The sequence below is a fragment of the Paenarthrobacter sp. AB444 genome (genome assembly GCF_028736865.1).
In the GTDB taxonomy this organism is placed as follows: domain Bacteria; phylum Actinomycetota; class Actinomycetes; order Actinomycetales; family Micrococcaceae; genus Arthrobacter; species Arthrobacter nicotinovorans_B.
This window is the reverse complement of sequence record NZ_JAQZBY010000006.1, coordinates 57,672-171,114: the sequence shown is the minus strand read 5'-3', so window position 1 is coordinate 171,114 and position 113,443 is coordinate 57,672. Positions and strand designations below refer to the sequence as shown.

108 protein-coding genes, 2 tRNA genes and 1 riboswitch (2 of these 111 only partly in view) are annotated in these 113,443 nt (G+C 63.3%); of the genes, 68 read left to right on the top strand and 42 right to left on the bottom strand.

Annotated features, from left to right (window positions below; all coding sequences use genetic code 11):
• The 5 genes in view from PQ627_RS09860 to PQ627_RS09840 are tightly spaced (at most 54 nt apart) and all read left to right on the top strand, a layout consistent with a single transcriptional unit that may run on beyond the window.
• Positions 1–190, top strand: partial view of an ABC1 kinase family protein gene (locus PQ627_RS09860; protein ID WP_274260485.1) — the final stretch only. It extends 1,523 nt beyond the left edge of the window; only the last 190 of its 1,713 coding nucleotides appear in the window; its start codon lies beyond the left edge, outside the window; the stop codon is at positions 188–190.
• Positions 191–229: 39 nt separating this feature from the next.
• Positions 230–754, top strand: a complete 525-nt coding sequence (locus PQ627_RS09855) for a universal stress protein (protein WP_274260482.1) — start codon at positions 230–232, stop codon at positions 752–754.
• Positions 741–1,184 carry a fluoride efflux transporter FluC gene (locus PQ627_RS09850; RefSeq protein ID WP_274260479.1) on the top strand — a complete coding sequence of 148 codons (444 nt, stop codon included), beginning with the start codon at positions 741–743 and terminating at the stop codon, positions 1,182–1,184. The genes PQ627_RS09855 and PQ627_RS09850 overlap by 14 nt, the downstream gene beginning before the upstream one ends.
• Positions 1,181–1,552 (top strand): fluoride efflux transporter CrcB, encoded by a 372-nt coding sequence (gene crcB, locus PQ627_RS09845; RefSeq protein WP_144659555.1) that lies wholly within the window; start codon positions 1,181–1,183, stop codon positions 1,550–1,552. Before PQ627_RS09850 ends, crcB begins: the two co-directional genes overlap by 4 nt.
• A 54-nt stretch (positions 1,553–1,606) precedes the next feature.
• Positions 1,607–2,137 carry a ferritin gene (locus PQ627_RS09840; RefSeq protein WP_144659557.1) on the top strand — a complete coding sequence of 177 codons (531 nt, stop codon included), beginning with the start codon at positions 1,607–1,609 and terminating at the stop codon, positions 2,135–2,137.
• Between the two features lie 39 nt (positions 2,138–2,176).
• Here the strand turns inward: PQ627_RS09840 and zapE are convergent, their stop codons facing one another.
• From zapE to PQ627_RS09820, 4 genes are read right to left on the bottom strand one after another with little or no spacing between them, the layout of a single operon-like run.
• Positions 2,177–3,328 (bottom strand): cell division protein ZapE, encoded by a 1,152-nt coding sequence (zapE, locus tag PQ627_RS09835; RefSeq protein WP_274260476.1) that lies wholly within the window; start codon positions 3,326–3,328, stop codon positions 2,177–2,179.
• The gene (corA, locus tag PQ627_RS09830) at positions 3,325–4,320 is read right to left on the bottom strand and encodes a magnesium/cobalt transporter CorA (RefSeq protein WP_274260474.1); all 996 of its coding nucleotides are present in this window, start codon (positions 4,318–4,320) and stop codon (positions 3,325–3,327) included. The genes zapE and corA overlap by 4 nt, the downstream gene beginning before the upstream one ends.
• A 10-nt stretch (positions 4,321–4,330) precedes the next feature.
• Entirely contained in the window at positions 4,331–4,756 is a 426-nt protein-coding gene (locus tag PQ627_RS09825; protein ID WP_274260471.1) for a DUF1761 domain-containing protein, read from the bottom strand.
• Positions 4,757–4,775: 19 nt separating this feature from the next.
• The gene (locus PQ627_RS09820) at positions 4,776–5,288 is read right to left on the bottom strand and encodes an Lrp/AsnC family transcriptional regulator (RefSeq protein ID WP_274260601.1); all 513 of its coding nucleotides are present in this window, start codon (positions 5,286–5,288) and stop codon (positions 4,776–4,778) included.
• A gap of 172 nt (positions 5,289–5,460) precedes the next feature.
• On the opposite strand from PQ627_RS09820, the gene PQ627_RS09815 reads away from it, so the two are divergent.
• Positions 5,461–6,696 carry an MFS transporter gene (locus tag PQ627_RS09815; protein ID WP_274260469.1) on the top strand — a complete coding sequence of 412 codons (1,236 nt, stop codon included), beginning with the start codon at positions 5,461–5,463 and terminating at the stop codon, positions 6,694–6,696.
• A 21-nt stretch (positions 6,697–6,717) separates the two neighbouring features.
• Here PQ627_RS09815 and PQ627_RS09810 read toward each other — a convergent pair whose 3' ends face one another.
• Genes PQ627_RS09810 through PQ627_RS09800 form a run of 3 tightly spaced genes read right to left on the bottom strand, consistent with a single transcriptional unit; the run spans position 6,718 to position 9,172 of the window.
• Positions 6,718–7,224, bottom strand: a complete 507-nt coding sequence (locus tag PQ627_RS09810) for an Lrp/AsnC family transcriptional regulator (RefSeq protein ID WP_144659569.1) — start codon at positions 7,222–7,224, stop codon at positions 6,718–6,720.
• A 54-nt stretch (positions 7,225–7,278) separates the two neighbouring features.
• Entirely contained in the window at positions 7,279–7,920 is a 642-nt protein-coding gene (locus PQ627_RS09805; protein WP_274260468.1) for a TMEM175 family protein, read from the bottom strand.
• A gap of 31 nt (positions 7,921–7,951) precedes the next feature.
• Positions 7,952–9,172, bottom strand: a complete 1,221-nt coding sequence (locus PQ627_RS09800) for an MFS transporter (protein WP_274260600.1) — start codon at positions 9,170–9,172, stop codon at positions 7,952–7,954.
• A 107-nt stretch (positions 9,173–9,279) separates the two neighbouring features.
• On the opposite strand from PQ627_RS09800, the gene PQ627_RS09795 reads away from it, so the two are divergent.
• Positions 9,280–10,254, top strand: coding sequence for a LysR family transcriptional regulator (locus PQ627_RS09795; RefSeq protein ID WP_274260466.1), 975 nt, complete (start codon positions 9,280–9,282; stop codon positions 10,252–10,254).
• Here PQ627_RS09795 and PQ627_RS09790 read toward each other — a convergent pair.
• Positions 10,229–11,260, bottom strand: a complete 1,032-nt coding sequence (locus PQ627_RS09790; protein WP_274260464.1) for a nitronate monooxygenase — start codon at positions 11,258–11,260, stop codon at positions 10,229–10,231. The two genes, PQ627_RS09795 and PQ627_RS09790, sit on opposite strands and share 26 nt — an antisense overlap.
• Before the next feature lie 41 nt (positions 11,261–11,301).
• Between PQ627_RS09790 and PQ627_RS09785 the strand changes: the two genes are divergently transcribed.
• Entirely contained in the window at positions 11,302–12,231 is a 930-nt protein-coding gene (locus PQ627_RS09785; protein WP_274260461.1) for an N-acetylglucosamine kinase, read from the top strand.
• 61 nt (positions 12,232–12,292) lie between these two features.
• Here the strand turns inward: PQ627_RS09785 and PQ627_RS09780 are convergent, their stop codons facing one another.
• Positions 12,293–13,321, bottom strand: a complete 1,029-nt coding sequence (locus tag PQ627_RS09780) for a pirin family protein (RefSeq protein WP_274260460.1) — start codon at positions 13,319–13,321, stop codon at positions 12,293–12,295.
• Between the two features lie 49 nt (positions 13,322–13,370).
• On the opposite strand from PQ627_RS09780, the gene PQ627_RS09775 reads away from it, so the two are divergent.
• From PQ627_RS09775 to PQ627_RS09735, 9 genes are all read left to right on the top strand, one after another.
• Complete coding sequence (locus tag PQ627_RS09775) at positions 13,371–15,167, top strand: glycoside hydrolase family 35 protein (RefSeq protein WP_274260457.1); 1,797 nt, start codon at positions 13,371–13,373, stop codon at positions 15,165–15,167.
• A gap of 30 nt (positions 15,168–15,197) precedes the next feature.
• Positions 15,198–15,659, top strand: a complete 462-nt coding sequence (locus PQ627_RS09770) for an NUDIX hydrolase (protein WP_144659583.1) — start codon at positions 15,198–15,200, stop codon at positions 15,657–15,659.
• A 199-nt stretch (positions 15,660–15,858) separates the two neighbouring features.
• Positions 15,859–17,028: a ribosome small subunit-dependent GTPase A gene (rsgA, locus tag PQ627_RS09765; RefSeq protein ID WP_274260455.1), complete on the top strand. Its 1,170-nt coding sequence runs from the start codon at positions 15,859–15,861 to the stop codon at positions 17,026–17,028.
• A gap of 155 nt (positions 17,029–17,183) precedes the next feature.
• A complete protein-coding gene (locus tag PQ627_RS09760) occupies positions 17,184–18,278 on the top strand; it encodes an ABC transporter ATP-binding protein (protein WP_274260453.1) in 1,095 nt (364 codons plus the stop codon).
• On the top strand, positions 18,278–19,018 hold the full coding sequence (locus PQ627_RS09755; protein WP_274260451.1) for an ABC transporter permease: 741 nt from the start codon (positions 18,278–18,280) through the stop codon (positions 19,016–19,018). The genes PQ627_RS09760 and PQ627_RS09755 overlap by 1 nt, the downstream gene beginning before the upstream one ends.
• A complete protein-coding gene (locus PQ627_RS09750) occupies positions 19,015–19,758 on the top strand; it encodes an ABC transporter permease (RefSeq protein WP_274260449.1) in 744 nt (247 codons plus the stop codon). The genes PQ627_RS09755 and PQ627_RS09750 overlap by 4 nt, the downstream gene beginning before the upstream one ends.
• Positions 19,755–20,711, top strand: coding sequence for an ABC transporter substrate-binding protein (locus PQ627_RS09745; RefSeq protein WP_274260447.1), 957 nt, complete (start codon positions 19,755–19,757; stop codon positions 20,709–20,711). The genes PQ627_RS09750 and PQ627_RS09745 overlap by 4 nt, the downstream gene beginning before the upstream one ends.
• Positions 20,712–20,830: 119 nt before the next feature.
• Positions 20,831–22,051: a pyridoxal phosphate-dependent aminotransferase gene (locus tag PQ627_RS09740; RefSeq protein WP_274260445.1), complete on the top strand. Its 1,221-nt coding sequence runs from the start codon at positions 20,831–20,833 to the stop codon at positions 22,049–22,051.
• 55 nt (positions 22,052–22,106) lie between these two features.
• Positions 22,107–22,961: a polyphosphate kinase 2 family protein gene (locus tag PQ627_RS09735; protein WP_274260444.1), complete on the top strand. Its 855-nt coding sequence runs from the start codon at positions 22,107–22,109 to the stop codon at positions 22,959–22,961.
• A gap of 3 nt (positions 22,962–22,964) precedes the next feature.
• Here the strand turns inward: PQ627_RS09735 and PQ627_RS09730 are convergent, their stop codons facing one another.
• Together PQ627_RS09730 and xseA are read right to left on the bottom strand one after the other, a co-directional pair.
• Positions 22,965–23,231 carry an exodeoxyribonuclease VII small subunit gene (locus tag PQ627_RS09730; RefSeq protein ID WP_144659602.1) on the bottom strand — a complete coding sequence of 89 codons (267 nt, stop codon included), beginning with the start codon at positions 23,229–23,231 and terminating at the stop codon, positions 22,965–22,967.
• A gap of 28 nt (positions 23,232–23,259) precedes the next feature.
• On the bottom strand, positions 23,260–24,537 hold the full coding sequence (gene xseA / locus PQ627_RS09725; protein ID WP_274260441.1) for an exodeoxyribonuclease VII large subunit: 1,278 nt from the start codon (positions 24,535–24,537) through the stop codon (positions 23,260–23,262).
• 181 nt (positions 24,538–24,718) lie between these two features.
• Here xseA and PQ627_RS09720 point away from each other — a divergent pair, with 181 nt between their 5' ends.
• Together PQ627_RS09720 and PQ627_RS09715 are read left to right on the top strand one after the other, a co-directional pair.
• The gene (locus tag PQ627_RS09720; RefSeq protein WP_274260439.1) at positions 24,719–25,582 is read left to right on the top strand and encodes a hypothetical protein; all 864 of its coding nucleotides are present in this window, start codon (positions 24,719–24,721) and stop codon (positions 25,580–25,582) included.
• Between the two features lie 24 nt (positions 25,583–25,606).
• Entirely contained in the window at positions 25,607–26,692 is a 1,086-nt protein-coding gene (locus PQ627_RS09715; protein ID WP_144659611.1) for a 4-hydroxy-3-methylbut-2-enyl diphosphate reductase, read from the top strand.
• Between the two features lie 99 nt (positions 26,693–26,791).
• On the opposite strand, the gene PQ627_RS09710 is transcribed toward PQ627_RS09715, so the two are convergent.
• On the bottom strand, positions 26,792–28,024 hold the full coding sequence (locus PQ627_RS09710; RefSeq protein ID WP_274260438.1) for a DNA recombination protein RmuC: 1,233 nt from the start codon (positions 28,022–28,024) through the stop codon (positions 26,792–26,794).
• A 111-nt stretch (positions 28,025–28,135) separates the two neighbouring features.
• Here PQ627_RS09710 and ychF point away from each other — a divergent pair, with 111 nt between their 5' ends.
• Complete coding sequence (ychF, locus tag PQ627_RS09705; RefSeq protein ID WP_144659616.1) at positions 28,136–29,221, top strand: redox-regulated ATPase YchF; 1,086 nt, start codon at positions 28,136–28,138, stop codon at positions 29,219–29,221.
• 114 nt (positions 29,222–29,335) lie between these two features.
• Here ychF and PQ627_RS09700 read toward each other — a convergent pair whose 3' ends face one another.
• Entirely contained in the window at positions 29,336–29,464 is a 129-nt protein-coding gene (locus tag PQ627_RS09700) for a hypothetical protein (protein WP_274260435.1), read from the bottom strand.
• 555 nt (positions 29,465–30,019) lie between these two features.
• Here PQ627_RS09700 and PQ627_RS09695 point away from each other — a divergent pair.
• The 4 genes from PQ627_RS09695 (at position 30,020) to PQ627_RS09680 (ending at position 35,497) form a co-directional block, all read left to right on the top strand.
• Positions 30,020–31,657: a peptide ABC transporter substrate-binding protein gene (locus tag PQ627_RS09695; protein ID WP_274260433.1), complete on the top strand. Its 1,638-nt coding sequence runs from the start codon at positions 30,020–30,022 to the stop codon at positions 31,655–31,657.
• Positions 31,658–31,867: 210 nt separating this feature from the next.
• Positions 31,868–32,797 (top strand): ABC transporter permease, encoded by a 930-nt coding sequence (locus PQ627_RS09690; RefSeq protein WP_262275518.1) that lies wholly within the window; start codon positions 31,868–31,870, stop codon positions 32,795–32,797.
• The gene (locus PQ627_RS09685; protein WP_274260410.1) at positions 32,787–33,770 is read left to right on the top strand and encodes an ABC transporter permease; all 984 of its coding nucleotides are present in this window, start codon (positions 32,787–32,789) and stop codon (positions 33,768–33,770) included. Before PQ627_RS09690 ends, PQ627_RS09685 begins: the two co-directional genes overlap by 11 nt.
• Positions 33,771–33,781: 11 nt before the next feature.
• Positions 33,782–35,497, top strand: coding sequence for an ABC transporter ATP-binding protein (locus tag PQ627_RS09680; protein ID WP_274260409.1), 1,716 nt, complete (start codon positions 33,782–33,784; stop codon positions 35,495–35,497).
• Positions 35,498–35,579: 82 nt separating this feature from the next.
• Here the strand turns inward: PQ627_RS09680 and PQ627_RS09675 are convergent, their stop codons facing one another.
• The gene (locus PQ627_RS09675) at positions 35,580–36,416 is read right to left on the bottom strand and encodes an SGNH/GDSL hydrolase family protein (RefSeq protein ID WP_274260407.1); all 837 of its coding nucleotides are present in this window, start codon (positions 36,414–36,416) and stop codon (positions 35,580–35,582) included.
• 283 nt (positions 36,417–36,699) lie between these two features.
• Between PQ627_RS09675 and typA the strand changes: the two genes are divergently transcribed.
• Both typA and PQ627_RS09665 read left to right on the top strand, forming a co-directional pair.
• Positions 36,700–38,616, top strand: coding sequence for a translational GTPase TypA (gene typA / locus PQ627_RS09670; RefSeq protein ID WP_144659638.1), 1,917 nt, complete (start codon positions 36,700–36,702; stop codon positions 38,614–38,616).
• 38 nt (positions 38,617–38,654) lie between these two features.
• Positions 38,655–39,071: a hypothetical protein gene (locus PQ627_RS09665; RefSeq protein ID WP_274260405.1), complete on the top strand. Its 417-nt coding sequence runs from the start codon at positions 38,655–38,657 to the stop codon at positions 39,069–39,071.
• Here the strand turns inward: PQ627_RS09665 and PQ627_RS09660 are convergent.
• Positions 39,019–39,255 (bottom strand): putative acetyltransferase, encoded by a 237-nt coding sequence (locus PQ627_RS09660; RefSeq protein WP_274260402.1) that lies wholly within the window; start codon positions 39,253–39,255, stop codon positions 39,019–39,021. The genes PQ627_RS09665 and PQ627_RS09660 overlap by 53 nt on opposite strands.
• Before the next feature lie 134 nt (positions 39,256–39,389).
• Here PQ627_RS09660 and fdxA point away from each other — a divergent pair, with 134 nt between their 5' ends.
• The 3 genes from fdxA to PQ627_RS09645 all read left to right on the top strand — a co-directional run bounded on the left by fdxA (position 39,390) and on the right by PQ627_RS09645 (position 42,394).
• Positions 39,390–39,716, top strand: coding sequence for a ferredoxin (gene fdxA / locus PQ627_RS09655; RefSeq protein WP_018776555.1), 327 nt, complete (start codon positions 39,390–39,392; stop codon positions 39,714–39,716).
• 14 nt (positions 39,717–39,730) lie between these two features.
• Positions 39,731–40,879 (top strand): succinyldiaminopimelate transaminase, encoded by a 1,149-nt coding sequence (gene dapC, locus PQ627_RS09650; RefSeq protein WP_274260395.1) that lies wholly within the window; start codon positions 39,731–39,733, stop codon positions 40,877–40,879.
• A gap of 231 nt (positions 40,880–41,110) precedes the next feature.
• Positions 41,111–42,394 (top strand): citrate synthase, encoded by a 1,284-nt coding sequence (locus PQ627_RS09645; protein ID WP_018776553.1) that lies wholly within the window; start codon positions 41,111–41,113, stop codon positions 42,392–42,394.
• Positions 42,395–42,530: 136 nt separating this feature from the next.
• Here the strand turns inward: PQ627_RS09645 and galE are convergent, their stop codons facing one another.
• Positions 42,531–43,547, bottom strand: coding sequence for a UDP-glucose 4-epimerase GalE (gene galE, locus PQ627_RS09640; RefSeq protein WP_144659699.1), 1,017 nt, complete (start codon positions 43,545–43,547; stop codon positions 42,531–42,533).
• Between the two features lie 80 nt (positions 43,548–43,627).
• On the opposite strand from galE, the gene PQ627_RS09635 reads away from it, so the two are divergent.
• Entirely contained in the window at positions 43,628–44,251 is a 624-nt protein-coding gene (locus tag PQ627_RS09635) for a TetR/AcrR family transcriptional regulator (RefSeq protein ID WP_274260390.1), read from the top strand.
• 111 nt (positions 44,252–44,362) lie between these two features.
• Positions 44,363–44,974 carry a hypothetical protein gene (locus PQ627_RS09630; RefSeq protein WP_274260388.1) on the top strand — a complete coding sequence of 204 codons (612 nt, stop codon included), beginning with the start codon at positions 44,363–44,365 and terminating at the stop codon, positions 44,972–44,974.
• 1 nt (position 44,975) lies between these two features.
• Here PQ627_RS09630 and PQ627_RS09625 read toward each other — a convergent pair whose 3' ends face one another.
• Together PQ627_RS09625 and dapD are read right to left on the bottom strand one after the other, a co-directional pair.
• Entirely contained in the window at positions 44,976–45,818 is an 843-nt protein-coding gene (locus PQ627_RS09625; protein WP_274260386.1) for a hypothetical protein, read from the bottom strand.
• Between the two features lie 13 nt (positions 45,819–45,831).
• A complete protein-coding gene (dapD, locus tag PQ627_RS09620; RefSeq protein WP_144659702.1) occupies positions 45,832–46,857 on the bottom strand; it encodes a 2,3,4,5-tetrahydropyridine-2,6-dicarboxylate N-succinyltransferase in 1,026 nt (341 codons plus the stop codon).
• 85 nt (positions 46,858–46,942) lie between these two features.
• Between dapD and dapE the strand changes: the two genes are divergently transcribed.
• Positions 46,943–48,073: a succinyl-diaminopimelate desuccinylase gene (gene dapE / locus PQ627_RS09615; protein WP_274260383.1), complete on the top strand. Its 1,131-nt coding sequence runs from the start codon at positions 46,943–46,945 to the stop codon at positions 48,071–48,073.
• A 1,067-nt stretch (positions 48,074–49,140) separates the two neighbouring features.
• Here dapE and PQ627_RS09610 read toward each other — a convergent pair.
• The 4 genes from PQ627_RS09610 to PQ627_RS09595 all read right to left on the bottom strand — a co-directional run bounded on the left by PQ627_RS09610 (position 49,141) and on the right by PQ627_RS09595 (position 52,431).
• On the bottom strand, positions 49,141–50,001 hold the full coding sequence (locus PQ627_RS09610) for an amino acid ABC transporter permease (RefSeq protein WP_274260382.1): 861 nt from the start codon (positions 49,999–50,001) through the stop codon (positions 49,141–49,143).
• Entirely contained in the window at positions 49,998–50,648 is a 651-nt protein-coding gene (locus PQ627_RS09605) for an amino acid ABC transporter permease (RefSeq protein ID WP_144659705.1), read from the bottom strand. The genes PQ627_RS09610 and PQ627_RS09605 overlap by 4 nt, the downstream gene beginning before the upstream one ends.
• Before the next feature lie 94 nt (positions 50,649–50,742).
• On the bottom strand, positions 50,743–51,621 hold the full coding sequence (locus tag PQ627_RS09600) for a glutamate ABC transporter substrate-binding protein (protein WP_144659706.1): 879 nt from the start codon (positions 51,619–51,621) through the stop codon (positions 50,743–50,745).
• A gap of 54 nt (positions 51,622–51,675) precedes the next feature.
• Positions 51,676–52,431, bottom strand: coding sequence for an amino acid ABC transporter ATP-binding protein (locus tag PQ627_RS09595; RefSeq protein ID WP_144659707.1), 756 nt, complete (start codon positions 52,429–52,431; stop codon positions 51,676–51,678).
• A gap of 163 nt (positions 52,432–52,594) precedes the next feature.
• Here PQ627_RS09595 and PQ627_RS09590 point away from each other — a divergent pair, with 163 nt between their 5' ends.
• The 4 genes from PQ627_RS09590 to PQ627_RS09575 all read left to right on the top strand — a co-directional run bounded on the left by PQ627_RS09590 (position 52,595) and on the right by PQ627_RS09575 (position 55,439).
• Positions 52,595–53,431 (top strand): TIGR00730 family Rossman fold protein, encoded by an 837-nt coding sequence (locus PQ627_RS09590; protein WP_186313518.1) that lies wholly within the window; start codon positions 52,595–52,597, stop codon positions 53,429–53,431.
• An 18-nt stretch (positions 53,432–53,449) separates the two neighbouring features.
• Positions 53,450–53,791 carry a DivIVA domain-containing protein gene (locus PQ627_RS09585; RefSeq protein ID WP_144659708.1) on the top strand — a complete coding sequence of 114 codons (342 nt, stop codon included), beginning with the start codon at positions 53,450–53,452 and terminating at the stop codon, positions 53,789–53,791.
• 77 nt (positions 53,792–53,868) lie between these two features.
• Positions 53,869–55,044, top strand: coding sequence for a hypothetical protein (locus tag PQ627_RS09580; protein WP_274260598.1), 1,176 nt, complete (start codon positions 53,869–53,871; stop codon positions 55,042–55,044).
• A 227-nt stretch (positions 55,045–55,271) separates the two neighbouring features.
• Positions 55,272–55,439, top strand: a complete 168-nt coding sequence (locus tag PQ627_RS09575) for a DUF3117 domain-containing protein (protein WP_064721643.1) — start codon at positions 55,272–55,274, stop codon at positions 55,437–55,439.
• A 69-nt stretch (positions 55,440–55,508) separates the two neighbouring features.
• Here PQ627_RS09575 and PQ627_RS09570 read toward each other — a convergent pair whose 3' ends face one another.
• Positions 55,509–56,141: an O-methyltransferase gene (locus PQ627_RS09570; RefSeq protein WP_274260376.1), complete on the bottom strand. Its 633-nt coding sequence runs from the start codon at positions 56,139–56,141 to the stop codon at positions 55,509–55,511.
• A gap of 235 nt (positions 56,142–56,376) precedes the next feature.
• On the opposite strand from PQ627_RS09570, the gene sigE reads away from it, so the two are divergent.
• The 3 genes from sigE to PQ627_RS09555 are packed head-to-tail and all read left to right on the top strand — an operon-like array spanning position 56,377 to position 58,346.
• Positions 56,377–57,000, top strand: a complete 624-nt coding sequence (gene sigE, locus PQ627_RS09565; RefSeq protein ID WP_144659710.1) for an RNA polymerase sigma factor SigE — start codon at positions 56,377–56,379, stop codon at positions 56,998–57,000.
• Between the two features lie 7 nt (positions 57,001–57,007).
• Positions 57,008–57,922, top strand: a complete 915-nt coding sequence (locus PQ627_RS09560) for a hypothetical protein (RefSeq protein ID WP_274260374.1) — start codon at positions 57,008–57,010, stop codon at positions 57,920–57,922.
• 31 nt (positions 57,923–57,953) lie between these two features.
• Positions 57,954–58,346, top strand: a complete 393-nt coding sequence (locus PQ627_RS09555; protein ID WP_144659711.1) for a Sec-independent protein translocase TatB — start codon at positions 57,954–57,956, stop codon at positions 58,344–58,346.
• Between the two features lie 44 nt (positions 58,347–58,390).
• On the opposite strand, the gene PQ627_RS09550 is transcribed toward PQ627_RS09555, so the two are convergent.
• The 3 genes from PQ627_RS09550 to PQ627_RS09540 are packed head-to-tail and all read right to left on the bottom strand — an operon-like array spanning position 58,391 to position 61,519.
• Positions 58,391–59,518, bottom strand: a complete 1,128-nt coding sequence (locus PQ627_RS09550) for an Mrp/NBP35 family ATP-binding protein (RefSeq protein ID WP_274260371.1) — start codon at positions 59,516–59,518, stop codon at positions 58,391–58,393.
• Positions 59,519–59,523: 5 nt separating this feature from the next.
• On the bottom strand, positions 59,524–60,255 hold the full coding sequence (locus tag PQ627_RS09545) for a DUF1003 domain-containing protein (RefSeq protein ID WP_144659713.1): 732 nt from the start codon (positions 60,253–60,255) through the stop codon (positions 59,524–59,526).
• Complete coding sequence (locus PQ627_RS09540) at positions 60,236–61,519, bottom strand: magnesium transporter MgtE N-terminal domain-containing protein (RefSeq protein WP_144659714.1); 1,284 nt, start codon at positions 61,517–61,519, stop codon at positions 60,236–60,238. Before PQ627_RS09540 ends, PQ627_RS09545 begins: the two co-directional genes overlap by 20 nt.
• Before the next feature lie 76 nt (positions 61,520–61,595).
• On the opposite strand from PQ627_RS09540, the gene PQ627_RS09535 reads away from it, so the two are divergent.
• Entirely contained in the window at positions 61,596–62,399 is an 804-nt protein-coding gene (locus PQ627_RS09535; protein WP_274260368.1) for a general stress protein, read from the top strand.
• Positions 62,400–62,482: 83 nt separating this feature from the next.
• On the opposite strand, the gene PQ627_RS09530 is transcribed toward PQ627_RS09535, so the two are convergent.
• Entirely contained in the window at positions 62,483–64,066 is a 1,584-nt protein-coding gene (locus PQ627_RS09530; protein ID WP_274260366.1) for an aminopeptidase P family protein, read from the bottom strand.
• Between the two features lie 80 nt (positions 64,067–64,146).
• Here PQ627_RS09530 and PQ627_RS09525 point away from each other — a divergent pair, with 80 nt between their 5' ends.
• Together PQ627_RS09525 and PQ627_RS09520 are read left to right on the top strand one after the other, a co-directional pair.
• Positions 64,147–64,992, top strand: a complete 846-nt coding sequence (locus tag PQ627_RS09525) for a PHP domain-containing protein (RefSeq protein WP_144659716.1) — start codon at positions 64,147–64,149, stop codon at positions 64,990–64,992.
• 31 nt (positions 64,993–65,023) lie between these two features.
• Entirely contained in the window at positions 65,024–65,632 is a 609-nt protein-coding gene (locus tag PQ627_RS09520; RefSeq protein ID WP_144659717.1) for a MarC family protein, read from the top strand.
• Between the two features lie 49 nt (positions 65,633–65,681).
• On the opposite strand, the gene PQ627_RS09515 is transcribed toward PQ627_RS09520, so the two are convergent.
• From PQ627_RS09515 to thiE, 4 genes are all read right to left on the bottom strand, one after another.
• The gene (locus PQ627_RS09515; protein ID WP_144659718.1) at positions 65,682–66,566 is read right to left on the bottom strand and encodes a DNA-methyltransferase; all 885 of its coding nucleotides are present in this window, start codon (positions 66,564–66,566) and stop codon (positions 65,682–65,684) included.
• Positions 66,567–66,574: 8 nt separating this feature from the next.
• On the bottom strand, positions 66,575–68,266 hold the full coding sequence (locus PQ627_RS09510) for a DEAD/DEAH box helicase (protein WP_274260362.1): 1,692 nt from the start codon (positions 68,264–68,266) through the stop codon (positions 66,575–66,577).
• 275 nt (positions 68,267–68,541) lie between these two features.
• A complete protein-coding gene (locus tag PQ627_RS09505; RefSeq protein ID WP_274260361.1) occupies positions 68,542–70,032 on the bottom strand; it encodes an RNB domain-containing ribonuclease in 1,491 nt (496 codons plus the stop codon).
• A gap of 113 nt (positions 70,033–70,145) precedes the next feature.
• Positions 70,146–70,829 carry a thiamine phosphate synthase gene (gene thiE, locus PQ627_RS09500; protein ID WP_274260358.1) on the bottom strand — a complete coding sequence of 228 codons (684 nt, stop codon included), beginning with the start codon at positions 70,827–70,829 and terminating at the stop codon, positions 70,146–70,148.
• Between the two features lie 27 nt (positions 70,830–70,856).
• Positions 70,857–70,977: riboswitch (TPP riboswitch) on the top strand.
• On the opposite strand from thiE, the gene thiO reads away from it, so the two are divergent.
• The 3 genes from thiO to PQ627_RS09485 all read left to right on the top strand — a co-directional run bounded on the left by thiO (position 70,969) and on the right by PQ627_RS09485 (position 73,285).
• Positions 70,969–72,213 (top strand): glycine oxidase ThiO, encoded by a 1,245-nt coding sequence (gene thiO / locus PQ627_RS09495; RefSeq protein WP_274260356.1) that lies wholly within the window; start codon positions 70,969–70,971, stop codon positions 72,211–72,213. It overlaps the preceding riboswitch by 9 nt.
• Before the next feature lie 34 nt (positions 72,214–72,247).
• Entirely contained in the window at positions 72,248–72,484 is a 237-nt protein-coding gene (gene thiS, locus PQ627_RS09490; RefSeq protein WP_144659724.1) for a sulfur carrier protein ThiS, read from the top strand.
• Positions 72,485–72,487: 3 nt separating this feature from the next.
• Positions 72,488–73,285 carry a thiazole synthase gene (locus PQ627_RS09485; protein WP_144659725.1) on the top strand — a complete coding sequence of 266 codons (798 nt, stop codon included), beginning with the start codon at positions 72,488–72,490 and terminating at the stop codon, positions 73,283–73,285.
• Positions 73,286–73,372: 87 nt separating this feature from the next.
• Here the strand turns inward: PQ627_RS09485 and PQ627_RS09480 are convergent, their stop codons facing one another.
• The 3 genes from PQ627_RS09480 to PQ627_RS09470 are packed head-to-tail and all read right to left on the bottom strand — an operon-like array spanning position 73,373 to position 74,719.
• Positions 73,373–73,675, bottom strand: a complete 303-nt coding sequence (locus tag PQ627_RS09480; RefSeq protein WP_274260353.1) for a hypothetical protein — start codon at positions 73,673–73,675, stop codon at positions 73,373–73,375.
• A 34-nt stretch (positions 73,676–73,709) separates the two neighbouring features.
• On the bottom strand, positions 73,710–73,934 hold the full coding sequence (locus tag PQ627_RS09475; protein ID WP_144659727.1) for a DUF3107 domain-containing protein: 225 nt from the start codon (positions 73,932–73,934) through the stop codon (positions 73,710–73,712).
• A 50-nt stretch (positions 73,935–73,984) separates the two neighbouring features.
• The gene (locus PQ627_RS09470) at positions 73,985–74,719 is read right to left on the bottom strand and encodes a TetR/AcrR family transcriptional regulator (RefSeq protein ID WP_144659728.1); all 735 of its coding nucleotides are present in this window, start codon (positions 74,717–74,719) and stop codon (positions 73,985–73,987) included.
• Between the two features lie 6 nt (positions 74,720–74,725).
• Here PQ627_RS09470 and moeB point away from each other — a divergent pair, with 6 nt between their 5' ends.
• Both moeB and PQ627_RS09460 read left to right on the top strand, forming a co-directional pair.
• The gene (gene moeB / locus PQ627_RS09465) at positions 74,726–75,928 is read left to right on the top strand and encodes a molybdopterin-synthase adenylyltransferase MoeB (RefSeq protein WP_144659729.1); all 1,203 of its coding nucleotides are present in this window, start codon (positions 74,726–74,728) and stop codon (positions 75,926–75,928) included.
• A gap of 39 nt (positions 75,929–75,967) precedes the next feature.
• Complete coding sequence (locus PQ627_RS09460; RefSeq protein ID WP_274260351.1) at positions 75,968–76,957, top strand: SDR family NAD(P)-dependent oxidoreductase; 990 nt, start codon at positions 75,968–75,970, stop codon at positions 76,955–76,957.
• Between the two features lie 12 nt (positions 76,958–76,969).
• On the opposite strand, the gene PQ627_RS09455 is transcribed toward PQ627_RS09460, so the two are convergent.
• On the bottom strand, positions 76,970–78,292 hold the full coding sequence (locus tag PQ627_RS09455; protein ID WP_144659731.1) for a glutamyl-tRNA reductase: 1,323 nt from the start codon (positions 78,290–78,292) through the stop codon (positions 76,970–76,972).
• Positions 78,293–78,450: 158 nt separating this feature from the next.
• On the opposite strand from PQ627_RS09455, the gene hemE reads away from it, so the two are divergent.
• The 10 genes from hemE (at position 78,451) to PQ627_RS09405 (ending at position 89,720) form a co-directional block, all read left to right on the top strand.
• Positions 78,451–79,566 carry a uroporphyrinogen decarboxylase gene (gene hemE, locus PQ627_RS09450; protein ID WP_274260348.1) on the top strand — a complete coding sequence of 372 codons (1,116 nt, stop codon included), beginning with the start codon at positions 78,451–78,453 and terminating at the stop codon, positions 79,564–79,566.
• Positions 79,567–79,572: 6 nt separating this feature from the next.
• Positions 79,573–81,021: a protoporphyrinogen oxidase gene (hemG, locus tag PQ627_RS09445; RefSeq protein WP_274260346.1), complete on the top strand. Its 1,449-nt coding sequence runs from the start codon at positions 79,573–79,575 to the stop codon at positions 81,019–81,021.
• Between the two features lie 72 nt (positions 81,022–81,093).
• The gene (hemQ, locus tag PQ627_RS09440) at positions 81,094–81,795 is read left to right on the top strand and encodes a hydrogen peroxide-dependent heme synthase (protein WP_144659734.1); all 702 of its coding nucleotides are present in this window, start codon (positions 81,094–81,096) and stop codon (positions 81,793–81,795) included.
• The gene (locus PQ627_RS09435; RefSeq protein ID WP_274260344.1) at positions 81,792–83,015 is read left to right on the top strand and encodes a ferrochelatase; all 1,224 of its coding nucleotides are present in this window, start codon (positions 81,792–81,794) and stop codon (positions 83,013–83,015) included. Before hemQ ends, PQ627_RS09435 begins: the two co-directional genes overlap by 4 nt.
• A complete protein-coding gene (gene hemC, locus PQ627_RS09430; RefSeq protein ID WP_274260342.1) occupies positions 83,012–83,995 on the top strand; it encodes a hydroxymethylbilane synthase in 984 nt (327 codons plus the stop codon). The genes PQ627_RS09435 and hemC overlap by 4 nt, the downstream gene beginning before the upstream one ends.
• Positions 83,996–84,017: 22 nt before the next feature.
• The gene (locus PQ627_RS09425) at positions 84,018–84,905 is read left to right on the top strand and encodes a uroporphyrinogen-III synthase (RefSeq protein WP_373458770.1); all 888 of its coding nucleotides are present in this window, start codon (positions 84,018–84,020) and stop codon (positions 84,903–84,905) included.
• Positions 84,902–85,882 carry a porphobilinogen synthase gene (gene hemB, locus PQ627_RS09420; RefSeq protein ID WP_274260341.1) on the top strand — a complete coding sequence of 327 codons (981 nt, stop codon included), beginning with the start codon at positions 84,902–84,904 and terminating at the stop codon, positions 85,880–85,882. Before PQ627_RS09425 ends, hemB begins: the two co-directional genes overlap by 4 nt.
• Positions 85,882–86,958, top strand: coding sequence for an LLM class flavin-dependent oxidoreductase (locus PQ627_RS09415; RefSeq protein ID WP_274260338.1), 1,077 nt, complete (start codon positions 85,882–85,884; stop codon positions 86,956–86,958). Before hemB ends, PQ627_RS09415 begins: the two co-directional genes overlap by 1 nt.
• Before the next feature lie 59 nt (positions 86,959–87,017).
• Positions 87,018–88,331 (top strand): glutamate-1-semialdehyde 2,1-aminomutase, encoded by a 1,314-nt coding sequence (gene hemL, locus PQ627_RS09410; RefSeq protein WP_274260336.1) that lies wholly within the window; start codon positions 87,018–87,020, stop codon positions 88,329–88,331.
• Positions 88,332–88,451: 120 nt separating this feature from the next.
• The gene (locus PQ627_RS09405) at positions 88,452–89,720 is read left to right on the top strand and encodes a glycoside hydrolase family 3 N-terminal domain-containing protein (protein ID WP_274260334.1); all 1,269 of its coding nucleotides are present in this window, start codon (positions 88,452–88,454) and stop codon (positions 89,718–89,720) included.
• A gap of 82 nt (positions 89,721–89,802) precedes the next feature.
• Here the strand turns inward: PQ627_RS09405 and PQ627_RS09400 are convergent, their stop codons facing one another.
• The 4 genes from PQ627_RS09400 to PQ627_RS09385 form a co-directional block, all read right to left on the bottom strand.
• Complete coding sequence (locus PQ627_RS09400) at positions 89,803–90,540, bottom strand: amino acid ABC transporter ATP-binding protein (protein ID WP_144659741.1); 738 nt, start codon at positions 90,538–90,540, stop codon at positions 89,803–89,805.
• On the bottom strand, positions 90,537–91,301 hold the full coding sequence (locus tag PQ627_RS09395; RefSeq protein ID WP_222120616.1) for an amino acid ABC transporter permease: 765 nt from the start codon (positions 91,299–91,301) through the stop codon (positions 90,537–90,539). The genes PQ627_RS09400 and PQ627_RS09395 overlap by 4 nt, the downstream gene beginning before the upstream one ends.
• A 12-nt stretch (positions 91,302–91,313) precedes the next feature.
• Positions 91,314–92,267 carry an ABC transporter substrate-binding protein gene (locus tag PQ627_RS09390; protein ID WP_222120617.1) on the bottom strand — a complete coding sequence of 318 codons (954 nt, stop codon included), beginning with the start codon at positions 92,265–92,267 and terminating at the stop codon, positions 91,314–91,316.
• Between the two features lie 316 nt (positions 92,268–92,583).
• Complete coding sequence (locus PQ627_RS09385) at positions 92,584–93,294, bottom strand: 3'-5' exonuclease (protein ID WP_144659742.1); 711 nt, start codon at positions 93,292–93,294, stop codon at positions 92,584–92,586.
• Between the two features lie 66 nt (positions 93,295–93,360).
• On the opposite strand from PQ627_RS09385, the gene PQ627_RS09380 reads away from it, so the two are divergent.
• From PQ627_RS09380 to PQ627_RS09370, 3 genes are read left to right on the top strand one after another with little or no spacing between them, the layout of a single operon-like run.
• Complete coding sequence (locus tag PQ627_RS09380) at positions 93,361–93,777, top strand: MGMT family protein (RefSeq protein WP_274260330.1); 417 nt, start codon at positions 93,361–93,363, stop codon at positions 93,775–93,777.
• Positions 93,774–97,103, top strand: coding sequence for an ATP-dependent helicase (locus PQ627_RS09375; RefSeq protein WP_274260328.1), 3,330 nt, complete (start codon positions 93,774–93,776; stop codon positions 97,101–97,103). The genes PQ627_RS09380 and PQ627_RS09375 overlap by 4 nt, the downstream gene beginning before the upstream one ends.
• On the top strand, positions 97,100–100,660 hold the full coding sequence (locus tag PQ627_RS09370) for an ATP-dependent helicase (protein ID WP_274260327.1): 3,561 nt from the start codon (positions 97,100–97,102) through the stop codon (positions 100,658–100,660). Before PQ627_RS09375 ends, PQ627_RS09370 begins: the two co-directional genes overlap by 4 nt.
• Here the strand turns inward: PQ627_RS09370 and PQ627_RS09365 are convergent.
• A complete protein-coding gene (locus PQ627_RS09365; protein ID WP_274260325.1) occupies positions 100,623–101,843 on the bottom strand; it encodes a macrolide 2'-phosphotransferase in 1,221 nt (406 codons plus the stop codon). The two genes, PQ627_RS09370 and PQ627_RS09365, sit on opposite strands and share 38 nt — an antisense overlap.
• Positions 101,844–102,025: 182 nt before the next feature.
• Here PQ627_RS09365 and nudC point away from each other — a divergent pair, with 182 nt between their 5' ends.
• From nudC to PQ627_RS09350, 3 genes are read left to right on the top strand one after another with little or no spacing between them, the layout of a single operon-like run.
• Positions 102,026–103,012, top strand: a complete 987-nt coding sequence (gene nudC, locus PQ627_RS09360; RefSeq protein WP_274260322.1) for an NAD(+) diphosphatase — start codon at positions 102,026–102,028, stop codon at positions 103,010–103,012.
• Positions 103,009–105,141: an ATP-dependent DNA helicase UvrD2 gene (locus PQ627_RS09355; RefSeq protein ID WP_274260320.1), complete on the top strand. Its 2,133-nt coding sequence runs from the start codon at positions 103,009–103,011 to the stop codon at positions 105,139–105,141. Before nudC ends, PQ627_RS09355 begins: the two co-directional genes overlap by 4 nt.
• Complete coding sequence (locus PQ627_RS09350) at positions 105,141–105,764, top strand: M48 metallopeptidase family protein (protein WP_274260318.1); 624 nt, start codon at positions 105,141–105,143, stop codon at positions 105,762–105,764. The genes PQ627_RS09355 and PQ627_RS09350 overlap by 1 nt, the downstream gene beginning before the upstream one ends.
• A 46-nt stretch (positions 105,765–105,810) precedes the next feature.
• On the opposite strand, the gene PQ627_RS09345 is transcribed toward PQ627_RS09350, so the two are convergent.
• Entirely contained in the window at positions 105,811–107,238 is a 1,428-nt protein-coding gene (locus PQ627_RS09345) for a zinc-dependent metalloprotease (RefSeq protein WP_274260317.1), read from the bottom strand.
• Between the two features lie 214 nt (positions 107,239–107,452).
• Between PQ627_RS09345 and PQ627_RS09340 the strand changes: the two genes are divergently transcribed.
• From PQ627_RS09340 to PQ627_RS09320, 5 genes are all read left to right on the top strand, one after another.
• Positions 107,453–108,607 (top strand): YlbL family protein, encoded by a 1,155-nt coding sequence (locus tag PQ627_RS09340; RefSeq protein WP_274260315.1) that lies wholly within the window; start codon positions 107,453–107,455, stop codon positions 108,605–108,607.
• Between the two features lie 126 nt (positions 108,608–108,733).
• Complete coding sequence (locus PQ627_RS09335) at positions 108,734–111,724, top strand: UPF0182 family membrane protein (RefSeq protein WP_144659752.1); 2,991 nt, start codon at positions 108,734–108,736, stop codon at positions 111,722–111,724.
• Between the two features lie 130 nt (positions 111,725–111,854).
• Positions 111,855–111,928, top strand: a tRNA-Met gene (locus PQ627_RS09330).
• A gap of 228 nt (positions 111,929–112,156) precedes the next feature.
• Positions 112,157–112,230, top strand: a tRNA-Met gene (locus tag PQ627_RS09325).
• 135 nt (positions 112,231–112,365) lie between these two features.
• Entirely contained in the window at positions 112,366–113,178 is an 813-nt protein-coding gene (locus PQ627_RS09320) for a GntR family transcriptional regulator (protein WP_274260312.1), read from the top strand.
• A 78-nt stretch (positions 113,179–113,256) separates the two neighbouring features.
• On the opposite strand, the gene PQ627_RS09315 is transcribed toward PQ627_RS09320, so the two are convergent.
• Positions 113,257–113,443, bottom strand: partial view of a PspA/IM30 family protein gene (locus tag PQ627_RS09315; RefSeq protein ID WP_144659754.1) — the final stretch only. 602 nt of this gene lie beyond the right edge of the window; the window shows 187 of its 789 coding nt (coding positions 603–789); the start codon falls outside the window, past its right edge; its stop codon occupies positions 113,257–113,259.

Sequence of the window (113,443 nt, the reverse complement as noted above, 5' to 3'; positions counted from 1 at the left end):
GTTGGAGCGCCAGGTGGCGCGGCTGATTCGGTTGGCGCGAGCCGGCGTTGCCGCATTGATGTTCGGTGGCTTGTTGGTTGCAGGAGCAGTTGTCCGGGGAGGGGACGTGGTGCTGGGCAATGTGCTGATGGTGTCCTCGGTGGTCCCCCTGCTTGTCGCCACGGTGACGGGGCGCCGACACAACCGCTGACGAAACAACAGCTGAGCTGCCGCGCCGTAGACTTGCCCTGTGACTGAGACTCCTGCCCGCCGTCGTGAGTTCTCCGATGGCATGAACGGACCTGTCCTGGTGGGCGTCATGCCTGGACAACATCCTGTGGTGGTGGAGCAGGCGGCCCGCGTAGCCCTCAGCGCGAACCTTCCCCTGGTTTTCGGCTACGTCGATGTCACCGTGTATCCGGTGGACGGTACCACCGGCGGTCCTGCGGCTCCGATTGATCCTGACGGTATGGAAGATGATGCTCCCGACGCCGTTGGCGCGTTGAAAGAGACCATCGCTGGACAACTGTCTGGAACAGACATCCAGTGGTCAATCATTCCGCTGGCGGGAGAACCGGCGAAGGCCCTTGCCCGAGAGGCGGAGGACCTCGGAGCATCCATGATCGTGGTGGGCACGCGCGAGCACAGCCTGACGGCGACACTCAAGGACTTGACGGCCGGTTCCGTAGCCCGCCATTTGCTGCACCGACAAAACCGCCCCGTGCTGTTGATACCCGTGAACCCGCGGGTCCCGGAGGACCATGACGACGACTAAGTCCAAACGTCCTGTCCACCTGCACTGGGGATTCATGGGGATCGTTGCCGCCGGAGGGGTGGTGGGGGCACTCACGCGCTATGGCCTGGGACTGGTGATTCCCGCGCCCGGATCCTGGCCCCTTCCCACTTTGGTCATCAACCTGTCCGGGGCTTTGGCCCTTGGCGCCCTTCTTGAGGGACTCGCCCGCAGAGGGCCCGACGTCGGAAGTCGCCGGGTCGTTCGGCTCGCCTTGGGTACGGGGTTCCTGGGCGCCTACACCACCTACAGCACCCTCGCGGTGGACGCGGTCCACTTGCTGGGCGCCGGCGCCGTCCCTGCCGCTGCTGGTTACTTGGCCGCCAGTTTCCTGGGTGGGGCCGCAGCCACGACCACCGGAATCTGGCTCGGCGCCTGGCATCACCGGCTGAGATCAGGAACCGGAGCGTGACGGTCCTGCTTCTCGGCTTGGCCGGGGGAGTGGGCGCCGCTGCCAGGTTCCTGGTGGACGGCCTCATTCGTGCAAAGGTGAAGACTGCCCTCCCGTGGGCCACCATCGTTATCAACGTTTCGGGCTCACTGGTACTCGGTTTCCTGGCGGGGCTGATGATGCGCGGTGAAGCACCCGAGTCCTTGTACTTGGTCCTGGGCACCGGCTTCCTGGGCGGCTACACCACCTTCAGCACGGCCAGCCTGGAAACGATCCGCCTGGTTCAAAGTGGCAGGACCGGACTTGCCCTCCTCAATGGTTTAGGGTCAATGGTCGCCAGTGTCGTGGCCGCGGCGGCAGGTGTGGGCGTCAGCTTCCTCCTGCCGTAGACCGGGCTGAATTTCACCCAGCGGGGCGAAGTTGCGCGGTTGTAGGATCGAGCCATGGCTAACAAGACCTTCAATGAACTGTTGTCCGCCCAGGTTGCCAACGAGTTTGCAGCCTCCCAGCAGTACATCGCCGTGGCGGTGTACTTTGACGGTGAAGACCTGCCGCAGCTTGCCCGGCACTTCTACCGCCAATCCCTGGAGGAACGCAACCACGCCATGATGATGGTCCAGTACATGCTGGACCGTAATGTCCACGTTGAAATTCCGGGCATTGCACCTGTGCGCAACAACTTCAGCAACGCCAAGGAACCCATCGCCCTGGCCCTGGAGCAGGAAAAGGAAGTTACCCGGAACATCGAGGAAATGTTCCGTGCTGCCCGTGCCGAAGGCGATGCCTTGGGCGAGCAGTTCATGCTGTGGTTCCTGAAGGAGCAGGTCGAAGAAGTGGCATCGATGACCACGTTGCTCAACATCACCGAGCGTGCCGAGAACCTCTTCGACATTGAAAACTACGTGGCCCGCGAGGCCGTGGGCGACGGCGGCCACGACGCCGGTGCACCCTCTGCTGCCGGCGGAGCCTTGTAGGAGAACCTGACTGCACGCGGTCCTGATGCCGCCGGAGGCTCAGCTTCCGGCGGCCTCTTCACGTGACCCGTCATCCTCGGGCTGGGAACGGCCGAGCAAGGACAAACGGCTGGCGATGCGGGCGAGGTCCACGGGCAGGCCGTTGCCCTCGGCTTCGATGTCCCAGTCCAGGGGCCCGCGGCCTATGAGGAACAGAGTGATGTCCTGATCGTGCAGGACATCCACCACGTTGCTGAAGCGTTGCCAGCCGGGAGCGGATGATGACGCTGCCTCCGCCGGTGAGGGGACGTCGTCGATCACCCAGGTGGTGAATGTTTCAGCCAGGACCAGATAGTCGGACGTGGAGGTCAGCCCGCCACACAACTCCTCGAATCCCACCCAAAGGACATCGGGATCGGAGTTCTTGACGACGATAGCCTGGGTGGTGGGCGATAGCACCCGGCTTTGCGAGGCCGGCGGGGTGAACAGGCCGAGCCTTCCCAGCTGGCGGGGCGTCCCAGGTTCGATGATCTGCCCGGCCCGGAAGGAATCGAAGCCACTGGGACCGTTTGACCCGGTTGCGGGAAAGCGCCGGAAGTCTGACGAACCATCAATCTTCACAACGTCCATCATCTCCTTGATGGCCGCAATGGTGGGCAGGAAATGGTCGTGCCAGAGCGGGTTGGGCAGGAGTTCATCCGGTGCGTAGTTCGAGGTGACTGCCAAAGGGATGCGGCGCTCCGCCGCGGTGCGGAGGAGACGGGCAATGAACATGCCGTCACCAACATCGTGGACATGGAACTCGTCAAAGCAGAGCACATCAATTCCATCGAGCAACGCATCCACCGAATGCTGGACTGCCGTTGCGCTGTCCGCACTGGACCCCCGGGTTCCCGAGTGGAGCTTGCGGAAGAAGTCGTGGAAGTGGACCCGCCGTTTTCGCGCGTCCAAGTGGGCGAAGAAACTGTCCATCAACCATGTTTTGCCACGCCCCACCGGGCCGTGGAGGTAAAGGCTTCGTGGCACTTTCCGGGAAAGAGTACGACGCCGGACAGTCACCTCCGCGCCCAAGGCCGCCAGCCGTTCGGCTGCTTGCCGCTGGCTTTCTTCGAGCGCAAAGCCCGAACGTCCGGCGTCGAGGGCTATCCCTTCCAGCAGCCTCTTGGCGGTGTCCCTCGCAGCGCGCGGAGCCGGCCTCAGAAGGGGCGTCACAGCCACCCTTTGCGTTTGAAGATGAGGTACATGAGCATTGCCGCACCCACCATGAGGCCAATGGCCATGGGGTAGCCGAAGGTCCAGTGAAGCTCGGGCATGTAGTCGAAGTTCATCCCGTAGACGCCGGCCACGAACGATGGAGCGAAGAGGATGGCCGCCCAGGACGAGATCTTCTTGACCTGCTCGTTTTGGGCGGCGCTGGCCTCGTTTTGCCGGTTGGCCGTCAGGGTGCCATCCAGGGTCAAGGCGTTCTGGAGCAGGTCCCGGAAGGAGTTCACCCGTGAAATGACCCGCTGCACGTGGTCCTCGACATCGCGGAGGGAGCGCTGCAGTTCGATGTCCACGCCGTACTTCTCAAAGCCCTTCTCCAGCAAGGACATGATGTCCGGGAGGGGCTGGATGGCGCGCTGGAACTGGATGACTTCGCGGGCGAGTTCGTAGATCCTTCGGGACACGGCGCTGTCGCCGCTGAAGAGCTGGTCTTCGATCTCGTCGATGTCATTTTCCAGGCCCGCAACCACCGGTGCGTAGTCATCCACTACCTGGTCCAGGAGGGCATAGAGGACCGCCTCGGGGCCGTGGCACAACAGGTCCGGCCTGGCTTCCAACCTGTGGCGGACCCGGGCCACCCCGCCGGTTTCGGCGTGGCGGATGGTCACCACAAAGTTGGAGCCGGTGAAGATATGCAGCTCGCCGAACTCCACGGATTCGGTGTCGTCCAGGTACCTCGCAGGTCGCAGGACCGTGAACAAACTGCTGTCATAGCGTTCAATCTTCGGCCGCTGATGGGCAGAAACGGCATCCTCCACAGCAAGCCTGTGCAGGCCGAACTCCCGGGCTACCGCAGCCATCTCTTGCTGGGTGGGGCGATAGAGGCCGATCCAGGCCATGCCACCGTGTTGGGCCAAGGTCTCGAAGGTTTGCTCGAGGCTGCGCGGGGTGGCTGTGCGGACGCCGTCCACATAAACGGCGTTGTCGATAATGGTCACAAGGTGAACGCTACTGCATGGCTCCGATGATGACGCCCGCAACAGTCATTGCCACGATGTCGTGGCCGGAATCGATCACTGTCACGGACGACGGACGGCCTGCGAAGCCGTTGTGGATCACATGGCCCCCGGCGCGGAAGACCACGGCGAGAATCAGGGCAAAGAACCCACCCGCCCAGAAGGTGTTCAGTTCCAGTGCGCTGATGAGGATGGCAAGGAGGATGCTGGTCACTGCGGCTGCGAGCATCATGGGGACCCAGATTCCTGCGCCGCCTTCGATGTTCTTGAGATCGTCCTCGGTTTTGCCGATCGCCTCCATCCACCGGCGTCCAAGAACGGCCGGCATGTACCAGACGAAGCCGATCACCATGCTTGAAACGAAGGCCAGGAGAACGGCGAGCCAGTTGATCTGGGAAATGTGTGAAAGCCAATCCATGCCTACGATCCTAGTTTCCTCAGGCCTCTGCCCCCGGGCTCTGCTCGTTTTTGCTGCGTGTTGGGGCTGCTGCCATCCGTCCGATGAGCGGTTCGGTGCGGTAAGGGATATGCGTGTGAAGGGCCAGCACTGTTTCGGTCCGGATCACCCCTTTGGTTCGCAGGACCGAGCGCAGCGCGGACTGCAGGTTGTGGGTGTCGGTGGCCACCACACGGCACCACAGGTCTCCGCGGCCGGAAATCTCGTGCACTTCGAGGACCTGGGGGATGAGGCGCAGGGCGCCAATGACGCCGTCGAGTTCGCGGTGGGTGACCTCGATCGTGACGAAAGCGACGACGTCGTACCCCACCTTTTCGAGGTCCACCTCACGTCCGGCGGCCTGCAGAACGCCGGTGCGGCGCAGGCGCTTGAGCCGGCTTTGGGCGGTATTCCGCGCGATGCCGAGTCCTTCGCTGAGTTCGGCTATCTGGATGCGGGGGTCCTTGATGAGTTCGAGGAGGATCTTCAGGTCCAGGGGGTCGAGGGTGTTCAAATGGTCACTCCGGATCACTCGGCGGCTGCCTCTTTGAGTATTTTGATCAATCTTTGCACCTTTTGACGCTTGCAAGGGTCAGTGCTCCTGCATTCTATTGCCATCAATACTTGGCCGGGCAGTACCTCCCACAAGGAATCAACTGCAAGCCACCGAGTCCGAAGGCATGGAAATGACTGTCTTGAGCGAACTCCGCATGCGCCCGGCTACCGCCGGACGCTGGGGATGGGATGCCTCCACCACCGCCAGGCTGGTCCTGGCAGGCGTTGTGATCTTTACGCTGCTGGTTGGCGCAAACCTGGCCACGCCCCTGTACCCCTTGCTGCAAGCCAGGATCGGCTTGTCATCGCTTGATGTGACCGTGGCCTTTTCCAGCTACGTCCTGGCCTTGGTTGCCGTGCTCATGCTGGCGGGCCACTGGTCGGACCACATCGGGCGCCGGGCTGCATTGGTGCTCGCAGTCCTGGTGGGGCTGGTGGGTGGGGTGATCTTCGCCAATGCAGATTCGCTGTTGTCGTTGTCCGCGGGCAGGGCCCTTCAAGGGGTCGCGGTGGGACTCGCTACCGGAGCCAGTTCGGCAGCCCTTCGGGAATTGCTGCCCCAACGCCCCGACTGGGCTTCCCGTTTCACCCTGCTTTCCTCTGCTGGTGGCGTGGCCGCAGGTCCGGCCATCGGAGGGCTTTTGTCGCTCTTTCCGGAGCCCACCCGTACGCCCTACTACCTGCATTCGGCAGTGCTGTTGGTGGCACTTGTTCCACTGTGGCTGCTTAAGGCCAGGCCCGCGATCGCCCCTGCGGACGGTCCCCGGGCCCACAGGGTCCTGGCTCCGCGGAAGCCGTCCATCTCCCGTAACGCCAGGGGTGCTTTCTGGATGGCGGCTGCCACGGGATTCCTGAGCTTCGCTGTCTTCGGGTTCTGTTTGTCACTGGCACCGGGCTACTTCGCCACGGTGGTCCACGCGGACTCCCGGCCGCTGATCGGCCTGCTGGCCGGAGTCACCCTGGGCGCTTCAGCGTTCAGCCAATTGCTGGGGGTCCGCGGGCGTTTTACGGTGCCCGTGGCTCTGGCAGTGCTGGGCGTCTCCGTGGTCATGGTGGGAGCTGCAGCTGCGTGGTCGAGTCCTTGGCTGCTGGTCGCGGCGAGCATCACGGCAGGAATGGGCCAAGGCATAGCTTTCAGGCAGGTCTTCAATGAGGTCGCCGGAAAAGTGGAGGCTGCCCGTCATGCGCAGGTGATCAGCACGGTGTACGTCATCACGTACCTGGGCAGCGCCGTTCCGGTGATTGGGCTGGGAGTGGCTGTCACGGCGTGGGGCCTGCAGGCCGCCGTCGTGGGTTTCACCGTCCTCTGCGGTGCGGCGGCGCTGGCACTGGCCGCTGTGTCGCTGAAGAATGCCCTGCGGGACTGACGCGCAGGCTCTATCTGCAGTTTACTCGGGCAGCGGTCCCCGGTTGCCGGGAATGTGTTGGAACACCATGGTGGTTTCGGTGTGGCCGACCACGGGGTCGGTGGCGAGGTTGTCCAGGAGCCAGTTGCGGAGGTCGTCCGTATTGGCGACGGCGATGTGCAGCAGGTAGTCGACTGAGCCAGTGGTGTGGAACGTCGAGATGACGGCCGGAAGCTTGGGCACCCGGGCGGTGAAGCGGTCGATCTGGTCGCGGTCGTGGGCGCGAAGACGTACGGCGATCAATGCCTGAACCGAGCGTCCAATGGCCGGCAGGCTCAGGACCGCTTCGAAGCCTTCAATGATGCCGCGCTCGGACAGGGCGCGTGTGCGCATCAGGGCCGTGGAGGGGGCGATGCCCACCAGTTCCGCCAACTGTTTGTTGGAAATGCGGGCGTCCTCCACCAAGGCTGCGAGGATCCGCTCATCGATGGCGTCCAACGGCTCTGCGCTGCCCGTGCTTGACCGAACATTCTTCGTGGGGGTGCTCACGGATCCTCCTGAAATTGCCTTTCACCTATCCTAATCGGTGAATTCTTCAGGTGCCTATCGTTTTGCGGGCTTGCTGGACTCCCTGCGCCGGTCCAGGCGCTGGAGCGGCTCGCTGAGCAACATCAGCAGCAGTGGGAAGTTGCCCGCTGACGGAAGAACAAGGGCCACAAGCAACGCAGCGAGGAAAAGGGCGGCCACAACCGTCCCGGCCCGGATTCCGGAGCGCATCTCACCCGGGTCCATGGTGTGGAGCGCGGGATGTGCCCTGAGATAGATGCGTGCCAGGAGGAGCATCAAACTGGTTGCGAACAACGTTCCGATGTACACCAGCGGCTGGGCCCAGTCGGCATCCATTTGGGTGGAGAGCGAGGTTGCCACGGGCATCACCACGATGAAGAACATCCAGGCGACGGTCAGCCACAGCAACCCCGAATCCACCTGCCGCACCTGACGGAACAGTCGGTGATGGTGCGTCCAGAACACGGCAATCAGGATGAAGCTGAGGGCAAAACCCAGCAGGGCGTACTGCTCCTCCACAAGCCATTGGGCCGTGGTTCCGTCATGGTCCGCCAACTCCCCAACGCTCTCCATGAGGGGCAGGATCAGCAGGGTCAAGGCAATCGCCACCACGGCATCGGTAAACGCCTGCAAACGTTCCGGCGACGACAGGTCCCGTGAGCTCGCGAGCTGTGTCATGCCTCGATTGTAGGACCAGACCGGGCGGGAATCAGGGGGACGGACGCGGGGTGCGGTGAACCACCAAGGTGACTGCCGCCGTCGTGCATGAGAGGACGATGACGCCGAGCACCAAAGCAGTCCAGCCGAACCCTTGGAAGGCAAGGCCGCCGGCCCAGCCGATAACACTGGAGCCAAGGTAGTAGGACAGGTTGTACAGCGATGCCGCCTGTGCCCGGCCGGTGGTGGCGATGGCACCCGTCCAGCCGGAACCTACGCTGTGGGCGGCAAAGAATCCACCCGTGAAGATGACCAGCCCGACCAATATGGCAACGAGGTTTTCCAGTAGGGTCAGGGCCAGTCCCGCCGACGAAATGACAATGCCCGCCACCAGAACGTTCCGCCGTCCAAACCTGGTGGTGAGACCTGCCGCCCATCGGGAGCTCACGGTGCCTGAAAGGTAGGCCAGGAAAATGAGGCTGACCACCGTGGCGGGAAGGGCGAAGGGCTCCGCGTGCAACCGGAAGCCCAGATAGTTGTAGACCGCCACGAAGCCACCCATGAGCAGGAACGCCTGCAGGTAGAGCGAGACGAGTTTCGGATTGCCGGCATGGCCGCCCAAGGTGCGGATGGCGCCACGGAATCCAGTGGCCGGAGAGGGCGTAAAGCGCCGTTGCTTGGGAACAAGCACCAGGAACAGGACTGCGGATATGGCGGCGAGCAGGGAGACGGCGAGGGCCGCTGTCCGCCAGCCCCAGACTTCTCCCACAGGGCCGGCTACCAAGCGACCCGCCAGACCACCAAGTGTTGTACCCGCAACGTAGCTTCCTGCCGCCAACGCGGTGTGGATTTTGGTGACTTCTTCATTGAGGTAGGCAATGGCGATGGCGGGAATGCCGCCCAGGGCCATGCCCTCAAGCGCGCGGAGCCCCAAGAGGACGGGAACCGTTGGAGCCAGTGGAACCAGCAATCCCAACAGGGTTGCGCCGGCAATGCCGATCGCCATGGCCCGGACCCTGCCGATCCTGTCGGCAACGAAGGACCATGGCAGCACCGTGACGGCGAGTCCTACCGTGGCGAGCGAGATGCTGAGCGCCGCCTCCGCTGCGGTGATGTGCAGATCCGCGGCCATGAGCGGCAGAACGGCCTGCGTGGAGTAAAGCTGCGCGAAGGTTGCGACGCCGGCAAGCGCCAGGGCCGCCAGCACGCGGCCATAGCCGCGCGTACCTTTGGCGTGGCCCTGCCAGCTGTCGGTTTCCGGCTCGACGGTCATGTTGTTCACCGGCCAACAGTAAGACGCCGGCAACTACCCATTCCAATGCATGGATTACATAGAATTGATGCAGCATTGCATAAGTGGGGCTCATCGGGAGGGAAGTCGTGGAACCGAATCACCAGCAACTCGTCCAACTGCTCCCTCTGCTGCCCGTACTGGCCGAGCTGGGCCGCACGGAGCACATGACCGAAACCGCGGAGATACTCGGGGTCCCGCAATCCACAGTCAGCAGGGCAGTAGCCCGGGCCAGCGCCGTCGTGGGCATGGACCTTTTGGTCCGTGACGGGCGAGGCATCCGGCTCACAGCCGCTGCCAAGGCGTTGCTTCCTTACATCGACGCAGCCCTGGAGGACTTCCAAGCCGGGCTGGACCGCGTACGCCACGAATCCGATGTTGTTCGGGGTCGGATCGGTGTGTCGTTCCAGCACACGTTCGGCGAAGCAACTCTTCCTCTGCTGATCAGCGCCTTCCGCGGACGGCATCCCCACGCAGCCTTCGAGCTGTGGCAGGGGCCTCGCGACGATTGCCTGCAGCAGTTGGCAAGCGGGGAGATGGACTTCGCGCTCACGGCCCCAATAGCGCCGGAAGGGCGGGGGATCCGCTCCCACCCCCTGTACCGCGAGCCTCTCCGGGCGGTACTGCATTACCGGCACCCCCTGGCCGCCCGGCCCAGCGTGCACCTTTCAGAGCTGCGGCATGATCCCTATGTGACGCTCCCGTCAGGGGTCGGGCTGCGGGCGTTGGGGGAGGCGCTGCTTCGGGAAGCCGGCTTCCGGCCTCGCATTGCCTTCGAGGTCCAGGAGTCCACGTCGGCCCGCGGACTGGTCTCCGCCGGCTTGGGTTTCAGCATCCTGCCTCCCGCCGGGCCGGGTTCAGGGACGGGCCAGTTCCTGCCCGAGGCCGAACTTGGGCTCGTCGAGGTGCCCATCGAATCGGACCTGGCATTCCGCCAGATCGGTATTGCCTGGCGGGAGCGGAATTTTGAGCCCGAAGCCGTCCGTTTGTTCCGGGAATTGGTGGTGACCGACGGCGGGGATCTGCTGGCCGAACTCGTCAGAGCCCGCTCAGGAACTCCCTGACCACGTCCCGCGCCGATCCCGTCCGTGCCTGCCGCCAGCCCGTTCCGGCCCACAGGTTGAGGCGGTGCGGGTCGCCTGCCGCCGATGCTGCAGCGCGGATCGGGGCCGTGAGGTGGTGGATGGCGGGGTAGCCTTCGGGTGCGTCCTGATGGTTGCGCACGAAGTCATTGACCAAGGAGCGTGCCGCACGCCCGGTGAAGGCGCGGGTGATGGCGGTGCTGGTGAACTCCGGGTCTCCCAGGGCGTCCTTGTGCGTCTGCCGCGCACCACTTTCTTCGGTGCGGAGCAGTGCCGTACCGATCTGGGCGGCTACTGCTCCTGCAGCCAAGACGCCGCGCAGCGCGGTGCCGTCCACCACCGCGCCGGCTGCTATCAGCGGAAGGCCGACGGCGGAACGCACCTGGGTGACCAGCTCCGCCGTCGTACTGGCCGTCGGCCCCGGGCTGTCCGGCAGGAAGGCCGTGCTGTGTGCCCCCGCGGATCCGTGCTGGACGACCAGTGCGTCAGGGCCTTCTTCGGCCGCCGCCTGGGCCTCCTCAACGCTGGTGACACTGGTGATGACCATGGTTCCGGCTTTCCGCAGGGACTCGACTACCGAGGGTCCGGGGAGGCCGAAGGCGAAACTGACCACTTCCACGGGATCGTTGACGAGGGCCTCGATTTTTTGCTGCCAAGCGTCGTCGTCATCCAGTCGGAGGGGAGGCAGAGAAACGCCGTAGCGGGCAGCTTCCGGCTCCAGTTCGGCCCGGTATGCCTCCAACCGGGACCGGGCTTCGGGCCCTGGTGAGAGGGCATCGCGGTCCGGAACAAAGACGTTCATGCCGAACCTGACCCCCAGTGCCCTGGCAACGGAAATTTCCGCCGTCATGGCCTCGGGACTCTTGTAGCCGGCAGCCAGGAAGCCCAAACCGCCCGCCTCATGCACCGCCTGGACCAATGACGGCGTTGATGTCCCACCCGCCATGGGGGCCGCAATAAATGGGGTGCCAAACAGGGATTCAGGCATGGTCGGTTCCTCCTCCGGACGCTCCAAGCTAGTCTTTCACGGTGAACAATCGTGACTCTGCCCAGCATTCCCCTGCCACCGCCGCGAGTGGCACCGTCATTGGGCTCGACATCGGTGGGACCAAGACGCGCGGCGTGAGGTTCCACGACGGCGAGCCCGTACGGGACGAAACGGCCGGCAGCTCCAACGTCCAGAATGTCACCAAGGAGCAGGCAGCGGCCAACCTGGCTGAGCTGTTCGGGAAAATCGGCGGCGGAGTCATCGACCAGGTGTACGCCGGTGCCGGCGGCATTGATACCGAGCAGGACGCCCAGGCGCTCGCCGACCTGATCGCACCCCATGCGCCGGGCGCGCGAATCACGGTAGTGCACGATTCCCGGCTGCTGCTCGCCGCCGGGGGAGCGAGCACAGGCGTGGCCGTCATCGCCGGTACGGGTTCGGCAGCGTGGGGAAGGAACGACGCCGGCGAGGAAGCCCGGGCGGGTGGCTGGGGCTACCTCCTGGGTGATGAAGGAAGTGGTTATTGGCTGGGGAGGGAAGCCGTGCGCCATAGCTTGCGGCGGATGAACCAGGGCCTGGAACCTGACCGGCTGAGCCGTGCACTGTTGGACTCGTGTGGTGTCGATGAGCCGGGCAAGCTCATCGCACTCTTCCATTCACCCGACACCGGCCGCCGCTACTGGGCCCAGCAGGCGCGGCTGGTGGTTGAGGCAGCCGATGCCGGCGACCAGGTCAGCCAGGCTTTGGTGGTGCAGGCCGGCCGTGACCTGGCCGAACTTGCCGGCCAGGCCGTCCGCCAGCTGGGTTTGAAGGGTCCCGTGATCCTGGGAAGCGGATTGGGCATGAACGTTCCCCGACTGCAGGACGCGTTCAAGGCTGCCTTGGCCGAGGACGGCATCGTGGATGTCCGAATCCTCCAGCAGGACCCCGTGTTCGGCGTCCCCCGACTGGTGGCTGAGCAAACCCCCTGATCGGGTTTCTGTGCACCTAATGCCTTTAAGAAGCCTTTTAGGCGCGTTGGCTGTACAAAACTCAGCCGCGGGTGCGGGGACGAAGCTTGACGCCCGGCAGCGGGGGAGCCGGGATGCGTCCGGCTTCCGGGCCGGCGTCGGGTCCGTGTCCGTGGACGAAACCAAAGCGCGAGCGTGCGGCAGCGTCGTCGTCGAGCAGTCCTTCCGCTTCCCATTCTTCGCGGGCCTGTTCCACTTCCTCATGGGTCCGGCCCACAAAGTTCCACCACATGAGGAGGTCTTCGCCGAAGGGCTCACCGCCGAGCAGCATGAACCGTGTATCGGGCCGGGCTTCCACGGCGAGGCTTGTCCGTCCCGCGCCGAGGTAGGCCAGCGGCCCGGCCTCAACGTCCTGGCCGTCAATAACGACGTGGCCATCCAGAACCAGCACAGCGTGCTCGAAGTCCGGCCGCAATGGAAGCTCCAAACGGCCCGAACCCACGATGTCGGCACCCACGATCGGGCTGAACATGGTGGCAGGGGAGCGTTGGCCGGCAAACTCTCCCACCATGACCGTGGCGGTGAAGCCTTCACCAACAGCCACGGGCAAGTCCCTGATCTGCTCGAACGACGGCGCACGGTGGCGGTGCTCATCCGGAAGGGCAACCCAGAGCTGGAGCCCGCGCGACACCGGCAGTTCGCCCACCAGCGGGCTTGACCCATCTGCGGCAGTGGGAAGAACGGAGAATTCCGAGTGGGAGATACCGTTGCCCGCAGTCATGATGTTCAGCTCGCCGGGCCGCACCACAACATCGCTGCCCACGCTGTCACGGTGCCGGACCGCGCCTTCCATCGGCCAGGTGACTGTTTGCAGCCCGCAGTGCGGGTGTGGGAGGACGCTCATCGCCACCCGGTCCGGCCCGAAGCTGTCCAGGAAACACCACGCTCCGACGGTGGGGAGGCCGCGCTGCGGCAGCGTCCTCATCACGTTCATGGCACGCACGCCGCCCAACGGAACTTCGCGCTCAGGCCACAGCTGGACACAAGGACCTTGGCCTTCCGGGGCCGCGGGGCAGACTTCCTGTGCGGGGGAAGTATCAAGATTGGTCATGTGTCATCACCTGTGCATAAATGTTGGAAATTGAGCTAATCTGTTCCGTGTGAACAACGCCCTTTTGAGCTACCGCGACGCCGTCCTTTACCGTTCGGGTGAACCGTATCGCATCCTCGCTGGAGCCATCCACTACTTCAGGGTCCACCCCGATCTGTGGCGGGACAGGTTGCGTCGGCTCAAGGCCATGGGGGCCAATACCGTTGACACCTACGTTGCCTGGAACTTCCACCAGCCCAAGCGCGATGAAGCGCCGGACTTCGCCGGCTGGCGGGACGTGGGACACTTCATCGACCTCGCGGCAGAGGAAGGACTGGACGTCATCGTTCGCCCCGGGCCGTACATTTGCGCCGAGTGGGACAACGGGGGTTTCCCCTCGTGGCTGACTGGTATTCCGGGCATTGGACTGCGCTGCATGGACCCTGTTTTCACGTCCGCCATCGAGGACTGGTTCGACCACCTGCTGCCCATCATCGCTTCACGGCAGGCCTCCGCCGGTGGGCCCGTGGTGGCCGTGCAGATCGAGAACGAATACGGGAGCTACGGAGATGACCACGAATACATCCGCTGGAACCGGCGGGCACTGGAAGAGCGCGGTATCACCGAGATGCTGTTCACGGCCGACGGCGGCACGGACTACTTCCTCGACGGCGGCTCAGTGGAAGGCACCTGGGCGACGGCGACGCTGGGAAGCCGCGGCGACGAAGCGGTGGAGACATGGAAACGGCGCCGGCCCGACGAGCCGTTCTTCAACGTCGAGTTCTGGGGTGGCTGGTTCGACCATTGGGGCGAACACCGCCATCGCCGCGATGCCGCGGATGCGGCTATGGAAGCCCGCAAGATGCTGGACCTTGGCGGCTCGGTCTGTGTGTACATGGCGCACGGCGGAACCAACTTCGGCCTCGGATCCGGCAGCAACCATGATGGCAGCCAACTTCAGCCAACGGTCACCAGCTACGACTCCGATGCTCCCATTGCTGAGAACGGTGCCCTGACGCCCAAGTTCCATGCGTTCCGGGAGGAATTTCTCCGGGCGCAGGGCATCGAAGACGCCCCAGAGCTCCCGGTCGAATTGCTGGCGGCCCCCGCCGTTGTTCCGGCACAGTCGCTGCCGCTGAGCGCTGGCCCGGAGCTGCTGGAGCTTGTCCGCAAAGCCGGCAAGCCCGTCAGCAGTGTCAAGCCCCTCAGTTTCGAACAATTGGGCCTCGACGCCGGTATGGTCCTCTACTCGGCCGACGCCATCCTGCCCGGCCGCGCTGATGCTCCGACTGAAAGCCGGGTCAAGGTTGCCGGTCTGAATGACCGTGCATACCTCTGGGTGGACGGCGAATTTGCAGGGGTGCTCGATGACGTCACAGGAGCCGAGGGATTGCCGGTCACAGGCACAGGAGTTCCGGCCAAGCTCGAGATTCTGGTGGAAAACCTTGGCCGGATCAACTACGGGCCCTTGACCGGGCACGGCAAGGGGATCCTGGGCGGCGTCCTCATCAACCAGCGCTACACCTTCCACTGGACACAGACTCCGGTGGCCCTGACCGAATGGGCGGCCGAAGAGCTGGAAGAGCTTGCCGGGACCGATTTTGAGCTGGGCGAGCCGGCCGATACGTACATTGCCCTGCCCGACTCCGGGAAGGGCTTCGTGTGGCTCAATGGCTTCCTGCTGGGACGGTACTGGGACAAGGGCCCGCAGGTGACGCTCTACGCGCCGGCACCGTTGTTGAAAGCCGGCCGCAACCACATCAAGGTGCTGGAGCTGCTCAAGCCCGGTACCGTCGTCGAGCTCCGTGAAGAACCGGACCTGGGTCCGGAAGAGGCCGGGCCCATCGCGGCTGCCGAACTGCCGTAGGGATCACTGCAAGGGAATTATGCTGGCACGATGAGTCCCCAGTTCGATACCCGTCCCGCTGCCTACGCCGTCATCGTCAAGGAAGGGCGGATCCTGCTGGCCTACTGGAAACAGGACGACAAGGAAGGCTGGACACTTCCCGGCGGCGGCCTGGACTTCGGCGAACATCCCGTGGATGGGTGCAAACGGGAGGTCATGGAAGAAACCGGCTATGAGGCCAGGGTCGATGGGATGTTGGGCATCGACGTCGGACACTGGCGGGGAGAGAAGCGGCCGGATGGGTCCGTGCGTGACTTCCAGGCCCTTCGTATCGTGTACGAGGCCACTGTGGTGGGCGGTGAACTGACATACGAAGTGGACGGAACCACCACGCATGCTGCGTGGATTCCCTTGCCGGACGTCGACAAGCTCAACCGCGTGTCCTTGGTTGACACGGCATTGCGCCTTCACCGTGAGCGGCCGGCAGACGGAAAGCCGAGCGCCCAGGGGTAGCCAAGCTGCCGACGGTTGGCTAGGCTGGGCATCGTTGCCGGCGGATCGTGCCGGCCTGGATGCCTAAGGGGGTGGATTCTGATGATTGCCGAAACCTCGCGCGCCCCGCACACGGCGGCGCACCGTCATCACACCACCCACCCTGTCCCGGCATCCGCCTGCCAGTAGCAGGCAACCGGGCCTCAGCAGAGGCATCCCATTGAATACTTACGCTTCATCAAGCGACCCTTCATCCAGCACCACCATGCAACTTCGCGGACCTGCGGAGTATGGTTTCACCGACAAAACAGCAGAACTCTTCGTCGCCAACAGACCCCCCGGCAACCAGGACAACGCGATACCAGGCAGGGTGGTCCGACTGGACCGCAACCGGGTGCTGGTGGCTTCCGCCGATGGACTGCTGCATCTGCCCTACCCTGCCCAAGGACTGGTTCCGGCGACGGGTGACTGGGCATGGATCGGCCACAACAGCGCCGGCGAACCCGCCGTCGTCGACGTCCTGCCCCGCTATTCGGCCCTGAGCCGCAAGCGCGCCTTCGAAGCCTCGTCCGAGGAGCAGATCCTTGGCAGCAACATCGATATCGTGGCGGTCGTAGTTCCGGTGGACCGCCCCCTGACCCACAACCGGCTGGAGCGGACCCTCGTGGCTGCGTGGGATTCGGGGGCTACTCCGTTGGTGGTCATCACCAAAGCCGACCTGGCCTTCGTGGCCGATGACGTTGTGGGGGAAGTGATCAAGCAAGCCGCAGGCGTGGAGGTGGTCACCACCTCGGCCGAACACGGCGATGGGCTCGACGAACTCATGCGACACGTTCCCGACGGCGCCACGCTGGTCCTTCTCGGTCCGTCCGGAGCCGGCAAATCGACACTCATCAACGCGCTCGCAGGCCACGACGTCCAGCAGACCGGCGCCGTTCGTGCAGGAGACGGCAAAGGCAAGCACACCACCACGTCAAGGGAGTTGGTGCCCCTTCCCGGTGGCGCCGTGCTGATGGACACCCCCGGTGTCCGCGGATTCGGGCTCTTCGATGCGGAGGACGGGATGGAAGAGATGTTCGGTGACCTCGAGGAACTCTTCGCCCAATGCCGTTTCGCCGACTGTGCCCACCAGGCGGAACCGGGGTGCGCTGTGCAACAGGCGCTCGCCGATCAGACCCTGGAACCCCGGCGCTGGGCCAGCTACCTCAAGCTGCAACGCGAATTGGCTGCGCTCAACCGGAAGCACGATGCCGCTGCCCGCCGTGCCTACCAGCGCGAGTGGCACCAGAAGGTGATGTCGGCGGACAGGGGACAACGCGCCGTCGAACGTTACAAACATGACCAGGCCGCAGAGCGGTCAGGCAGGGGAGGGAAGCGCCGGAAACGATGAAACATTGCCGATTGATTACGGAATTCGTGCCGCCGCTGACATCGCCGGTGGTGCTGGCTACTCTGGGTGAAGATTGCTTTGCAGCCAAGTAATAAGAGTGCATATGATCATCAGGCTCTACCGATGTTCTCGACCACAGATAGGTAAGCCCGGGTATGGCCGAAGCCATGATTGAGTTCCAGAGCGTGACCAAGCAATACCAGGGCGGGCAACCTGCGGTGGACGCTCTCACCATGTCCATCGACAAGGGCGCCATCACCGTGTTCGTGGGGCCCTCAGGCTGCGGCAAAACCACCTCCCTGCGCATGATCAACCGCATGGTTGAACCCACCAGCGGAACCATTACCGTGGCCGGCGACGACGTGTCCCAGGTTCCGGCGGCCAAGCTCCGCCGATCCATGGGCTACGTCATGCAGTCATCGGGCCTCTTGCCGCACCGCTCCGTGCTGGACAACATCGCCACCGTCCCGCGCCTTAACGGCGTGCCCAAGGCGGCGGCGCGAAAACGTGCGGCCGAACTGCTCGACGTCGTCGGGCTGGCATCTGTTCTCGGCAAGCGGTACCCGAGCCAACTCTCGGGTGGTCAGCAGCAGCGTGTCGGGGTTGCCCGCGCGCTCGCTGCCGACCCGCCTGTCCTGTTGATGGACGAGCCGTTCAGTGCCGTGGATCCCGTGGTGCGCGATGAACTGCAGCAGGAGTTGCTGCGCCTGCAACGCGAACTTGCCAAGACCATCGTCTTCGTCACGCACGACATCGATGAAGCCACTGTCCTGGGCGACAAAGTGGCCGTGTTTGCCGTGGGCGGCAAGCTGGCCCAATATGCCGCCCCGGAGGAAATCCTCAGGGCGCCGGCGAACGACTTCGTCGCCTCCTTCGTGGGGCGCGACCGCGGCTTCCGTCACCTCGCTTTCAACGCAGCAGATGCCGTGACCCTGCACCCGGTGACCATGGTCAATCACAGCGATGGCCACAGCGCCGGACGACGCTCGGGGGAGTGGGCCTTGGTAGTGGACGATGAGTCGCGCCCCCTTGGGTGGTCCTCACCCCGCGACGGCGCCGGGCTGATCCCGGGTGGTTCGCTCTTCCGCAAGGGGGATACGCTGCGCCGCGCCCTGGACGCGGCGTTGTCGTCGCCGTCGGGCCTTGGGGTGGCAGTGGACGACGACGGCCGGGTCGCCGGAGTTTTGAAGGCACCGGAAGTCCTTGCCTTGATCGAGGAAGTCCGGCACCACAGGGAGGACGCCACCTGATGGAGTGGTTCCTTGCCAACATTGGAATGGTCCTGGGACTGGCGGGCCAGCACCTTGTGCTCGCGGTCATTCCCATGGTTCTGGGACTGGTGATCTCTGTTCCCCTGGCGCAGCTTGCCCGACGGAACAGCACGCTCCGCTCGGTGGTGGCTACGGCGTCGTCGCTGCTCTACACCATTCCCTCGCTGGCACTGTTCATCATTCTTCCCACCATTCTGGGCACGCGGATTCTGGATCCCTTGAATGTGGTGGTGGCGCTGACCATCTACGCCGTTGCCTTGCTGGTCCGGGCGGCGATGGATGCTTTCGACTCCGTGGACGACGACCTCCGTAACGCTGCCGTGGCCATGGGCTTTAAACCGGCGGCCCGGTTCTTCCAGGTGGACCTGCCATTGTCCTTGCCGGTGATGTTCGCGGGCCTCCGCGTAGTGTCCGTCAGCAATATTTCCCTGGTCAGTGTCGCGGCATTGCTGGGGGTGGGCAACCTGGGCGTTCTCTTCACCGACGGACTGCAGCGGACTTTCATCACCGAAGTGGTGGTGGGGATCCTCGCCATCCTGGTTTTGGCATTGCTGATGGATGCCGTCCTTGTAGTGCTGGAGCGGCTCCTGACGCCATGGACCCGTGCGGCGGGCGGTAAACCTTCCGGGCCCGATGCCACCACCTTGGCTACTGAGCCCAAGACCGGACCCGCCGCGCCACAGGCAGGCCTGCGCCCCGATCCTGGAGTGTCGGCATGAACATCTTTGCCGAAACCCTCGCGTGGCTCGCCGATCCCAAGCATTGGACCGGAAGCGGTGGCATTCCCACCCGTTTGTTTGAACATTTGCAGTACAGCGGCCTGGTGCTGCTCATCGCCGCCGTGATCGCCATTCCCGTGGGGCTCTTTATTGGTCACACCGGGCGGGGGCGAGTGGTGGCAGTTGCTGTGGCCGGCGCACTCCGAGCCCTGCCCACCCTCGGCTTGCTGGTCCTTTTCGCGTTGCTGGCAGGCAGCGGCCTGATGCCTCCGGTTTGGGCCTTGGTAATCCTTACAGTCCCGCCGCTTCTGGCCGGTACCTACGCCGGCATTTCCAGTGTGGATGCCAACGTGGTTGATGCTGCCAGGGCCGTGGGCATGACCGAGCTGCAGATCCTCTTCCGGGTGGAACTGCCCAACGGCCTGCAAGTGATGTTCGGTGGGATCCGCACTGCCGTGCTGCAGGTCATCGCCACTGTTTCCGTGGTGGCCTACCTGCCGCTCGGAGGGCTGGGCCGTTATCTCTTTGACGGACTCGTCCTGCAGGATTTTCCCCGGATGCTCGGTGGGTCCTTGCTCATCGCCGGCCTTGCCATTGCCGTGGACCTGATCCTCGCTGCGGTGCAACGGCTGGTCCTTTCGCCAGGTCTTACCCTCGACTCAAAAGGCGGCCATAAGGCAGCCGAAGATCTCACAGCCGCGGCTCCAGCCGAGGCTGCCGTTCAAGGAGGTACACCATGAAGAACCCCGTCCCCATGACCCTTACACGCCGTGGCCTCGGCGGCCTCGCAGCTGGTGTGGGAGTGGCCCTCGCCTTGAGCGCGTGCGGCGGCAGCCCCCTGGCCAATCCCTCCTCCGCGGCGCCCAGCGGCTCCTCCGGTGGCGGTTCCCTGGTGGTTGGCTCTGCCGATTTCCCCGAGAGCCAGGTCATCGCCGAAATCTACGTGGGTGCACTCAACGCAGCAGGACTCACCGCAACGTCCAAGCCGAACATCGGTTCGCGTGAGATCTACTTCAAGGCCGTCCAGGACGGCTCGATCGACCTCGTTCCGGACTACTCCGGCAACCTCCTTTCCTACGTGGACACTGAGGCCACCGAGGTTTCGGCCGATGACGTGTACAAGGCCCTGCCTGGCAAGCTGCCTGAAGGACTGGGTGTCTTGGACGCCTCCAAAGCCGAGGACAAGGACGCCATGGTGGTCACCAAGGCCACGGCCGAGAAGTACCAGTTGAAGTCCATTGAGGACCTGGCCAAGGTCTGCAAGGACTTCACCATGGCGGCTCCGGCCACCTTCGAGACCCGCTCGTACGGCTTCCCGGGCCTGAAGAAGAACTACAACTGCGAGCTCAAGGGCCTGCAGCCGTTCAGCGACGGCGGCGGCAACCTGACGCTGCAGGCGTTGCTGGAGGACAAGGTCCAGGTGGCTGACATCTACACCACGACCCCTTCGATCGTGGACAACGACCTCGTGGTCCTTGAAGACCCCAAGAACAACTTCAAGGCCCAGCAGGTCCTGCCGCTCTACAACAAGTCCAAGATGACGGACAAAGCCAAGGAAGCGCTCAACAACGTGTCCAAGATCCTCACCACTGATGACCTCACCAACCTGAACAGGGCCGTCAGCGGCGACCAAAAGCAGTCGCCCAAGGACGCCGCAACCGCCTGGCTGAAGGACAAGGGCATCGTCAAGTAGCCCACAACAAAACCGCGTACGACGGCGGTGACGGACCCGTGCGGGACCGTCACCGCCGTCGTCGTATATGTGAGTCAAGTCTCAACTGAACTACATCACCCGTGTGGCATATTTGAGGAATGGCGAATTTCAAGCAGTCCACCAAGCTTCATAATGTCCTCTACGACATCCGTGGACCGATCCTTCAGGCCGCCCAGCAGATGGAGGCGGAGGGTCACCGGATCCTCAAACTGAACATCGGAAACCCGGCCCCCTTCGGCTTTGAAGCGCCTGACGCCATTTTGGTGGACATGATCCGCCACCTGCCCAATGCCCAGGGTTACAGCGATTCGCGCGGGATTTTCTCGGCAAGGACCGCTGTTTCCCAGTACTACCAGACCCGCGGTATCCAAAACATCCACGTCGATGACATCTACCTCGGAAATGGTGTCAGCGAACTGATCACCATGTCCCTCATGGCGTTGCTCGAGGATGGCGACGAGGTCCTCATTCCCACCCCGGACTACCCCCTGTGGACAGCATCTGTCGCGCTGGCCGGCGGCCGTCCCGTGCACTACCTCTGCGATGAAGATTCAGGCTGGCAGCCTGACCTTGATGACATGGAAGCGAAGATCACCCCCCGGACCAAGGGCATCGTGGTGATCAATCCCAACAATCCCACCGGTGCTGTCTACCCGGAGGAGACCCTCAAGCGGATTGTGGCCCTGGCCGAAAAGCATGGCCTGGTGCTGTTCGCCGATGAGATCTACGAAAAAATCCTGTACGAAGACGCCGTCCACACCAACCTCGCCGGACTGACCGGGGACGACGTCCTCTGCCTGACGTTCAGCGGCCTGTCGAAGGCTTACCGCGTGTGCGGTTACCGTGCCGGTTGGATGGCCATTTCCGGGCCCAAGAAGGACGCTGCGGATTACCTGGAGGGCATCAACCTCCTGGCCAACATGCGCTTGTGCGCCAACGTTCCTGCCCAGCATGCCATCCAGACTGCGCTTGGTGGTTACCAGAGCATCAACGATCTCATCCTTCCCGGTGGCAGGCTCCTGGAACAGCGCAACAAGGCTTACGACCTCCTCAACGCCATTCCCGGGGTCAGCACCCAGCAGGCGAGGGGTGCGCTGTACTTGTTCCCGAAGCTGGACCCCGAGGTTTACCACATCAGGGATGACGAGAAGTTTGTCCTTGACCTGCTGAAGGAGCAGAAGATCCTCGTCTCCCACGGACGCGCGTTCAACTGGGTTCGCCCTGACCACTTCCGCATGGTGACCTTGCCCAACGTGAAGGACATTGAAGAGGCGATTGGGCGCATGGCGGACTTCCTGTCGAGGTACCCGGGCAACTAGCCTGAGGTTCACAGCCGCGTCATCGGGGCGCGGTCGGGGAAGAAGGGGGCGCCACATGGCTGCTGTAGTTGAGTTCGCCAAGAGTCCAGCCGAAGTTCTGAAGGTCGGGCCCGGATTTTCGCTGGCAGGCGTCGACCCTCAGTCCACCCCCGGCTACGCGGGGACCAAGGCGGACGGCAAGGCTTTGCTCGACGCCCAGGACGACCGGCTGGCAGAACTGCAGGAGCAGCTCTTCGCCGAGGGCAAGTTCGGCAGCTCCAAGAGGCTCTTGCTGATCCTGCAGGCCATGGACACTGCGGGCAAGGGCGGAATCGTGAGCCACGTGGTGGGCGCCATGGACCCGCAGGGTGTGCACCTGGCAGCCTTCAAGGCTCCCACGGACGAGGAAAAGTCGCATGACTTCCTGTGGCGGATCGAGAAGGAAGTCCCGGCAGTTGGCATGGTCGGGGTGTTCGATCGGTCCCACTACGAGGACGTCCTGATCCACCGTGTCCATGGCTGGGCCGACGCCAAGGAACTCGAACGCCGCTATGCGGCCATCAACGACTTCGAGGCGCGCCTGGCCGAACAGGGCACCACCATCGTCAAAGTCATGCTGAACATCAGCAAGGACGAACAAAAAGAGCGCCTGATTGCCCGCTTGGACGATCCCGCCAAGCACTGGAAGTACAGCCGAGGCGACCTCGCCGAACGCGCCTATTGGGACGACTACATGGCCGCCTACAGCATCGCCTTTGAGAAGACCTCAACGGATGTCGCGCCTTGGCACGTCGTACCGGCCAACAAGAAGTGGTACGCCCGGATCGCCGTTCAACAGCTGCTGCTGGAGGCCCTGGAAAGCCTGGATTTGGACTGGCCCAAGGCCGATTTCGACGTCGCGGCGGAGCGGGCGCTCGTCGAGAAGTCCTAGGAACTACTGCTGCTGGTCGGCGCCCGCTGACGTACCGCCGTCGTTCCCTGCGTCCCGGGCCGTCGCCAGGCGCTTCCGGGCGCCTTCCAGCCAGTCCTCGCAGCGCTTGGCGAGGGCTTCGCCCCGCTCCCAGAGGGCGAGGGATTCCTCAAGGCTGGCGCCACCTGCCTCAAGGCGGCTGACGACGGCCACAAGTTGTTCGCGTGCTTCTTCGTAGCTCAGGCTGTCCAGGGACCCGGGCCCAGGGGATGCTGCGTTGTTCTCGGTCATGATGTCCTTACGTCGGTGTTCAGTGGCTTCAGGGGTCCAGGCGTTCAGCATGGCCTGTGGAGACTGCCTTGAATCTTCCGTGAGCGACCCGGACGGCCAATGCTGTCCCGTCCGGTGCCTCTTCGGGACTGCTGACTACGTGGTGCCCGGCCTCGTCTTCCCCGATGAGTTGGACGACGGCGTAACCGCGGTCCAGGGTCTTTTGCGGCGACAGTGCGCGGACCTGGGCCCGCAAATGGTGCACCTGGTCCAGGGCCCGCACAACGGCTGTGCTGACGGCCGAATGTGTCCTGCGCTGCAGGCGTTGGATGTCCTCCGCCCGGGCGTCCACCATGGAGGCCGGTGATGCCAGGACCGGCCTGGACTTCAAGGACTGGAGCCTGTCCGTCTCGCGGTCCACGAGTCGGCTGATCCCACGACGAAGGTGATCCCTTGCTTGGCGGACCATCGCCAATTCTTCTGCCACGTCCGGAACAATCCGCTTGGCGGCGTCCGTGGGCGTGGAGGCGCGCAGATCCGCTACGTCGTCCAGGATGGGTCGGTCCGCCTCGTGCCCGATGGCACTGACCACCGGCGTGGTGGCAGCTGAGACTGCCCGGATGAGGTCCTCGTTGCTGAACGGCAGGAGGTCTTCCAAGGCGCCTCCGCCGCGGGCGAGCACGATGACGTCAACGTGTGGATCGGCGTCGAGCTTCTTCAATGCCGCGACTATCTGCGAAACCGCGGTGTTTCCTTGGACGGCAACCTCACGGACGTCGAATTCCACCGCGGGCCACCTCAGGGCGGCATTGCGCATGACGTCCTTCTTCGCGTCCGAATCCCTGCCCGTGATCAGCCCGATGCGGTGGGGGAGCAGCGGCAGCTTGCGCTTCCGGGAATCGGCAAACAGGCCTTCGGCGGCCAATGCCTGGCGAAGCCTTTCGATCCTTACCAGCAGGTCACCGAGGCCTACCGGACGGATGTCCTTGACGGACATGTTCAGGCGACCGGTTTTCACCCAGAAGTCCGCCTTGACCAATGCCACCACCCGCGAACCGCGCTCCAGGGGTATCTTCTGCCGGTCCAAGACTGTGGACCACACAGATGCGGGCAACGAAATCTCCGCATCCACATCCCTCAGGGTGAGGAAAGCGTTGCCGCCCCTGCGGTTCATTTCAATGACCTGGCCCTCGATCCACGCTGCGGGCGCACGTTCGATGTGGGCCTTGAGCTTGCGGGAGAGCAGCTGCAGTGGCCAGGGGTTGTCCGGGCTTGTTTCGGCAGCAGTTCCGGGGAGGGTTGATTCCGGCATGGCTTCAGCGGACATGGCTGGTCCGTGCCTGTCCCGGTCGCTGCGTTCGTGGCTGCATGTTCATGGTCCTCGTTCAGGGGTGCGCCCTTGGATCGCGGCCGCCTTCCAACTCTATCCATAGCTTGATCCCCGGCACCGACATTTTTCCTATCATGTGGACAGACCTAGGATGGTGGCACTGCCCCCGACTCCGAGGATGATTTTGCGAACTTTTGTCTCAGTAGTTGGAGTGGTCCTCGCCGTGCTCCTTACGGCCGTCGCCGTTCCTACGGCGTGGGTGGACCAGAACATCGTCAAAGAAGATGGCTTTGTCCGCCTGGCTGGCTCCCTGGGCAACGACCCCGAATTCCAGAGCCGGCTGGCCGCGGCGGCTGTAGGAACCTTTGAGTCCTCAGTTGATCTGCCCGAGCCCATCCAGTCCGTTGCATCCGATGCCCTCCGGAAAGCTACCTCGGGAATGCAATCGTGGAGTGACTATCCGCAGGCGTGGCAGGACACGGTCAGGAACAGCCACAGACTCAATTTCGGCACAGTGGACCAGCCGGAGGAAAACCGCGCAAGTACCGCTTTGGTTCTCGATATCGCTCCCATGGTCAGGCTGATCCGGGACCACTTCGCCGAGGCCACAACTATCCGCATTGACGTTCCGGCCGAAAGCCTCGTGTCGCTGGGTCAGCCAACCCACCGCCAACTCGTAGAACGCGTAGCTGCCTTCGCGCCCTTGTGGTGGGTGGCGGCCCTCGGCGCCGCTGTTTCAGCTCTCTTGGCGATCGTTGCGGCACGACGGCGATCGCTGGTGTTGGTGTTCCTTGGCCTCGGTGGTCTGGCACTTGCGGCCCTTTGGACTGCAGGAGCGGACCTCGCCGGATCAGTGGTGGGGAACCTCGACAGCGCCAACAGCGTGGCGGAGTTGTTCAAGGATGAATTCCTCACGGCCGCGCGGGCCGGATTCGGCCAGTGGGTGGGTACCTCGGTGGTCGTCTCCGGCGCACTTGTTGTGGTCGGTGTCATAGCTGCTGTGGTGTCAGGGCGACAACGGTCACGTTCTGCCCGCAGCTAAAGGCCGTGCCGGTAGCATGGAGGCATGACCAGCACAGCAGTTTCCATTCCTATGCCAACGGTGCCCCGCAGACGGCGATCTCCGGAAGAGGTACAGGCGGCGGCCCCGGTTGTGGGTCCCAAGAAGGTCTTGCTGGCTGCTCCGCGCGGCTACTGCGCCGGTGTCGACCGGGCTGTCATCGCCGTTGAAAAGGCGCTGGAGCACTATGGGCCGCCGGTTTACGTGCGGAAGCAGATCGTCCACAACGTTCACGTGGTCAGCTCCCTTGAAGAACAGGGCGCCATCTTCGTTGAGGAAACCGACGAGGTTCCCGAGGGCGCATTGGTGATTTTTTCGGCGCACGGCGTCTCGCCCGCCGTGGTCCAATCTGCCGAGGACCGCGGCCTGCGCACCATTGATGCCACGTGCCCCTTGGTCACCAAGGTCCACCGTGAAGCTGTCCGGTTTGCCAAGGACGACTACGACATCCTGCTGATCGGCCACGAAGGCCATGAAGAGGTCGAGGGGACCGCAGGTGAGGCCCCTGAACACATCCAGATCATCAACGGCCCCCACGAGGTCGACAAGGTCACCGTTCGTGATCCTGAGAAGACCATCTGGCTTTCGCAGACGACACTGAGTGTCGACGAGACCATGGAGACGGTCCGCCTGCTCAAGGAGCGTTTTCCCACGCTTCAGGATCCGCCCAGCGACGACATCTGCTACGCCACCACCAACCGCCAAGTGGCCATCAAGAAGATTGCTCCACAGGCTGACCTGGTGATTGTGGTTGGCTCGGCAAACTCCTCCAACTCGGTCCGCTTGGTCGAAGTGGCCCTTGAATACGGGGCCAAGAGCTCCTACCGGGTGGACTTTGCGAACGAGGTGGACGAGGCCTGGTTCGAGGGCGTGGCCACCGTGGGCGTGACGTCCGGGGCATCTGTACCGGAGGTGCTGGTGCAGGACGTTCTGCGACTGCTCGCCGAGTACGGATACGGCGAGGTCCAAGAGGTTGTGACGGCAGAGGAAGACCTTCTCTTCTCGCTGCCCAAGGAGTTGCGCGCCACCTTGAAGAAGGCCGGCGATGTCTCCCGTGCACTCGGTGGACGTGGGAACCGGCCGACGTCGTAGAGGTGCGATCCGGGCCAACCGGAAGCTGAAAAGAGACCCGCAGCGGGCCTGCCATCATGGCGGGAACGCTGCGGGTCTCTTTCGTTCAGACGGTTTTGTTCAGGCAGCCGACTCGTGGTTTTCCCGGTCCTCAAGGAGTTCCGGGGCTGCCAGGGCCCGAGGGACTGCTTCGACAGACGGCGGGGCTGTGAGTCCGGCGTCGTCCATGGTGTTGAGCTTTCGGGCTGTCGGGAGGACGCGCGCCTCCAAGGTCCCCACCATGGCGTTATAGCGGTCCACGGAGGTCTTGAGGGAGCTCCCCAGCTTGCTGACATTCTCTCCGAGCGTGCCCATGCGCTCGTAGAGCTGTTTGGCGAGTTCGAAGAGTTCGTGGGCGCTGTCGGTGAGCACGTCCTGGCGCCAGGTGAAAGCAACTGATTTCAGGACCGCCAGAAGTGTTCCGGGCGAGGCCAGGACGACGTTCCGGGACAGGGCGTGCTCCAGCAAAGCAGGGTCGGCCTCGAGCGCGGAGGCCAGGATGGACTCTGCGGGCAGGAAACAGATCACGAGTTCGGGCGAGTTGCCGGGGATGTCCCAGTATTTTTTGGAAGCCAAGGCGTCGATGTGGGCCTTCAGCGCCTTCGCGTGCTGTACCAGGAGAGCTTTGGAATCCTGGCCGCTGGCAGCCGTGACGGATTCTCCCAAGGAGCCAGCTCCGTGCAACTGCTCCTGGGCGGCGAGGTAGGAGGCCAGAGGGACCTTGGCGTCCACCACCAGCTGCTTGCCTCCGGGAAGCTGAACCACGAGGTCGGGCCTCAAGGTGGTCTCGGATTTGCCGGAATGGACCTGTTCGTGGAAGTCCACGTGCCGCAGCATTCCAGATGCCTCCACCACCCGGCGCAGTTGGACTTCGCCCCACTGACCGCGTGCGCTGTTGGAGCGCAGTGCGGAGGCCAGGGCATGCGTTGACCTCAATAGTTGTTCATCGGAAAGGCGGGCATCCTGGAGCTGTTGGGCAAGTTGCCCGTATTGCTCCACACGGTCGCGTTCCAGCAGCGAGACCTGCTGCTGGACCGCTGTCAGCTTCTCAGCGACTGGAGCCAGTGCCCGCAAAACACTGCCGTCGGAGTTCCTGGCCGCGCTCAACTCGCGGTTCTGCGTGAACAAAAGCCGCCGCTCGGCGTCGGCCGCTGCCAACTGTGCCGTCACCTCGGAAAGCCGCGCCGAAACGGCGTCGAAGTCCTCTTCCAAACCTGCGCCCCGGCGTCGGAAAACAACATAACCGGCAGCGAGACCGACCGCGGCGCCGATCAGCAGCATCAGCAGGGCCAAAACCAATCCAAATCCATCCATGAGGCAACCCTGTCACAGGGGTACGACAGTTTTAGCGAGGCGCCCGGTTGGAGGGCCGTTGGCAGGCATCGACAAGCGGAGACGCTGCTCCAACGGGTAGAATCAATGCTCGTGGCTCTTACTATTGGCATCGTCGGACTGCCCAACGTCGGCAAATCAACCCTTTTCAACGCACTGACCCGTAACCAGGTGCTCGCTGCGAACTATCCGTTCGCAACGATCGAACCGAACGTCGGCGTCGTGAACCTGCCCGACCCCCGTCTGGCGAAGCTGGCCGAAATCTTCGGCTCCCAGCGTTTGCTGCCGGCGCCGGTTTCCTTCGTGGACATCGCGGGCATCGTCAAGGGCGCGTCCGAAGGTGAAGGCCTGGGCAACAAGTTCCTGGCCAACATCCGCGAGGCTGAGGCCATCGCACAGGTGGTCCGTGTGTTCGACGATCCCGATGTCATCCACGTCGATGGCAAGGTCGACCCGCGCTCCGACATGGAGACCATCAACACCGAGCTGATCCTCGCTGACCTTCAGACCATCGAAAACGCGATCCCGCGCATCGAAAAAGAAGTCAAAATCAAGAAGCGCGATGCCGCGGAACTGGCCGCCATCAAGGCCGCCCAGGTTGTGCTGGAACGTGGCGACACCATCTTCTCCTCCATCAAGAGCGACAAGCTCGAAATGGGCCACCTCAAGGAGCTCGGTCTCCTGACGGCCAAGCCGTTCATCTACGTCTTCAACGCCGACGAAGGCATCCTCGGAGATCCTGCCAAGCAGGAGGAACTGCGTGCCCTGGTGGCCCCCGCAGATGCCGTCTTCCTTGACGCCAAACTCGAGTCCGACCTCGTTGAGCTCGACGAGGAAGAAGCCCGCGAGATGCTGGAAATGAACGGCCAGTCCGAGTCCGGCCTGGATCAGCTGGCGCGCGTCGGCTTCCACACCCTCGGCCTGCAGACCTACCTCACGGCCGGCCCCAAGGAAACCCGTGCCTGGACCATCCGGCAGGGCGACACGGCACCGCAGGCGGCCGGCGTGATCCACTCCGACTTCCAGCGCGGCTTCATCAAGGCCGAAGTTGTCTCCTTCGATGACCTCATCGAGGCCGGCTCCATGGCCGAGGCGAAGTCCCGCGGCAAGGTCCGCATCGAAGGCAAAGAGTATGTAATGGCCGACGGCGACGTGGTGGAGTTCCGCTTCAACGTCTAGTCAGGACCGGGGCCATTTGGGCGCCGACGTCTCAACAGGGCCGCAGGTCATGGAGTCTCACCACTTCATGGCCTGCGGCCTTTGCTGTTGGGTGGGGGCCGATGGACGTGATTCCTAGGAGTTTTCGCGCTTTTCATCGGCGGTTGTTTTCGCGTCCGGCTCGGGGACGTCGCGGATCTTTTTCGGGATCTTTCCCTCGACGTCGGCAGGAACCGGGGGATCTTTTTCTTCGTCTGTGGACATGGCCCAAGCATAGTGGGGTCAGTTCGCGGGAGGCCGCCGGTGCTGGAATCGGCCCAGGACCTCCGATCTAATGGAGGACATGGTGCGTCCTCTGCCTCATGAAGCTCTGGAGACCCGCCGCCGTGAGCCGGCAGCCCTGGCCTGTCGTTACGGGCTGAGCAACCTACGTGTTTTCGGCTCTGCTGCCCGCTGCACCGATCGCCCCGGCATCGATTTGGACATCCTCGCACCGCCATCGCCCTCTGAATCACGTGGAGAGCCCTCGGCCCTGCCAATCCAACAGATTCGACGGGCTCAACTTCGCCCAAAACCTTCCCTGTCCTGCTGTCAGACAGCGTATGCTACCACCGAGTAACGTTTGACTTGAAATTCCCGGCGTTTTAGGCATGTAGAGGTTGCGGAACGGTTACAGTTTGGCCAGCATGTTCCAACATCCGGACGCAATGTGGGTAGGCTTACACTCACATGTAGGCAACGTCACAGTAGGAAACTGTGCCTGCCTGGGGGAAACCACCAACCTTCCCCTGATCAACTTCCCGACTCATAGGAGGCGGAATGCGTTTTTCGCGCACTTCCAAAGCTCTAGGCGTAGCGGCGGTCATCGCCCTCGCAATGACCGGTTGCGGCGGCGGCGGCAACAATGACTCCGGTGCATCCGGAGGAAATCCCAACAAGGTCATCATCGCTGACGGTTCTGAGCCGCAGCGGCCGCTGATGCCGGCAGACATCAACGAGGTTGGCGGCGGAAAGATCGCGACGCTGATCTTCTCGGGCCTCGTCAGCTACGACCCCTCCGGCAAGCCGGTCAACGAACTGGCTGAGTCCATTGAGGCGCCTGACGCCAAGAACTTCACCATCAAGATCAAGAAGGACCAGAAATTCACCAACGGCGAAGCCATCACGGCCAAGACGTTTGTTGACTCCTGGAACTACGGTGCGGCAGCAAAGAACGCTCAGTTGAGTGCGACATTCTTTGAGAGCATCAAGGGCTACGACGAGACCAGCGCCAAGGGTTCAACCGTCGACACCATGTCCGGTCTGAAGGTTGTGGACGACACCACCTTCACCGTTGAGCTCAAGCAGCCCGAGTCCGACTGGCCGCTGCGACTTGGCTACACGGCCTTCATGCCGGTCCCTGCCGCAGCACTTGCAGACCCGAAGACCTACGGCGAAAAGCCGGTAGGCAACGGCCCGTACAAGATGGCAGAGAACGGTTGGCAGCACAACGTGCAGATCCAGCTCGTTCCCAATGCTGACTACAACGGTCCGCGCAAGGCCAAGAACGGCGGCGTGACGTTCAAGATCTTCCAGAACGATGACGCCGCGTACCAGGACCTCCTGGGCAACAACCTGGACATCCTCCAGACGATCCCGACTAGCGCCCTCGCCAACTTCAAGACGGACCTCGGTGATCGCTTCATCGAGAAGCCGTACGCCGGCAACCAGACCATCGCCATCCCGGAATACCTCCCGGAGTGGAGCGGTGAAGCCGGTAAGTTGCGCCGCCAGGCCATCTCCATGGCAATGAACCGTGAAGAGATCACGAAGGTGATCTTCAGCGGTGGCCGTCAGCCGGCGAAGGACTTCACGGCTCCCGTCCTGGATGGCTACAGCGACAGCATCCCGGGCTCGGACAACCTCAAGTTCGACGCCGCCAAGGCCAAGGACCTCTGGGCCAAGGCTGACGCCATCCAGAAGTGGGACCCCAACACCGTATTCACCATCGCGTACAACGCTGACAAGGGTGGTCACAAGGCATGGGTTGAGGCTGTGACCAACCAGCTGAAGAACAACCTCGGCATCAAGGCAGAGGGTCTTCCGTTTGCTACCTTCAAGGAAGCCCGTGACCTCGCCACTTCCGGAAAGCTGACCGGTGCGATCCGTGCGGGTTGGCAGGCCGACTACCCGTCGCTGTACAACTTCCTGGGCCCGATCTACAAGACCGGTGCCGGCTCGAACGATGCCCGTTATGAGAACCCGACCTTCGACAAGGCCATCTCTGACGGTCTCTCCGCTCCTTCGGTTGCTGAGGGTAACAAGGCAATGAACAAGGCGCAGGAAATCCTCCTCCAGGATCTGCCGGCCATCCCGCTGTGGTACCAGGTGTCGCAGGGCGGCTGGAGCACAGGCGTCACGAATGTTGACTACGGCTGGGACGGCGTCCCGCTCTACTACAACATCACCGGCAAGTAAATGACGATCGGCGGCGGGGGCGCTCATTGAGCGCTGCCGCCGCCTTATCGCGTTTCACATCAATGACGCCCAACTCCGGTTGGGCGTCCTTGTGCAGACATCTTCGGATCTTGGCCGGGGCAGCCTGCACATCGATCGAAAAGGTTCTTCGATGAACAACTCCGCTGCACCCCTGGATCGGGTGCCCGCTGTTCGGGAGGTATCGCGCTAATGGCCACATACATCCTGAAACGATTCCTCCAGCTGATTCCCGTTTTCCTTGGAGCAACCCTCCTTGTGTACTTCCTGGTGTTCAGCCTCCCGGGTGACCCCATTGCTGCGCTCTTTGGGGATAAACCCGTCAACGAAGCAGTCGCGGCCAAGCTCAGGGCCCAATACAACCTTGACCAGCCGTTTATTGTGCAATACCTGCTCTACCTCAAGAGCATCTTTACTTTTGATCTTGGCCAGGACTTCTCTGGCCGACCCATTGCCGCGGTACTTGGTGAGGTGTTCCCGGTAACGGCCCGCTTGGCGATCATGGCGCTCATCTTTGAAGGCGTCTTCGGTATCGCTTTTGGTCTTGTTGCCGGACTCCGCAAGGGCAAGCTTTTTGACGGGACTGTATTGATCGCCTCCCTGATCGTCATCGGTATTCCGATCTTCGTTCTCGGCTTCCTTCTTCAGTTCTTCATCGGCGTCCAATTGGGGTGGGCTAAGCCCACCGTCAGTTCAGCTGCGACCGTACAAGACCTCATTCTTCCGGCGATCGTGCTGGGCCTGGCATCTTTCGCCTATGTCCTGCGCCTCACCAGGACCAGCGTCATCGAGAACATGAATGCCGATTACGTTCGGACAGCCACGGCCAAGGGGCTTTCACGCTTTCGGGTCGTCAACGTCCATATCCTGAGGAACTCTTTGATTCCAGTCGTCACGTTCCTCGGCGCCGATCTTGGCGCCCTTATGGGTGGCGCGATCGTTACTGAGGGCATCTTCAACGTCCCGGGCGTCGGCAACAGGTTGTACCGCGCAGTTCTTTCCGGGGAAGGACCTACCGTGGTATCAATCGTCACAGTTCTGGTCCTTGTTTACTGTGTCTCGAACCTGATTGTTGACCTTCTGTATGCCTGGCTTGACCCGAGGATCCGCTATGACTCCTGATAACAACCTGACGGGGCAGGACACAGCCCCGCGTCACATCGAGCACTTCGTTGCTGACCTCGAAGAGACGCCGCTGCAAGCCACCGACAAGGTGAAGGAGGACCAGGCGCCCTCCAGCCTCTGGGGTGAGGCATGGAAGAACCTGCGTAAGCAGCCGCTCTTTATCATCTCGGCCATCATGATCCTGGCTGTTGTTGTGGTCTCCCTGTTCCCCGGCCTGTTCTCACCGATCGACCCCTCTGGTGAAGCCTGCCAGCTTGCCAACTCGAACGGCGGACCGGTCAGTGGACATCCCTTGGGCTTCAACAAACAGGGTTGCGATGTCTATGCCCGTGTGATTTTCGGAACACGATCCTCTGTCACCGTCGGCCTGTTCACAACACTCGGAGTTGTCATTTTCGGTGGAACCATCGGTGCCCTTGCCGGCTACTACGGTGGCTGGGCTGATGCCCTTCTGGCCCGCCTGACAGACATCTTCTTTGCCCTGCCGCTGATCCTCGGCGCGATCGTCATGATGCAGCTTCCCGTCTTCCGGGCCAACCGGACTGTATGGACGCTGATCCTCATTCTGATCACTTTCGGATGGCCACAAATTGCCCGCATCACCAGGGGCGCCGTCATCGAGGTACGAAACGCGGACTTCGTGATGGCAGCGAGGTCCTTGGGCGTTTCGCGCTTCCGGTCATTGCTCCGCCACGTTCTGCCCAACTCCTTGGCTCCAATCATTGTGGTGGCCACCATCTCGCTGGGTACCTTTATCGTGGCTGAATCCACCCTGTCATTCCTGGGAATCGGTCTGCCCCCGAGTGTTATGTCGTGGGGTAATGACATCCAGGCAGCACAGGCATCCTTGAGGTCCAACCCCATGCCGTTGCTGTACCCGGCTATTGCACTTTCGATCACAGTCTTGAGTTTCATCATGCTGGGCGACGCCCTTCGTGATGCCCTCGACCCGAAAGCGCGCAAACGATGAAAGGCCAAGCGATGAACACATCGGTTCACATCAAGGAAGAACCAGCTGGCTCTGAACGTCCGTTGCTGGAGATCAAGAATCTGGCCATCAACTTCGCCACAAGCAACGGTGAGGTCAACGCCGTCAGGAACGCGCATTTCACCGTCATGCCAGGGGAGACGGTGGCGATTGTAGGGGAGTCCGGCTCCGGTAAATCCACCTCCGCACTCGCCGCTATCGGGTTGCTTCCGGGCAATGGTCGGGTAGCCGCCGGAGAGATCCTCTTCGACGGCGAAGATATCGCCCACGCCAGCGAAAAGCGCATGATCGAGCTCCGCGGCAATTCCATTGGCATGGTGCCCCAGGATCCGATGTCCAACCTCAACCCAGTGTGGAAAATCGGGTTCCAGGTCAAAGAGACACTGAAGGCCAACGGTCTTCCCTCCGGGCCGGAAGACATCGCCAAAGTGCTGTCTGAGGCGGGGTTGCCTGACGCCGCGCGTCGGGCCAAGCAGTACCCGCACGAGTTCTCCGGCGGTATGCGCCAGCGCGCCCTCATCGCCATTGGCTTGTCCTGCCAGCCGCGCCTGCTGATCGCGGACGAGCCGACGTCGGCCCTCGACGTCACGGTCCAGCGGCAAATTTTGGATCACTTGGACAAGATGACGTCCGAGTTGGGGACCGCTGTCCTGCTTATCACCCACGACCTCGGCCTGGCGGCCGAGCGGGCTGACAAAGTCGTGGTGATGTACAAAGGCCAGGTCGTCGAGTCCGGACCTTCGCTGGAGCTGCTGCGTAATCCGAGGCATCCGTACACCAAGCGTTTGGTGTCTTCGGCGCCTTCCCTCGCATCGCGTCGTATCCAGGTTGCCAAGGAGCAGGGCGTTGAGTCCGATGAACTCCTGGCACCCACCGAGCCCGTGATTGTGGAATCAGCGCTCCCGGAGGAAGTGCTGAAGGTTGAGGAACTGACGAAGGTCTTCAAGCTCCGTGGCGGCATTGGCAAGACGACGGACTTCAAGGCTGTGGACTCGGTGTCGTTTTCCGTACGGCGTGGCACAACCACGGCAATCGTGGGCGAGTCAGGATCCGGAAAGTCGACCGTGGCCCAGATGGTGCTCAACCTGTTGGAGCCCACCTCGGGCAAGATCATTTTCGATGGTGTGGACACATCCACGTTGAACAGCAAGGACCTGTTCAAGTTCCGTCGCCGGGTGCAGCCGATTTTCCAAGACCCTTACGGCTCCTTGGACCCGATGTACAACATCTTCAGGACCATTGAAGAGCCGTTGCGGACCCACAAGATCGGTACCAAGGCCAGCCGTGAAAAGAAAGTGCGCGAGCTGCTGGACCAGGTTGCTTTGCCACAGTCCACAATGCGGCGGTACCCGAACGAACTCTCCGGTGGCCAGCGTCAGCGTATTGCAATCGCACGCGCATTGGCATTGGATCCCGAAGTCATCATCTGTGACGAGGCCGTGTCCGCGCTCGACGTCCTGGTCCAAGCCCAAGTCCTGAACCTCCTCGCAGAACTTCAGGACAACCTCGGGTTGACCTACCTGTTCATCACCCACGACCTCGCTGTGGTCCGGCAGATCGCAGACCACGTGTGCGTCATGCAAAAGGGCAAGCTCGTTGAAACGGGCAGCACGGACGATGTCTTCGACAACCCTCGCGAGGCCTACACGCAGGCACTGTTGGACGCGATTCCCGGTGGTTCGCTGCTGCTGCCTCCCGAGGTGGCCTGACCGGCGCCGTAATTTCAAAGCAAGAGCCGGTGGTTCCCTTCAAAGGGAACCACCGGCTCTTGCCTACTTAACCGAGGTCAGCCTACTTGGCTGCCGGAGAACTGTCCGGGCGGGCCGTGAGGCCCAGGGCGGTGAGTTCGCGGGCCAGTGCTACGCCGAGCTTTGCGTGCCCGGTCGGCTTCAGATGAACGCCGTCTTGGAGGTCGCCGATGGCGTCGTAACGGGTCAACCAATCGCCCGCACTGACGAACGGGATGCCATGTTTGGCCGCGATCCGCCCCAGGAGGGCGTCCACTTCAGTCCGGCGTCCGCCTCCGTTGCTGACACCGCGTGCCAGGGTACCGATCATGGCCAGGCGCGAACCGGGGTAGCGGGTTTTCAGCGCGGCGAGCAAACGTTCGGCATTGCTCGTGATTTGGGCATCCGTAGCGCGCTGCGTGGCGTCGTTCCCGCCGCCTTCAACCACAATCAGAGGTGGCTCGCCGTAGGGGAGTACCCAGTCACCGCGTTGGAGGGCGTCGATGTAGTTGCCCGTCTTGCCGTTGGTTGCCACGTATCCGGTGCCACCCATGCCTACAACGTGCAGCTTGTACCCCAGGGCTGCGATGCCTTGCTGGGGCCAGGACCCTGCAGGCATGGCCTGTGAATCTCCGATCAGCACCGCTGTGTGGCGGACGTCAGCCAGCACGAGTTCGTTGCGGTTGTTCGCTGGATTCTTGTAAAGGGAACCGGCGGGGAGGTTCATCGCACTGGGTTCCGGGGCAACCCTCAGCGGTTTGTCGGAGGCCGCCGTCCGGGCAGGCGCGGGCGCGACGGATGGAGCAGGGGCACTGGTTGGCGCTGGTCCGCAACCGACCGCGAGGACGCCGACGGCGATCAACGGTGCGATCATGCGGAACACGGCCGAAGATTGGCGCATTGATTGGTCTCCGTGGGGCACTGGTTCTGCTGCAATCATCAAGCACCGGCTCAGGAAAATCCAGCATCTTGACTTGTGTTTACGAACACGTGACCTCCTGTGACTGATGCCACAATCCGGAGGCCAATAGCTTGCTTTTTAGGCTCATAAATGCATCTGCGTTTAGACTGGATGCAGGTGCCCTGTGTCCCGGGGTCTTTTCGCTGTGTGTTCCGATCAAGTCGATCAGGTATGCGCGCGGATACAAACAGCTGACTTCACCACTGAAACGAGTCATAAACGCATGTCTGAAACCATCACCAACACTGCGTCGCGGAGCGATCTGCGCAACGTCGCGATCGTCGCACACGTTGACCACGGTAAGACCACCCTGGTCGACGCCATGCTCAAGCAGACCAACTCCTTCGCTTCCCACGGTGAGGTTGAGGACCGCGTCATGGACTCCGGTGACCTGGAGCGCGAAAAGGGCATCACCATCCTCGCGAAGAACACCACTGTTGCCTACAACGGCCCGTCCTCCAACGGCGAGACCATCACCATCAACGTGATCGACACTCCCGGCCACGCCGACTTCGGTGGCGAGGTGGAGCGCGGCCTGTCCATGGTTGACGGCGTTGTGCTGCTGGTCGACTCTTCCGAGGGCCCCCTGCCGCAGACCCGCTTCGTGCTCCGCAAGGCCCTTGCTGCGCACCTGCCCGTTATCCTCCTGGTCAACAAGACCGACCGTCCCGATGCCCGCATCGACGAGGTCGTCCACGAGTCCATGGACCTGCTCCTGGGCCTCGCCTCGGACCTCGCGGACGAAGTTCCGGACCTCGACCTGGACAAGGTCCTCGAAGTTCCCGTGGTTTACGCCGCCGCCAAGGTTGGCCGCGCGTCCCTGGAGCAGCCGGCCAACGGCTCGGCGCCGGAGAACGAGGACCTCGAGCCCCTCTTCAAGACCATCATCGAGCACATCCCTGCTCCCACGTACAACCCGGACGGCGTGCTGCAGGCACACGTGACCAACCTGGACGCATCGCCGTTCCTTGGCCGCCTCGCCCTGCTCCGCATCTACAACGGCACCCTCCGCAAGGGCCAGACCGTTGCCTGGGCGCGCGCCAACGGCGAAGTCAAGAACGTCAAGATCACTGAACTGCTGGCCACCAAGGCGCTGACCCGCGTTCCTGCCGAAGAAGCCGGCCCCGGTGAAATCGTGGCAGTCGCCGGTATTGAGGACATCACCATTGGTGAAACCCTCACGGATGCCGAGAACCCGCAGCCGCTGCCGCTGATCACGGTGGACGATCCCGCGATCTCCATGACCATCGGTATCAACACCTCCCCGCTGGCCGGCAAGGTCAAGGGTGCCAAGGTCACCGCACGCCAGGTGAAGGACCGCCTGGACAAGGAACTGATCGGTAACGTCTCCATCAAGGTGCTCCCCACCGAGCGTCCTGACGCCTGGGAAGTCCAGGGTCGTGGCGAGCTCGCCCTGGCCATCCTCGTTGAGCAGATGCGTCGCGAAGGCTTCGAGCTGACCGTCGGCAAGCCGCAGGTTGTTACCAAGACCATCGACGGCAAGCTCCACGAGCCGATGGAACACATGACCATCGACGTTCCGGAAGAGTACCTCGGCGCCGTCACCCAGCTCATGGCAGCCCGCAAGGGCCGCATGACCAACATGGCCAACCACGGTACCGGCTGGTGCCGCATGGAATTCATCGTTCCTGCCCGTGGCCTGATCGGTTTCCGCACCCGGTTCCTCACGGACACCCGTGGCGCCGGTATCGCAGCCTCCATCTCCGAAGGCTACGAGCCGTGGGCCGGTCCCATCGAATACCGCACCAACGGTTCGATGGTTGCCGACCGTGCCGGTGTCGTGACGCCGTTCGCCATGATCAACCTCCAGGAACGCGGTTCCTTCTTCGTGAAGCCGACGTCCGAGGTCTACGAAGGCATGATCGTTGGCGAGAACTCCCGCGCTGACGACATGGACGTAAACATCACCAAGGAAAAGAAGCTCACCAACATGCGTGCTGCTTCCTCCGACTCCTTCGAGAACCTGACGCCGCCGCGCGAGCTGACCCTCGAGGAGTCCCTCGAATTCGCCCGCGAAGACGAGTGCGTTGAGGTGACCCCGGAAGACATCCGAATCCGCAAGGTCATCCTCGATTCCAACGAGCGCGCAAAGGCCAACCGCGCCCGCGCCAAGGCCTAGTCCTTACTGGTTCTGAACCAGGTGGGAACAGCTGCTGCATGAAGAGGGGAGCCGCCGGTACCGTCCGTAGCATTGCTGCGGCCGTACCGGCGGCTCTTTTCGTTGCTGCGGCAGGTACGGCGCTGCACCGGCAGTCGGGTGTCTGGTACGGCGTCGAAATTTTCTGGGGAGTTGCGGCCGCGCTGCTGCTGCTCGCCTCAGTGCAGCTGTGGCTGGCGGCGTGGTCCCGCTCAATCTTCCCGACGGCGGTGGCAGGCGTAGTGGCCTATGCCGCCGTCGGCGTTTTGTCGTCCGCTGGATCCGGGAAGCAGCTGGTGCTCGGCGATACGCCGGGAACAGTGTGGATTTACGGTATCGGCGCAGTGACGCTGGTCATGCTCGTGGTCGCCAGTCGGCTCCGATCTACCGGGCCTGCCGCCGCGGCGGTGGCGGCGGCACCTCCTTCGCGGCGATGACCATCGACAAGGGAATTTCGACGTCGGTGGTGCGGGTCCGTACGGTACATGCGGTGTCGCTGCTGCCCAGCAGGTAGCCAAGCGCGTCGGTGAGCCCGTCGTCGATCCGGTACCGCACCACTACCCGTATGCCTGGCGTTGCGTTGAGCAGGAACTGGCGTGGAGGCAAATGTGGCGGATTCACCGTTTCATACTAAGACGCGGGCTAGGTTGGCGTGATCGCACTGTTGGATAATAGGCTCGGAAGTTGAGTGCCCGGCATGAAGCCGGCAGTATTACCCGGCCATCGCCGGGACAAACCGTGGAGAGGTCTGGGACGTGACGTACGTAATCGCGCAGCCGTGTGTGGATGTCAAGGACAAGGCATGTATTGAAGAATGCCCTGTCGACTGCATTTACGAAGGTGAGCGTTCCCTCTACATCCACCCCGACGAGTGTGTCGACTGTGGTGCCTGCGAACCTGTGTGCCCTGTGGAGGCCATCTACTACGAAGATGACACCCCGGAAGAATGGGCCGACTACTACAAGGCCAACGTCGAGTTCTTTGACGACCTCGGTTCCCCGGGTGGCGCAGCGAAGATCGGCAACACCGGCAAGGACCACCCGTTCATTGCCGCCCTTCCCCCGCAGAACCAAGACCACTAAGGGCGGTTGCATCCTTGATTTCCGCGGCCCCCGCCTTTGGCCTTAACCTGCCCGACTACCCGTGGGAGGCCATGGCACCGTACGTTGCGACGGCGTCCAAGCACCCGGGCGGGGCAGTGAACCTCTCCATCGGAACTCCTGTGGACCCGACACCGGGACTCATCCGTGACGCCCTGGCGGCAGCATCGGACGCCCACGGCTACCCGACAGTCCACGGCACCGAGCCATTGCGCCAAGCCGTCGTGGACTGGTTTGCCAGCCGTCGCGGGGTGCCGGGCCTCGATCCCAAGGATGTGCTGCCAACGGTCGGCTCCAAGGAACTTGTGGCCTGGCTGCCATTCCTGCTCGGGCTGGGCGCCGGCGATGTTGTGGTCCGCCCCACCGTTGCCTACCCGACGTACGACATCGGGGCCTCCCTCGCCGGGGCTACGGCGGTTGCCGCCGATGACCTGGACGAGCTCGATCCGGCCACCCGCGCGAAGGTCCGCTTGATCTGGATCAACTCACCGGGCAACCCCACCGGGAGTGTCCGCGACGTCGAATCCCTGCGCCGGATCGTAGGCCAGGCCCGCGAGGTGGGTGCAGTGGTCGCTTCGGACGAATGCTACGCGGAACTGGGCTGGGGCGAATGGGATGCCCAGCGCGGAGGAGAAGCCGTGCCCAGCATCCTGGATCCCCGGGTCACCGGTGGCTCCACCGATGGCCTGCTCAGTGTCTATTCCCTGAGCAAGCAATCCAATCTTGCCGGCTACCGTGCGGCCTTCGTTGCCGGGGATTCGGCGATCATCGCCAACATGGTCAACAGCCGCAAGCATGCGGGCATGATCGTTCCGTTCCCGATCCAGGAGGCCATGCGCGTCGCTCTGGGCGACGCCGGCCACGTCCTGGCCCAGAAGGAGCTGTACAGGGGCCGACGCGAGCGTCTTGTTCCGGCATTGGAGCAGTTCGGGCTTCGGATCCACGAGTCGAAGGCCGGGCTTTACCTGTGGTCCACGGCAGGCGAAGCCACCTGGGACACGGTTGCGCGCTTCGCTGACCTCGGCATCGTGGTTGGCCCTGGCGTCTTCTACGGAGACGCCGGGAATGGGTTCATCCGCGTCGCACTGACCGGCACCGACGAGCGTATCGATGCCGCTGTGGAGAGGCTTGTCGCCAACGCATAACAATGCTGTGACTTGCGCCACTTATGGCGCCATTCCGCCAGTAACCGGAGGCTACGGATTAGTTCCGCAGGGTTACTGGCGGTAGCTTTTAACTGACTATCAATGGTGGCCTTCTCTAAGAATGCACTCCGGGCGTTGGAGCCCTGCAACAGCAGGCCTTGCAACGGCGGCACCAGAAGGTGGTTGGACAAGCGTTCGATAGAGGCCCAAAGGCCTCATGAAGGGGACTCCATGACTGAGACCACCAGCGCGACACTGCGCCATGCCGGCGGCGAACTCGAACTGCCGCGCATCAAGGTTGTAGAAGGAAACGAAGGTTACGACGTTTCCAAGCTGCTGAAGCAGACGGGCGCCGTTGCCTATGACCCCGGCTTCATGAACACAGCGGCCACCACCTCGGCCATTACCTACATCGACGGCGACGCAGGCATCCTGCGCTACCGCGGTTACCCCATCGAGCAGCTCGCACAGCACTCGAGCTTCCTCGAAGTTTCCTACCTGCTGATCTACGGCAACCTTCCCACTCCCACGGAGCTCGAAGAGTTCGATCAGCGCATCCGCCGCCACACACTCCTGCACGAGGAACTCAAGGGCTTCTTCGGAGGTTTCCCGCGCGACGCCCACCCGATGCCGGTTCTTTCTTCTGCCGTCTCGGCCCTGTCCACGTTCTACCAGGACTCGCTGGATCCCTTCAATGCAGAGCACGTGGAAGTTTCCACCATCCGCCTGATGGCCAAGCTGCCCGTCATCGCGGCTTACGCGCACAAGAAGTCCATCGGCCAGCCCATGCTGTACCCGGACAACTCCATGAACCTGGTGGAGAACTTCCTGCGCCTGAGCTTCGGCCTTCCCGCCGAGCAGTACGAAATGGACCCGGTAGTCGTCAAGGCACTGGACCTCCTGCTCATCCTCCACGCGGACCACGAGCAGAACTGTTCGACGTCCACCGTTCGCCTGGTGGGCTCGTCCAACGCGAACCTCTTCGCCTCGGTTTCGGCCGGCATCAATGCACTGTTTGGTCCCGCCCACGGTGGCGCCAACGAGGCCGTGCTGAAGATGCTCCGCCAGATCCAGGCCGACGGCATCAAGCCCGAGGACTACATGGAGAAGGTCAAGAACAAGGAAGACGGCGTCCGCCTCATGGGCTTCGGACACCGCGTCTACAAGAACTACGATCCCCGTGCCAAGATCATCAAGGCCACGGCCCACGAGGTCCTGGGCAAGCTCGGCGGCAACGACGAACTGCTGGACATCGCCATGCGCCTTGAAGAGAAGGCCCTCGCGGACGACTACTTCATCCAGCGCAAGCTGTACCCGAACGTCGACTTCTACACCGGCCTCATCTACAAGGCGATGGGCTTCCCGGAGAAGATGTTCACCGTTCTCTTCGCCATCGGCCGCCTCCCGGGCTGGATTGCCCAGTGGCGCGAAATGATCAACGACCCCCAGACCAAGATCGGCCGCCCGCGGCAGCTCTACACAGGGGAGCCGGAGCGCAACTACCCGGCCAACTAGTACGGCAATAACGACGGCGGCCGCCCACCTCGCGCGAGGTGGGCGGCCGCCGTCGTTAATCACCAGAACAACAACGCGGGGTCACTTACGGCCGATGGGAGGCCCCATCATGGGCCGTAAGTGCCCCCGCGTTGCATTAGGAAGCGTTGTAGCCGTAGGGGTTGTTCTTCTGCCAGCGCCAGTGGTCCTCGCACATCTGGTCCACTGTTTTGGTGGTCGACCAGCCAAGGTCGGCCAAAGCTGAAGAAGCGTCGGCCCAGAAAGCGGGGAGGTCGCCTGCGCGGCGTCCCGTGATCTCGTAAGGGATCGGCTGGCCCACAGCCTTTTCGAAGGACCGGAGTACCTCCAGCACGGAAGAGCCACGGCCTGAGCCCAGGTTCCACCGGCGGACTCCAGCGCGGTTGGCGATGTAGCTCAGGGCTGCTACATGGCCCTCGGCAAGGTCCACCACGTGGATGTAATCACGTTGTGCCGTGCCGTCCGGGGTGTCGTAGTCACCGCCGAAGACCATCAGCTTCTCGCGGCGTCCAACGGCTACCTGGGCGATGAACGGAACGAGGTTGTTCGGAATGCCCTGGGGGTCTTCGCCGATACGACCGGACGGGTGAGCGCCCACGGGGTTGAAGTAGCGCAGCAGTGCTATGTGCCAGCGGTCGTCCGCGTTGCCCAGGTCGGAGAGGATGTCCTCGATCTGTTCCTTGGTGCGGCCGTAGGGGTTGTTGGCACCGATTTCCATCTTCTCGATGTAGGGGATCGGGTTGTGCTCGCCGTACACCGTTGCCGAGGAGCTGAAGACGATGGAGCGGACATCGTGCTTGTCCATCGCGCGGAGCAGGTTCAGGGTGCCCACAATGTTGTTGTAGTAATAGGCCAGGGGTTCCTGAACGGACTCGCCAACGGCCTTCAAGCCCGCGAAGTGGATGACGGCGTCGATCTGGTGCTGGTCGAACACGGCCTCAACAGCGGGCTCGTCCACCAGGTCGACCTTGTGGAAGGCGGCGGTCTTGCCGGTCAGCTCGGACACGCGGCGGAGTGACTCCTCGCTGGAGTTCACCAGGTTGTCCAGCACGACGACGTCGTGGCCGGCTTCCTGAAGGGACAAGACGGTGTGGGAGCCGATGTAGCCGGTGCCACCCGTGACAAGAATTTTCATGGTCCCTACGCTATCGGAAATCGAGGGCACGCCGCTTCGTGTTGAGCGGCGTGAAAGCACGTTCGTGCTAAAAACGATTAGTGCCCAAAATTGTTGATGCCGAAGCCCGGCGCCAGGAAGTCGTCCGTGCCGTATTCAGGATCATCGCCAGTGATGGCTTGGAGCGGGCCTCCCTCAGGGAGGTAGCGGATGAGGCCGGGTTGGCTGTGGGCTCGGTGCGTCACTATTTTGCCAGCAGCGATGAACTACTCGTCTTCTCTTTCGGGGCAGTGATAGACCGCATCGCCGGACGGCTCGAATCTGCCCTGGCGGAGGTAGAGCAGGAAGTCCTCGGCACCCCTGAACAAGACGCTGCCGTCCTGAACCTCCTGGGCCAGCTCTTGCCCCTGGACGAGGAACTCGCCGTCGACGCCTGCGTATGGATGGCGTTCCGGCACGCTGCCCGTATCAAGCCGGTCCTGGCCCCGGAAGCAGAGCGCAGCCACAGGGCGGTGGCTGCGATCGTGGGCCGCCTGATCCTTCTCCTGAACCCGGCCCAGGCTGACCACCAGCAGAATCTTGTCACCGAGGCTGAGCGGCTTCTGGCCACCATGGATGGGCTGAGCATACACGCTTTGCTGCAGCCGGAGTGGATGACGGCCGAAGTGTGCAGCGATGTCCTCACGGCCCACCTGAGGTCGCTGCGGGAGCAGGCAGCCCCCTAGCGCCTGAAGCCCCGTAGCGCCGGCAAGGGACCTCCAGCACGGGCAAGGGACAGGGTCGCTGATCAGGAATAGACTGGATGGTGTCGGTATCCTGCTGCGGGAGGTCTTGGGATGCACGTATCAGACGGCCAAGGGTGGCGTATCACCATGGACACGTCCGGACCGATGCTCATTGCACTGTACTTGCGCGACGTCGCTGGCTTGGATGGTGCGGGAAGACCCAGCCTTTCCCACACCGATCCCAAAGTCCGGCATGCCGACCACAGCCACCTCACCTCGGATGTTGGCGGCATCAGTGCCCTCAAAACGGAGTGGGAAGCCTGGTGGGAGAGGCTGTTGAAGTCCTACCCCAACCCGGTGACGGAGCTGGCGCCGCCGAGTTTCAAGGCGTTCGGCAACTCGCCTGCCCTGCAGAGGGTCCTGCAGGCCCACTTTGGCTCCGCCTTGGGATGGGCTACGGACAGGATCGACGAATATGCCCGTCTTGAAGCCGAGCGGGCAGCGAGCGGCATGACCGAGCTTCTAAGCGAGATGGTGGAGGACAGGCTGCTGGAGGTTGGGCGCAGCTCGCGGGATTTTGATCTCACCATCATCGAGCTGCCGCTCAAAGAACCCCGCGCTTGGTACTTGGAGCCCAACACCATGATCATGAGCCACCGGTTGATGTCCCAACCGGATGCCTTCCGCAGCTACGTCCAACCCGTGGTGGAGCTCCTCGCCTGACTCAGGTGGGGGGAGCGGAGACCGTGATCAGGACGGTCTCTGAGGGAGCGGTGGCGGCGTGCCAGCCGTCGCGCTTCTCCCGGTTCCACGTCTGCCCCGCCACATCCACCTGGGTAATGGCCAAGGCCTTGGCATTTGCCACCGCCCAGTGTGCCACGGCCCACGCCTGGGTTCCGGTCACCTCCAGCTGCACCGAGCGGCCCTGGACCGAGGCAGGCTGGGTGCCGAACGCCGTCGTGAGTTCATCGACGACGACGGCAGGGTCACCTGCCGCTTCAGGCATGCGCAGTTCGCAGTTCAGCGACGATTCCGAGTGCCCGGTCAGTGCTGAGGCGAAGGCCCGGCCCATCGGCTCATGCTGGGCGTACGCGCGGGGAAAGGCCGAGCGTTGGACTGCCTGCGCCGCCTGGGTGATTTCCATGGTCTCGTAGCCCGGGATTTTGACCAGTCCGTCGTAGAACGCGTTGGTGGCGTAGACGGGGTCCATGACCTGCGCCTCGGTGCCCCAGCCCTGCGACGGCCTCTGTTGGAACAGCCCCCGGGAATCGGGGCCGGCTTCATCACCGTAGTTGATGTTGCGCAGCCGGGATTCCTGCATGGCTGTGGCCAAGGCGATGCTGGCGGCCCTGGGCGGCAGCCCACGCTTGACGGAGATTGCCGTGATGAGCGATGCGTTCGCGGCCTGGTCCGTGGCCAACTCGTGGCTTTCAGAACCCACGACGGCGGTGCAGCGCTCCGCGACAAGGGTCTCGGAGCGCTGCAGTACAGCCACGATCGCGTAGATGGCGCCTGCTACCAAGGACAAGGCCAGCACCGCTACGATGGCGCGGCGGAACCGGCGCACTGATGTCCTCCTGCTAGTTGGCGTGAAGTGCCTCGTTCAACTCCACGGTCTGGCCCTTGCGCGGAAGGACTTCCACGCCACCAGTGGTGGAGTTGCGGCGGAACAGCAGGTTGGGAACGCCGGAGAGTTCCACGGCCTTGATGATCTGGCTGGTGTCTTCGCCGTTCTCGTCCTTGGGGCCCGGCACTCGGACGCGGGTACCGGCGGTGACGTAGAGGCCGGCTTCGACCACGGAGTCGTCACCGATGCTGATGCCCACACCGGAGTTCGCGCCGAGCAGTACGCGCTCACCCAGGGCGATCTTTTCCTTGCCGCCACCGGAAAGGGTGCCCATGATGGACGCGCCGCCCCCGACGTCGGTACCGTCACCGGCTACGACACCGGCCGAGATGCGGCCCTCAACCATGGAGGTGCCCAGGGTTCCGGCGTTGAAGTTGACGAAGCCTTCGTGCATCACAGTGGTGCCTTCGGCGAGGTGCGCACCCAGGCGGACGCGGTCGGCGTCGGCGATTCGCACACCGGTGGGAACCACGTAGTCAACCATGCGCGGGAACTTGTCCACGCCGTAGACAACCACGTTGCCGCGCTTGCGCAGGCGGGCACGGGTCAGTTCGAAGCCCTCAACCGCAGCGGGACCAAAGTTGGTCCAGACCACGTTGGGGAGCTTTCCGAAAACGCCGTCAAGGTTGATGCTGTTCGGCTTGACCAAGCGGTGGGAGAGCAGGTGCAAACGAAGGTAGGCGTCGGCAGTGTCCGCCGGGGCGGCGTCGAGGTCGATCTGTGCGAAGACCACCTTCTGCTCGGTGCCGCGGTCGGCATCCTTGCTTTCTTCCGCCAGGGCACTGAGTGCGGGATCGGCGTTTTCGACGTCTCGCAGGGTCTCGGCAGCAACGCCGAGCGAGGGTGCCGGGAACCACACGTCCAGAACGGTTGCTTCCCCTGAGGCCGAAGTGGCTATGGTGGCGAGGCCGAATCCGTAAGCTGATCGATCGTTGGCGGGCGCGTCTGCGGGCGCAGTGGAGGAAGCAGTTTCAGTCATGGGCCAAGTCTATCCAGCAGGCGGAGGTCGTCTGAAACCCGTCCCACGCCTCAGAAGTCGCATTTGTTGGCATTAAGCTGAGGGGGTGACCCTGAACCCCGCTCCCGCCCTCCTTGACCTGCGCCAGGACGTTGCCCTCCTGACGGCCGCGATCATCGACTTCAACAGTGTCTCCGGCAACGAGACCGAACTGGCCGACGCCGTTGAGGCTGCCCTGCGCGCCATTCCCGCGTACACCGTGGTCCGCGACGGCGACGCCATCATTGCCCGGACAGAACTTCGACGCCCAGAGCGCGTCATCCTGGCCGGCCACCTGGATACTGTTCCGTTGCCAACTGTTGAAGGATCGTTGGGCACCGTACCGGCAACCTGGGAATCGGGGACCCCGGGGGAGGGCGTGCTCTATGGCCGCGGCACCACGGACATGAAAGGCGGCGTTGCGGTTCAGCTCGCGCTGGCGGCAACACTGTTCGACGGCGGCCGGCAGCCGGACAAGGACGTCACCTTCGTGTTTTACGACCACGAAGAAGTGGAAGCGGTCAAGAGCGGATTGGGCCGGCTGGTCCGCAACCACGGGGAGCTGCTGACTGGCGACTTCGCGATTCTGCTGGAACCGACGCACGGCACTGTTGAAGGCGGGTGCAACGGAACCAGCCGCTTTGAGGCCACGACTTTCGGCGAAACAGCCCACTCGGCACGTGCATGGATGGGCGTCAACGCGATCCACGCCGCTGCCCCGATCCTTGAGCGCTTGGCTGCCTACGACCCCAAGACCATCAACGTTGATGGCCTGGACTACCGTGAAAGCCTTAATGCCGTGAAGATCAACGGCGGGACTGCTGGCAATGTCATTCCGGACCGTTGCGTGGTGGAGATCAACTACCGCTTCGCCCCGGACAAGACTCCGGATGAGGCAGAGGCGCATGTCCGGGAACTTTTGGAGGGCTTCGACGTCGTACGTACCGATGCGGCAGCCGGGGCGCGGCCGGGACTCAACCACCCCGCTGCCGCGTCCTTTGTTGCCGCCGTGGGTGCGGAGCCCAAGCCCAAATACGGTTGGACCGACGTCGCGCGTTTCAGTGAGCTGGGCATCCCGGCGGTGAACTTCGGCCCCGGCGATCCGCTGCTGGCGCACAAGGACAACGAACACGTCGACGCCGATGCCATCCGTGAGTGCCTGCGTGCACTCCGGACGTGGCTGGCGCCGTCGGCGTAGACCTGCTCCAAAGCGCGAAGGAGGCCCGCAGCCAGGTGGCTGCGGGCCTCCTTTATGATCGCCGACTCTTCCCTATTGCCTCATTAGACGCAGCATGTAGACTCGCATGACAAGTCTTGTCAAGATTTGTCAATTAATGACTACTTAGTTGGGGAAGTATGAGATTTAGATTGAAAGCAGCTGCATCGATCAGCATTGCGCTATTTTCACTTGGATTCATGGGTCCTGCTGTAGCTTCGGACTCCGCAGCCACGTAGGTGGCGGGAGATGCGTCCGCTTCGACGGTCGCCACACCCAACTGCTTCGCAAGTCCTGGATTGGCGGTGGGCAGTTCCATTACTGCCTATGGGTTTGGTCGCTGCATGTACACGCCGCCATTGACACTGGGTGTGGCTGTTACCTTGTATCACAATGGGTGGTACGTAAATGACTCGTATACGAGCTGTTCTCTGTCCTCCGGCGGCGGAGACTGTCAGGGCATAAACGTGACTTCCGCCTATGCTTCGGGAAACTGGTGTTCGCGGGTCCTTATTGACTATATCGAGCCCGGAACCGGAAAGTTCCAACAATCGGCCTCAAGCACCGGAGCAGGGTGCCCGTGATGAACATCGTGAAAAGAATGCTTAGCCATGCGGCAGTCCTTGTGCTGGCGACGGCGTCTCTGGTTGCTTCGGCGGGACCGGGGCACGCGGCCGCAAGTTGCGAGTTGAGCTCGTGGTCGGAGGTGGATGGCTATCACGGTGTAATAATCTTCTACCCAAGCTTCGTCTGCTACCAGCAAACGGGCTCAGTGTCGATGGCAACGTTCCCGAGCAACGGTGGCAACCAGTGGACGACGCCGACGCCAGGAACCTGGTATTCAGGGAACGGGTTTGCCGTACCGATGAATGGTGCTGGTACGTATTGTGGTCAGATCAACATCTACGTATCAAGTGGACTGGGTCCTGAAAGCATAAGTTCCAGGCCCTGCGTAACTATTTAGTTCATGGCATAAGCTGAGACGCCCATTCCCGTCGGGAATGGGCGTCTCAATTTTGTCTTTGGGGCTTTGTCAACGCCGCGGGTTTTTACTTGCCAGCACCCGGTGCGTTGACCTCCAAATCTACCGTTTTGATTGCAGGCGCAGTGCCACCGGCGGCTTTCTTGGAACCGCGGCGCTCGATCCAGATCGCCAGCCGGGATACCGAAAGATTGATCAGGATGTAGATGGCGGCCCCCACGAAGAACGCGGAGAACAGGAGACTCGGTTCGAGATCCGAAATCAACTTCACCTTACGAAGGAGCTCTTCGTACGCCACGATGTATCCCAGGGACGTGTCCTTCAGGAGCACCACCAATTGGGCTACGAGTGATGGCAGCATTCGCCGGATTGCCTGCGGAAACTCGATGCTCATTCGCGACTGGAAACTGCGAAGACCAATAGCCAGACCGGCTTCGCGTTGTCCTTTGGGCAGCGACTGGATACCGGCGCGCAGAATCTCAGCGAAAATGGCGGCGTTGTACAACACAAGGCCGCTGACAACCGCCACGAACGGGCTCGTGGCAAACACCAGGAGCACGAACAGGATCATCAGGACGACCGGCATACCGCGGAGGAATTCAAGAACCACTTGGATGGGAACACGGACCCATGGAATCAGGGAGATCCGCAGCAGGCAGAGGGCAACGCCCAAAGGAAACGCAATCACTGCGGCGACACCAGCGGCCTGCAATGTGGCCAGCAGACCCAAGCCAAGCTGCGTCCAGACATCTTTGGCGGACTCGTTGACAAAGACTTCCCATCTGGAGGCACTAAAGATGCCTTGGGATGACAGGATCACGATGGCGCCGATAACCCCACCGAGGATGATGAGCGCGCCAATCACGGAGGCGACGAGGGACATGCGCCTGGCCCTGGGCCCGGGAACGTCATAGAGAACCGAAGTCATCGGGCGATCGCCACCTTTTTCTCGACGAAGTGAGCAAGAAGTCCGAGCGGAACGGTGATCAGGAGGTAGAAGAATGCCACCCCGATCAGGATCCACATCACCGCGTCACCTCGGCTGTTGGACAGCTGTAGGCCGTAGCCGAAGAGTTCGAGGACAAAGAACGCGCCGGCAACGGATGAGTTCTTGACCAAGGCGATCATGATGTTAATCAAAGGGGGAACCACGGTACGGAGTGCTTGGGGAAGAACAACCAGCCCCAGGACCTGTGTGAATGTCATGCCGACGCTGCGTGCTGCTTCCGCTTGTCCCACAGGGACACTGTTAACGCCCGAGCGTACAGCCTCTGCGACAAAGGCCGCGGTGTAACTGCTGAGGGCAATAATTGCCGCGACTTCGAACTGTTCAAATTTGACCCCAAGGCGGGGAAGCACAATTGCGGAAAAGAAGAAAATGATGGTTAGGGGAGTGTTTCTGGCAACCTCAACGTAGAACGTACTGAACCCCCGCAGTGCGGCGACGGGAGAGACGCGCATGGCGGCCAGCAGGGTACCAAAGATCAGGGCGATGACGCCCGAAACAACAGCTAGAAACAGGGTTCGGAGAAATCCATCCCAATATTGGGGAAGGCTCTCGAAAATGGCGTCCATGGCTTCCTTCGTCTATGCCGGGAAAAGGACTGAATCCTAAAGATGAAAGGCTGTCGCCGCTCCGGTACGGAACGGCGACAGCCACCGGTTCTAATTAGTAACGGTCGATCTTCGGAAGCTCGGGGACCGTCTTGATGACCTTGCCTGCGGTTGCTTCCCAGGCCTTCTTGTAGGTGTCGTCCTTTGCGAATCCCTCAAGCTGGTCGTTGATCCAGTTGCGGAAGACAGTGTCATCCTTCTTCAGGCCGATGCCGTAGGGCTCCTTCGTAAAGGTCTGGTCCGAGGCGAGCTTGAAGGCGTCCGGTTCCTTATCGACATAGCCGGCGAGGATGACGTTGTCAGTGGTCACGGCGACAACCTGCTTGTTGCGCAGCGGCTCCAGGCAGGCAGTGTAGTTGGCAGCAGGAACGAGTTCTGCGCCGTACTTGTCGACGATGGTTTTGGCAGGGGTGGATCCCGTGACAGAGCAGACCTTCTTGCCCTTGACATCCTCCGGCTTGGTAATGGAGTTGTCGTCCTTATTTACCAAAAGGGCCTGGCCAGCTTCGTAGTACGGTCCGGCGAAGGACACTTTTTCCTTGCGGGAGTCATTGATGGTGTAAGTCGCGATGACAAGGTCGACGCGCCCCTGTTCGATAAATGGTTCTCGGTTGGCGGACACAGTCTCCACCCACTCGATCTTATCGGCGGGGATACCCAGCTTGGCGGCGATAGCCTTGCCCATCTCCACGTCGAAACCGACAGGCTTGCCGTCAAGGCCCTTCTGGCCGAAAAGCGGCTGGTCGAACTTGGTGCCAATGGTGATCTTCTGCGCCTTATTCAGCTTCTCCATGGTGGTGCCGGCTTCGAAGCTCGCGGAAGCAACGGGGGGAGTGGTGGAGCTTCCGCCGCCACCACATGCGCTCAGCGACAGGGCAAGAGCAGCAGAAGCGGCCACCAGGAGTGACTTCCTCCGGGTAATAAGAGACTTCATGATGTTCCTTTCATTGGATGGCCGCCTTACGGCCGGGGTGCGGGCGGTAAGGAGCTAGTGGGTCAAAAGCTTGGACAAGAAGTCCTTGGCACGGTCGCTCTTCGGGTTGGTGAAGAACTCTTCCGGGCTCGCGTCCTCCACGATCTGTCCGTCGGCCATGAACACCACACGGTCAGCAGCCTTGCGGGCAAAGCCCATCTCGTGGGTTACCACGATCATGGTCATGCCTTCCTTGGCCAGCTGGATCATGACGTCCAGGACTTCGTTGATCATTTCCGGGTCCAACGCGGACGTGGGCTCGTCGAACAGCATCACCTTCGGCTTCATGGCAAGGGCGCGGGCAATTGCCACACGCTGCTGCTGTCCACCGGAGAGCTGCGCGGGAAGCTTTGGGGCCTGGTGTCCGACGCCGACACGCTCAAGGAGCGCCATGGCTTCCTTGTCCGCGGTTCCCTTGGCCACCTTCTTGACCTTGATGGGCCCGAGGGTGACGTTCTCAAGAATCGTCTTGTGGGCAAACAGGTTGAAGGACTGGAAGACCATTCCGACGTCGGCCCGCAAGTGGGCGAGATCTTTGCCTTCTTCGGGAAGCTTCTTCCCGTCGATGGCGATATCGCCGTCGTCGATCGTTTCCAAACGGTTGATCGCACGGCACAGCGTGGACTTACCTGAACCGGAAGGTCCAATAACTACCACGACTTCACCCTTCCGAACCTGGAGGTTGATGTCTTTGAGGACGTGCAGTTGACCGTAGTGCTTGTTGACGCCATTCAGGGAGACGAGGGCATCGCCGGACGCTTGAGTAGTCATACGAAGAATCTAGCGAACAAAGAAGCAAATATGACCACGGTCACGGCAACTTCGTGAAGATCGTGACTGAACAGAAACCTGCTCCCCAGGCATATACCAGACTGCAATGCAAGAAGCGGGTCGCTGCGATGGAGCCGGCGCCAGGAGGCGCTAGCCTTGGGCAATGAGCATCAGCCAGCACTCAATTCCCAACCCGGATGCCAACGGCAACGGCAGGACCACCCACGTACCCCTGCCTTCGGAGATCGCGCCCGCCAAGCACAAGGGTTCCTTGGAGCTTCGACGCAAACAGGCGGACACGGGAATGTCGGACCAGCATTTGCTGGATACCAGCGGTGCCGGGCAGTTCATTCACACTGATCCCTGGCGCGTCCTCCGGATCCAAAGCGAGTTCGTGGAAGGGTTCGGGGCGCTTGCCGACCTCGGCCCGGCCGTCAGTGTCTTCGGTTCGGCCCGCACCAAGCCTGGCAGCGAGTACTACGAAATGGCCGTTGAAGTGGGCCGCAAACTGGCCGAGTCCGGTGTTGCGGTCATTACCGGCGGTGGACCGGGTTCCATGGAGGCAGCGAACAAAGGCGCTGTCGAAGGCAACGGAGTCTCCGTGGGGCTGGGCATCGAGCTACCGTTCGAGCAGGGGCTCAACCAATGGGTGGATCTTGGCATCAACTTCAGGTACTTCTTCGCCCGCAAGACCATGTTCGTCAAGTATGCGCAGGGATTTGTGGTGCTGCCGGGTGGACTTGGCACCCTTGACGAGCTCTTCGAAGCCATGGTCCTGGTCCAGACCCGAAAGGTGACCTCGTTCCCCATCGTTCTCCTCGGCGTCCGGTTCTGGGGCCCGATGATCGAGTGGATCCGGGAAACCCTGGTTGCCGAAGGCATGGTCTCCGAAAAGGACCTCGACTTGATCCAGCTGGTGGATGACCCGGCTGACGCAGTCCACCGGGTGCTCCACGGTGCGCCTCTTCCCACACCCACAGGGGAGCAACGCCCCGAGTAGCCGGGTGTTTCTGGCACGATGGACAGTGTGAGCTTCTTTCTGGTATTCCTCGCGATTGTCCTGGTAGGCGCGGCACTGTTTTTCGGCGCCGGAATAGTCCGGGGGCGCACGATGGGAGCGGGTCTTGACGACCCCCTTCCCAATCTGCCCCCGGTGCTGTTGCCGGCCGAGGCGCGGCCGTCCGACGTCGATTCCGTGCGTTTTGCGCTCGGATTGCGCGGTTACCGGATGGACCAGGTGGACCAGGTTCTCGATGAACTTAGGGACCAGTTGCGGGCCAAGGACCTTGAAATTGCGAGGCTGGGGGCGTTGGCGGAGCAAAAGTCCGGAGGCGACGAAACCGGCCGGACCCCACAGTGACCGTCCAGGCTCCGGCCCAGCACGGCCAAGGAGCCGCGGCCCGGCTTTCCCGGGCCGTGGCGGCTGCCGGATCACGAATGGCCAGCTGGCCTTGGTGGCTGCAAGTATCACTGATCTTTGTCGCCGCCCGCTTGGTCAGTGCCTGCATTTTCATGGCAGCGGCGCTCCAACAGGGCACAAACCCATGGTTCCCGCCGGCTCCCGATTACTGGAACTTCATCACCATCTGGGATGGCCGCTGGTACCAGCAAGCTGCAGACAGCGGTTATCCATCAGTCCTGCCGGTGGACGCCAACGGCGTGGTCAAGGAGAACGCCTGGGCGTTCTACGCTCTCTTCCCGCTCCTGGGGCGGGGTGTCGCGGCGATGACCGGCCTGGGCACTTTGCAAGCCCTCACGGTGATCGCCATGCTGGCCGGGTTGGGCGCGTCCCTGGTGATCTACAAACTCTTCCGGGAATTCGCAGGCAAGCGCACAGCCCTCTGGGGTGTCGTTTTCGTTTCCACGTTTCCGGTGTCGCCGATCCTCCAGGTCCCTTATGCCGAGTCCCTGAACCTGCTGCTGCTGGCCGCATCACTGCTCTTGGTGGTCAGGCGACGATACCTGACGGCCATTCCCGTAGTCCTGCTGATGTGCCTGTCCAGGCCCACCGGGGTACCTTTCGCTGCCATGGTCGGTTTGTTGCTGCTCTGGCGCCTTTGGGAACGGTTCAGGCGCCCATCAACAACCGAACCCACGTCCACCCGGAGCCTCGTATCCTTGGGAGCACTGGTGGTGGCAGCCGGGATCGGAGCCCTCGCCTGGCCCGCCATCGCCTGGGCCGTCACGGGCGATCCGGCCGCCTACACACGGACCGAGACAGCTTGGCGTGGACATGACCTGGTGCCTTTCAAGCCTTGGTTCGATACCGGCCGGATGCTGTTCGGACCGGTACTCGGCGTCTTGGCTCCCTTTGTGTTCACGGCACTCTTCGTATTGGTGATGGTGTCCGCCCCGGTGAAGCGGCTCGGGCCGGAACTGCGGCTCTGGTGCGCATGCTACATGGGCTACCTCCTGGTGTTCCTGCACCCGCAGACCAGCACCTTCCGGATGCTGCTGCCGTTGTTCCCCTTGGCACTCGGGGCTGCTGCCCTGTCAAAGTCCAAGGCCTACCGGGGGACCGTTGTGGTGATGTTCGTCCTCCTGCAGATTGTCTGGGTTGTGTGGCTGTGGGCGTGGGCCCAGCTGCCCGGAGGTGGCGACTATCCGCCCTGACGTGGACCTTTGTCCCCGACCGCCAATTTGTACAAAGCCCGCACAAACAGGCCGCTGATTTCGCTACGGGCGGGTAAGTACGGGATAATGGACCCAAGAGCAGGGACAAAGCACCTAACAGTGCCCGGCCATGGCGGCCTCCAAGCAGTGCCGCCGGCTGCAATTGCGACGCGGAACCAGCCCGGCCGGGTTGGCGTGACTTGGGACAAATGGAGGGGATTTTCCTAATGGCGGCTATGAAACCACGTACTGGCGACGGCCCTATGGAAGTTACCAAAGAGGGACGCAGTCTCATCATGCGTGTGCCGCTCGAAGGTGGAGGCCGGCTTGTGGTCGAGCTCAATGCCGCCGAAGCGGAAAACCTCAAGGAATGCCTCGTAGGTGTGACCGAATAGAGTTACGAAGCAGGGCCCGGCATCAGCCGGGGCCCTGCTTTTTGTTTAACGCCCGACGGCGGCGGCCACCTACTTCTTGACGGCCACCAAAAGGCCGTCCCCGGTGGGCAACATGGCCGAGGCGAGCCGTTCGTCGTCGCGGATGGCCTTGCCGATCTGGCGCAGTACCACGGTGGTGGAGTCACGTGCTGCCGGGTTGGAAACCCGATCCTTGTCCAGGGCGTCGTTGATGACCAGCGTGCCCCCGGACTTCAGCAGGCGGATGGCCTGTTCCACGTACTTGGGGAAGTTTGGTTTATCGGCGTCGATGAACACCAGGTCATAGGCCGCATCGGTCAGCCTGGGCAGGACATCTGCCGCGCGACCTGAGATGGTGCGGGTGCGGTTGGCGGGGCTGCCGGATTCGAGGAAGGCCTCGCGCGCTGCCTTGAGGTGCTCGACGTCGAGGTCGATGGTGGTCAAGACCGCCTGGGGTCCCATCCCGCGCAGCAGGCAGACGCCCGAAACCCCGGCTCCGGAGCCGACCTCCACTACAGTCTGCGCCTTGGACGCTGCGGCGAGCACCGTCAAAACGGCGCCAACACCGGGGCTGATGGGCGTCACACCCAACTCGAACGAACGCTCGCGGGCGCGCAACATCACGTCATCCTCAGCCGGCAGATCTTCTGCGTAGGACCAGCTGCTTGACTTGTCGGCACTCATGAAGGGATTCGCTTTCCGCGGGTAGGGGTGTTTGTACCAGACTACTGTGTCCGCCCCGGTAAACCCGCTGTTGGAAGTGCCTTGGGCCCTGTGTCAGCCCGGCTTTTCAGCCGTGCACGAAAAACGATGTCCAGTCAGGTAATTCCCAGACAAACTTGGGATGATATTGCTCCGGTCATCCACGAGGTGGGCGGCACCGAATTAACGGTGAACCACAGTTTGAGGGGAGTGGACGATGCCGGCATCCCATGCTGCGCCAGTCCTTGCATCAGAAGGCCCTGAGGCCGCTACCGACTGGGTCATGCCCAGCTGGGAGGAAGTGGTGTCCAACCACTCCGCCAAGGTATACCGCCTCGCCTACCGCCTGACCGGCAACAAGTTCGACGCCGAGGACCTCACCCAGGAGGTCTTCGTCCGGGTCTTCCGCTCGCTGGAGAACTTCAAGCCGGGAACACTGGACGGCTGGTTGCACCGCATCACCACCAACCTGTTCCTGGACCAGGCCCGCCGAAAGAGCCGGATCCGCTTTGACGCACTGGCCGAGGACGCAGAGTCCCGCCTGCCCGGGCGTGAGCCCGGTCCCGAGCAGAGCTTCGAGCACAACAATCTCGACCTCGACGTCCAGCGGGCCCTGGAGGAACTCCCGCCCGACTTCCGCGCCGCCGTCGTGCTGTGCGATCTCGAGGGTCTGTCCTACGACGAAGTCGCCGAGGCCTTGGGCGTAAAGCTCGGGACCGTCAGGTCCCGGATCCACCGTGGCCGCACCATGCTGCGCGAGAAACTGGCCCACCGCGATCCGCGTCCGGCCGAGGCCCGCAAGCCGCGCTTGAAGATGCCCCGCATCGCCAGCATCCTTTAGGCCGTCAATGCCCCGACGTTCTGACCGCCCGGGACCTCTGTCCCGGCGTAAGTTGGCTTCGCTGCGCCATTCCCGAAGCCCCGAGCATGTGCAAGTCTGCGTCAAGTGCCGTGCTTTGCTGCGCCAGGAACGGCAGTACCTTGAACGCCTGCGAAGTGCTGCTGTACCTGAAGCGAGCCAGGATCTCACGGCGAGGCTGATTCAGCAGACCGAACGGCTTGCCAACCATTCTCCGCAGCCTTGGGAACCCCCGCCAACCCGGAACCGTATCCAGCGTGGCCTTCGGATCGCTGCAGTCGCCGCCGGCACCTTGGTGGTCTCAGCCGGCGCCCTGGCCGGCTCGGCGTACATTGTGGCCGGGGAAGAAGAACCGCAGGCCTTTGTGCAAACCAACGACGCCGGACTCCTCGCTGGCGCCTGGACTGGCGGCGCATCGGAGTCGGCGGTCGCACCCGCCTTCCAAGCCGGCAGCACCATTACCCTGAATGCTTCCCAATTGGATGGGCTCCGGCAGGAAGGGTGGGCGTGTCCCGAACTGTCGGGAGCAGGTTTCAAGGTTGTCTCTGCCCACGCCAGGATGGTTGATGACCATCCGGCTGTTGAGCTCCACCTGGAGAGGAACGGGCACTTCGCCACCATCGTGGAGGAACACCGTATTGGCGGGCAGAACTCCCCGGGGGCTTCGACACAGCCGCAGCTCTCCGTCACCCAGGGCAACCCCTGGAAGGCTGTCTACTCAACGCCGGCAGCCGTGATCACCTACGCGTCCGATCTCCCCGCTGAGACTGCGGATGACGCCGTTCCGGAAATAGTCCGGGCAGGCGAGTCCCTGGCCGAGGGTGAGGGCACCGGGGGGTCCGAGGCTTGGTACCCCAGGCTGCTCCGCGGCCTTCAAACCCTTCTTCGCCCCGCTGGTTTATGAGCGGCACCACAGACAAGGTAATCTTCGTAGCGTGCTTGGAATCAACGGCCCGGAGTTCATACTCCTTCTGATTATCGGCGTACTCGTCATCGGTCCCAGCCGTTTGCCCGAATACACTCAAAAGCTCGCCAACCTGGTCAAGGAAGTGCGCCGTATGGCCTCAGGCGCCCGCGAGCAGATCAAAGAAGAAGTCGGCATCGACATCGATGAAGTCGACTGGAAGAAATACGACCCCCGGCAGTACGATCCGCGGCGCATCATCAAAGACGCCCTGCTGGATGATGACACCAAGCCCGTCAGCGCCGGTGCTCCGGCTGTGGCGGCCACGGCTGCGGTTGCCGCTACCCAGCCGAAGCCGCCTGCGCGGGTCATTGAACGGCTCGCCGAGGGCGAAGCCGCTCCCTTTGACACCGAGGCTACCTAAGCCGCTGCCCGGCCCGGTTCCCTGCTGAAGGGTGTCAGCAGGCCTTAGCGAGGCTCGATGCCCAGCGACAACCCCGATAGCCCCCGAGGCCGCGAGGCCAAGGTTGCGGCTATCTGTGCCATGGCCTTGGCCGCAGCGGAGTCGGGAGCTGCCAGTACCACAGGCGTTCCCGCATCGCCTCCCTCGCGCAGCCGGATGTCCAGGGGAATCTGCCCCAACAGCGGAACGTCGCTGCCAACGGCGGCGCTCAACCGCTCAGCCAGGATGGCACCGCCGCCGCTTCCAAACAGTTCCATGCGATCGCCGTCGGGCATTTCCAGGAACGACATGTTCTCTATCACGCCAGCCACCTTCTGGCCGGTTTGCGTGGCAATCGTTCCCGCACGCTCGGCGACATCGGCGGCTGCCGCCTGCGGCGTGGTGACCACCAGGATCTCGGCATTGGGCAGCAGTTGGGCCACGGAGATGGCGATGTCGCCCGTGCCTGGAGGCAGGTCGAGGAAGAGGGCATCGAGATCGCCAAAATAGACATCGGTGAGGAACTGTTCCAACGCGCGGTGCAGCATGGGGCCACGCCAGGCAACCGGCTGGTTCCCAGCAACGAACATGCCGATGGAAATGACTTTCACCCCGTAGGCCACAGGGGGCAGGATCATGTCATCCACCTGGGTCGGCTTCTGGGTGATGCCCATCAGTGCCGGCACGGAAAAACCGTGCACATCGGCGTCAACGATGCCCACCCTGAGTCCTTGGGCAGCCAAGGCAGTGGCGAGGTTGACCGTAACCGAGGACTTGCCTACACCGCCCTTTCCGCTGGCGACCGCGTAGACCTTGGTCAGTGAACCGGGCTTGGTGAAAGGAATACCACGTTGTCCGCCCGGACCCCTGAGTTGTTCCTTCAGCGCCTCCCGTTGGGCAGGCGTCATCACCTTCAGCTCCACGTCCACGCCGTCGACGCCGTCGACGCGCATCAAAGCTGTGGTGGCGTCCTGGGTGATGGTCTCCCGCAGCGGACAACCGGCGATGGTCAGCAGGACGGCGACGTGCACCGTGCCGTTGTCATCGGCGGACACCGATTCCACCATGCCCAGTTCCGTGATGGGGCGGCGGAGTTCGGGATCAATTACCGTTGCCAGGGCAGCTTGCAGTGCCTCGGCAGTAGCGGTGCTCATAAGGTTCAGGACCGGCTTTCAGGGGTGTCAGGGGAAGGCTTTGCGGTGGAGTGTTGCGGACCCGAGGAACGGGGCGGACGCACCTTGGGAATTTGCTGCGTGCGCGGTCCCCGGGATTTGTCCCGCTTCTCCTTCAGTTTCTCTTTGACCTTCTCGCCGGGCGATTCCGCTCCATCCGCGGCGTTGTCACTCTCACGGAGTTCTTCCTGGGCGTCGATGATGTCTTCCAGCAGGCTTCGCAGCTCCGCACGGACATAGTCACGGGTGGCGACTTCGCGAAGGGCTATGCGAAGGGAAGCCAGTTCCCGGGTCAAGTACTCGGTGTCGGAGAGGTTCCGTTCAGCACGCTGGCGGTCCTGCTGAAGCGATACGCGGTCGCGGTCGTCCTGGCGGTTTTGGGCGAGCAGCAGCAGGGGCGCTGCGTAGGATGCCTGCAGGGACAGCATCAACGTCAAGAGCGTGAAGCCCAGCTCCATGCGGTCGAACTGCCACTCCGTGGGCGCGAACGTGTTCCATCCAAGCCAGAACACACAGAAGACGGTCATGTAGACAAGGAACTGCGGCGTTCCCATGAAACGGGCGAAACCCTCGGTTGCGTTGCCGAAAGCATCCGGGTTGGGTGAGAACTTCGGGAGGATCCGTTGACGCCCACTCAGTGGCGTATCGAGACTGCTGCCCTGGCGTGAGGTGTTCCTGGTGGGTCGGGTGGCGTTGTTCTCAGCCAATTCGGCCTCCAAGCTTCCTTATTGGGGCGTCGTCCTCGTGGGCGCGCCAGTCATCCGGCAACAGGTGATCCAGCACGTCATCAACAGTCACCGCCCCCACGAGGCGGCCGTCGTCGTCCACGACTGGAAGCGAGTTCAGGTTGTACGTAGCCAAGGTCCGGGCCACCTCGCTGATGTGGGCCTGGTCCGAGACAGGTTCCAGGTTCTTATCCACGAGGTTGCCCAAGGGTTCCGGGGGAGGGAAGCGCAGCAGCTGTTGTATGTGCACCACCCCGAGGAAACGGCCGGTGGGCGTCTCCAGCGGAGGGCGGGCAATAAAGATGGAGGAAGCCAGCGCGGGCGAGAGTTCTTCGCGGCGGACGTGGGCCAGTGCTTCGGCAACCGTGGCCTCGGGCGGCAGGATGACCGGGACCGGGGTCATCAAACCGCCCGCGGTGTCCTCGTCATATTCGAGCAGGCGGCGCACGTCTTCGGCTTCCTGCGGTTCCATCAACTGCAGGAGTTCCTCTGCCTGCGCAGAAGGGAGCTCAGCGAGGAGGTCGGCGGCGTCGTCCGGGTCCATCTCCTCAAGGACGTCGGCGGCGCGTTCGACATCCAGTGCGGAAAGGATGGTGACCTGGTCATCCTCCGGAAGCTCCTGGAGGACGTCGGCGAGCCGCTCGTCCTGAAGCTCGCTGGCTACCTCAAAGCGGCGCTTGTCGCTCATTTCCTGCAGGGCTTCAGCGAAGTCTGCAGGCTTGAGGTCCTCGTGGGTGGCAACGAACTGGGTGGCCGCCTGGGGCTCGTTGTGGCCTCCGGTTTGGGCGTCGGCCCAGTCAATGATCAGGGTCTCGTTGCGCCGGAGCCTGCTCAAGGGGGACAAGGAATGTCCGCGACGCACGAACAGCTTGCTGACGAACCAGTCCTTGGAGCGGTGCTGGTCCATTGCGATGTCTTCAATGGTCGCGTCCCCACTGCCATCGGCCAGAGTGACGCGACGGTCGAACATCTCCGCCACCACCAGCGTTTCCGCGCCGCGCTGTTCGAAACGGCGCAGGTTGACCAGGCCCGTGCAGATGATCTGCGTCTGGTCGATGGAGGTGATCCGGGTCATGGGGACGAAGACGCGTTTCTTGCCCGGGACTTCGACGACGATGCCGACGACATGCGGTGCGCCACGGGTCCCGCGGGAGAGCACCACGACGTCCCGCAACCGGCCAAGACGATCGCCCAAGGGGTCGAAGACGTCCAAGCCCAGAAGGCGCGCCACAAAGACGCGAGAAGGATGTGTGCTCATGTTTACAGGCTACCGAGTCTGCTCTCTTTTAGCTGAATTCCAGCCGCTTCACATGTCCATGGGCCACAATGGGGCTATGTCTAACATTTTTGGTGGTCCCAAAGCTATCGAGGAATCCCGCAGCGTGCCCCAAGGCGACACCGTGGGCTCATACACCTCTTATTTGGATGCCCAGAAGGCGGTGGACTATCTCGCTGACCAGCAGTTCCCGGTTCAGCTGGTGTCCATCGTTGGCAACGACCTCAAAATGGTGGAGCGGGTCACCGGCCGACTGAGCTATCCGAGGGTGGCGTTGTCGGGAGCGTTGAGCGGCATGTGGTTCGGCCTCTTCGTCGGCGTCATGCTCTCCTTCTTCACCCCCGCGGGCGGTCCGTTCTCCATCATCACCTCGGTGCTGATGGGTGCGGCATTCTTCATGCTCTTCGGCATCGTCACCTACGCCACCCAGCGCGGCAAGCGGGACTTCACTTCCACCAGCCAGGTAGTGGCCACGAACTATGACGTCATCGTGGCCCGGGAAGCCTCCCATGAGGCACGCCGGCTCCTGCAGCAGCTGCCGATGAACCCGTCGCAGGCGCACCAGGGCAGCTACGCCCCACAGAACCAGCCGTTCCAGCAGCCGGGCCAAGCCCCGGAGCGACCCACCACCTGGAACGACCCCTACGGTCAACGCGGTCCTGGATCCGGGCAGGACACGGCCAACGGCCAGGGCACTCCCGCTGCCCAGCACCCTGTGCAGAACCCGACTCCGGCAGCCGTCCGTTACCCGGACCTGCCCGATGGCCGTCCGCAGTACGGTGTGCGGGTGACTGAGGGACAAGCCGACGCTCCGCAGGACGATGCCCAACAGGCCGGTTCTGACGGCTCGCCCAAGCAGTAGCGCCTTAAAAACAAAGGGAAGGCCACCGGATTACCGGTGGCCTTCCCTTTTGCTGCCGTGATGGGCCTGCCTGGGAGGGCAGCTTAGCCCTGGGCGTCCTGGTAGATCCCCGCCATCCAGGACTCGACGTCGTCCGCCTTGCGCGGCAGGGCGGCGCTGAGGTTGACGGGACCGTCGGCGGTCATCAGGATGTCGTCCTCGATCCGGACACCGATGCCACGGTATTCCTCCGGGATCGCCAGGTCCTCATCCTTGAAGTACAGTCCGGGTTCGATCGTGAAGACCATGCCCTCGGTGAGGATCCCGTCGAGGTAGAGCTCACGCTTTGCCTGGGCACAGTCGTGGACGTCCAGGCCCAGGTGGTGGCTGGTGCCGTGTGGCATCCAGCGCCGGTGCTGCTGGCCTTCGGGGCTGATGGCTTCCTCGACGGAGACCGGCAGCAGGCCCCATTCGGCCAGGCGCTCGGCAAGGACCGTTGTTGCCGCTGTGTGGATGTCGCGGAACTTTACGCCGGGCTGGGCGGCCGCGAAACCGGCGTCGGCGGCGTCGAGTACTGCCTCGTAGACCTTGCGCTGGACGTCGGTGAAGGTACCGGTTGCCGGCAGCGTCCGGGTGACGTCGGCAGTGTAGAGGGAGTCGGCCTCCACGCCGGCGTCGAGGAGAAGAAGCTCCCCGGCGTTGACAGTTCCGGAGTTGCGGGTCCAGTGCAGGACCGTCGCGTTGTTGCCGGCGGCTGCGATGGTGTCGTAGCCGAGCTCGTTGCCTTCTTCACGGGCCCGTGCGAAGAAAGCTCCTTCGACAACGCGCTCGCCGCGGGGGTGCGTCAGGGCGCGGGGAAGGGCGCGGACGACGTCGGCGAAGCCTTCAACGGTGGCAGCCACCGCGATCTTCATCTGCTCGATTTCCCATTCGTCCTTGATCAGTCGCAGCTCGGAGAGGGCTTCGCTGAGCTTCTCGTCCAAGGCATCGAGTTCGCCGAGGTCCAGGTTTTCAGGATCCTTGGCCGTGTTGTAGCGGGCGGTATCGACCAGGGCGTCGATGTTTTCGTCGACCTTGCGGACCAGTCGGATGGAGATGCCACCGATTTCCGGGGCGCCAACGTTCTTGGTGATGGCCATTTCCAGCTCGGCGATGTGCGCGGTGGGCAGTCCCAAACGCGCTTCGAATTCAGCCAGCGTCGGACGGGCGCCAATCCAGAACTCGCCGGCCCGGGAATCGGCGTAGAACTGTTCGGTATCGCGGCCGGCCAGAGGACGGAAGTAGAGCGTGGCAGTGTGGTGGCCGCCGTCGTCGCCCTTTCCTTCAGCTACCGGCTCAAGAATCAGGACTGCGTCGGGCTCGTGGTCCACGCCCAGGCCCGTCAGGTGGGCGAAACCGGAGTGGGGGCGGAAACGGTAGTCGCAGTCGTTCGAGCGGACCTTCAGCGGCCCGGCCGGGATGACAAGCCGTTCGCCCTTGAACAGTTCGGAGATGGTACGACGGCGGCGTGCGGCGTGGTCTGCAACGGCGTCCCGGGCAGGGGTCACCTGCGGGGCGGGAGCCCAGTTGCTGGCCATGAATGCCTTGAAGGCATCAGACGTGGGCCTCTGTGAGCGGTTGTTGACGCGCTCCTGCAGCGGCTGGGAATTGGAGGAGTCCAGGTTTTGGGTGTTTTCGGCTTCGTTCACCGTTACATCGTCCCACCAGTTCCCTGAGGAGGCCAACGGCGCAACCGGCCAAGCGGGCATGCATCCCATAGGCTGGGAAAGTGAGGATAGACCTGCATGCGCACTCGAATGTTTCCGACGGGACAGAGACACCGGCCGGCGTGATTGTTTCCGCCGTGGCCGCGGGGCTGGACGCCGTTGCCTTGACCGACCACGACTCAACGGATGGTTGGGAACCGGCAGCAGCCGCGGCCAGGGAACATGGCATTGCATTCGTCCCGGGCATGGAGATCTCCTGTCGGACGGACAAGGGGATCAGCGTCCACCTCCTTAGCTACCTCCACGATCCCGGCCATGCAGGACTGCTCGAGGAAATCACGAAGTCCAAGGATGCCCGCCTGACACGGGCCGAGCACATGGTCACGTTGTTGTCCGAGGATTATCCGCTGACGTGGGACGACGTGATCCACCACGTAGCCCCCGGCGCTACAGTCGGACGCCCCCACATCGCGGACGCCTTGGTGGCAGCGGGGGTCGTGGCGGACCGCACCGAAGCCTTCACCACCATCCTGACTTCGCACTCGCGGTACTTCGTGCAGCACTACGCACCCGACCCCGCCCTCGCCGTCGAGCTGGTCCGGGCGGCGGGAGGCGTTCCTGTCTTCGCCCATCCGGTGGCGTCGTCCAGGGGTCGCACCGTGGGGGAGGCCACGTATCGGGATATGATCGACGCTGGCTTGCTGGGCGTGGAAGTCGAACACCGGGACAACCCTGAAGAGGGCCGGAGGTTCCTGCGGGGACTGGCCGCCGAACACGGTCTGCTGATGACAGGTTCCTCCGACTACCACGGGACCGGCAAACCGAACCTGCTGGGTGAGAACCTGACTTCGCCGGAGGTCTTGGCGCGGATCGAAGAATTGGCAACGGGCAGCACGGTGGTCCGGTGACAGGGGCCCGCCCGGTGAAAGGGGCCCGTTGATGGACCTGCAGCTGCTGGCATCGGTGATCGTTACCCTGTTCGTCATCATGGATCCGCCGGGAACGGTGCCGATTTTCATGTCCCTGACGGCTCAGTTGTCGGCGAAGGACAGGAACCGTTCAGCCTTCCAGGCGCTCCTGGTTGCCACCGGCGTAATTGTGCTGTTTGCCATCTTCGGCCAATCGATCCTGAACTACATGCACATCTCGTTGGCCGCCTTGCAAGGTGCGGGCGGGTTGCTTCTGGTCCTCATCGCCTTGCAGTTGCTGACCGGAAACACCAGCGGCGAGGAAAACGCGGCCAAGTACAAGAACGTCGCCTTTGTGCCACTGGGGACGCCGCTCATGGCGGGCCCGGGTGCGATTGTGGCGGTGATGGTGTTCGTGCAGCAGTCCACTGAACTGTCAGACTACCTCGCCGTGGGCACCGGTATCGCTGTGGTCCTGGCCTCGCTCTACCTCGCGATGCGCTTCGCAGGCGTGGTCCAACGCGTCCTTGGTGAGAACGGCGTGGAACTGGTCACCAGGATCGCAGGGTTGCTGTTGTCAGCCATTGCGGTGCAGATGATCGCAGACTCGGTGACGGCGTTCGTGAAGGGCGCTGCCTAGGCAGGCAGTTGCCTGAACAGCGGCAGACAACAGGCGAAGGGCTGCTGTCTCAGGCCTGCGGGCCGGTGGGCAGCAGCTCGTGGAACACTGCCTTGGCGCCGAGGCGTTTCCGCATGACCTCGATGGCCTGCTCATTCTGGTCGACACACACAAACCGGCGGCCCAGCTTCGCGGCCACGGCGCCGAGGGTCCCGGAGCCGGCGAAGAAGTCCAGGCACCAGTCATCCTTGCGGCTTGATGCGGAGACGATCCTTCGCACCAGTCCCTCGGGTTTTTGGGTGGGGTAACCGGTTTTTTCGCGCCCGGTGGGCGAGACGATGGTGTGCCACCAGACGTCCGTCGGCAGCTTTCCGCGCTCGCGTTTGGCCGGTGTCACCAAGCCCGGGGCCATGTAGGGCTCGCGGTCCACTTCCTCGTTGTCGAAGTGGTACTTCGTGGGGTTCTTGACGTAGACAAGGATGTTGTCGTGCTTGGTGGGCCAGCGGTTCTTGGCCCGGGCACCGTAGTCATAGGCCCAGATGATCTCGTTGAGGAAGCACTCCCTGCCAAAGATCGCGTCCAGCATCACCTTGGCGTAGTGGACCTCGCGGTAATCGAGGTGCAGGTACAGGGTGCCGTCGTCCGCCAACAGGCGCCAGGCTTCCACGAGCTTGGGCTCCAGGAAGGACCAGTAGTCGCTGAAGGCGTCGTCGTAGCTGTGCAGGGCACCCTTGATGGTGTCGTAGGAGCGGCCTTTGAAGCCGACGCGGTCGCCGTCGCCGTCGGCGTTGCGGACCATGCGGGTCTCTTGCCGCCGCTGCACGCGGCCCGTGTTGAAGGGCGGGTCCACGTAGATGAGTGTGAAGGCGCCGTCCGGCAGCGTTGGAAGGAATTCCGCGTTATCCGCGTGCACCACCATGTTGCCGCCGTCCGGCGCCCAAACAGTTTCAGCCATTGACGGAATTAGGCCTCGGTGTTGCCAGGCTGGGCAGCAGCCGACTCACCGGAAACAACTTCGCCATTGCGGCGACGCGTACGGGTACGACGCGTGCGGGCAGGCTTCTCAGCGTTGTCGGCGGTTCCCGTCCGGGCTTCGGTCGCACCGGCAGCCGGAGCTGCTTCGCCCTCGGACGTACGACGACGACGGGTGCGGTTGCGGCCGCCGTCGCCCTTGCTTTCGCGCGAGTCGCCTGACTTGGAGTCGCCGGACCTGCGGCCACGGCCGCCGTCGCGCTTGCCGTCACGGCCGGAACCGCCCGAACGTCCGTTCTTTTTCCCGGTCTCGCCCAGGTCCTCCAGCACCTCGGCGTCGACGCCGGCGAGGACGCGCTTGTTACGGGGCAGGCGGCCCTTGGTGCCCTCGGGGATGTCGAGGTCGGTGTACAGGTGCGGTGAGGAGGAGTAGGTCTCGACAGGTTCGGGAACGTTGAGGCCAAGAGCCTTGTTGATCAGGGCCCAGCGAGGGACATCGTCCCAGTCAACGAAAGTCACGGCGGTGCCCTTGTTGCCTGCACGGCCGGTACGGCCAACGCGGTGCAGGTAGATCTTCTCGTCCTCGACGCACTGGTAGTTGATGACGTGGGTGACGTCCTCGACGTCGATACCGCGGGCGGCGACATCGGTTGCCACCAGAACATCCACCTTGTTGTTGCGGAAAGCCCGCAGGGCCTGCTCGCGGGCGCCCTGGCCCAGGTCGCCGTGGATGGCAGCGGCGGCGAAGCCACGGTCCACCAATTCCTCTGCGACCTTGGCTGCAGTGCGCTTGGTCTTGGTGAAGATGACAGTGCGTCCGCGGCCCTTGGCCTGGAGGATGCGGGCCACAACTTCAGTCTTGTCCATGCTGTGTGCACGGTAGATGAGCTGGCGGATGTCGCGCTTGGTAAGGCCCTCATCGTTGGGGTCGGCGGCCCGGATGTGGGTGGGCTGCGTCATGTAGCGGCGTGCCATGGCGATGACCGGACCAGGCATGGTGGCCGAGAACAGGAGGGTCTGGCGGACCGCGGGGGTGCCGGCAATCAGAGTTTCGACGTCGGGAAGGAAGCCGAGATCCAGCATCTCGTCGGCTTCGTCCAGGACCACCATCTTGACGTTCTTGAGGCTCAGGTGCTTCTGCTTGTAGAGGTCGATCAGGCGGCCGGGCGTGCCGACGACGATCTCGACGCCCTTCTGCAGTGCTTCGATCTGGGGCTCATAGGCGCGGCCGCCGTAGATGGTGGCAATGCGGGCGTTGCGCTTCCGGGATGCAGCCTGGAGGTCGTTGGCAACCTGCACGGCAAGTTCACGGGTGGGAACGATGACCAAGGCCTGCGGGGCGCCAGGAACGGCAAGCTTCTCGTAGCCTGCGTCGTCCCTGCCGATGACCCGCTGCAGGGCGGGAATGCCGAAGCCCAGCGTCTTGCCGGTGCCCGTCTTGGCTTGGCCGATGATGTCGTGGCCGCTCAGGGCCACGGGCAGCGTCATGGCCTGGATCGGGAAGGGGTGCGTGATTCCGGCGTCGGCCAGTGACTCAACGATGTCCGCGCGGACGTTGTAGTCGGCGAACGACTTTTCTTCGATCTCGTGGGGCGTCTCGTCCGAGGTGATCGTTTCCTCGGGTTCGATGGTCTCGGTTCCGGTGGAGTCCGTCAGGACTTCATGGGTGTGCAATTCACTCACAGGGAGTTTCCTTATTCATTTAGGCATTGGCGCTGCATGCTCAACGGGATGGCATAGCCGTACCGGAGCAGAACGGGCGCGCAAGCAATTCCAGTGGAAGCCGATCGCGGGCTATCTAAGTACTGGCACTGGTGACCAGTTGGTACATCTCAAGATCGCGTAGGGGCGGGCTTGTTGAGTTCAAAAATTAACTGAATCAACGACCGGGCATCCATTACTACACGCCCAGTCTATCCTCTGGGAGCCATAAAGCCCGGATCGGTGACTGAAGCGCGTCAGCCCAGAAGCTCAAACCGGATCTCCCGCGTGGCAATTTCCGCCTTTACGAGGCGTACCCGCACCTTGGTACCTGACTCCAGTTCGCCGTCACACCGTGCCGTGACTGCGGGCTCGGCGATCTGGACAACGCCATAGGGGACGCCGTTGCCATTGCCGTTGCCCCTGGTTCCATTGCCGTTGTTGCCGTTTCCGTTCGATGGCTTGGAACCGGAAATGACAACGGCGTCGAACTCCTGGCCCACATGTCCCGCCACCAGCGCGGCCTCCACCGTGTCCAGTGCCGCACGTTCCAACCGCCCTGCCAATTGATCGGAAGCGCCCATGATCTCGGGCAAGGACGGCAGGGCCTCGCGTGCCCAGCGCGGGATCTCTTTGTTGTTGCACAGCGCTTCACAAATCACCAGGACAAAGCGGTCAATGAGCCGCCGCAGGGGAGCAGTGGTGTGGGCGTAGGGGGCGCCGATGGCTGCCTGGATCACCGTTTCGGGCACTTCGCCGTCAAAAGGGGTATAGCCGGCGCCCCGGAACAATGTTCCGGCGGAGTGCAGGATGGCCAGCTGTTTCGGATCGGAAGCGTCCAGTGTCCGCAGATACTCACCGTAGGAGACCTTGCCGTCCCAGGGCTTGCCCAGGGCTGCAGTTTGCCGCCTGAAGTGCTGCAGTGATCTTTCATCGGGGGCAGGCATGGTCCGCAGGATGCCGATCTTGCCATCGAGCATCAGTTGTGCCGCCGCCATCCCCGTCATGAGCGAGATCTGCGCATTCCAGTCCTCCACCGGCAAGGACGGCGCCGCGACGATTCTGTACCCGCCGTCGGTCACCTGGACGATTTCCTGCTCGGGCATGTTGAGGCTGGCCCCGCCACGAAGCCGCTCCAGCTCGACCCTTTTAAGTCCAACTTCCTTGAGGAGCTGAAGTACGGGCGGTGCAGTTCCCTCGTCTATCTGTTGCTGTGCGCCGGCGTAGCTGAGTTTGGCGCGGCTTCGCACGGTTGCCCGCGCCACGGAAACGCTCACCACCTCCGCCTTGGCGTCCAGATCGAAGTCCCAGACGAAGGCCCCGCAGTCCTGGTTCGCCAGCAAACTCCCGGCGTTTTCGCTGATGATCTCAGGGTGCAAAGGAATGCGCCCGTCCGGCGCGTAGAGTGTTTGACCCCGGTGCCGCGTTTCCGAATCCAGGGCTCCTCCGGGTGCTACGAAGGATGGAACATCGGCGATCGCGTAAAGGATTTTGTACCCTTCGCCGGCACGGTCGATGTACAGCGCTTGGTCAAGGTCCGTGGAGGTCGCGGGGTCAATGGTCACGAAGGTGACATGCCTGAGGTCCCGCCCGGGCAGGCGGAGGGATTCGACGGCGTCACGCGCCTCTTGCACGGCCTCAGCGGGATACTCGCCGGGCAGCTCAAGCTCCGTCCGCAGGGCCGCGAGGGCTGCGGCGAGCTGGTCCGAGGAATCGTCGACGTTGGGCGCTATCCGGTGATGTGACACGAAAGTCAGCGTAGCCCGAAACAGGCCGATAGTCTTGGACGCCCACCAGGCAAAAGCCCGCAGCCGCCAAGCGACTGCGGGCTTATTACCGTCGCTAACGTGCGGAGTTGCCGCTAAGCGGCGTCGAGGGCTTCGAGCATCGACTTCGCTGCCGCCGTCGGGTCTTCCGCCTCGGTGATGGCGCGGACGACGACGATGCGGCTGGCACCGGCTGCGAGTACCTCTTCTACGTTGCCAAGGTCGATTCCACCGATCGCGAACCAGGGCAAATCAACGGCCCCGCCTGTGGTCTCTTCAGCGCGCTTGATCGCTTCCGCGGCATATGTGACCAAGCCGGTTCCCACGGCGTCGCGGCCGGGCTTGGTGGGCGTTGCCCATACCGGGCCAACACAGAAGTAGTCCAGGCCCGGGTCGCTGGGCGAGGCGGTGATGGCCGCGTTCACTTGCTCGGGAGTGTGGGTGGACAGGCCTATGACGGCAGGGTGGGGCAAGAAGGTACGGGCGACCTCCAGGGGCAGGTCCTTTTGGCCCACATGGAACACAGGAGCCCCGGAAACACTGGCAATATCGGCACGGTCGTTGACTGCCCAGAGCCGTCCGTGGCGTTCGGCAACGCTGCGCAGGACGGCCAGCAATTCCAATTCCTCAGCAGCTTCCACCGCCTTGTCGCGGAGTTGGATGATGTCCACTCCGCCCTGGAAAGCTGCGTCCACAAAGTCTTCAAAATCGCCTTGGCGTTTGCGCGCGTCAGTGCACAGGTAGAGGCGGGCCGAGGCGAGGGATTGATGCTGGGTCATGGAAACCACACTAGTTCCTCTAAACTGGGCACGTACCGCGGGAGCCGCGACGACCATCATTGTGACCGTCCGGCTGAGAGGGCTTAAGAGCCGACCGCTTGACCTGATCCGGCTAGTACCGGCGTAGGGAAGGAATCAGATGGCAGAAGCCATTCACGCAGATGTCGCTGTCATTGGCGGAGGCGTCATCGGCCTGGGCATTGCCCATCAATTGCGGAAGCTGGGCCGCTCCGTGGCCCTCATCGACCCGGCGCCGGCCAGCGGCGCTACCTTTGCGGCTGCCGGAATGCTGGCACCGGTGAGCGAACTCCACTACCAGGAAGAAGACCTCCTGGACCTCATGGTCGAGTCATCCCGATTGTGGCCGTCATTCGTGGGCAGCCTGCCTCAGCCCACGGAAGCCACCGGATACAGCACGACGCCGACCCTCGCCGTGGGTGCCGACGCCGCCGACCGCAGGGCGCTCGCAGACCTTCGCTCGGTTCAGCTTTCGGCGGGCCTGGAGGTTGAGCCGCTGTCCTTGCGTGAGGCACGGAACCGCGAACCACTGCTGAGCCCGCAAATTTCCTGTGCCTTCGACATTCCCGCTGATCACAAGGTTGATCCGCGGAAGTTGGCGAGCCACCTTTTGGCGGTCCTTGCCGCGCATTCGCCGGATGATGGCAGCTGGGTGAAGGGGGCCGGGGATGGGTTCGCCGTTGAGGCCTCGGCCCGCGGGTTGTTGTGGGACGGCGACCGGGTTGCCGGTGTCGAGCTTGAAGACGGCGGCACCGTCCACGCGGCCGAAACGGTCGTGGCCAATGGGCTGGGAGCCCCTCACTTGCAGGGCCTTCCCGAGGGACTCAGCCTTCCAGTCAGGCCGGTCTACGGAGACATCCTCCGACTACGCGTCCCGGCCCACCTCCGTCCGCTGGTCACCGCCACAGTCCGGGGGATGGTCCGCGGAGTGCCCGTGTACATCGTTCCGCGGGAGGACGGAACCGTGGTGATCGGCGCTACGCAACGCGAGGACAGTCTGTCCGCGACGTCCAACGCCGTCTCGGCCGGTGGCGTCTACCAACTCCTGCGTGACGCGCAGGTTCTCGTGCCTGCGGTTGCTGAACTCGAACTCCTGGAGGCAACGGCCCGCGCACGACCAGGAACTCCGGACAACGCCCCGTTGCTGGGCCGTGTGGGCAACTCCACCGGCGAGGTTGAAGGCCTCGTGATCGCCACGGGATTCTTCCGGCACGGTGTCCTCCTCACTCCCATAGCCGCCGCGATCGTGGGGGAGCTGCTGAGTGGCTCCACCGACCCCCGCTGGTCCATCTTCCGCCCTGACCGCTTCAACGCAACGCGGGGTCACTTATGGCCCATGGCAACCCCTTCAGGGGGCCATAAATGACCCCGCGTTGCTCTCTCCACAGCAAGGAAACAGTATGAACATCAAGCTCAACGGCGCCGTGCACGAAGTGCTCGATGGCGCTTCTGTCAGCAGTGTGGTCACCGCCGTCACCGGCCGCGCCCTGGACCACCGGGGACAGGCGGCCGACGGCGGAAAGCTGGGTGTCGCCGTCGCCCGCAATTCCGAGGTGGTACCGCGGAGCCAATGGGCGGCTACTGCGCTGGCCGACGGCGACGAACTCGAACTCGTAACCGCAGTACAGGGAGGCTGAACGATGACCCAGGCAAACACGGAAGTCCGCACCGACGCATTGGTGATCGACGGCGTCGAACTGGGCTCCAGGCTGATCATGGGCACTGGAGGTGCGCCCAGCCTTGACGGCCTGGGAGCCGCGCTCCTGGCTTCGGGAACCGAGCTCACAACAGTGGCCATGAGGCGCTACTCGACCGCTGAAACAGGTTCGCTCTTCCAGCTCCTGGTGGACAACAACATCCGTGTCCTGCCGAACACGGCGGGCTGCTTCACGGCAAAGGACGCGGTGATGACGGCAGAACTCGCCCGTGAGGCTTTGGAGACCGACTGGGTAAAGCTGGAAGTCATTGCGGACGAACACACGCTCCTGCCCGATGCGGTGGAGCTGGTCGAAGCAACGGAGCAACTGGTGAACAGGGGCTTCAAGGTCTTCGCTTACACCAACGACGATCCCGTCCTGGCGCTGCGTCTGGAGAACCTGGGTGCCACGGCCGTCATGCCGCTCGGCTCGCCCATTGGAACCGGACTGGGGATCCTCAATCCGCACAATATTGAACTCATCGTGTCCCGTGCCTCCGTACCGGTGGTGTTGGACGCGGGTATAGGCACAGCCTCCGACGCCGCCCTTGCCATGGAACTGGGCTGCGATGCCGTCCTGCTGGCCACTGCCGTCACCCGCGCCCAGAACCCCGTGCAGATGGGGCAGGCTTTCAAGCATGCCGTCATCGCGGGGCGGCTCGCCAAGCAGGCAGGCCGGATTCCGAAACGTGAGCACGCCCTGGCGTCCTCTGCCATGGAAGGCCGGGCAGAGTTCCTCTAGCCGGGCTTAAACCCGGGCCTTAAACAAGGATGACCATCACCTCGCGGTGATGGTCATCCTTGTTTAAGGCCTAGAGACGTTTGAGCCCTAGAGACGCAGCGCCTTGGTCAGGGCCTCGGTGTCGTGCTTGGTGCGCGTGCGACCAAGATAGACAACCACGCCCGCTGCTGCCGCGGTGCCGAGCACCATCGGCAGGACCCATGGGATCCACGTTGCGCCCGGCTGGTACCCAAGCCCTGCGCTGATGAAAGCTACCCAGCTCAGGGCACCGACCGCGGCTGAAACACCGGCCGGCAACGCAATTCCATACCTGCTGTGCCGCTTGTCGTTTGCCCAGACTATGAAGCCAGTGGCAACGGTAACCAGGACCACGATGACGAGGGAAAGCATGGGAACTCCTTAGCGGCAGATGGGCGGATCAGTGTCAGAGTGCACCGAAGCCGACCCGGCGGACTTCCTCGGCACCGATCTCCACGTAGCCCAGCACGTTTCCGGGAACGATGATCTGGCGGCCCTTCTCGTCGGTCAGCCGCAGTTCCGAGCCCTTGGACACGGCTTCGGCCACGATCTTGGCGACGGCGTCAGCATCCAGAGCGGATTCGAGCACAATTTCACGGCCAACGTTTTGAATGCCGATCTTTACTTCCACAGCAAGGCCTCCAAGCCAATCAAGTGTTAAGTCAGTCCTCTATTTGTAGCCTAGGACTCTTTGGGGAATCGACTGATTCCGCGCCAAGCTAAACGATAGATCAGATCACTGGCTACATCGAGGTCAAGGTTTCCATCCGTTTCCAGCCAATACCGGGCGCTGACCTGGGCCATTCCTGCCAAGCCGCGGCCCAGGAGCTGGGCCTCGAGGGGCGGAAGTTTCGTGTCCTCGGCGATCACATGCGCGACGGCGTCAGCGAAGGTCTTGTTGAACGTCTCCAAGCGGGAGCTGACGTCGGGATCATTGATGAGGTCGGACTCAAACACCAAGCGGTGCGCCTGGTCGTCGTCGGCGATGAACCGGTAATAGGCGCGCATGACAGCCTTGACGCGTTCCTTGTTGTCCGTGGTGGAGTTCAGGGCGCCCAGCATCAAGTCCGTCAGTGTTGCCAAATGGCTGTCCAGGAGGGCCATGTAGAGCTCCCGCTTGGACGGGAAGTGCTGGTACAGCACCGGCTTGCTCACATGGGCGGTTTCAGCGATTTCGTCCATCGCTGCGCCATGGAATCCGTTGGAAACGAAGACTTCCAAGGCGGCGTTCAGCAGCTGTGCACGGCGCTCGTCCCTGGGCAGCCTTGGTGAACGGGGTGCAACGGCCCGTTCCTGCTTTGCGGGTGCCTCATCGTTTGCCCGTGTGCCGTCAGCCACAGTCTGCCGCCTTTCCTTTGCAGTTATGACCACTCTACCGGTGGGTAATATGACCCGGCGGCATCGGCAGGCATACATTGGGGTATGGCCTCAATTGTTGCTGCCCACTCCGCCGCGCCCACAGTCCTGCCACCCCTCGTCGAACCGGCCGCCGGGCTCACGCCGGCAGAGGTGGAGCGGTACTCACGGCATCTCATCATTCCCGAAATCGGAGCCCTGGGCCAACGCAGGCTCAAGAATGCGAAGGTTCTTGTCATCGGCGCCGGCGGTCTGGGCTCGCCCGCGTTGCTGTACCTGGCTGCGGCGGGCGTGGGAACGCTTGGAATCGTGGACGACGACGACGTCGACCTCAGCAACCTGCAGCGCCAGGTCATCCATGGCGTCAAGGATGTGGGGAAGCCCAAGATCGAATCTGCCCGTGATGCCATCGCGGAACTGAACCCCTTGGTGAACGTGGTCCTCCACAACCTCCGGCTGGATTCTTCCAACGCCTTGGAACTCTTCGCCCAGTACGACCTCATCCTGGACGGTGCGGACAACTTCGCCACCCGTTACCTGGTCAACGATGCCGCGGCCATCCTGGGCAAGCCGTATGTGTGGGGCTCCATTTTCCGCTTTGATGGCCAGGTCAGCGTCTTCTGGGCCCAGCACGGCCCCAGCTACCGGGACCTCTACCCGGAAGCCCCTCCGGCTGGTTCGGTGCCGTCCTGCGGTGAGGGAGGCGTCTTTGGCATGCTGTGCGCAGCGGTGGGTTCGCTCATGGTGACCGAAGCCGTGAAGCTGATTACTGGCGTCGGACGTTCCTTGCTGGGGCGAGTGGCGCTGTTCGACGCTTTGGGCGGAAGCTGGCGGGAAATCAAGGTTTCCAAGGACCCTGAAGCGGAGCCCATCACGGAACTGACCGACTACGAGGCATTCTGCGGAGTGACTCCGGTTGCCGCAACCGACCAGGACCACACGGTCACCGCGACGGAGCTGGCCCGGATGCTTGCTGAGCGGGACTCGGGGGAGCGGGACTTCGAGCTGGTGGATGTCCGCGAATCCGGAGAGCACAGCATCGTGAGCATCGACGGTTCGGTCCTGATTCCGCAGGGCCGCATCCTTTCCGGCGAAGCCTGGGTTGAGCTGCCGCAGGATAAGGACATCGTGTTCCACTGCAAGGCCGGAACGCGTTCGGCAGCGGTGCTGGAAGCGGCACGCAAGGCCGGCTACAGCCGCGTTAAACACCTCGACGGCGGCATTCTCGCCTGGGTGCGGCAAGTGGAGCCAAGCAAGCCCGTTTACTGATTCATTGCCTGCTTTCAGGCTTGTCTGGGAAGCTCAAGCATGAGCGAAGAACGGACTGAAACAGAACAACGCCCCATCGGCTCCGGATTCGGGCACGGCTCCACAGCCATGGAGGTTATTGACGGCATCAACCTGCGAGGCAAGACGGCAATCGTCACCGGTGGTTACTCAGGTTTGGGGCTGGAAACTGTGCGCGCTTTGGTCTCGGCAGGGGCAGAAGTGACGGTGCCTGCGCGCCGGCTCGAACACGCCCGTTCCGTCCTTGCCGATGCCGGCTTGTCCGAATCGGTCCGGGTGGAACAGCTGGACCTGGCCGACCAGGAGAGCGTGAAAGGGTTTGCGAGGCGTTTCCTGGAGGACCACGGCAGGTTAGACATCCTGATCAACAACGCCGCCATCATGGCCAGCCCTGAGCAACGGGTTGGGCCAGGATGGGAAGCCCAGTTCGCCACCAACCATCTGGGGCACTACACGCTGGTCAACACGCTGTGGCCGGCGTTGCAGGCGTCCGGGAATGCGCGGGTCGTCTCATTGTCATCGACCGGACACAAGCTCTCTCCGATCCGTTTCGACGACATCAACTTCACCGGCGGCTATGACAAGTGGAAGGCCTATGGGCAGGCAAAAACGGCCAATGCCCTGTTTGCCGTTGAACTCGACCATTTCGGCAGGGAATTGGGCGTGCGCGCGTTCGCAGTCCACCCGGGCGGGATCATGACAGAGTTGCAGCGGCATCTTCCCAAAGAGGAAATGGTGGCCGCGGGCTGGATGGACGCCGCGGGCAACGTCCGCGAAGGATTCAAGACTCCCGAACAAGGAGCCGCGACGTCGGTGTGGGCAGCCACCTCACCGGCCCTCAACGGCATGGGCGGCGTCTACTGCGAAGACTGTGACATTGCCAAGCCGACCGACAAGGAGTCTCCGCTGGCTCGCTACCAGGGTGTGGATGCCCATGCCGTCGATAAAGAGGATGCGGCCAGGTTGTGGGCGTTGTCGGCGGAACTGACCGGGGTGAACGCCTTTGCCTAGGTCTGGGAGAGCCTAGGCGCTTTCAGAACGGAGCTGCTGGTGGTCCACGGGGCATTCCGGGGCCGCGGCAGCTGCCTGTGGTTGCTCCACCTGGATTCCGTACAGTGCCTCGAGGGCTGCGACGTAGTCGTCCTGCTGTCCGTTGGCGGCAAGCTCACGGGCGCGGACGGTGGGGATGTGGAGCAGTTGCTTGACCATGCGGCGAAGCGCGAACTCCACTTCCTCGGCGGCGGCCGTGCAGCCATGACGGGCGCGGACCTTCTCCATCTCGGCGTCGAGGACGTTCATGGTGTGGCGGCGCAGGGCCACGATGGCCGTGTCCACGGAACGCGCCTCACGTTCGGACTCAAAAGAGGCAGCGGCGCCGGTGACAATCGCGCTGGCTTGGGACAGCGATTCTGCCTGTTCCTGGGGTGCGGCGAGCCGTACCGACTCGAGGGTCAGCAGTTCCACGCCGTCGAGTTCTCCTACGGCGGGATCGAAGTCGTGGGTCAGGGCGAGGTCGATGGCGATCAATGGCTTGCCCGAGTTGGCCCGGACGCGTTCAAGGTCCGCGGCTTCCACCCGGTTGTCTGAGCCACTGCAGCCGATCATGACGTCAGCTTCGGCCACAGCGGTGGGGAGGGTGTCGGCGTCGAGCGCGGTACCGCCGCGTGTGGCGACGAAAGCTTCCGCCCGGCCGGAGGAAGAGTAGACGGAGATATCCGTGCAACCGCGTTCCCGCAGGAGGGACATGGTGGCGCCTGCGTAGGCTCCCGTTCCGAAGACCACGACCTTCTTGGTGGACCAGTCCTCGTTCTCGGCAAGGTCTGTGGCGAGGTCGAGGGCAACTGAGACGATGGACAACCCGCGTGAGCCGAGCGCTGTTTGGGCGCCGACATCCTTGGCTGTCTTGGACGCGGCCTGGAAGAGACGGACGAGGCCTGAGCTGGCAGTCCCTTCCTGCTGGGCCGTAATAAGTGCGCGGCGTACCTGTCCGGCGATTTCACGCTCGCCTACCACGGCAGAGTCGAGACCGGAGCTGACTGCGAAGAGGTGGCGGGTGACCTCGGGGCCGGTGTGGGTCGCGAAGGAACGCGAAACAAGCTGTTCGTTGAGGCCGCTGAGCTCGCTGATCCGGGAAATGAGGGCGGAGCGGGCTGCTTCAAGGTCATCACCGTTGGCCGTTTCGCCGTATACCTCGTAGCGGTTGCAGGTGGCGAGGACCACCGCTCCGGACACCACGGGGGATTCTGTGAGGGCCGAAGAGGCAAGCCCGGAGGAACCGTTGCTCAACTGAGCGACGGTTTCGAGGTCGATGTCGGCGTGTGTAGCCACCAATGAGAAAAGAACCACAGCACCCCAATCATAGCTTTTTCGTAGCCCGGTAGAACAATATGGCACCGTGGGTCTCCCCACGGACTCCGGTGATCCGCGCCACACCGCCCCCGGATGGGCGGTACATGACAGCTTGTCGTTATCTTTTGGCCTGGATTTTCGGCACAATCAAAGGCATGACTTCTAGCTCGGCAGCATCCAAGAGTACGGCCTCCAACTCCCCGGCGGGTAGCCTCGACGCCAACCACCCGTTGAAGGACGGCCGCACTTCGGACTCACCGCTGATCACCGCTTACCGCGGTGGCACACCGTCCCGCAGGCCCGTGTGGTTCATGCGCCAGGCTGGCCGCTCGCTGCCCGAGTACCTGAAAGTCCGCGAAGGCGTTGCCATGCTGGACTCGTGCCTGCGCCCGGAGCTGGCTTCTGAAATCACGCTTCAGCCCGTCCGCCGCCACGATGTCGATGCCGCGATCTTCTTCTCGGACATCGTCATTCCCCTCAAGCTGGCCGGTGTCGGCGTAGACATCGTTCCGGGCGTAGGTCCCGTGCTGGACAAGCCGGTCCGGACTGCCGAGGACGTGGCGGCGCTTCCGACCTTGACGTGGGAAGCGCTGGAGCCCATCCGCGAAGCTGTCCGGCTCACGGTTGCCGAACTTGGCAGCACCCCGTTGATCGGCTTCGCCGGAGCACCGTTCACGCTGGCCGCCTACATGGTGGAGGGCAGGCCTTCCCGCGACCACCTCGGCCCGCGCACCATGATGCACGCCGACCCGGAGACCTGGACTGCTTTGGCCAACTGGGCCGCCGATGCATCGGGCCTGTTCCTTCAGGCCCAGCTCGAAGCCGGCGCATCCGCCGGGCAGCTCTTCGACTCGTGGGCCGGTTCCCTGGGCCTGGCCGACTACACAAAGTACGTTGCACCTGCCTCGGCCCGCGCCCTGGACCACGTCCGCGGCCTGGGCGCTCCGCTGGTCCACTTCGGCACCGGAACGTCCGAACTCCTCGTGGCGATGCGCGACGTCGGGGTGGATGTCGTCGGCGTCGACTACCGCTTGCCGCTGGATGAAGCCAACCGGCGCCTCGGTGGCACGGTTCCTTTGCAGGGCAACATCGACCCCGCGCTGCTCTCCGCCCCATGGGAAGTCCTTGAGGCGCATGTCCGCGACGTCATCGCCGCCGGCTCCGCTGCCCCGGGCCACGTGCTCAACCTTGGCCATGGAGTGCCGCCGGAAACCGATCCCACAGTGCTCACGCGCGTTGTGGAACTCATCCACTCGATCCCCGCCAAGTAGGGGCGCATGCGCGGCGGACACGCAACGCACAAGCCAACAACCACCTCAGTGGTGGTGGGCGGTGGCATCTCTGGTCTTCTGGCCGCGCGGGAATTGGCCATGGCGGGGGCTGGAGTCACCGTGCTGGAGGCAACAGGATCGTGGGGAGGGTGCGTTGGGAGCCATGTGGTTGCCGGTTTGCGCCTGGACAGCGGCGCGGAGTCTTTTGCCACGCGGTCCCCGGCTGTAGCGGACCTCGCAGTCGAACTCGGCCTGGGGGAGCAGATCGTCGCTCCCCACCCCGGTGGTGCCTGGGTCCAGTTGCCCGATGGCCCGCAGGAACTGCCCAAAACCGGTGTCCTGGGGATTCCTGCCAACCCATGGGATCCCGAAGTGAGGCGTTCACTCGGGTTCGCGGGGGCATTGCGGGCTTCCTTTGACCGTTGGCTGCCGGCAACCGTAGGGACCTCCTCCGAGGTCACGAGTGTCTCGTCGTTGGTCCGTGCCCGGATGGGGAAGAAGGTCCTCGACAGGCTCGTTTCCCCTGTGGTCGGCGGTGTCCATTCCGCTGATCCCGGCCTTCTCGATGTGGACATGGTGGCTCCCGGACTGCGTGCCGGAATCCGCAAGCATGGTTCGCTTGCCGCCGCGGTGGCGGCGCAGCGGAAAGCCGGCGCCGGCCCGGCGAAGGCGGGTTCCGCCGTCGCCGGCCTGAACGGTGGCATGAACACATTGGTCACCGCGCTGCTGGCGGATCTCCGGGACCGTGGCGTAGGGCTGTTGACGGACAAACGCGCCGAAGACGTAGCGAAGACCCGGAACGGCTGGCGGGTCACCGCCGGTGGTTCCGCGTACGACGCCGACCGGCTGGTGGTCGCGCTGGACGGTCCGGCCGCCGTCGGGCTGCTGGAGAAGTCCTTGCCCGCGCTGGCTGCCCTGCGTCCCGCGCCTGGACCCCTGGTGAGCCTGGTGACCCTCGTTGTGGACCTGCCTGAACTGGACGGCAGGCCGCGCGGAACCGGAATCCTGGTGGCGCCGCAAACGCCCGGTATTACCGCCAAGGCTTTGACCCATGCAACGGCCAAATGGGACTGGCTGGCCGAGGAGGCCGGCCCCGGCACGCATGTGGTGCGCCTCTCCTATGGCCGTCGTGAGGAAGCCGGCGGGGGAGCCGATGTGGTCTTGGACGACGACGCACTCCTGGCCGCAGCGTTGGAGGACGCGTCCAGGCTGCTGACAGTGCCGGTGTCCGGCAGTGACGTTGTCGGTTGGGATGTCGTGCGGTGGGCGGGAGCCTTGCCGTTCGCGGCCGTCGGTCACAAACAGCGCGTAGCCGAGGTCAGGAAGGTGTGTGCCGCTGCCGATGGCTTGGTGGTGGTAGGCGGTTGGTTGGCCGGAAACGGCTTGGCGGCCGTCGTGGCTGACACCCGGCGGCAACTCGCCCAGGGAAGCGGCGACGAAGCAACGATTCCGTGATTTACGTCACTTCTACGCCATGTAGAACTGATCCGTTTCGACTTAGGGGCCGGCACGGGGCAAACTTGAACCATGAGCCACACTTCTGTCGAATCTGTCACTAAAACTGCTGAAACCGAAGAGCAGTTCTTTACGCTCTGGACTGTTTTCAAGCGCTCGGCCGACGTCCTGCGCAGCGGCGATGCTGCCCAGGAATTCGAAGCCCTGGTAGAAAAGCTTGCCGCCGACGGAGTGGTCCTGCGCGGCAGCTACGATGTCTCGGCAATGCGCTCCGACGCCGACATCATGGTGTGGCTCCATGGAGCCAAGCCCGAGGACCTGCAGGCAGCGGTCCGCTCCATCCGCCGGAGCAAGCTCTTCGCCGGAACCGAAATCGTTTGGTCGGCCATGGGTGTGCACCGCGAAGCGGAGTTCGCCAAGAGCCACGTTCCGGCGTACGCCCGCGGCGTCGAACCCAGCACCTGGCTCTGCGTCTACCCCTTCGTCCGCTCCTACGAGTGGTACATCCTGCCCGCCGAAGAGCGTGGCGCCATGCTCCGCGAGCACGGCATGCTGGGCCGCGAGTTCCCGCAGGTCATCTCCAACACCGTCTCCTCCTTCGCATTGGGCGACTGGGAATGGATCCTCGGCCTGGAAGCTCCCGAGCTCGTGGACCTCGTGGATCTCATGCGCCACCTCCGAGCCACCGATGCCCGCAACCACGTCCGTGAAGAAATTCCCTTCTACACCGGCCGCCGGGTCACCGCAGCCGAGATTGCCGAGGTCCTCGCGTGAGCACACCGATCGTCTCCACCGAACTGAACGAAGTGACCGAGCGCGGCCGCCAGGCGCCCCAAAACTACGATGCCGTGCTGCTGGCGTCCTTCGGTGGTCCTGAAGGCCAGGAAGACGTTATTCCCTTCCTGCGCAACGTCACCCGTGGCCGTGGGATCCCGGACGAGCGCCTCGAAGAGGTCTCGCACCACTATCGTGCTTTTGGCGGCATCAGCCCCATCAACCAGCAGAACCGCGAACTCAAAGCCGCCATCGAGGCCGAACTTGCCACGCGCGGCATCGACCTGCCGGTCCTGTGGGGCAACCGCAACTGGGACCCTTACATCGCCCCGGTCCTGCAGGACGCTTACGACGCCGGCTACCGCCGCATCCTGATGCTCACCACCAGCATCTACTCCTGCTACTCCAGCTGCCGCCAGTACCGCGAAGACATCGGCATCGCGCTGACCGAAACAGGTTTGGACGGCAAGTTGCAGGTGGACAAGATCCGCCAGTACTTCGACCACCCGGGCGTGGTCCAGCCGTTCCTCGAGGGCACTGCTGCCGGCCTGGAAGAGATCCGTGGAAAGCTTGCCGCCGCAGGTGAAGCTGACCCGGACTCCAAGATCCGGGTCCTGTTCGCCACGCACTCCATCCCGACACGGGACGCTGAAGCCGCGGGCCGTTCGGAAGACGAGCCCCGCGAATTCGCCGAAGGCTCCGCCTACGCTGCCCAGCACCTTGCCAACGCCCAGGCCATCATGGACGTCGTGGCGCCGAACGTCGCTTGGGACCTGGTCTACCAGTCGCGCTCGGGTGCGCCCCACATTCCGTGGCTGGAACCGGACATCAACGACCACCTTGAAGAGATCGCTCCGCAGGGCGTTCGCGGCGTGGTCATTGTTCCCCTTGGCTTCGTCAGCGACCACATGGAAGTTACCTGGGACCTCGACACCGAGGCCCTGGAAACCTGCAAGAACCTCGACATCGCAGCAACCCGCGTCCCGACGCCGGGCACGCACGCGGCCTTCGTTGCCGGACTCGTGGACCTCATCTGCGAGCGGACCGTCGATAACAACATCGCGGACCGCCCCCACGTCACGGACCTCGGCCCGTGGTACGACGTCTGCCGCCCTAACTGCTGTGAGAACTTCCGGGGTGCCAAGCCGGTCATCGCGGAAGTTGGCACCACCATCGGAACGCGCCACGATGCCTACCCTGCTTCGGAGGCAGCCAAGTGACTGTCCGCATCGGGACCCGGGCGAGCAAGCTTGCCCTGACGCAGACCCAGCAAACTGCGGACAAGCTGGCTGCAGTGGGTGGCTTCCCCGTGGAGCTGGTGCACATCAAGACAGAGGGCGACGTCAAAACCGGGTCCCTCTCCCAAATGGGCGGTACCGGTGTGTTTGTTGCCGCCCTCCGGGATGCCTTGCTGGCCGATACCTGCGATGTCGCCGTGCATTCCCTCAAGGACCTGCCCACGGGGTCGGCGCTCGGCCTGTCCATCGCCGCCACCCCCCAGCGGGTGGACGTCCGGGACGTACTTTGCGCCCGTGACGGCATGACGCTGGCCGAACTGCCTGCGGGAGCCAAAGTCGGCACCGGTTCACCCCGGCGTGCAGCACAACTGCGGGCGGCCCGCCCGGACATCGAGGTTCTGGACATCCGCGGCAACGTCGATACCCGCCTCGGCCGCGTCCCCGGGCTTCCTGGAAATGCGACGGATGAGGTTGTCCCCGGCAAGTCGTGCGACCTCGATGCCGTGGTGCTTGCCGCCGCCGGCCTGGAGAGAATCGATCGACGGGACACAGTCAGCGAGTACTTCGACACCGACGTGATGCTGCCCGCACCCGGGCAGGGCGCGTTGGCCATCGAATGCCGTACAGAGGACGCACCTGCGCAGGGTTCGAACGGCGTGCTGGCACAGGCGCTTGCAGCACTGAACGACGACGACACGCGCCTTGCCGTGACGGCTGAACGTGCGGTCCTGGCCCGGCTCGAAGCCGGGTGCGCGGCCCCTGTTGGGGCCCACGCCTTCCGGAAGGGCAGCATGCTGCACCTGGAGGCCGTGGTGTGCGCAGTCGATGGCACCAAGACCGTCCGCGAAAAGAAAGCCACCGACGGTTTGACTGAAGTGGGTGCGACGCTGCTGGGCATTGAAGTTGCCGAACTTCTGCTGGCTGCCGGCGCCGCGGAGATCGCGGATCTTGCAGCGTCCTGAGCAAGCGAATGCCGGGGAGGCGATTGCCCGGCACGCCGGGGCCGGGCAGGCCAAGCCGACTGGTTTGGCCGGTCGGCGGATCCTGATCACCAGGAGCGCCGACCGGGCCCGTCCATTGGCCAGCCTCCTTGGCCGCTTGGGGGCGGAGCCTTTGGTCCTGCCCTTGATCGATTTTGAAAAGGCCCAGGACCAAGCCGCCATCGATGCCGGACTGGACCGGCTCTCCGCCGGCGGCTTTGACTGGCTGGTCATCAGCAGCGTCACCACGGTAAGGGTCCTTGTGGAGAAAGCCGCCGAACGTGGTGTCTCCCTGCCGGACTTGCTGTCCGCCGGAACCAAGGTGGCCACCATTGGAACGTCGTCCCGTCGCGTCCTCGAAACCCTTGGCCTCGCCGTTGACTTGGTACCGTCCGGTGCCCAATCCGCCGAAGGCCTGGTGGAAGTCTGGGAAGCAGCACCTTCGCGGGTGTTCCTGCCGCAGGCCGATATCGCAGCGCCCGGCCTGAGGAAAGGCTTGGCTGCCAAGGGCGCGGACGTCACCACAGTCGTTGCCTACCACACCGTCGATTACCCGGCCCGCGAGGAATCCCGCCTCCGGGCGGAAGTTCCTGCCGCCGTCGTGAACTCCGTTGGCGATACTCCGCCAGTCCTCGACCCCGCCGAGGCCCGGAAGGCGTTCGACGACGGAACAGTCGACGCCGTCGTGGCCGCCTCACCCAGTGCCGCGCGGCGGCTGGCGGCCACCTTCCCGACCCTGGGCAGGAGCCGCTTCGTCGCCATCGGAGGACCGACGGCGGCTGAAGCTTCCCGGCTCGGCATCACGGTGGCAGCCACGGCCCAAGAACCAACACCGGACGGCATCGTGGCCGCCCTGGAATCTGTTTTCGCCAACGAAGGGAACCCGCAATGAGCTTTCCAAACCACCGTCCCCGCCGCTTGCGCACCACTCCTGCCATGCGCAGGCTCACCGCGGAAAACAGGCTGGCCCCCGCCGATCTGATCCTCCCCGCCTTCATCCGTGAGGGCCTCACGGAACCGAGCCCCATCAGCTCGATGCCCGGAGTCGTCCAGCACACCACCGACTCCTTGAAGCGGGCAGCCGCCGAAGCTGTCGAGCTGGGTGTGGGTGGCATCATGCTCTTCGGCGTCCCGGCGGTGCGCGATGCCCGCGGCACCGCCTCCCTTGACCCGGACGGCGTCCTCAACAAGGCCATCCGGGACGTCAAGGCCGAAGTTGGCGACGAGCTTGTCATCATGGGCGACGTTTGCCTCGACGAGTTCACCGATCACGGGCACTGCGGAGTGCTGGACGCCGAGGGCTACGTCGACAACGACGCAACCTTGGAAATCTACGGACAAATGGCCGTGGCGCAGGCCGACGCGGGTGCCCACGTGCTGGGGCCCTCGGGCATGATGGACGGCCAGATTGCCGTCATCCGCCAGGCCCTGGAGGAATCAGGACACAAGAACACCGCGGTCCTGGCGTACGCCGCCAAGTACGCTTCGGCGTTCTACGGTCCGTTCCGTGAGGCCGTCGATTCGCAGCTCAAGGGTGACCGGCGCACCTACCAGATGGATGCGGCCAACCGACGCGAAGCAATCCTGGAGGTTGAACTGGACCTCGAGGAGGGTGCGGACATGGTGATGGTCAAGCCGGCCATGAGCTACCTCGACATCCTGGCCGACGTTGCTGCAATGAGCCCGGTCCCGGTCTCGGCCTACCAAATCTCGGGGGAGTACGCCATGATCGAAGCGGCTGCCGCCAACGGTTGGATCGACAGGCGCGGTGCCATCACCGAATCGGTGCTCGGTATCAAGCGTGCCGGAGCCGATACCGTCCTGACCTATTGGGCCTCCGAACTGGCAGGCTGGCTGAAGGAGTCCTGATGACATCCGTTCCCTCCGATCCCACGGCGCCCGTTCCCGCCGACCAGATCCTCCTCGGGCTGAACACTTTCGGCGACGCCGGGCTCGACGCCGAGGGGAATCCCAAGGAGCACGCGCAAGTCCTGCGTGAGCTGCTGGAGGAAGCGAAGCTGGCTGACGCCGTCGGAATCCATGCGTTTGGCGTAGGAGAGCACCACCGCCGCGACTTTGCGGTTTCCGCGCCCGAGGTCTTCCTGGCGGCGGCGGCCGCCGTGACCTCGCGGATCCGGCTTGGCTCGGCTGTGACTGTCTTGAGTTCCGATGATCCAATCCGTGTGTTCCAGCGGTTCGCCACCGTTGACGCGATCTCCAATGGCCGGGCTGAAGTGATGCTCGGGCGGGGATCGTTCATCGAGTCCTTCCCGCTGTTCGGCCTGGACCTGGCGGACTACGAGGTCCTCTTTGAAGAGAAGCTGGAACTCTTTGACAAGGTGCGGGCGCAAAAGCCGGTGCATTGGGAGGGACGCACACGGCCGAACGTCAGCGGCCTGCAGGTATATCCGAAACTCCAGCACCATCTGCTTCCGGCCTGGATCGGAGTGGGCGGAACACCGGAATCGGTGCTGCGCTGCGCTGAATACGGCTATCCCATCATCTTCGCGATCATCGGGGGAGAGCCACGGCGCTTTGCCCCCTTGGTCAACCTATACCGCGAAGCGATGGCCAAGTACGGTCACCCGATGCGCCAGATTGCAACGCACTCTCCCGGATTCATCGCCGACACCGACGAAGCCGCCCGCGAGGAACTCTTCCCGCACTGGCTTGAGCAGCGGAACAGAATCGGCGCCGAACGCGGTTGGGGTCCGGGAAACCGGGGCGAATTCGATGCCATGTGCGGTCCTGAAGGTGCCCTCTACGTAGGTTCGCCCGAGACCGTTGCGCAGAAGATCGCGCTGCTGAAGCGGAACCTTGGAGTGGACCGCTTTGACCTCAAGTACAGCAACGGCACGTTGCCCCACCAATCCATGATGCGTTGCATCGAGCTTTACGGCACCGAGGTGGCTCCGCGGGTTGCCAAACTGCTGGCTTCGGCCTGACGGCCCTCGCTACTGCCAGGCGGCAGGCCCGCCCTGGAAACACTGAAAGAATAGGTACCATGACGTCAAACACCCCTGTGTCCGATCAGCTTTTCGACCGCGCACGGTCCCTGATGCCCGGCGGCGTGAACTCGCCGGTGCGCGCCTTCGGTTCCGTGGGCGGAAACCCGAAATTCATGGTCTCCGCCAAGGGCGCCTACCTCACCGACGCTGACGGCCAGGAATACGTGGACCTTGTGTGTTCATGGGGCCCGGCGCTCCTCGGCCACGCGCACCCGTCCGTGCTCGAGGCCGTGCACGCAGCCGTGGACCGCGGCCTGTCGTTCGGCGCCTCCACGCCGGACGAGGCGAACCTGGCGGAGATCGTCAAGGAACGCGTCTCCGCCGTCGAACGCTTGCGCATGGTGTCCACGGGCACTGAAGCGACCATGACGGCTGTGCGCTTGGCCCGCGGATACACCGGCCGCAACCTGATCATCAAGTTTGCCGGCTGCTACCACGGACACCTGGACGGGTTGCTTGCCGCTGCAGGCTCCGGCGTCGCCACCTTAGCATTGCCGGGTTCGGCCGGGGTCACGGAAGCTACCGCGGCCGAGACCTTGGTGCTGCCCTACAACGACCTCGACGCCGTTGAGGCCGCCTTCGCCGCGCACGGCAAGAACATCGCTGCCGTCATCACCGAAGCAGCCCCGGCCAACATGGGCGTCGTCACCCCGGGGGAGGGCTTCAACGCTGGACTGTCCCGCATCACCAAGGAACACGGTGCCCTCCTGATCCTCGACGAGGTCCTGACCGGATTCCGCACGGGCTACGCGGGCTACTGGGGCCTCACGGGCCGCCAGGAAGGCTGGGCTCCGGACCTGCTCACGTTCGGCAAGGTCATCGGCGGTGGAATGCCGACGGCGGCACTCGGCGGCCGCGCCGACGTCATGGACTACCTCGCTCCCGTTGGTCCGGTTTACCAGGCAGGTACCCTGTCCGGGAACCCCGTGGCCATGGCCGCGGGCGTCGCCACGCTGAGCAACGCAACGCCCGACGTCTACGCCTACGTGGATGCCCGTTCGCTGGAGCTCTCGGCCGCACTCTCCTCCGCCCTTGATGCCGAAGGAGTGGACCACTCCATCCAGCGGGCAGGTAACCTGTTCTCGGTTGCTTTCGGGACATCGGCCAACGGCGTGCACAACTACGACGACGCCCAGGGGCAGGAAAGCTTCCGCTACGCGCCGTTCTTCCACTCCATGCTGGACTCCGGTGTCTACCTGCCCCCGTCGGTCTTCGAGGCCTGGTTCCTTTCGGCGGCCCATGACGACGCTGCGATGAACCGCATCATCGAAGCCCTCCCGGCTGCCGCCAAGGCCGCGGCTTCGGCCTAGCGTATTGTCCCCTGCCCAGGACGGCGACACTGCCCGGTGTCGGCGTCCTGGGCATTGTCGTCTCCGATCAGGGTAGGCTCGTAGGTGGAAACCCAACCCCCAACGAACTCACGGTTTACCATGCGCAAGTCCAACACCATTGCATCCCTCAGCATGAGCATCGCCGCCGCTGGAGCCTTGATCGCCATGGCGTCAGGCTGCTCGGCCGGAACGGCATCCGGCGGTCCGTCCGCTGCGGAAGGGGCGTCGCCGTCGTCGTCGCAGCCCACTGCGTCCGCCGCGCCTGCGAGCACCCCTCCTTCCGCTACCGCGCCTTCGACACCTTCGGTACCTGCACCTGCCACGTCCACTGCGTCCACGGCAGGGCAACAGCTCGCTGCCCTGAGCCTTGAGCAGCGGGTTGGGCAGATGTTCATGGTGGCTGCCAAAGCGACCGGCGCCGAGCCGGCGACCATGGAGGCGCTGAAGAAGTACCACATCGGAAATGTGTACCTCAGCGGCCGAAGCAAGGCGGGAACGACGGCTACTGCGGCGGTTGTTTCATCGTTGACCGGGACGGTTTCGCCTGCCACAACAGGCGGTGTGCCGCTGTTCGTGGCCACAGACCAGGAGGGAGGACTTGTCCAGGTTCTCTCCGGACCCGGATTCTCCACCATCCCCGCCGCGCTGGTCCAGGCATCATCGGGAGCTGCCAAGCTCCGTTCAGACGCCGCCGTCTGGGGCAAGGAACTGCGCAGCGTCGGGGTCAACGTCAACCTCGCCCCGGTGCTGGATACAGTGACCAGCCCGCAGTTCGCACCCTCCAACGGTCCAATCGGCCATTTCCAGCGTGAGTACGGCTTTGCGCCTGACACGGTCTCGGAACTTGGAAATGCTTTTGCCGCAGGCATGAAGGACGCGGGGGTGGCCCCGGTGGTCAAGCACTTTCCCGGCCTGGGGCGCGTGGTACCCAACACCGATGTGACCAGTCACGTGCGCGACACCGCCACCACCCGGACGGATCCCGCGCTGGAGCCCTTCAAAGCGGCCATCACGTCGGGGGCTCAATGGGTCATGGTTTCCAATGCCTATTACGACAAAATCGATCCGGCCAATATTGCTCCTTTTTCCCCCGCGATCATGGACGCCATGCTGCGGGGAGATGCCGGATTCACCGGCATTATCCTCTCCGATGACGTCTGCAGCGCCGCGCAATTGGAGGCTTGGTCCGATGCCGATCGTGCAGTGAACTTCTTCACTGCCGGGGGAACCATGCTGGTCTGCGCTGACGCCACCAGCATTCCCGCGATGCACCAGGCAGTGGTGAAGAAGGCCCTGGCCGATCCGGCCTTCCGTGCCAAGGTCGATGCCGCGGCCCTTACCGTGCTGCGGGTCAAGAACGGACTGTAGGAACAGCAAAGAACCCCGTTTCCCTTCAACCACGGTTGATTGGAGGGAAACGGGGTTCTTTGTCGCTTGGGCTTTGTCCTGCCTAGAGGACGTCCGAGAGGAAGCCCTGAAGGCGTTCCGTCTGCGGGTTGGTGAACAGTTGCTCCGGGGGACCGGATTCAACCACTACACCTGCGTCCATGAAGGTCACGACGTCGGAGACGTTGCGGGAGAAGCCCATCTCGTGAGTTACCACCACCATGGTCATGCCTCCCTGGGCAAGATCGGTCATGAGGGCGAGGACGCCCTTGACCAGTTCAGGGTCCAAGGCCGACGTTGCTTCATCGAAGAACATGACCTCGGGCTTCATGGCCAGCGCGCGGGCGATGGCGACACGTTGCTGCTGCCCTCCGGAGAGGTTTGCCGGACGTGAATCTGCCTTGTGCTTCAGGCCCACCAGGTCAAGCTGCGCCAGGGCCTCTTCGCGGGCTTGATCCTTGGACATGCCGCGGAGCTTGCGCAACGCCAGGGAAATGTTCTCGGCCACGGTCTTGTGCGGGAACAGGTTGAACTGCTGGAACACCATGCCGATGCGGCGGCGGAGTTCGTCAGGGTTGTCCTTCAGGACGGACTTGCCGTCGAGCAGGATGTCGCCCTGGTCGGGTTCGATGAGCCGGTTCATCACGCGGAGAAGCGTCGACTTGCCCGAGCCCGAGGGGCCGATGACCGAGGCCGTGGTGCCCTTCTCCACGTGCAGGTCGATTCCGCGCAGGACGTGGTTGCTGCCGAACGACAAGTGGATGTTCTTGGCGGTCAGCGAACCTGAAGCGAATTCACTCATGCCTGGGCTCCCTTCCCGACGACTGCCGCGGCGTCGTCCGGTTCTTTCTTTTCCGGCCGGCCTGAACGCAGGCGGGCATCAATCCAGTTCACGAAGTGGGTCAAAGGAATCGTGAGGACCAGGTAGAAGACTGCCGCTGCAACGTACGGGGAGAGGTTGCCCGTGTTGGCCGCTGCGTCCTTGCCGATCTGGAAGATCTCACGCTCGGTGGCCACAAGGCCCAGCAGGAACACCAGGGACGATTCCTTGATCAGCGCAATGAATTGGTTCACCAGCGCCGGAAGCACCCGCCGGATGCCCTGGGGAACGACGACCAAGCGCATCGAAGCGCCATAGCCGAACCCCAGGGCCCGGGAAGCCTCAAGCTGTCCCTTGTCCACGCTTTGGATACCGGAACGGAAAATCTCTCCAATGTACGCGCCGGACATCAGGGACAGCGCGGCGACGGCCATCGGATAGGGGCTGGTTGAGCCGGTGAGTTCGCGGATGATGGGACCAAAGCCGAACCCGATCACCAGGATGGTCAATACCGGGGGGAGGCCACGGAGGATGTCCGTGTAGACACGGGCGATCCACCGCGCCACTGGGTTCCGGGAGATCCCCATGAGGGCAAGGGCCATGCCCAGCAATGTCCCGATGATGCCGGAGATGACAGCGAGCACCAGCGTGTTCGGCAGGCCAACGGCGAACATCTTTGGGATGACTTCGCCCATCGCCTCCCAGTCAAGGAAGGTATCTGAGAGTTGCTTGAGGATATCCATGGAACCTCCGGATTACTTGGCCGGGAGCTGGACGGCTTTGCTGCCCGGCTTCCAACCCTGGGGGGTCTGCTCGGCAGCTGTCGGACGGTCCTTATACCACTCGGAGGTGAGCTTTGCCCACGTGCCGTCGGCGATCACGGCGTCCAGTCCGGAGTTCAGGGCATCGATCAGCGGCTGGTTGTCCTTGTTCACCGCGTAGGCAGTGAAGTTCTGGGTGTTGACGACCTTTTCGGCGATCTTGGTGTTGTCGCCATCCTTGACCTGGCCGCTGGCCTGCTGCGAAGGAGCAACCCAAGCGTCAATCTGGCCGTTCTTCACGTTGCCGTAAACGGTGTTGTAGTCGGGGAAACGGACCGGCTCAAGCTTGAGGGTGTTGGTGACGTAGTCGTCCTGGACGGTGCCCTGGACAACGCCGATACGAACGCCTTCCTTGAGGTCGGCAAAGCCGGTGACCTTCGCGTCGTTCTTGGTCACTACAGCCATGTAGCCGAAGTCGTAGCCGTTGGTGAAGCCAACCGTCTTGCGGCGGGCGTCGGTGGTGGAGATCGAGGAGGATCCGACGTCGAACTGCTTGTTCGCCACCTGGGAGAGCAGGGCGGAGAAGTCGGTGGAGGCGAACTCGACCTTGAGGCCCAGCTTGTCGCCGATGGCGCGCAGGAGCTCGTTGTCGTAGCCGGTGAACTTGCCCGAGCCGTCAATGAAGATGTTCGGGGGAGCGTCGGACAGGGTGCCTACGCGGAGGGTGCCGTCGGTGATGAGGCCGAGCTTGGACTTGTCGATCTTGTCGATCGGGGTGACCTCAGCGGTGGTGTACTTGTCCAGTGTCTGCTGGTCGCTGCCCGCAAGGGCGTCCGTAGAAGCAGAGCTGCTGGGCTGCGAGCTTCCACCGCCGCATGCTGCCAGGGAAATCACCAAGGCTGCGGCCACAGGGGCAACAGACAGCCACTTAGGGGCTTTGAATTTCATGAAGAAATCACTTTCATCGGGTCATGGAGACGTTTCGCGGTGGGCGGGGAAACGGCAGCACTACAAAGGTTGGCTGTCCTAGCAGACTTCAACCCGCCAAACTTAATTATGTCACCAGCCCACTGAGTCGGGGTGAATCGAATAAATGGGTGCCCACCCTCAATTTTTCCGAACTATGTTCCATTGGAATTCGTATGGTGGCTTGTGTGTTCCGGGAGTCGCTGCTGTGGGGAAATCTGCGCCTGAACGCCCCGGGCAATCGTGGTTCCCGAAAATCCTGTGACTTGCGTCGCAGGGATTCCTTTCCGGATGAGGCCTAGAAGCCGCCGCGGCTCGCGTCCACGGGAGGCAGCACCGGCCATTCACCTTCGATGACGGCCGTAGGCTTGCTGCGGCGCAGATACTGCTGGAAATCGGCAGCCTGCGACGCCGCCCAGTCTACTTGGAGCTGGTGGAGCGTGGAGGCGGGCATTTGGAGCTTAGGGAACTTACCGGCCATGGCATCCAGGACCCGGAGGGTGGCAAGGGCATCCGCGGCTGAGGTGTGCGCGTTGGTCAGATCGACCCCGTACTCCTCGCACAAGGCAGTCAGTGTCCGCTTGCCCTTGCGGTACCGGTCCACCTGCTTGTTCATGACGTAGGGATCCAGAACGGGGAAGCGGCTCAGCTGCGGGACGCCATGGCGGGCCGATTCAGCGGCCAACACCGTGAAATCGTAACTGGCGTTGAAAGCGATAACCGGAGTCCCGGCGTCGAACAGTTCCTGAAGTACCCCCGCGACCTCGCGCGTTACCTCCGCGGCCGGCCGCCCCTCGGCCCTCGCCTTTTCCGTGGTGATTCCATGGACCTCGCTGGCTTCGGCGGGGATCTCGACGCCGGGATCTGCCAACCATTCGTGCTCCGCGATGAGCTCCCCCTGGGCATCCACTACAGTGATGGACGCAGTGACGATGCGGGCCGAGCGGGAGTTTTTCCCGGTGGTCTCGAGATCGAATGCGGCGCGGGAGAGGGTGTTCCAGGAGCTCATGGTTTTCACGCTACCGGCTGGCTCCGACAGTATTGGGTACGACACTCCTGCCGTTAGGCTGAACACATGCGGATGGAGTACGTGACGGCGGTCCTGGCCGTCGTGGACCTCGTTCCGCCCGGTGCGGCAGTGTCGTACGGCGACGTTGCCGAGCTCCTCGGCGCGGGTGGTCCCCGACAGGTTGGCGCCGTCATGAGTCACTACGGAAGTGCCGTTGCGTGGTGGCGCGTCCTGCGCGCAAGCGGTGAAGCGCCTGCTGGCCATGAGGCCGACGCGCTGCGGCACTATCTGGAAGAAGCCACTCCGCTGCATGGTGCGTACCAGGCCTTCATGCTGACCGGCGAAGGCCGCTGGCGCGTGGACCTTGCCCAGGCCCGGTGGGCCCCCACGGACGACGATTTTGACCGACTTGATGTGATCTCCGACCAGTTGGAGCGTCAACGCCATATATTGTCGGTGCCCGATGATGAAATGACTGTGTGACCGCGACTCCTGCAAAAATACGCCAAGCATCCGCAGCCCTTCGGCTGCTGCCGCCGCGCGAAACCCATTACGCGGCCCCGATCCTCTCGCCCGACCAGGACGCTGTGGTCTCGCTGCCCCAGGGGAGCGGACCTATCCTCGTTCCCGGAGGCCCGGGAACCGGAAAATCCACTGTCCTCGTGGAGTCTGCTGTCCGCCGTGTCCGCGATGGCCTGAACCCTGAACAAATACTCATTCTTGCCCCGGGGCGCCACGCCGCGGCGGCCTTGCGGGACACCTTTACGGGTCGCTTGGACCGCAGCCTCAGTACGACGCCGGCCCGCACCTGGGCGTCGTACGCTTTCGATATCATCCGACGCGCCAAAGCAGAAGGTGTCCTGCCGCTCGCGCGGCCACCGAAGCTGCTGTCGGGACCTGAACAGGACCTGATCATCAAGGAGCTGCTGGAGGGTCACGCCCGTCCGGGCTTTCAGTTGCCATGGCCGGACGACCTCGCCGCAGCCCTTCCTACCCGCGGTTTCCGCCATGAGATCCGCCAGCTGTTCGACCGCATCATCGAATCCGGACGCACAGCGGACGATCTCGTTGGCTTGGCCTACGAATGCGGCAGGCCCGACTGGATGGCTGCTGCCGAACTCTACAGTGAGTACAGGGACGTTCTTGACCTGCGGATGCCGGAGGCGTTCGACCCCGCCGGAATCATCACCACCGCGCGGCAGATCTTCCAGGAATCTCCGGACTTCCTGGCGGCGGAAAGGCAACGCCTCCAGCTGTTCCTGGTGGACGACGCCCAGGAAGCCAATCCGGCCGTGTTCGAACTCTTGGCTGACGTGGCTGAGGGCAAGGACGCCGTGGTGACCTACTCGCCGGATACCGTCGTGCAGGGCTTCCGTGGCGCACGGCCCGATCTCGTTGCGGAGTTGCCGTCCCTGCTGGGCGGTCCGCAGCGCGTGGTCCTGGAGCGTCCCTTGTCCATTACCCACCGCCACGCCCCTGCAATCGCTGAAGCCTGGACACGGGTGGCAGCGCGCATTTCCCAGCGCTCCGGGGGTCAGCTGGCCCGGCAAATGGAACAGCCTGTGCACTCCGCCGATGCCAGCCCGACCCCGGTGGCTCAAGGGCGGGTTGAAGGGCATGTACTGCCTTCTGCCGTCCATGAACTGCGCTATGTGGCCCAGCGGATTCTCGAAGCGCAGCTGCGGGAAGGCCGCGAGTTCAGCGACATCGCGGTGATTGTCCGCAATGGCGGGCAAATCTCGCAGCTGCAGCGTTATCTCGGCGGACAAGGCATACCGGTGCGGGTTCCCGTGGCCGACTCCGCGGTTCGCGACGAAGTTGCCGTCCGACCCCTCCTTGAAGCGTTTGCCGTGGTTCTGGATCCAGCCAAGCTGACTCCCGAGACGGCTGTCTCCCTCCTGACCTCACGCATCGGCGGGGCCACGGCCATCGAGTTGCGACGACTCCGGCAGTCCCTGCGGCGTGAGGAACTCCTCGGTGGTGGTGGCCGGTCCAGTGACTCACTGCTGGTCGAGGCGCTGCTGGAACCCGGGGCATTGGCCACACTGGGAATAGAGGGGAGCGCGGCGCGCAGGCTTGCCCGCATGATTGCGGCCGGCGCTGCAGCCGCGGCGGAGCCCGGGGCCAACGCCGAGTCCGTCCTCTGGGCGTTGTGGCAGGCAACGGGTTTGTCCTCGCGATGGGCTGAAGCAGCTTTGGAAGGCGGTGCCGGCGGGGCCCGCGCTGATCGGGACCTTGATGCCATGATGGCGCTGTTCCACACCGCAGAGCGGTACGTGGACCAGCTACCAGGTTCCGGCCCTGAACAGTTCCTGGATTATTTGGTGAACCAAGAGCTGCCCATGGACACCTTGGCAGCGCGCGCCCAACTTGAGGATTGTGTGGAAATCATGACTCCGGCCAGCGCCGCCGGACGCGAATGGCCGATGGTGATTGTCGCCGGCCTTCAGGAAGGTGTCTGGCCGAATACCCGCCTGCGCGGTGAACTGCTGGGCAGCACGGTGTATGCGGATGCCGTCGAACACGGCGTGGAGTATGCCCTGGGCCGGGGGCCGCTCAGCAGGCTCCGGGACATTCGCTACGACGAACTTCGGAGTTTCTCCACCGCGGTATCCCGCGCACGCGAAGTCCTGGTCTGCACTGCTGTTTCCTCCGAGGATGAGCAACCGTCTGCGTTCCTCGACTACGTGGCTCCCTTGGACCAGGGGGAGTACAAGCGCGGCTATACCCCCGTGGACCGCCCCATGACGCTGCGCGCCCTCGTGGCCGAACTCCGTCAGCATGTCCAGTTGGATGATTCTTCGGGCCAGGAGCTCCAAACCACCCAAGAGGCTGCGAGGATTCTGGCCAGGCTTGCCAGTACGGAGCCCCCGGTGCCGGGGGCAAACCCGGATACGTGGTGGGGACTGGCCCCCCTGAGTTCCACCGAGCCAGTGGTACCGCCCGGAGGTACAGTCTCGGTTTCACCGTCCAAGGTCGAGGCGGTGCACAAATCCCCGCTGGACTGGTTTGTCCAGGCAGCCGGAGGTGAGGCCGCCACAGACTTCGCCCGAAGCCTGGGCACGTTGGTCCACAGCATCGCACAGGACCTGCCTGAAGCCTCCGGTGCAGAGTACGTGGCCGAGCTGGTCCGCCGCTGGCCCACGTTGGGCATGAAGGACAACTGGGAGGGGAAGCTGGACTACCAGCGGGCTGAGTTGATGGTCCGAAAGCTGGCCCAGTATGTCATCATCATGCGCAGCGAGGGTAGGAGCCTGTTGGCGGTTGAGCACGACTTCGACGTCGAACTTCCCGACGTGGACCTGGAATCGGACTCCGGAGACGCTGATTCCGGAACTCCTCGGCGCCATGCCATCTTGCGCGGCCAGGTGGACCGCTTGGAGATCGACAGTGAGGGAAGACTTGTCGTTGTCGATCTCAAAACCGGCAAGAGGCAGCCTGGCAAGGCGGAGGTCGCCAACCATCCCCAGCTGGGGGCTTATCAGGCTGCGGTTTTGAAGGGGGCATTCAGGGAAGCCTTGCCCGCGGAGCAAGATACAGGCGCTCAGCCCGGCACAGCCCTTGTCCCTGGCGGTGCCGTGTTGGCGCAGCTGGGGACCAAGACCAAGAGTCCCGCTGTTCAGCAGCAGGATCCCTTGGACCCCGAGGACAACTGGGCCGAAGGCCTCGTCAATGAGGCTGCCGTATTGATGGCCGGGGCAACGTTCGAAGCAAGGCACGACCCCGGCAAGGGAAGCCACGGCGGGCATGGTTGCCGGCTGCCGGACATTTGCCCGCTGTGCGCCCGAGGAAAGCAGGTCACCGAATGAGTACCGAAGTTCTTGACGGACTTGGAGGCCTTACTTCTTCGGTCGTTGCCGCGGACCTCCCGGAGCCCCGCTTCAGTCCCTCGGAACTGGCGGGCATCCTGGGCGAGAAAAACCGTCCCACCGCCGAACAGTCCGACATTATTGCATCTCCTTTGACGCCGCGCCTGGTCATTGCGGGAGCCGGTTCGGGCAAGACTGCCACGATGGCCGACCGAGTGGTGTGGCTTGTGGCCAACGGCTGGGTTCGCCCGGAAGAAGTGCTGGGCGTAACGTTCACGCGCAAGGCCGCAGGAGAGCTGGCCAGCCGCATCCGAAGCAAGCTTGCAACGCTGCAGCGCGTGGCCGCGGAGGACGACGGCAGGATCGGATTCCCGGAGGGACTGCTTGGTGCCGATGACCTGGAGCCCAGGGTGTCCACCTACCATTCCTACGCCAGCGGAATCGTGTCCGACTACGGCCTGCGGTTGGGGATCGAGCGCGACGTCGTATTGCTGGGTGGCGCGCAGTCCTGGCAGTTGGCCAGCGAGGTGGTGGAGGCCTACGACGGCGATTACGAGCACTTCACCGCGGCGAAGTCCACTTTGGTCAATGGTGTTATCCAGCTGGCGGGGGAGTGCGCCGAACATCTCCAGGATCCAGCGCTGGTGCGTGAATGGGTACTTGAACGGGTCCAGGGCTTTGAAGAGCTTCCCTATACTGCGGGGGCCAAGAAGAATCCCACCCAGGCGGCGGGAGATCTGTCCGCCATGCTGCGGACCCGCGCCAGCGTGGCGGACATGGTGGTCCGGTACCAGGAAGCCAAGCGCCAGCGCGGCGTCCTGGACTTCGGTGACCTGGTGGCCCTGGCTGCCCGGATTGCGCAGGACATTCCCCTGGCTGCTGCCACTGAACGCGCGCGCTACAAGGTTGTGCTTCTGGACGAGTTCCAGGACACCTCCCATGCCCAGCTGGTTCTGTTTTCGAGGCTTTTCGGGCAAGGCCATGCCGTCACCGCCGTCGGAGACCCGAACCAATCCATCTACGGATTCCGCGGTGCCTCAGCCGGGCAGCTCTTCCATTTCGTGCAGGAGTTCCCGGTTGTCCGCGCAGACGGCGACCACGGTCCGGCCTCGTACTCGGTGGCCCCTACCTCGTACCTGACCACGGCGTGGCGGAACGGACGTAACATCCTTCAGGCCGCAAACACCATCGCCGCACCCTTGAACAAAGCAGCTGCGACCGACGGGGCGCCGGGGGAGAAGGGGGACCCGAGGAACGTCGCCGTCCCGCCGCTGGTACCCAGCCCGGCCGCTGTGGACGGCAGTGTGGTGATTGGCCGTTTCGGAACGGACGAGGACGAAGCCGCGGCGATCGTCCGGGATGTCCGGCGATACCAGCGGACAGTGTTCGAGGAAGAACAAGACGGCACTCCCGTGAAGCCAACCATGGCCGTTCTATGCCGCCGAAGGGCTCAGATGGAGTGTCTCCGGCGGGAATTCGAACTGCAGGGAATCGCTTATGAGATCGTCGGGCTCGGTGGTTTGCTGGACACCCCCGAGGTGGTGGACCTCGTGGCTACCCTGCGGGTGCTGGCCGATCCGGGACGCTCCGATGCCCTGATGAGGTTGCTCTCCGGCGCACGCTGGCGGATCGGGCCGGCGGACCTGATGGCCTTCAGCGACTGGTCGAGGTTCCTGGCGCGCCGACGGACGGCTCCGGACTCCCAGGGCGAGGCGCTCGACGCCAACGAGGAGCCATCAGCCGTCGTGGTCGAAAGCGACATCACCGATGCCGCGAGTTTGGTGGAGGCCCTGGACTTCCTGCCCAAGCCGGGCTGGACGTCCGGGCATGGCCGGAGCCTCAGCCACACCGCACTGGAGCGGCTGAACAGTTTGGCCGCAGAGCTGCGTTCCCTGCGGAGCTTCATCGGTGACGACCTCACTACGCTGCTGGGTGAGGTGGAGCGTGCCATGCTGCTTGACATCGAAGTTGCTGCCAAGCCTGGGATCAGCATCCACCAGGCACGTCGCAACCTGGATGCCTTCCAGGATGCTGCTGCAGGATTCCTGCAAACTTCCCAGCGGATTGACCTCCTCGCGTTCCTGTCCTGGCTGGAGGCTGCAGCATCGGAGGAAGGCGGCCTGGACATCGCCCCGGCGGAAACCAACCGTGAGGCCGTGCAATTGCTGACCGTGCACGCCTCCAAAGGCCTGGAATGGGACGTTGTCTTCGTGCCCGGCCTCAATGCCGGCTCCTTCCCCAGCAACAGGGATTCCCGATGGAGCACCGGGGCCGCGGCGTTGCCATGGCCTCTGCGGGGAGATCGCGCCGACCTCCCTCAGTGGGATCTGGACCACCCTGACCAAAAGGGCTGGCTGGACGCAGAGAAGGACTTCAAGTCAGAGGTCCAGCACCACGGTGAAGCGGAGGAACGCCGGCTCGCCTATGTGGCCTACACGAGGGCAAAGTTCGTTTTGTGGGCCTCCAGCGCGGCATGGAATGGCTCCCGCTCTGGTATGGCCGAAATGTCGCCGTTCCTGTCGGAGCTGGCGCCTCGTGCGGACGCAAGTCAGCATCTCGAAGGACACAGCGGCGGCCCCGCCAGCGCCGTGGTGCACCCAGAGTCGGTGGCTGAGGAATCCTTACCTGATACCAGCCCGCTGACAAGTGTCCTCGAGGTAGCCCAATTCCCCTACGATCCCCTTGAAGGGCCTTCGGACCCGAGAACCGGAGCCCGGCTTAGGCTGGCGCCTGGTCGTCGCGAGGCGATGGATCAGGCAGCTGCCTTGGTCAGGACGTATATGGAAGATTCCGGACTGCAAATTCCGGAGCCCTCCTCCCTGAATGGCATGGCCGCGCGATGGTCACAAGAGGCTGAACTGTTGCTGGAACGGCAAAGGCTCCGGAAGACCATCCACGATGTCCATTTGCCGAGCCATATCTCCGCCTCACTTTTCGTTGATCTCGGAGACAACCCGGCCGCTGTCCTGTCCCAACTCCGCAGGCCCGTTCCTAGGGAACCAGGCATCTCGGCCAGGAAGGGCACAGCGTTCCACGCCTGGGTGGAGGAGTACTTCGGCACCACCGGGATGTTGGACCTCGACGAAGCACCTGGCTCGGACTCGCACATTGACGAGGCCTACGGCCTGGATGACATGGTGGCCGCGTTCAAGCAATCCGAGTGGGCCCAGCGCGCCCCCGCTTTCGTCGAAGTGCCGGTGGAGACCCGCATTGGCGATGTTGTGGTCCGCGGCCGGATCGACGCGGTGTTCCGCGACGCCGATGGCCGCTGGCAGCTTATCGACTGGAAGACAGGGCGACGTCCGGCCGGCAGGCAACTGGCCACGCGTGCCGTGCAGCTTGCCGTTTACCGGCTGGCGTGGTCACGGCTCAAAGACGTGCCCCTTGACGACGTCAGTGCAGCGTTCTACTACGTGGCCGAGGACGCCGTGGTTCGCCCCCACGACCTCGGCAGCGCCGAGGACCTGGAGAGGATCGTGGCCAATGCGCTGAAGGAGAGGAGATGCGCGCGACCGGCGCCTACGAGCGTTCCCCTGCGTGGAGAGGCGTCACGGTGACCACACTGATGGCCGCCGTGGAGGTGTCGTCGTGCTCGCTGGCGGCATCATCGCCATCCGTCGAAGCGGAATCCTGCGGCTTCGCCGGAGTCTCGGCGTCAGTCGAAGCTACCGCAGGGGCTTCAGCGGCAGGTATCGCTGCCACCGAAACGGCGGGGCCGGCGTCGGGAATTGGCACGACGCTCACCGCAGGCCGGTGCTCGACGGCGGTTGCGGCCTGATGCTCTGCGAGCTCCTTCAGCGCGGCTTCGGCTTCTTCATCGCGGCGCGCCTGCTCCTCGATGTCGTTGGCCAAAGCTTGAAGCATGGACTCGGCTTCCGCGGTCATGCTCTGATGTCCGGCTGCCATGGCCTTGACCAGATACTGGGCCAACGCGAATTCTGCCAGCAGTGCTGCCCGCCGGAGCAAATGGGCGTCCGGGGTTTCACGGCGGGCCTCGGTGTAATGGGCAAGTACCGATTCCACGAAGGACGTTTCGTTGGAAGCGACGAGCCAGGCGAAATCGTCAGCCGGGTCACCGATCCGCAGATCGGTCCAGCCGGTTACAGCGGTCACGGAGTCGTCCTGGACCATCAGGTTGTCCTCATGCAGATCGCCATGGACCACAGAGGTATTGAACCGCCACAGGGCAACGTCTTCCAGGGCGTGTTCCCATCGGCGCAGCAGCGTGGCAGGGATTTTGCCCGTAGTCGCCGCCTGGTCCAGTTCGTTGAGCTTGCGCTGCCGAAACTCGTTGGCCGAGTAGCTGGGAAGGTCGGCATTGGTGACGAGGGTCAGGGGCAGATCATGGATCGCGGCCAATGCTGCGCCTACCTCCTTGGCCAACGCCGGGCTGCTGGCGGAAAGCTCCTCGATGGACAGCACGGATCCCTGAAGGTGGGCATAGACGAAAGTCGTGAGAGCACCCTGTCGCACGGTGCCGGCAATGGTGGGCACATGAAAGGGAAGCTCAGCGCGGGTGGCTGGAGCGAAAGCCCGGAGCACCATGAACTCGGTCTCCAACCGCGTGCTCGCCTCAGGATGGCGCGGCGAACGGACGCGCCAGCGTTTGCCCTCGCCGTCCAGCAGCGACGCTGAGTCGAAGTCGGCGTCGTCGTCGGGGGAATAGGCTGTAGCCGTCGGCGCCAAACCAGGCACCGCCGCAGTTGCTATAGCGGCCAGTTCGAGCGGTGTTCTTCTCACCTCTCCACGGTAGATTGAGTGCGGCCTGTGGCCATGATGCAGTGCGGCGAGTCTCCAGATCTGCAGCAAATCATTAGCGGAAGAGAGCAAAACGGCCGTGTGCTCCGCCTCCGGGCCCTGCTGTCCACATGCGGGGACCCTTTCAAATGTTTTTTGTCGGTGTGAGTCAGTACGGTAGATACATGAGTCATACCGAGTCGCCGGCGCTTGCCAACCACCTGATGGACACTGTTCTTCCCGTCCGCCCTGCCATGGTGGATCGCGGCTCGGTTGTCCGCATGAAGCCGGGCATGGTTGAAGATGCCATCGCCTCGGGCACGTCCAAGGCCATGGTGATTTCCCAGCGCAAGGCGCTGGTCGCTGCCGACGGTCTCTGGTTCGGCGATGCAACCTCGCTTTGGGCAGCCCTTAAAGAGTCCGACGCCGGTGCTGCCGCCATCTATTTGGGGACCACCTTGGCATCGTCGTCGTTGCCTGAGGGCACCCAGGTCCTGCTCTTCACTACCTCTGAGCCCCCGGCCGCGGGCACGGCTACGATCCCTTCGGATGTCCAGTGGGCCGGTTTCCGGGAAGTCGCAGGCAGCCTGGACGCCATGGACACCGCGTTGTTCATTGAGGCCAGTGCCATTTCGAATTGGCATGCAACCCACACGCACTGTCCGCAGTGCGGCAGTCCCACGGACGTCGAGGCGGGCGGCTGGGTCCGGCGTTGCCCCAAAGACAACTCGGAACACTATCCGCGGACAGATCCAGCCATCATCGTCACCGTCGTGGGGCCGGATGGTCGGCTCCTTTTGGGTGGCGGGGGACCTGTTGACGCCAAGAACTACTCAACCCTGGCCGGCTTTGTTGAGCCCGGTGAATCACTGGAACAAGCTGTGGTTCGGGAAATCGGGGAAGAAGTGGGTGTGCGTGTCACGGCCTGCCAGTACCTTGGCTCCCAGTCGTGGCCGTTTCCTGCCTCGCTCATGCTGGGCTTCACTGCCACTACGGACGACACCGTTGCCAGGCCCGACGGCGTGGAAGTCACCCGCGCGCGGTGGTTCAGCCGGGACGAGCTGCAGGAAGCCGTGCTCCGTGGCGACATCACCATCTCCACGCGGCTTTCGATTGCACGTTCTTTGATCGAGCACTGGTACGGCGGCGTCATCGAAGACCTCGAGCCGTGACGGAGGGTTTTTTCGACGCCGGTGGCTCGCTTGAGGAGCGGATCCTTGGCGGCTTGGATGACGAGCAACGCGAGGTAGCGAGCACCCTGACCGGCCCCATGTGCGTGCTTGCCGGTGCGGGTACGGGAAAGACGCGTGCCATCACCCATCGCATTGCGTACGGGGTCCACTCCGGGGTCTACAGCCCCCAGCGGCTGCTGGCAGTGACCTTCACCGCGCGCGCTGCTGCCGAGATGCGCAGTAGGCTCCGCGACCTTGGCGTGCCGAACGTGCAGGCCCGCACCTTCCATGCGGCCGCACTGCGTCAGTTGCAGTTTTTCTGGCCTCAAGCCATCGGCGGTACCCTGCCGAATCTCTTGGACCACAAAGCCAACATGATCGCTGAGGCGTCGCGCCGTCTTCGGCTCAGCACGGACCGGGCCTCCATCAGGGACCTGGCGGCGGAGATCGAGTGGGCCAAGGTCTCCATGCTGACTCCTGCCAATTACCTTGAGAACGCCCAGGGCCGCGGGACGCCCGGGGGTTTCGACCTTACCGCTGTCTCAAGGGTGTTCCAGGCCTATGAGGACATCAAGACCGACCGCAATGTCATCGATTTCGAGGACGTTCTGCTCATCACCGTGGGGATTCTCCAGGAAGACCCGAAAGTGGCGGCGACTGTTCGTGAGCAGTACCGGCATTTCGTGGTGGATGAATACCAGGACGTTTCGCCGCTTCAACAACGGCTCCTGGATTTGTGGCTCGGCGGCCGAGACGAATTGTGCGTGGTGGGGGACGCGAGCCAGACCATTTACTCTTTCACGGGAGCTTCGCCCAAGCACCTGCTGGGTTTCAAGGCCCAATTCCCGGAAGCGAACGTGGTCAAGCTCATCCGCGACTACCGGTCTACGCCACAGGTGGTGAAACTGGCCAACGAGCTCCTGGGGTCCCGGCGAAGCGGGGGACCCGTTGCCGATGCTGCGTGGGCGCCGCCCCTCAAGCTCGTCGCCCAACGTCCCGCCGGTCCCGAGCCGCGGTTCATGGAGTGCCCTGATGACGAAGCCGAGGCCGCTGTGGTGGCGGGCCGGATCCAGGAGCTGCTCGACGCCGGCGTCCAGGCGAGTGAAATCGCGATTCTCTTCCGCACCAACGGTCAGTCCGAGGCCTATGAACAGGCGCTGGCCTCGGCCGGCATCGGTTACCAGCTCCGCGGCGGAGAGCGGTTCTTCGCGCGTAAGGAAGTCCGTGACGCCATCCTGCAACTGCGCGCGGCCACCCGGGCCGTGGCGGAGGGACCACAGGAGCCCCTGGGACAGATCGTCCGGGATATTGTCGCGTCCTTGGGTTATACCGATGTCGCCCCGCACAACGGGGGAGCCCTGCGCGAGCGGTGGGAATCATTGGCAGCCTTGGTCGCCCTGGCCGACGAGCTCTCCGTCAGCCGCGGTGAGTCTTTCACGTTGGCGGAGTTCGTCAATGAGCTCCAGGAACGCTCGGTGGCGCAACATGCCCCCACGGTCCAGGGAGTCACACTCGCTTCCTTGCACTCAGCCAAAGGCCTGGAATGGGACGCCGTTTTCCTGGTGGGCCTCAGCGAAGGTTTGATGCCGATTTCTTTTGCGGACTCACCCGAGGACGTGGACGAGGAACGCAGGCTCCTCTACGTGGGCATCACCCGGGCGCGTGAACATCTGAGCCTGTCATGGTCCACCGCGCGCACGCCTGGCGGGAGGGCCAACCGTAAACCCTCGCGGTTCCTCGACGGGCTTCGCCCCGACTCCGTGGCGTCGGCGAACGCACGCAGCGGGTCCGGTCCGATGCGACGCAAAGCTGCAGCACCGGCGTCGTGCAGGGTGTGCGGCAGCATGCTCGCCACCGGCGCCGAGCGGAAGGTGGGCCGCTGCAACCAGTGCCCTCCCTCCTACGAGGAACAGACCTTCGACGCCCTGCGGCAGTGGCGCAAGGAGGAGGCAAAGTCAGCCGACGTCCCGGCCTACGTGGTGTTTACCGACGCGACCCTGACGGCGATCGCCGAGGCCAAGCCCACCTCCCTTGAGGAACTGGCGGGTTTGGCCGGTATTGGCCCGTCCAAGCTTGAACGCTACGGCGAGGCTGTCTTGGCGGTCCTCGCAGAGAATGCTGTCCTCTGATGGCAGGCGCACGTTCCGGAGATACCGGCGTACCCCGGGTGACCGACGACGGCGCTCCCGTGGTGGTTCGCCGATCTGCCAGACGGCGTCGAACTGTCGCCGCTTTTTGGGAGGACGGCAACGCGGTGGTGGCCATCCCCGCGAGCTTCACCACGTCCCAAGAGCGGGAATGGGTCCGTCGGATGCTGGCAAAGCTCAAGAAGCAGGGTGAGCAGGGATCGGGCAGGAGCAAGCGCCGGCCCGCCACCGATGAGGTACTTGCTGAGCATGCAGCCCATCTTTCACGCACCTACCTTGGCGGACGGGCAGTGCCTACCTCTGTGCGCTGGGTTGGCAACCAGAACACGCGGTGGGGCTCGGCGACTCCCGCGGACGGCAGCATCAGGCTTTCCGACAAGCTCCAGCCCATGCCCCAGTGGGTGATTGACTACGTCCTGGTGCACGAACTGGCGCACCTGCTGGTCGCGGGGCACAACGCCCAATTTTGGTCCCTCGTTGCCGCGTATCCGGAGACCGAGCGCGCCAAAGCCTTCCTAGAAGGAGTGGCCTTCGCTTCGTCGAGGGGACTTACCGGCAGCGGGGACAACGGCCACGCGGACGCTGACGCGGATCACGCCGATTAAAGCGCAACGGCCACCGTTCACGGTGGCCGTTGCGCACTGCTAACGCCTAATTCCTGGGCGGCTGGGGATCGTTGTCATCCGGGCCGGAGCCGTCCGTTGAGGATTCCGGATCTTCAGCATCGCTGGCCTCGTCGTATCCGCCGTTCAGGAGTTTCTGCAGGGCATCGTCAACCTCGCTTTCGCTCGCTTCCGCCAGGCGCCGTCGTTCGGAGAAGCCCTGGGGGTCATCCAGGTCTTCGGCGGTAGGCAGCAGGTCCGGGTGGTGCCAGATGGCATCGCGCCCGGCGATGCCGCGCTCTTCCTTCAAGGTGGCCCACAAAGTGGCAGCCTCCCTGAGCCGGCGTGGGCGCAACTCCAAGCCCACGAGGGAGGAGAAAGCGTGCTCGGCCGGTCCACCGGTGGCTCGCCGGCGGCGGACGGTCTCGCGCAAGGCAGTCGCGGAAGGCAACACCTTGGCGGTGGCTTCTGCCGTCAGTTCGTCAACCCAACCCTCCACCAAGGCGAGGGCAGTTTCGAGTTTCTCCAGTGCCGCCGTCTGGACCGGAGTCCGTTCCGGGGTGAAGACACCCTGCGACAAAGCGGCCTGGATGCCTTCGGGGTTGCTGGGGTCGAGGTCGCGGGCCAAATCCTCGATACGGGACATATCAATGTGGATGCCGCGGGCATATGCCTCGATGGCGCCCAACAGGTGGCCGCGCAACCAGGGGACCTGCACGAACAAGCGGGCATGCGCGGCTTCACGGACGGCCAGGAACAGCCGTACGTCGTTCTCCGGAAGGCTGAGTCCTTCGCCGAACTTGGCGACGTTGGCCGGCAAAAGTGCCATCTCGAGATCGGCCAAGGGCACACCAATGTCAGTTGAGCTGACGACTTCAGCGGACAGTGCTCCAATAGCCTGGCCCAACTGCATTCCGAAGATGGCTCCGCCCATGTTCTGCAACATCGACGAGGCGCCACCCATCATGGACTTCATTTCCTCAGGCATTTGCTGGGTGAGTGCATTGGACAACGCATTGGCAATGCTGTTTGCCACCGGTTCTGTCAGGCGCTTCCAGGTCCCCAGTGTCGCTTCGACCCACTCAGCGCGTGACCAGGCACGCCCGATCAGTCCGGTTGCCGAGAGATCGGTAACGGGATCGAGCCAGAGTTCTGCGAGCCTCAGGGCTTCGTCGATTTCCCGGGCCTGCTGGTCGTTGACCGAGGGGTCGCTGCCAGCTGCCGCTACCCGGCGCGCATTCTCGTGCGCCAGCTGCCAATTGACGGGACCTTCCGACGTTGAGCTCATCATGGCCTGTACCTGCGCGAACATCTGCTGCAAAAGCTGGGGGTCGTTCGGCAGGCCGGCGGCCTTGGCCAGTTCGGCGGGATCGATGTTGCCCATGCCCTGACCGCCCATGAGGTTCTGCAGCATTTCCGCCAGCGGATCCTTGGGGTTGTCGTCGTCGTTGGACGGGTTGTTGGGGTTGGAAGTCATGGTGCCGCCGATCGTCGAACTGGCTGGTGATCTCTTTCACCGTACCGCGCGGTCGGAACGCTGTCTGCCCGGACCCGGCGTCGTTCGCTGTAGGCAAAGCAGTACAGCAACCCCGCACCGCGTAGTGTTGATGCTTGGTATGTGCTGTCGCCGCCCGCGGGGGCAGCAAGCCACAGGAAACCGGTCAGCCCATGCCGGAAAAAGAGAGGCCTCAATGCTTACTTCGCCCAGCCCCGAGGGCTCCTTCACCTCGCGCCAGAGCCAGGATCAGCGCCAGACGCCCGACGCCGATCCCTCCCAGGTGCCACCGGCACCTGCGCGCGATGGCCGTTACATGATCATGGTGATCTCGGGCCTGCTCGCCTTGGCACTTGGCATCGGGGCGGCAGCGTTGCCTGTCCCTTACGTGATCGAGTCGGCCGGCCCCACGTTCAACACCTTGGGCAAGGACGGCGACAAACCGGTCATCAGCATCTCCGGCCATGAATCGTTCCCCGCCAAAGGCAACCTGGATCTCACCACCGTCGTCATGACGGGCGGTCCCAAGACTCCCGCGACAATTTTTGATGTTTTCCGGGCCTGGTTGGACAGCTCCAAGGCGGTGTATCCCGAGGAACTCATCTACCCCAAGGGCACCACTGCGGAGCAGACGGTCCAACAGGGCGAAATAGAGATGGAGACCTCCCAGGAGAACGCCGTGGCCGCCGCCCTGCGGCAACTGGACATCCCTTTCGAGCAGCGGCTGGATGTCGCCGGGCTGTCCGACCCGTCGCCGTCGGCCGGCAAAATCAAGGAGGGTGACCGCCTGAAGACCATCAATGGCAAGGCCATCACCTCGATGAGCGTGGTGCAGGCAGAACTTGCCGCCGGCGCCGGAGCCCCGGTCGCCGTCGAGGTGGAGCGCAACGGCGCGTTGGTAACGGAAACTGTCACCCCCACCAAGAACCAGGCCGACCGCTACGTTCTCGGCGTGCTGTTGTCGAGCGACTACACCTTTCCTTTCGATGTCAGCATTTCCTTGGACAACGTAGGAGGACCCAGCGCGGGCATGATGTTCGCTTTGGGAATCGTGGACAACCTGACTCCTGGGGATCTCACGGGTGGCAAGCACGTCGCCGGCACGGGCACCATCACCGCGGACGGTGCCGTGGGAGCGATTGGCGGCATTGCCCAGAAGATGATCGGTGCCCGGCAACACGGCGCCACGATGTTCCTGGCCCCGGCCGCCAATTGTTCAGATGTCGCAGGCCATGTTCCCGATGGTCTGCAGGTGGTCAAAGTCGAAACGCTGGCAGATGCAACCGCCGCCGTGGAGCGGTTGGGGTCCGGGCAGGACACGTCGGGCCTTCCCACCTGCACAAACAACTAGACTGGCGGTGGAACTTAGCTCCACCGCCACTCGTGGCATATATGACGGCCTCCGCCATGGCCCAGCGGCAGAGAATGTCAAGTACTCGCACACCGACTGTTCACTGACACCAATGAGGTACAGAGTTTGTCCCGTCCCGCCAGCACCAACCCGCCCGGAAGATCACCGCTGAGACGAGGTGCCCTGACTCCGACGCTCATTGTCGTGGCCGTGGCCGTCGTCGGGTTCATTTTCTTCGCCAATGTCTGGACTGACGTCCTCTGGTACCAGCAGCTTGGTTTCTTCGAAGTGTATCTTCGGGAAAACCTCGCCAGGATCATCACGTTCCTGGTCGGTTTCGCGATGATGTTCGCGGCCGTTTTCTTCGCCATCAGGATTGCCTACCGGTCACGTCCCGTCTACGCTCCTGATGCGGAGTCGCGGGACAACCTGAACCGCTACCAGGCCCAGCTTGAGCCGGTACGCAGGGTAGTCATGATCGGCTTGCCCATACTGTTCGGACTCTTCGCCGGCAGCGCGGCCGCCAGCCAGTGGCAGAAAGCCCTGCTGTTCTTCAACCAGCAGCCCTTCGGCCAAACGGACCCGCTGTTCAACCTCGACATCAGCTTCTACCTGATGTCCTTGCCGTTCCTCGGGTTCGTTACCGGTTTCCTGATCAGCATCACCGTGGTGGCCGGCATCGCAGGCATCCTTACGCACTACCTCTATGGCAGCATCCGGCTGATGGAGCGCGGTATCTTTACCAGCCGCGCGGCGCAGATCCACATCGCAGTCACTGGCGCACTCTTCCTGATTCTGTTGGGCGTCAACTTCTGGCTGGACAGGTACACCACCGTCCAGAGCAACTCGGGTCGCTGGGCCGGTGCTCTTTATACGGACGTCAATGCCGTTGTCCCCACCAAGGCAATTCTTGCAGTGGCCGCCGCCTTGGTAGCCATCTTGTTCATTGTTGCTGCAGTGATCGGCCGTTGGCGTTTGCCCGTTATTGGGACCGCGATGCTGGTCATCACGGCAATCCTTGCCGGCGGTGTCTACCCGTGGGTTATTCAGCAGTTCCAGGTGCGTCCCTCGGAGAACACCCTCGAACGCGAGTTCATCAACCGCAACATCAACATGACCCGTTCTGCGTACGGCCTGGACAAGATTGATGTATCCGCCTATAACGCGACGACGACTGCTACAGCAGGTGCCTTGGCCGCGGATGCGCAGACGGCGGCAAACATCAGGCTTCTGGACCCGAACCTCATCTCTTCGGCGTTCGCCCAGCTCGAGCAATTCCGCCCCTACTACCAGTTCCCGCAGACCCTCAACGTGGACCGCTACACGGTGGACGGCAAGGTCCAGGACACCGTGATCGCTGTGCGCGAGCTGAACCCGGATGGCCTGAGCGCCAACCAGCAGACCTGGGTCAACCGCCACATCGTCTACACGCACGGCTACGGCGTTGTAGCGGCGAAGGGCAATAAGTTCACTGCCGATGGCAAGCCGGAGTTCCTGCAGTCCGGGATCCCGTCCAACGGGGTGCTGGGTAACGACACCACCTACGAGCCGCGTATCTACTTCGGCGAAAACTCCCCGGAGTATTCGATTGTCGGTGCCCCGGATGGTGCGCCCAACCGTGAACAGGACCGTCCCGCCAGCCGCGAGGGTGGGGGAGAGACCCAGTACACGTTCAACGGCAATGGCGGACCGAACGTTGGCAACTGGCTGAACCGGATTCTTTACTCCATCAAGTTCCAGTCCTCGGATCTGTTGCTCTCCGACGGCGTCAACGCTGAGTCCCAGATTCTCTACGACCGCAACCCACGCGAACGCGTGGAGAAACTGGCGCCTTACCTCACTGTCGACGGCAATGCCTATCCGGCCGTGGTGGATGGCCGCGTGAAGTGGATCGTCGATGGCTACACCACCAGCCAGTACTTCCCGTACTCACAGCCGCAGCAGCTGCAGAATGCGACAGCCGATTCCCAGACAAGCGCCGGCCGGACGGTGGCCCTGCCGAACAGCTCCGTGAACTACATCAGGAACTCGGTGAAGGCCACCGTTGACGCTTACGACGGTTCGGTAAACCTTTACGCCTGGGACGACCAAGACCCCATCCTGAAGGCGTGGCAGAAGGTCTTCCCGACCACCATCAAGCCCTACTCCGAAATGTCCGGCGATCTGATGAGCCACGTCCGTTACCCGGAGGACCTGTTCAAGGTCCAGCGTGAGTTGCTTGGCCGCTACCACGTGACGGACCCTGACAGCTTCTACCAGAACAACGACGCCTGGAGCGTTCCCAATGACCCCACCGTCTCGGAGGCCGTGAAGCAGCCGCCGTTCTACATGTCGCTGCAAATGCCGGACCAGGAAAAGCCCGCCTTCCAGCTGACGTCCTCGTTCATTCCGCAAACCGTGAACGGTAATGCCAGGAACATCCTCTATGGCTTCCTTGCGGCAGATTCGGACGCCGGCAACGTCAAGGGAGTGAAGGCGGACAGCTACGGAAAACTGCGGCTCCTGCAGCTCCCGACAGATACCCAGGTTCCTGGTCCCGGACAGGCCCAGAACAAGTTCAACTCCGACCCCACGGTTTCACAGGCGTTGAACCTCCTGCGCCAGGGTGCCTCGGACGTTTTGAACGGCAACCTGCTTACACTGCCTGTTGGTGGCGGTCTGTTGTACGTCCAGCCGGTTTACCTCAAGTCGACTGGTGAGACGTCGTACCCCACCCTGCAGCGCGTCCTCGTAGCCTTCGGTGACAAGATCGGCTTCGCTCCGACCCTTGACGCGGCCCTGGACCAGTTGTTCGGTGGCAACTCCGGAGCAACCGCGGGGGACTCGGCCAACAACGGCCAGACGCCCGCTACGCCTCCGGGAACGACAACCCCGCCTGCAGGACCGACCGATGCCAAGGCTGACCTCAAGGCAGCCCTGGATGCGGCAAACAAGGCCATCCAGGACGGGCAGGCAGCCCTGGCCAAGGGCGACTTTGCCGGATACGGCGACCAGCAGAACAAGTTGTCTGAAGCCCTGAAGAAGGCTGTGGACGCTGAGGCCCGACTCGGGACGACCTCGACGCCGACGACCTCGCCGAGCGCGACGCCCACACCGTCGCCCTCGCCGAGCAGCTAAGGCATAAGCCGCCTGAAGGCCGGCACCTGCTCCAATGAGAGCAGGTGCCGGCCTTCTGTGTGGGGGAGATGCACATCACGTAGCCAGGATTTGGTCTGACATTCACCGGACGGTAATGTTGTTCTTGCGACGCGGGGTGGAGCAGTTCGGTAGCTCGCTGGGCTCATAACCCAGAGGTCACAGGTTCAAATCCTGTCCCCGCAACTGGAGAAAAGGTCCGGATCAGTATTCACTGATCCGGACCTTTTGTTTCCCCATAGAGCCCCTCTCTCACATCCCACCCACTTGGGTGCGTCCCTCTCTCACATCCCACCCACTTGGGCGCGTCCCTCTCTCACATCCCACCCCACGACGGCTTGCTGTGATCTCCGGCACCTTGGGCGCTGTTTGGTCGGGAGCACCCCCACGCGTGCGGTAGAGTTGTTCCTACGACGCGGGGTGGAGCAGTTCGGTAGCTCGCTGGGCTCATAACCCAGAGGTCACAGGTTCAAATCCTGTCCCCGCAACTGGAGAAAAGATCCGGATCAGTACAACTGGTCCGGATCTTTTGCTTAACCTGTAACGCAACATGTCGCTGGAGACGCGGTGCTAGCATCGATTCCGGATTCGCTGAAGCAGGAAGATTTCGATGGGACGGCCCAATGGTCAATGACGACACCAATCCAAGCCTGGACCGCCAGATACTTCAGCGGGACAGTCCTGTCGCGGTCTATCAGCAAGTGGCCGATGTGCTGACGGACTTGGTAAGCCGCTTGGAACCGGGTTCCCGCATTCCTCCCGAGGAAGCCCTCATGGACGAGTACGGCATCAGCCGAACGACGGTGAGGAAAGCCATCGAGACTCTCGTGGTCAAGGGGCTCCTGGTCCGAAGACAAGGAAAGGGCACATTCGTGATGGCGCAGCGTCCCGTGAAGATGCTGAACCGTCTGGCTCCGTTCATGGAGACTTTTACCGCGGCCGGGATGAAGACCGTCAAGGGCCTTATTGAATACAAATGGATGGAAAAGGACAAAACGGTTCCGGCCAAGCTGGTTTCGGATGACAACCTTGTCCTGGTGATTCGGCGTTCCTACTCCAGCGCCGGCTGGCCTTACGCCATAGCTGAAATCTTCATTCCCTCGCACATCGGACGCCACATCAGTCTGGCCGACGCGGAACGGAACTCGATCTACCAGGTCATCCAGGACCGGACCTTGAAGCCCCTGCACCGCGCCGAAATCACTGTCACCATGCACGCACCTCCCGAGCACCTGGCTGATGCCCTGAATGTTCGGGGATTCGCCATGGTGCCGCGACTGGAACGGACCACCTTGGGGCCCCATGGGGAGGTCCTGGAGTGCACTGTGACCTACTTCCACCCGAAGGGATTCGAGATTCGCGCGGAAGTGGCAACGGACGCCAGCCCAAGCCAGGAAACCCATTCCGACCCCGCTGGCGAGATAGTCAGAACTTAAGGCGGAAGTGGGCAGGATCCGAATGGATCCTGCCCACTTCCGTCGGCAACATACAGGGTCTAAGCCCCAAGGCTGATGTCAGAGCTTGTCGAAGTCAGCTTCGTCAACGGTCGCTTCGGAGGAAGCAGGGGCGCCTGCTCCAATGGCGGGCTTGGAACCGCCGGACTTCAGGGCTGCAAGGCGGGCCTCAATCTCCGTCTGCTCACCGAGGTCTTCCAACTGGTTGAACTGGGCGTCCAGACTTGAGGCAGCCAACTCCTGCTGG

Bases quoted from the DNA above. Each gene is read 5' to 3' on its own strand.
- hemL (WP_274260336.1), top strand. From the start codon at position 87,018: ATGACGTCAAACACCCCTGTGTCCGATCAGCTTTTCGACCGCGCACGG.
- PQ627_RS09610 (WP_274260382.1), bottom strand. From the start codon at position 50,001: ATGACTTCGGTTCTCTATGACGTTCCCGGGCCCAGGGCCAGGCGCATG.
- PQ627_RS09685 (WP_274260410.1), top strand. From the start codon at position 32,787: ATGACTCCTGATAACAACCTGACGGGGCAGGACACAGCCCCGCGTCAC.
- hemG (WP_274260346.1), top strand. From the start codon at position 79,573: ATGCGCGGCGGACACGCAACGCACAAGCCAACAACCACCTCAGTGGTG.
- PQ627_RS09740 (WP_274260445.1), top strand. From the start codon at position 20,831: ATGGCGAATTTCAAGCAGTCCACCAAGCTTCATAATGTCCTCTACGAC.
- PQ627_RS09840 (WP_144659557.1), top strand. From the start codon at position 1,607: ATGGCTAACAAGACCTTCAATGAACTGTTGTCCGCCCAGGTTGCCAAC.
- PQ627_RS09850 (WP_274260479.1), top strand. From the start codon at position 741: ATGACGACGACTAAGTCCAAACGTCCTGTCCACCTGCACTGGGGATTC.
- galE (WP_144659699.1), bottom strand. From the start codon at position 43,547: ATGAAAATTCTTGTCACGGGTGGCACCGGCTACATCGGCTCCCACACC.
- PQ627_RS09320 (WP_274260312.1), top strand. From the start codon at position 112,366: ATGGTCAATGACGACACCAATCCAAGCCTGGACCGCCAGATACTTCAG.
- PQ627_RS09605 (WP_144659705.1), bottom strand. From the start codon at position 50,648: ATGGACGCCATTTTCGAGAGCCTTCCCCAATATTGGGATGGATTTCTC.
- typA (WP_144659638.1), top strand. From the start codon at position 36,700: ATGTCTGAAACCATCACCAACACTGCGTCGCGGAGCGATCTGCGCAAC.
- PQ627_RS09390 (WP_222120617.1), bottom strand. From the start codon at position 92,267: ATGAAATTCAAAGCCCCTAAGTGGCTGTCTGTTGCCCCTGTGGCCGCA.
- PQ627_RS09695 (WP_274260433.1), top strand. From the start codon at position 30,020: ATGCGTTTTTCGCGCACTTCCAAAGCTCTAGGCGTAGCGGCGGTCATC.
- PQ627_RS09350 (WP_274260318.1), top strand. From the start codon at position 105,141: ATGGCAGGCGCACGTTCCGGAGATACCGGCGTACCCCGGGTGACCGAC.
- PQ627_RS09800 (WP_274260600.1), bottom strand. From the start codon at position 9,172: ATGACCGTCGAGCCGGAAACCGACAGCTGGCAGGGCCACGCCAAAGGT.
- hemB (WP_274260341.1), top strand. From the start codon at position 84,902: ATGAGCTTTCCAAACCACCGTCCCCGCCGCTTGCGCACCACTCCTGCC.
- PQ627_RS09815 (WP_274260469.1), top strand. From the start codon at position 5,461: ATGACTGTCTTGAGCGAACTCCGCATGCGCCCGGCTACCGCCGGACGC.
- PQ627_RS09570 (WP_274260376.1), bottom strand. From the start codon at position 56,141: ATGAGTGCCGACAAGTCAAGCAGCTGGTCCTACGCAGAAGATCTGCCG.
- PQ627_RS09700 (WP_274260435.1), bottom strand. From the start codon at position 29,464: ATGTCCACAGACGAAGAAAAAGATCCCCCGGTTCCTGCCGACGTCGAG.
- PQ627_RS09780 (WP_274260460.1), bottom strand. From the start codon at position 13,321: ATGACCAATCTTGATACTTCCCCCGCACAGGAAGTCTGCCCCGCGGCC.
- PQ627_RS09415 (WP_274260338.1), top strand. From the start codon at position 85,882: ATGACATCCGTTCCCTCCGATCCCACGGCGCCCGTTCCCGCCGACCAG.
- PQ627_RS09370 (WP_274260327.1), top strand. From the start codon at position 97,100: ATGAGTACCGAAGTTCTTGACGGACTTGGAGGCCTTACTTCTTCGGTC.
- PQ627_RS09560 (WP_274260374.1), top strand. From the start codon at position 57,008: ATGCCCCGACGTTCTGACCGCCCGGGACCTCTGTCCCGGCGTAAGTTG.
- PQ627_RS09395 (WP_222120616.1), bottom strand. From the start codon at position 91,301: ATGGATATCCTCAAGCAACTCTCAGATACCTTCCTTGACTGGGAGGCG.
- PQ627_RS09590 (WP_186313518.1), top strand. From the start codon at position 52,595: ATGAGCATCAGCCAGCACTCAATTCCCAACCCGGATGCCAACGGCAAC.
- PQ627_RS09380 (WP_274260330.1), top strand. From the start codon at position 93,361: ATGCGGATGGAGTACGTGACGGCGGTCCTGGCCGTCGTGGACCTCGTT.
- PQ627_RS09580 (WP_274260598.1), top strand. From the start codon at position 53,869: ATGGCCAGCTGGCCTTGGTGGCTGCAAGTATCACTGATCTTTGTCGCC.
- PQ627_RS09825 (WP_274260471.1), bottom strand. From the start codon at position 4,756: ATGGATTGGCTTTCACACATTTCCCAGATCAACTGGCTCGCCGTTCTC.
- PQ627_RS09645 (WP_018776553.1), top strand. From the start codon at position 41,111: ATGACTGAGACCACCAGCGCGACACTGCGCCATGCCGGCGGCGAACTC.
- PQ627_RS09760 (WP_274260453.1), top strand. From the start codon at position 17,184: ATGGCCGAAGCCATGATTGAGTTCCAGAGCGTGACCAAGCAATACCAG.
- PQ627_RS09735 (WP_274260444.1), top strand. From the start codon at position 22,107: ATGGCTGCTGTAGTTGAGTTCGCCAAGAGTCCAGCCGAAGTTCTGAAG.
- PQ627_RS09585 (WP_144659708.1), top strand. From the start codon at position 53,450: ATGGACAGTGTGAGCTTCTTTCTGGTATTCCTCGCGATTGTCCTGGTA.
- PQ627_RS09630 (WP_274260388.1), top strand. From the start codon at position 44,363: ATGCACGTATCAGACGGCCAAGGGTGGCGTATCACCATGGACACGTCC.
- PQ627_RS09680 (WP_274260409.1), top strand. From the start codon at position 33,782: ATGAACACATCGGTTCACATCAAGGAAGAACCAGCTGGCTCTGAACGT.
- PQ627_RS09405 (WP_274260334.1), top strand. From the start codon at position 88,452: ATGCGCAAGTCCAACACCATTGCATCCCTCAGCATGAGCATCGCCGCC.
- PQ627_RS09710 (WP_274260438.1), bottom strand. From the start codon at position 28,024: ATGGATGGATTTGGATTGGTTTTGGCCCTGCTGATGCTGCTGATCGGC.
- PQ627_RS09540 (WP_144659714.1), bottom strand. From the start codon at position 61,519: ATGAGCACACATCCTTCTCGCGTCTTTGTGGCGCGCCTTCTGGGCTTG.
- PQ627_RS09385 (WP_144659742.1), bottom strand. From the start codon at position 93,294: ATGAGCTCCTGGAACACCCTCTCCCGCGCCGCATTCGATCTCGAGACC.
- PQ627_RS09515 (WP_144659718.1), bottom strand. From the start codon at position 66,566: ATGGCTGAAACTGTTTGGGCGCCGGACGGCGGCAACATGGTGGTGCAC.
- PQ627_RS09550 (WP_274260371.1), bottom strand. From the start codon at position 59,518: ATGAGCACCGCTACTGCCGAGGCACTGCAAGCTGCCCTGGCAACGGTA.
- PQ627_RS09745 (WP_274260447.1), top strand. From the start codon at position 19,755: ATGAAGAACCCCGTCCCCATGACCCTTACACGCCGTGGCCTCGGCGGC.
- thiO (WP_274260356.1), top strand. From the start codon at position 70,969: ATGGCAGAAGCCATTCACGCAGATGTCGCTGTCATTGGCGGAGGCGTC.
- PQ627_RS09665 (WP_274260405.1), top strand. From the start codon at position 38,655: ATGAAGAGGGGAGCCGCCGGTACCGTCCGTAGCATTGCTGCGGCCGTA.
- PQ627_RS09460 (WP_274260351.1), top strand. From the start codon at position 75,968: ATGAGCGAAGAACGGACTGAAACAGAACAACGCCCCATCGGCTCCGGA.
- PQ627_RS09715 (WP_144659611.1), top strand. From the start codon at position 25,607: ATGACCAGCACAGCAGTTTCCATTCCTATGCCAACGGTGCCCCGCAGA.
- PQ627_RS09345 (WP_274260317.1), bottom strand. From the start codon at position 107,238: ATGACTTCCAACCCCAACAACCCGTCCAACGACGACGACAACCCCAAG.
- PQ627_RS09755 (WP_274260451.1), top strand. From the start codon at position 18,278: ATGGAGTGGTTCCTTGCCAACATTGGAATGGTCCTGGGACTGGCGGGC.
- xseA (WP_274260441.1), bottom strand. From the start codon at position 24,537: ATGTCCGCTGAAGCCATGCCGGAATCAACCCTCCCCGGAACTGCTGCC.
- sigE (WP_144659710.1), top strand. From the start codon at position 56,377: ATGCCGGCATCCCATGCTGCGCCAGTCCTTGCATCAGAAGGCCCTGAG.
- nudC (WP_274260322.1), top strand. From the start codon at position 102,026: ATGAGTCATACCGAGTCGCCGGCGCTTGCCAACCACCTGATGGACACT.
- PQ627_RS09535 (WP_274260368.1), top strand. From the start codon at position 61,596: ATGTCTAACATTTTTGGTGGTCCCAAAGCTATCGAGGAATCCCGCAGC.
- PQ627_RS09730 (WP_144659602.1), bottom strand. From the start codon at position 23,231: ATGACCGAGAACAACGCAGCATCCCCTGGGCCCGGGTCCCTGGACAGC.
- PQ627_RS09400 (WP_144659741.1), bottom strand. From the start codon at position 90,540: ATGAGTGAATTCGCTTCAGGTTCGCTGACCGCCAAGAACATCCACTTG.
- PQ627_RS09595 (WP_144659707.1), bottom strand. From the start codon at position 52,431: ATGACTACTCAAGCGTCCGGCGATGCCCTCGTCTCCCTGAATGGCGTC.
- PQ627_RS09600 (WP_144659706.1), bottom strand. From the start codon at position 51,621: ATGAAGTCTCTTATTACCCGGAGGAAGTCACTCCTGGTGGCCGCTTCT.
- hemE (WP_274260348.1), top strand. From the start codon at position 78,451: ATGACTTCTAGCTCGGCAGCATCCAAGAGTACGGCCTCCAACTCCCCG.
- PQ627_RS09720 (WP_274260439.1), top strand. From the start codon at position 24,719: ATGATTTTGCGAACTTTTGTCTCAGTAGTTGGAGTGGTCCTCGCCGTG.
- PQ627_RS09675 (WP_274260407.1), bottom strand. From the start codon at position 36,416: ATGCGCCAATCTTCGGCCGTGTTCCGCATGATCGCACCGTTGATCGCC.
- PQ627_RS09750 (WP_274260449.1), top strand. From the start codon at position 19,015: ATGAACATCTTTGCCGAAACCCTCGCGTGGCTCGCCGATCCCAAGCAT.
- PQ627_RS09805 (WP_274260468.1), bottom strand. From the start codon at position 7,920: ATGACACAGCTCGCGAGCTCACGGGACCTGTCGTCGCCGGAACGTTTG.
- thiE (WP_274260358.1), bottom strand. From the start codon at position 70,829: ATGACCCAGCATCAATCCCTCGCCTCGGCCCGCCTCTACCTGTGCACT.
- PQ627_RS09470 (WP_144659728.1), bottom strand. From the start codon at position 74,719: ATGTATGCCTGCCGATGCCGCCGGGTCATATTACCCACCGGTAGAGTG.
- PQ627_RS09480 (WP_274260353.1), bottom strand. From the start codon at position 73,675: ATGCTTTCCCTCGTCATCGTGGTCCTGGTTACCGTTGCCACTGGCTTC.
- PQ627_RS09770 (WP_144659583.1), top strand. From the start codon at position 15,198: ATGAGTCCCCAGTTCGATACCCGTCCCGCTGCCTACGCCGTCATCGTC.
- PQ627_RS09790 (WP_274260464.1), bottom strand. From the start codon at position 11,260: ATGCCTGAATCCCTGTTTGGCACCCCATTTATTGCGGCCCCCATGGCG.
- thiS (WP_144659724.1), top strand. From the start codon at position 72,248: ATGAACATCAAGCTCAACGGCGCCGTGCACGAAGTGCTCGATGGCGCT.
- hemQ (WP_144659734.1), top strand. From the start codon at position 81,094: ATGAGCCACACTTCTGTCGAATCTGTCACTAAAACTGCTGAAACCGAA.
- PQ627_RS09340 (WP_274260315.1), top strand. From the start codon at position 107,453: ATGCTTACTTCGCCCAGCCCCGAGGGCTCCTTCACCTCGCGCCAGAGC.
- moeB (WP_144659729.1), top strand. From the start codon at position 74,726: ATGGCCTCAATTGTTGCTGCCCACTCCGCCGCGCCCACAGTCCTGCCA.
- PQ627_RS09520 (WP_144659717.1), top strand. From the start codon at position 65,024: ATGGACCTGCAGCTGCTGGCATCGGTGATCGTTACCCTGTTCGTCATC.
- PQ627_RS09690 (WP_262275518.1), top strand. From the start codon at position 31,868: ATGGCCACATACATCCTGAAACGATTCCTCCAGCTGATTCCCGTTTTC.
- dapD (WP_144659702.1), bottom strand. From the start codon at position 46,857: ATGACTGAAACTGCTTCCTCCACTGCGCCCGCAGACGCGCCCGCCAAC.
- PQ627_RS09575 (WP_064721643.1), top strand. From the start codon at position 55,272: ATGGCGGCTATGAAACCACGTACTGGCGACGGCCCTATGGAAGTTACC.
- PQ627_RS09485 (WP_144659725.1), top strand. From the start codon at position 72,488: ATGACCCAGGCAAACACGGAAGTCCGCACCGACGCATTGGTGATCGAC.